The sequence below is a fragment of the Caballeronia zhejiangensis genome, assembly GCF_000698575.1.
Classification (GTDB): Bacteria; Pseudomonadota; Gammaproteobacteria; order Burkholderiales; family Burkholderiaceae; genus Caballeronia; species Caballeronia zhejiangensis.
This window is the reverse complement of record NZ_JFHD01000003.1, coordinates 227,585-342,927: the sequence shown is the minus strand read 5'-3', so window position 1 is coordinate 342,927 and position 115,343 is coordinate 227,585. Positions and strand designations below refer to the sequence as shown.

Annotated in this window: 104 protein-coding genes and 1 pseudogene; 58 read left to right on the top strand and 47 right to left on the bottom strand. The window is 61.4% G+C overall.

What is annotated here, in order from left to right:
* The first annotated feature begins 447 nt into the window (after positions 1-447).
* The 3 genes from BG60_RS07495 to BG60_RS07485 are packed head-to-tail and all read left to right on the top strand — an operon-like array spanning position 448 to position 4,409.
* A complete protein-coding gene (locus tag BG60_RS07495) occupies positions 448-903 on the top strand; it encodes a (2Fe-2S)-binding protein (RefSeq protein ID WP_008347788.1) in 456 nt (151 codons plus the stop codon).
* Position 904: 1 nt separating this feature from the next.
* The gene (locus BG60_RS07490; protein ID WP_008347790.1) at positions 905-3,139 is read left to right on the top strand and encodes a xanthine dehydrogenase family protein molybdopterin-binding subunit; all 2,235 of its coding nucleotides are present in this window, start codon (positions 905-907) and stop codon (positions 3,137-3,139) included.
* A gap of 10 nt (positions 3,140-3,149) precedes the next feature.
* The gene (locus BG60_RS07485; RefSeq protein ID WP_008347792.1) at positions 3,150-4,409 is read left to right on the top strand and encodes a c-type cytochrome; all 1,260 of its coding nucleotides are present in this window, start codon (positions 3,150-3,152) and stop codon (positions 4,407-4,409) included.
* 9 nt (positions 4,410-4,418) lie between these two features.
* On the opposite strand, the gene BG60_RS07480 is transcribed toward BG60_RS07485, so the two are convergent.
* A complete protein-coding gene (locus BG60_RS07480) occupies positions 4,419-4,688 on the bottom strand; it encodes a DUF1488 family protein (protein ID WP_008347794.1) in 270 nt (89 codons plus the stop codon).
* Between the two features lie 459 nt (positions 4,689-5,147).
* Here BG60_RS07480 and BG60_RS36260 point away from each other — a divergent pair, with 459 nt between their 5' ends.
* Positions 5,148-5,588 (top strand): DUF3331 domain-containing protein, encoded by a 441-nt coding sequence (locus tag BG60_RS36260; protein ID WP_008347795.1) that lies wholly within the window; start codon positions 5,148-5,150, stop codon positions 5,586-5,588.
* A 296-nt stretch (positions 5,589-5,884) separates the two neighbouring features.
* Positions 5,885-6,286 carry an H-NS histone family protein gene (locus BG60_RS07470; protein WP_008347797.1) on the top strand — a complete coding sequence of 134 codons (402 nt, stop codon included), beginning with the start codon at positions 5,885-5,887 and terminating at the stop codon, positions 6,284-6,286.
* 14 nt (positions 6,287-6,300) lie between these two features.
* Here BG60_RS07470 and BG60_RS07465 read toward each other — a convergent pair whose 3' ends face one another.
* The 6 genes and pseudogenes from BG60_RS07465 to BG60_RS07445 all read right to left on the bottom strand — a co-directional run bounded on the left by BG60_RS07465 (position 6,301) and on the right by BG60_RS07445 (position 12,252).
* A complete protein-coding gene (locus tag BG60_RS07465; RefSeq protein WP_008347799.1) occupies positions 6,301-7,773 on the bottom strand; it encodes an amidase in 1,473 nt (490 codons plus the stop codon).
* A gap of 26 nt (positions 7,774-7,799) precedes the next feature.
* Positions 7,800-8,735 carry an LLM class oxidoreductase gene (locus tag BG60_RS07460; RefSeq protein WP_008347800.1) on the bottom strand — a complete coding sequence of 312 codons (936 nt, stop codon included), beginning with the start codon at positions 8,733-8,735 and terminating at the stop codon, positions 7,800-7,802.
* Positions 8,736-8,863: 128 nt separating this feature from the next.
* On the bottom strand, positions 8,864-10,345 hold the full coding sequence (gene mctP, locus BG60_RS07455; RefSeq protein ID WP_008347801.1) for a monocarboxylate uptake permease MctP: 1,482 nt from the start codon (positions 10,343-10,345) through the stop codon (positions 8,864-8,866).
* Complete coding sequence (locus tag BG60_RS36750; RefSeq protein WP_008347802.1) at positions 10,342-10,542, bottom strand: DUF3311 domain-containing protein; 201 nt, start codon at positions 10,540-10,542, stop codon at positions 10,342-10,344. Before BG60_RS36750 ends, mctP begins: the two co-directional genes overlap by 4 nt.
* A gap of 270 nt (positions 10,543-10,812) precedes the next feature.
* Positions 10,813-11,541: pseudogene (gene mnmC2 / locus BG60_RS07450) on the bottom strand (tRNA (5-methylaminomethyl-2-thiouridine)(34)-methyltransferase MnmC2); the annotation flags it as partial.
* A gap of 3 nt (positions 11,542-11,544) precedes the next feature.
* Positions 11,545-12,252: a YceH family protein gene (locus BG60_RS07445; RefSeq protein WP_033536182.1), complete on the bottom strand. Its 708-nt coding sequence runs from the start codon at positions 12,250-12,252 to the stop codon at positions 11,545-11,547.
* 430 nt (positions 12,253-12,682) lie between these two features.
* On the opposite strand from BG60_RS07445, the gene BG60_RS07440 reads away from it, so the two are divergent.
* Positions 12,683-14,155, top strand: coding sequence for a circularly permuted type 2 ATP-grasp protein (locus BG60_RS07440; protein ID WP_008347805.1), 1,473 nt, complete (start codon positions 12,683-12,685; stop codon positions 14,153-14,155).
* A 60-nt stretch (positions 14,156-14,215) separates the two neighbouring features.
* The gene (locus BG60_RS07435; RefSeq protein ID WP_008347806.1) at positions 14,216-15,211 is read left to right on the top strand and encodes an alpha-E domain-containing protein; all 996 of its coding nucleotides are present in this window, start codon (positions 14,216-14,218) and stop codon (positions 15,209-15,211) included.
* 10 nt (positions 15,212-15,221) lie between these two features.
* Here BG60_RS07435 and BG60_RS07430 read toward each other — a convergent pair whose 3' ends face one another.
* Positions 15,222-16,292: a zinc-binding metallopeptidase family protein gene (locus tag BG60_RS07430; protein ID WP_008347807.1), complete on the bottom strand. Its 1,071-nt coding sequence runs from the start codon at positions 16,290-16,292 to the stop codon at positions 15,222-15,224.
* Between the two features lie 165 nt (positions 16,293-16,457).
* Here BG60_RS07430 and BG60_RS07425 point away from each other — a divergent pair, with 165 nt between their 5' ends.
* The 4 genes from BG60_RS07425 (at position 16,458) to BG60_RS07410 (ending at position 24,540) form a co-directional block, all read left to right on the top strand.
* A complete protein-coding gene (locus BG60_RS07425; protein WP_008347808.1) occupies positions 16,458-19,892 on the top strand; it encodes a transglutaminase family protein in 3,435 nt (1,144 codons plus the stop codon).
* A 37-nt stretch (positions 19,893-19,929) separates the two neighbouring features.
* Positions 19,930-22,554, top strand: coding sequence for a circularly permuted type 2 ATP-grasp protein (locus BG60_RS07420; protein ID WP_008347809.1), 2,625 nt, complete (start codon positions 19,930-19,932; stop codon positions 22,552-22,554).
* Entirely contained in the window at positions 22,551-23,447 is an 897-nt protein-coding gene (locus BG60_RS07415) for a transglutaminase family protein (protein WP_008347810.1), read from the top strand. Before BG60_RS07420 ends, BG60_RS07415 begins: the two co-directional genes overlap by 4 nt.
* A 115-nt stretch (positions 23,448-23,562) precedes the next feature.
* On the top strand, positions 23,563-24,540 hold the full coding sequence (locus BG60_RS07410; RefSeq protein ID WP_008347811.1) for an aldo/keto reductase: 978 nt from the start codon (positions 23,563-23,565) through the stop codon (positions 24,538-24,540).
* A gap of 6 nt (positions 24,541-24,546) precedes the next feature.
* Here the strand turns inward: BG60_RS07410 and BG60_RS07405 are convergent, their stop codons facing one another.
* The 3 genes from BG60_RS07405 to BG60_RS07395 all read right to left on the bottom strand — a co-directional run bounded on the left by BG60_RS07405 (position 24,547) and on the right by BG60_RS07395 (position 28,632).
* Complete coding sequence (locus BG60_RS07405; RefSeq protein WP_034470988.1) at positions 24,547-26,103, bottom strand: phospholipase D family protein; 1,557 nt, start codon at positions 26,101-26,103, stop codon at positions 24,547-24,549.
* A 27-nt stretch (positions 26,104-26,130) separates the two neighbouring features.
* Positions 26,131-27,471 (bottom strand): TAXI family TRAP transporter solute-binding subunit, encoded by a 1,341-nt coding sequence (locus BG60_RS07400; RefSeq protein WP_404989960.1) that lies wholly within the window; start codon positions 27,469-27,471, stop codon positions 26,131-26,133.
* Between the two features lie 171 nt (positions 27,472-27,642).
* Positions 27,643-28,632 carry a hypothetical protein gene (locus tag BG60_RS07395; protein WP_008347816.1) on the bottom strand — a complete coding sequence of 330 codons (990 nt, stop codon included), beginning with the start codon at positions 28,630-28,632 and terminating at the stop codon, positions 27,643-27,645.
* Positions 28,633-28,966: 334 nt separating this feature from the next.
* Between BG60_RS07395 and BG60_RS07390 the strand changes: the two genes are divergently transcribed.
* On the top strand, positions 28,967-29,920 hold the full coding sequence (locus tag BG60_RS07390; protein ID WP_033536257.1) for a D-2-hydroxyacid dehydrogenase family protein: 954 nt from the start codon (positions 28,967-28,969) through the stop codon (positions 29,918-29,920).
* A gap of 1 nt (position 29,921) precedes the next feature.
* Here the strand turns inward: BG60_RS07390 and BG60_RS07385 are convergent, their stop codons facing one another.
* On the bottom strand, positions 29,922-30,476 hold the full coding sequence (locus BG60_RS07385) for a TetR/AcrR family transcriptional regulator (RefSeq protein ID WP_034470986.1): 555 nt from the start codon (positions 30,474-30,476) through the stop codon (positions 29,922-29,924).
* A gap of 63 nt (positions 30,477-30,539) precedes the next feature.
* On the bottom strand, positions 30,540-30,965 hold the full coding sequence (locus BG60_RS07380; RefSeq protein ID WP_008347819.1) for a hypothetical protein: 426 nt from the start codon (positions 30,963-30,965) through the stop codon (positions 30,540-30,542).
* Positions 30,966-31,110: 145 nt separating this feature from the next.
* On the opposite strand from BG60_RS07380, the gene BG60_RS07375 reads away from it, so the two are divergent.
* Complete coding sequence (locus tag BG60_RS07375) at positions 31,111-32,220, top strand: peptidyl-alpha-hydroxyglycine alpha-amidating lyase family protein (protein WP_008347820.1); 1,110 nt, start codon at positions 31,111-31,113, stop codon at positions 32,218-32,220.
* Positions 32,221-32,225: 5 nt separating this feature from the next.
* Here BG60_RS07375 and BG60_RS07370 read toward each other — a convergent pair whose 3' ends face one another.
* Positions 32,226-34,196 carry an MFS transporter gene (locus BG60_RS07370; protein WP_008347821.1) on the bottom strand — a complete coding sequence of 657 codons (1,971 nt, stop codon included), beginning with the start codon at positions 34,194-34,196 and terminating at the stop codon, positions 32,226-32,228.
* Positions 34,197-34,389: 193 nt separating this feature from the next.
* Positions 34,390-35,313, bottom strand: coding sequence for a DNA-3-methyladenine glycosylase family protein (locus BG60_RS07365; protein ID WP_008347822.1), 924 nt, complete (start codon positions 35,311-35,313; stop codon positions 34,390-34,392).
* 160 nt (positions 35,314-35,473) lie between these two features.
* Between BG60_RS07365 and BG60_RS38960 the strand changes: the two genes are divergently transcribed.
* Complete coding sequence (locus tag BG60_RS38960; RefSeq protein ID WP_167561845.1) at positions 35,474-35,641, top strand: hypothetical protein; 168 nt, start codon at positions 35,474-35,476, stop codon at positions 35,639-35,641.
* A 12-nt stretch (positions 35,642-35,653) separates the two neighbouring features.
* Here the strand turns inward: BG60_RS38960 and BG60_RS07360 are convergent, their stop codons facing one another.
* Both BG60_RS07360 and BG60_RS07355 read right to left on the bottom strand, forming a co-directional pair.
* A complete protein-coding gene (locus tag BG60_RS07360; RefSeq protein WP_034470982.1) occupies positions 35,654-36,016 on the bottom strand; it encodes a hypothetical protein in 363 nt (120 codons plus the stop codon).
* A 78-nt stretch (positions 36,017-36,094) separates the two neighbouring features.
* The gene (locus tag BG60_RS07355) at positions 36,095-36,850 is read right to left on the bottom strand and encodes a GntR family transcriptional regulator (RefSeq protein WP_034470980.1); all 756 of its coding nucleotides are present in this window, start codon (positions 36,848-36,850) and stop codon (positions 36,095-36,097) included.
* Positions 36,851-37,014: 164 nt separating this feature from the next.
* Between BG60_RS07355 and BG60_RS07350 the strand changes: the two genes are divergently transcribed.
* From BG60_RS07350 to BG60_RS07320, 7 genes are all read left to right on the top strand, one after another.
* A complete protein-coding gene (locus BG60_RS07350) occupies positions 37,015-38,235 on the top strand; it encodes a pyridoxal-phosphate-dependent aminotransferase family protein (protein WP_008347825.1) in 1,221 nt (406 codons plus the stop codon).
* Positions 38,232-38,996: a 2-keto-4-pentenoate hydratase gene (locus BG60_RS07345; RefSeq protein ID WP_034470977.1), complete on the top strand. Its 765-nt coding sequence runs from the start codon at positions 38,232-38,234 to the stop codon at positions 38,994-38,996. The genes BG60_RS07350 and BG60_RS07345 overlap by 4 nt, the downstream gene beginning before the upstream one ends.
* 54 nt (positions 38,997-39,050) lie before the next feature.
* Positions 39,051-42,089 (top strand): FAD-binding and (Fe-S)-binding domain-containing protein, encoded by a 3,039-nt coding sequence (locus tag BG60_RS07340; protein WP_008347829.1) that lies wholly within the window; start codon positions 39,051-39,053, stop codon positions 42,087-42,089.
* Between the two features lie 253 nt (positions 42,090-42,342).
* Positions 42,343-43,632, top strand: a complete 1,290-nt coding sequence (locus BG60_RS07335; protein WP_008347831.1) for an MFS transporter — start codon at positions 42,343-42,345, stop codon at positions 43,630-43,632.
* 65 nt (positions 43,633-43,697) lie between these two features.
* Complete coding sequence (locus BG60_RS07330; protein WP_008347833.1) at positions 43,698-44,507, top strand: enoyl-CoA hydratase/isomerase family protein; 810 nt, start codon at positions 43,698-43,700, stop codon at positions 44,505-44,507.
* Between the two features lies 1 nt (position 44,508).
* Positions 44,509-45,747, top strand: coding sequence for a CaiB/BaiF CoA transferase family protein (locus BG60_RS07325; RefSeq protein WP_081851824.1), 1,239 nt, complete (start codon positions 44,509-44,511; stop codon positions 45,745-45,747).
* A 93-nt stretch (positions 45,748-45,840) separates the two neighbouring features.
* Positions 45,841-46,989, top strand: a complete 1,149-nt coding sequence (locus BG60_RS07320; protein ID WP_008347837.1) for a DSD1 family PLP-dependent enzyme — start codon at positions 45,841-45,843, stop codon at positions 46,987-46,989.
* Here the strand turns inward: BG60_RS07320 and BG60_RS07315 are convergent.
* From BG60_RS07315 to BG60_RS07290, 6 genes are all read right to left on the bottom strand, one after another.
* Positions 46,986-48,035, bottom strand: a complete 1,050-nt coding sequence (locus BG60_RS07315) for an FUSC family protein (RefSeq protein WP_033536186.1) — start codon at positions 48,033-48,035, stop codon at positions 46,986-46,988. The two genes, BG60_RS07320 and BG60_RS07315, sit on opposite strands and share 4 nt — an antisense overlap.
* A gap of 245 nt (positions 48,036-48,280) precedes the next feature.
* On the bottom strand, positions 48,281-49,477 hold the full coding sequence (locus BG60_RS07310) for a c-type cytochrome (protein ID WP_033536259.1): 1,197 nt from the start codon (positions 49,475-49,477) through the stop codon (positions 48,281-48,283).
* Between the two features lie 74 nt (positions 49,478-49,551).
* The gene (locus BG60_RS07305; RefSeq protein WP_008347842.1) at positions 49,552-51,291 is read right to left on the bottom strand and encodes a methanol/ethanol family PQQ-dependent dehydrogenase; all 1,740 of its coding nucleotides are present in this window, start codon (positions 51,289-51,291) and stop codon (positions 49,552-49,554) included.
* 240 nt (positions 51,292-51,531) lie between these two features.
* Positions 51,532-51,813 (bottom strand): pyrroloquinoline quinone biosynthesis peptide chaperone PqqD, encoded by a 282-nt coding sequence (pqqD, locus tag BG60_RS07300; protein WP_008347844.1) that lies wholly within the window; start codon positions 51,811-51,813, stop codon positions 51,532-51,534.
* Between the two features lie 66 nt (positions 51,814-51,879).
* Positions 51,880-51,954 (bottom strand): pyrroloquinoline quinone precursor peptide PqqA, encoded by a 75-nt coding sequence (pqqA, locus tag BG60_RS36745; protein ID WP_008347847.1) that lies wholly within the window; start codon positions 51,952-51,954, stop codon positions 51,880-51,882.
* Positions 51,955-52,160: 206 nt separating this feature from the next.
* Positions 52,161-54,104, bottom strand: a complete 1,944-nt coding sequence (locus BG60_RS07290; protein WP_034471035.1) for a sigma-54-dependent Fis family transcriptional regulator — start codon at positions 54,102-54,104, stop codon at positions 52,161-52,163.
* A 352-nt stretch (positions 54,105-54,456) separates the two neighbouring features.
* Between BG60_RS07290 and BG60_RS07285 the strand changes: the two genes are divergently transcribed.
* Positions 54,457-54,651, top strand: a complete 195-nt coding sequence (locus BG60_RS07285) for a hypothetical protein (protein ID WP_008347853.1) — start codon at positions 54,457-54,459, stop codon at positions 54,649-54,651.
* Positions 54,652-54,785: 134 nt separating this feature from the next.
* Here BG60_RS07285 and BG60_RS07280 read toward each other — a convergent pair whose 3' ends face one another.
* From BG60_RS07280 to BG60_RS07270, 3 genes are all read right to left on the bottom strand, one after another.
* On the bottom strand, positions 54,786-55,430 hold the full coding sequence (locus BG60_RS07280) for a LysE family translocator (protein WP_008347855.1): 645 nt from the start codon (positions 55,428-55,430) through the stop codon (positions 54,786-54,788).
* A 96-nt stretch (positions 55,431-55,526) separates the two neighbouring features.
* On the bottom strand, positions 55,527-57,107 hold the full coding sequence (locus BG60_RS07275) for a sensor domain-containing diguanylate cyclase (protein ID WP_235366219.1): 1,581 nt from the start codon (positions 57,105-57,107) through the stop codon (positions 55,527-55,529).
* A 198-nt stretch (positions 57,108-57,305) separates the two neighbouring features.
* Entirely contained in the window at positions 57,306-58,142 is an 837-nt protein-coding gene (locus BG60_RS07270) for a FadR/GntR family transcriptional regulator (RefSeq protein WP_008347857.1), read from the bottom strand.
* A 213-nt stretch (positions 58,143-58,355) separates the two neighbouring features.
* Here BG60_RS07270 and BG60_RS07265 point away from each other — a divergent pair, with 213 nt between their 5' ends.
* The 7 genes from BG60_RS07265 to BG60_RS07235 all read left to right on the top strand — a co-directional run bounded on the left by BG60_RS07265 (position 58,356) and on the right by BG60_RS07235 (position 65,764).
* The gene (locus BG60_RS07265; RefSeq protein WP_008347858.1) at positions 58,356-59,564 is read left to right on the top strand and encodes an ABC transporter substrate-binding protein; all 1,209 of its coding nucleotides are present in this window, start codon (positions 58,356-58,358) and stop codon (positions 59,562-59,564) included.
* A gap of 84 nt (positions 59,565-59,648) precedes the next feature.
* Positions 59,649-60,509, top strand: a complete 861-nt coding sequence (locus tag BG60_RS07260; protein WP_034470975.1) for a branched-chain amino acid ABC transporter permease — start codon at positions 59,649-59,651, stop codon at positions 60,507-60,509.
* A 29-nt stretch (positions 60,510-60,538) separates the two neighbouring features.
* Complete coding sequence (locus BG60_RS07255) at positions 60,539-61,528, top strand: branched-chain amino acid ABC transporter permease (protein ID WP_235366230.1); 990 nt, start codon at positions 60,539-60,541, stop codon at positions 61,526-61,528.
* Positions 61,525-62,292, top strand: a complete 768-nt coding sequence (locus BG60_RS07250) for an ABC transporter ATP-binding protein (RefSeq protein WP_008347861.1) — start codon at positions 61,525-61,527, stop codon at positions 62,290-62,292. The genes BG60_RS07255 and BG60_RS07250 overlap by 4 nt, the downstream gene beginning before the upstream one ends.
* Positions 62,289-62,990, top strand: coding sequence for an ABC transporter ATP-binding protein (locus BG60_RS07245; RefSeq protein ID WP_008347862.1), 702 nt, complete (start codon positions 62,289-62,291; stop codon positions 62,988-62,990). The genes BG60_RS07250 and BG60_RS07245 overlap by 4 nt, the downstream gene beginning before the upstream one ends.
* A gap of 36 nt (positions 62,991-63,026) precedes the next feature.
* Positions 63,027-64,286: a Zn-dependent hydrolase gene (locus BG60_RS07240; protein ID WP_008347863.1), complete on the top strand. Its 1,260-nt coding sequence runs from the start codon at positions 63,027-63,029 to the stop codon at positions 64,284-64,286.
* Entirely contained in the window at positions 64,283-65,764 is a 1,482-nt protein-coding gene (locus BG60_RS07235; protein WP_008347864.1) for a M81 family metallopeptidase, read from the top strand. Before BG60_RS07240 ends, BG60_RS07235 begins: the two co-directional genes overlap by 4 nt.
* 24 nt (positions 65,765-65,788) lie before the next feature.
* Here BG60_RS07235 and BG60_RS07230 read toward each other — a convergent pair whose 3' ends face one another.
* Together BG60_RS07230 and BG60_RS07225 are read right to left on the bottom strand one after the other, a co-directional pair.
* Positions 65,789-66,460, bottom strand: a complete 672-nt coding sequence (locus BG60_RS07230) for a hypothetical protein (RefSeq protein ID WP_241484851.1) — start codon at positions 66,458-66,460, stop codon at positions 65,789-65,791.
* Between the two features lie 244 nt (positions 66,461-66,704).
* Entirely contained in the window at positions 66,705-68,171 is a 1,467-nt protein-coding gene (locus BG60_RS07225; RefSeq protein ID WP_008347869.1) for a mannitol dehydrogenase family protein, read from the bottom strand.
* Between the two features lie 121 nt (positions 68,172-68,292).
* Between BG60_RS07225 and manD the strand changes: the two genes are divergently transcribed.
* From manD to BG60_RS07165, 12 genes are all read left to right on the top strand, one after another.
* Positions 68,293-69,501, top strand: a complete 1,209-nt coding sequence (gene manD / locus BG60_RS07220; RefSeq protein ID WP_008347871.1) for a D-mannonate dehydratase ManD — start codon at positions 68,293-68,295, stop codon at positions 69,499-69,501.
* Between the two features lie 47 nt (positions 69,502-69,548).
* Positions 69,549-70,919, top strand: a complete 1,371-nt coding sequence (locus BG60_RS07215; protein ID WP_033536187.1) for an MFS transporter — start codon at positions 69,549-69,551, stop codon at positions 70,917-70,919.
* A 55-nt stretch (positions 70,920-70,974) separates the two neighbouring features.
* Entirely contained in the window at positions 70,975-72,012 is a 1,038-nt protein-coding gene (locus BG60_RS07210) for an L-idonate 5-dehydrogenase (protein WP_008347875.1), read from the top strand.
* A gap of 91 nt (positions 72,013-72,103) precedes the next feature.
* The gene (locus BG60_RS07205) at positions 72,104-73,402 is read left to right on the top strand and encodes an MFS transporter (RefSeq protein WP_008347877.1); all 1,299 of its coding nucleotides are present in this window, start codon (positions 72,104-72,106) and stop codon (positions 73,400-73,402) included.
* A 65-nt stretch (positions 73,403-73,467) separates the two neighbouring features.
* Positions 73,468-74,274: a GntR family transcriptional regulator gene (locus tag BG60_RS07200; RefSeq protein ID WP_008347879.1), complete on the top strand. Its 807-nt coding sequence runs from the start codon at positions 73,468-73,470 to the stop codon at positions 74,272-74,274.
* A gap of 132 nt (positions 74,275-74,406) precedes the next feature.
* A complete protein-coding gene (locus BG60_RS07195; protein WP_008347880.1) occupies positions 74,407-75,561 on the top strand; it encodes an efflux RND transporter periplasmic adaptor subunit in 1,155 nt (384 codons plus the stop codon).
* Position 75,562: 1 nt separating this feature from the next.
* Positions 75,563-76,255 (top strand): ABC transporter ATP-binding protein, encoded by a 693-nt coding sequence (locus BG60_RS07190; protein WP_008347883.1) that lies wholly within the window; start codon positions 75,563-75,565, stop codon positions 76,253-76,255.
* A 6-nt stretch (positions 76,256-76,261) separates the two neighbouring features.
* Complete coding sequence (locus BG60_RS07185; RefSeq protein ID WP_008347884.1) at positions 76,262-77,416, top strand: ABC transporter permease; 1,155 nt, start codon at positions 76,262-76,264, stop codon at positions 77,414-77,416.
* Between the two features lie 9 nt (positions 77,417-77,425).
* Entirely contained in the window at positions 77,426-78,592 is a 1,167-nt protein-coding gene (locus BG60_RS07180; protein ID WP_008347886.1) for an ABC transporter permease, read from the top strand.
* A 103-nt stretch (positions 78,593-78,695) separates the two neighbouring features.
* Positions 78,696-79,088 carry a tautomerase family protein gene (locus BG60_RS07175; protein WP_008347888.1) on the top strand — a complete coding sequence of 131 codons (393 nt, stop codon included), beginning with the start codon at positions 78,696-78,698 and terminating at the stop codon, positions 79,086-79,088.
* Between the two features lie 29 nt (positions 79,089-79,117).
* The gene (locus BG60_RS07170; RefSeq protein WP_008347889.1) at positions 79,118-79,489 is read left to right on the top strand and encodes a GFA family protein; all 372 of its coding nucleotides are present in this window, start codon (positions 79,118-79,120) and stop codon (positions 79,487-79,489) included.
* A gap of 142 nt (positions 79,490-79,631) precedes the next feature.
* Positions 79,632-81,101 (top strand): alkaline phosphatase family protein, encoded by a 1,470-nt coding sequence (locus BG60_RS07165; protein WP_008347891.1) that lies wholly within the window; start codon positions 79,632-79,634, stop codon positions 81,099-81,101.
* A gap of 16 nt (positions 81,102-81,117) precedes the next feature.
* Here the strand turns inward: BG60_RS07165 and BG60_RS07160 are convergent, their stop codons facing one another.
* Positions 81,118-81,636, bottom strand: coding sequence for a GNAT family N-acetyltransferase (locus tag BG60_RS07160; protein ID WP_008347894.1), 519 nt, complete (start codon positions 81,634-81,636; stop codon positions 81,118-81,120).
* Between the two features lie 245 nt (positions 81,637-81,881).
* Here BG60_RS07160 and BG60_RS07155 point away from each other — a divergent pair, with 245 nt between their 5' ends.
* From BG60_RS07155 to BG60_RS07135, 5 genes are all read left to right on the top strand, one after another.
* The gene (locus BG60_RS07155; RefSeq protein ID WP_008347896.1) at positions 81,882-82,967 is read left to right on the top strand and encodes a linear amide C-N hydrolase; all 1,086 of its coding nucleotides are present in this window, start codon (positions 81,882-81,884) and stop codon (positions 82,965-82,967) included.
* Positions 82,968-83,074: 107 nt separating this feature from the next.
* A complete protein-coding gene (locus tag BG60_RS07150) occupies positions 83,075-83,761 on the top strand; it encodes a DUF3348 domain-containing protein (RefSeq protein ID WP_008347899.1) in 687 nt (228 codons plus the stop codon).
* A gap of 10 nt (positions 83,762-83,771) precedes the next feature.
* Positions 83,772-86,018, top strand: a complete 2,247-nt coding sequence (locus BG60_RS07145; RefSeq protein ID WP_034470969.1) for a DUF802 domain-containing protein — start codon at positions 83,772-83,774, stop codon at positions 86,016-86,018.
* Positions 86,015-86,662, top strand: a complete 648-nt coding sequence (locus tag BG60_RS07140) for an OmpA family protein (RefSeq protein ID WP_008347904.1) — start codon at positions 86,015-86,017, stop codon at positions 86,660-86,662. The genes BG60_RS07145 and BG60_RS07140 overlap by 4 nt, the downstream gene beginning before the upstream one ends.
* Positions 86,655-87,236 (top strand): DUF2894 domain-containing protein, encoded by a 582-nt coding sequence (locus tag BG60_RS07135; RefSeq protein WP_033536191.1) that lies wholly within the window; start codon positions 86,655-86,657, stop codon positions 87,234-87,236. Before BG60_RS07140 ends, BG60_RS07135 begins: the two co-directional genes overlap by 8 nt.
* 42 nt (positions 87,237-87,278) lie before the next feature.
* On the opposite strand, the gene BG60_RS07130 is transcribed toward BG60_RS07135, so the two are convergent.
* From BG60_RS07130 to BG60_RS07095, 8 genes are all read right to left on the bottom strand, one after another.
* Positions 87,279-88,262, bottom strand: coding sequence for a transketolase family protein (locus BG60_RS07130; protein ID WP_008347908.1), 984 nt, complete (start codon positions 88,260-88,262; stop codon positions 87,279-87,281).
* The gene (locus BG60_RS07125; RefSeq protein ID WP_034470966.1) at positions 88,259-89,101 is read right to left on the bottom strand and encodes a transketolase; all 843 of its coding nucleotides are present in this window, start codon (positions 89,099-89,101) and stop codon (positions 88,259-88,261) included. The genes BG60_RS07130 and BG60_RS07125 overlap by 4 nt, the downstream gene beginning before the upstream one ends.
* Positions 89,102-89,125: 24 nt before the next feature.
* A complete protein-coding gene (locus tag BG60_RS07120) occupies positions 89,126-90,454 on the bottom strand; it encodes an MFS transporter (RefSeq protein ID WP_008347912.1) in 1,329 nt (442 codons plus the stop codon).
* A 55-nt stretch (positions 90,455-90,509) separates the two neighbouring features.
* A complete protein-coding gene (locus BG60_RS07115) occupies positions 90,510-91,259 on the bottom strand; it encodes an SDR family NAD(P)-dependent oxidoreductase (protein ID WP_008347913.1) in 750 nt (249 codons plus the stop codon).
* Positions 91,260-91,352: 93 nt separating this feature from the next.
* Complete coding sequence (locus BG60_RS07110) at positions 91,353-92,246, bottom strand: LysR substrate-binding domain-containing protein (protein ID WP_008347915.1); 894 nt, start codon at positions 92,244-92,246, stop codon at positions 91,353-91,355.
* A gap of 6 nt (positions 92,247-92,252) precedes the next feature.
* On the bottom strand, positions 92,253-92,840 hold the full coding sequence (locus tag BG60_RS07105) for a peroxidase-related enzyme (RefSeq protein ID WP_034470963.1): 588 nt from the start codon (positions 92,838-92,840) through the stop codon (positions 92,253-92,255).
* Between the two features lie 48 nt (positions 92,841-92,888).
* The gene (locus BG60_RS07100) at positions 92,889-95,498 is read right to left on the bottom strand and encodes a PAS domain-containing hybrid sensor histidine kinase/response regulator (protein WP_008347921.1); all 2,610 of its coding nucleotides are present in this window, start codon (positions 95,496-95,498) and stop codon (positions 92,889-92,891) included.
* Positions 95,499-95,728: 230 nt separating this feature from the next.
* Positions 95,729-95,914, bottom strand: a complete 186-nt coding sequence (locus BG60_RS07095; protein ID WP_034471032.1) for a hypothetical protein — start codon at positions 95,912-95,914, stop codon at positions 95,729-95,731.
* A 178-nt stretch (positions 95,915-96,092) separates the two neighbouring features.
* Here BG60_RS07095 and BG60_RS07090 point away from each other — a divergent pair, with 178 nt between their 5' ends.
* The gene (locus tag BG60_RS07090) at positions 96,093-97,199 is read left to right on the top strand and encodes an aldose epimerase family protein (protein WP_235366220.1); all 1,107 of its coding nucleotides are present in this window, start codon (positions 96,093-96,095) and stop codon (positions 97,197-97,199) included.
* 205 nt (positions 97,200-97,404) lie between these two features.
* Here BG60_RS07090 and BG60_RS07085 read toward each other — a convergent pair whose 3' ends face one another.
* Positions 97,405-97,701, bottom strand: a complete 297-nt coding sequence (locus BG60_RS07085; protein ID WP_008347927.1) for a hypothetical protein — start codon at positions 97,699-97,701, stop codon at positions 97,405-97,407.
* Between the two features lie 272 nt (positions 97,702-97,973).
* Between BG60_RS07085 and BG60_RS07080 the strand changes: the two genes are divergently transcribed.
* Complete coding sequence (locus BG60_RS07080; RefSeq protein ID WP_008347929.1) at positions 97,974-99,026, top strand: helix-turn-helix transcriptional regulator; 1,053 nt, start codon at positions 97,974-97,976, stop codon at positions 99,024-99,026.
* Here BG60_RS07080 and BG60_RS07075 read toward each other — a convergent pair.
* A complete protein-coding gene (locus tag BG60_RS07075) occupies positions 98,977-100,266 on the bottom strand; it encodes an MFS transporter (RefSeq protein ID WP_008347932.1) in 1,290 nt (429 codons plus the stop codon). The two genes, BG60_RS07080 and BG60_RS07075, sit on opposite strands and share 50 nt — an antisense overlap.
* A 145-nt stretch (positions 100,267-100,411) precedes the next feature.
* Between BG60_RS07075 and BG60_RS07070 the strand changes: the two genes are divergently transcribed.
* From BG60_RS07070 to BG60_RS07045, 6 genes are all read left to right on the top strand, one after another.
* A complete protein-coding gene (locus BG60_RS07070) occupies positions 100,412-101,293 on the top strand; it encodes an RNA polymerase sigma-70 factor (RefSeq protein ID WP_008347933.1) in 882 nt (293 codons plus the stop codon).
* A 117-nt stretch (positions 101,294-101,410) separates the two neighbouring features.
* Positions 101,411-101,890 (top strand): carboxymuconolactone decarboxylase family protein, encoded by a 480-nt coding sequence (locus BG60_RS07065; protein ID WP_008347936.1) that lies wholly within the window; start codon positions 101,411-101,413, stop codon positions 101,888-101,890.
* Between the two features lie 38 nt (positions 101,891-101,928).
* On the top strand, positions 101,929-102,336 hold the full coding sequence (locus BG60_RS07060; protein ID WP_008347938.1) for a cupin domain-containing protein: 408 nt from the start codon (positions 101,929-101,931) through the stop codon (positions 102,334-102,336).
* A gap of 76 nt (positions 102,337-102,412) precedes the next feature.
* Entirely contained in the window at positions 102,413-103,426 is a 1,014-nt protein-coding gene (locus BG60_RS07055; RefSeq protein ID WP_033536192.1) for a LysR family transcriptional regulator, read from the top strand.
* Positions 103,427-103,536: 110 nt separating this feature from the next.
* Positions 103,537-103,710 (top strand): NAD-dependent epimerase/dehydratase family protein, encoded by a 174-nt coding sequence (locus BG60_RS07050; protein WP_008347941.1) that lies wholly within the window; start codon positions 103,537-103,539, stop codon positions 103,708-103,710.
* Positions 103,711-103,749: 39 nt separating this feature from the next.
* Positions 103,750-104,283: an Ohr family peroxiredoxin gene (locus BG60_RS07045; RefSeq protein ID WP_008347943.1), complete on the top strand. Its 534-nt coding sequence runs from the start codon at positions 103,750-103,752 to the stop codon at positions 104,281-104,283.
* Here the strand turns inward: BG60_RS07045 and BG60_RS07040 are convergent.
* The 4 genes from BG60_RS07040 to BG60_RS07025 form a co-directional block, all read right to left on the bottom strand.
* On the bottom strand, positions 104,265-105,629 hold the full coding sequence (locus BG60_RS07040) for an MFS transporter (RefSeq protein WP_008347945.1): 1,365 nt from the start codon (positions 105,627-105,629) through the stop codon (positions 104,265-104,267). The genes BG60_RS07045 and BG60_RS07040 overlap by 19 nt on opposite strands.
* A 71-nt stretch (positions 105,630-105,700) precedes the next feature.
* Complete coding sequence (locus tag BG60_RS07035) at positions 105,701-106,036, bottom strand: NIPSNAP family protein (protein ID WP_008347947.1); 336 nt, start codon at positions 106,034-106,036, stop codon at positions 105,701-105,703.
* Positions 106,033-107,778, bottom strand: coding sequence for an FAD-dependent oxidoreductase (locus BG60_RS07030; RefSeq protein WP_008347949.1), 1,746 nt, complete (start codon positions 107,776-107,778; stop codon positions 106,033-106,035). The genes BG60_RS07035 and BG60_RS07030 overlap by 4 nt, the downstream gene beginning before the upstream one ends.
* A 60-nt stretch (positions 107,779-107,838) precedes the next feature.
* The gene (locus BG60_RS07025; RefSeq protein ID WP_008347951.1) at positions 107,839-108,678 is read right to left on the bottom strand and encodes an SDR family NAD(P)-dependent oxidoreductase; all 840 of its coding nucleotides are present in this window, start codon (positions 108,676-108,678) and stop codon (positions 107,839-107,841) included.
* Positions 108,679-108,814: 136 nt separating this feature from the next.
* On the opposite strand from BG60_RS07025, the gene BG60_RS07020 reads away from it, so the two are divergent.
* Both BG60_RS07020 and treA read left to right on the top strand, forming a co-directional pair.
* The gene (locus BG60_RS07020) at positions 108,815-109,708 is read left to right on the top strand and encodes a helix-turn-helix domain-containing protein (RefSeq protein ID WP_033536193.1); all 894 of its coding nucleotides are present in this window, start codon (positions 108,815-108,817) and stop codon (positions 109,706-109,708) included.
* Positions 109,709-109,841: 133 nt separating this feature from the next.
* Positions 109,842-111,491, top strand: a complete 1,650-nt coding sequence (gene treA, locus BG60_RS07015) for an alpha,alpha-trehalase TreA (protein ID WP_008347955.1) — start codon at positions 109,842-109,844, stop codon at positions 111,489-111,491.
* 60 nt (positions 111,492-111,551) lie between these two features.
* Here the strand turns inward: treA and BG60_RS07010 are convergent, their stop codons facing one another.
* The gene (locus tag BG60_RS07010; protein ID WP_008347957.1) at positions 111,552-111,788 is read right to left on the bottom strand and encodes a tautomerase family protein; all 237 of its coding nucleotides are present in this window, start codon (positions 111,786-111,788) and stop codon (positions 111,552-111,554) included.
* Between the two features lie 69 nt (positions 111,789-111,857).
* The gene (locus BG60_RS07005) at positions 111,858-112,568 is read right to left on the bottom strand and encodes an SDR family NAD(P)-dependent oxidoreductase (RefSeq protein ID WP_008347959.1); all 711 of its coding nucleotides are present in this window, start codon (positions 112,566-112,568) and stop codon (positions 111,858-111,860) included.
* A 186-nt stretch (positions 112,569-112,754) separates the two neighbouring features.
* Between BG60_RS07005 and BG60_RS07000 the strand changes: the two genes are divergently transcribed.
* Positions 112,755-113,477, top strand: a complete 723-nt coding sequence (locus tag BG60_RS07000) for a haloacid dehalogenase type II (RefSeq protein WP_008347961.1) — start codon at positions 112,755-112,757, stop codon at positions 113,475-113,477.
* Positions 113,478-113,510: 33 nt separating this feature from the next.
* Here BG60_RS07000 and BG60_RS06995 read toward each other — a convergent pair whose 3' ends face one another.
* The gene (locus BG60_RS06995; RefSeq protein WP_008347963.1) at positions 113,511-113,804 is read right to left on the bottom strand and encodes a DUF1330 domain-containing protein; all 294 of its coding nucleotides are present in this window, start codon (positions 113,802-113,804) and stop codon (positions 113,511-113,513) included.
* A 228-nt stretch (positions 113,805-114,032) separates the two neighbouring features.
* Here BG60_RS06995 and BG60_RS06990 point away from each other — a divergent pair, with 228 nt between their 5' ends.
* The gene (locus tag BG60_RS06990) at positions 114,033-114,332 is read left to right on the top strand and encodes a DUF4148 domain-containing protein (RefSeq protein WP_008347964.1); all 300 of its coding nucleotides are present in this window, start codon (positions 114,033-114,035) and stop codon (positions 114,330-114,332) included.
* A gap of 48 nt (positions 114,333-114,380) precedes the next feature.
* On the opposite strand, the gene BG60_RS06985 is transcribed toward BG60_RS06990, so the two are convergent.
* Positions 114,381-115,262: an isocitrate lyase/PEP mutase family protein gene (locus BG60_RS06985; protein WP_008347967.1), complete on the bottom strand. Its 882-nt coding sequence runs from the start codon at positions 115,260-115,262 to the stop codon at positions 114,381-114,383.
* Between the last annotated feature and the right edge of the window lie 81 nt (positions 115,263-115,343).

The following is a 115,343-nucleotide window of genomic DNA, read 5'->3' as shown; positions in this document are numbered from 1 at the left end:
GATGCCGATGCGCGCCTCAAGCGCCTCGATGTTGGTGTAGCGCCAGCCGGAAGAGACGTATGGTTGGTTATCACCGCGATCTCAGGCGAGTCGCGCGCTTGCGAGCTTTATTGAACGAAACGATGCCGACGCTAGGCGAAGGTATCAATCGGTATCAATCGATTAGCGATGCAACTAACTGTCCTTTGCACTTATCCACTTCGAATCCGAGCCCAGGCCAGCAAAAGAATCGAATGAGACAGCAGTCGGAGTTTTAGGCAATCAAAGAACTACTTCAAGGCCGCGCACCAAATCGATGCGTATTAGCGAAGCTATCCGCAGGCGCTACACGATCCAAGCTCGATTTTTAAAGCGGCGCTACAATCCCGATGCCTAAAACCGACTGGCGCCCCACACAGTCGGCTATTTGCGATATCCGCTGAAACCACTCAAAAAGCCGGAGCGCTCATGACCACGCTTTCCATTAACGGCCAGAATCATTCGGTCGATGCGCCACCCGACATGCCGCTTCTCTGGGTATTGCGCGACATCGTAGGACTCACAGGAACCAAATTCGGCTGCGGCATTGCGCAATGCGGTGCGTGTACCGTTCACCTCGATGGCGTCGCGGTTCGTTCATGCGTTTTACCGATTGCCGCCGTTGGCGATCGCAAGGTGACGACGATCGAAGGCATCGGCGAAACACCCGCCGGCAAGAAAGTGCAAGCGGCCTGGCGTTCGCTCGATGTCGTGCAATGCGGGTACTGTCAGTCTGGACAAGTCATGTCCGCCGCGGCATTGCTCGCGACAGTCTCCGATCCCAACGACTCCGATATCGATGCCGCGATGGCGGGCAACATCTGCCGCTGCGGCACTTATCACCGCATTCGCGCCGCCATCAAGCAGGCCGCAAAGGAGGCGTGACATGTCGCAAGGATTGATCGAGGCGGGGCGTCATGCGGCTCGCGCGGGATTGTCGCGCCGCACGTTTCTGAAGTTCGGCGTGACCGCCGGCGTCGCTGCAAGCGGCGGATTGCTGATCGGCTTCAGCTTGCCGGCCGCGAGCCAGGATCAGGGCAAAGGCAAGTCGGTTATCGGAGGCGATGGCGTCGAGTCCGCGCAAGAAGGCGTATTCGCACCGAATGCGTTCGTGCAGATCGACAAGAGCGGCAAGGTCGTGCTCATCATGCCGAAGGTCGAAATGGGACAAGGCGTCTATACCGCGTTGCCCATGTTGATAGCCGAGGAGCTCGAAGTGCCGCTCGATAGCGTCACGATCGATCATGCGCCGCCGAACGAAAAACTTTTCACGGACCCGCTGTTGGGCGGTCAATTGACAGGCGGTTCGACGTCCGTGCGCTATGCGTGGGAGCCGTTACGCAAAGCGGGCGCGGCCGCACGCATGATGCTCGTCGCGGCGGCGGCGCAGGAATGGAAATGCGATCCATCGTCTTGCCAGGCGCAAGGCGGCAAGGTTATGCATGCATCGGGAGAACGTAGCGCGAGTTATGGCGAGCTCGCCGAAGCGGCCGCGAAATTGCCCGTTCCGCAAGACATCAAATTAAAGGATCCGAATAACTTCAAGATCGTCGGCACGCCGGCGAAAAGGCTCGATTCGCCAGAGAAGGTCGATGGCACTGCAATGTTCGGTCTCGATGTGCGCTTACCCGACATGGTGTATGCAGCGATCGTGAATTGCCCCGTGTTCGGCGGAACGCTCGCATCCGTCGACGACAGCAATGCGAAGAAGATTCCCGGCGTGCGTCAGATCGTAAAGTTCGACAATGGCGTCGCGGTGATCGGCGATCATACGTGGGCCGCCAAACGCGGCGCGGCTGCCTTGCAGATTCAATGGAACGAAGGCGCGAGCGCCAACGTATCGACGAAGCAGATCGTCGACGACATGGCCAATGCATCGCAGCGCACGGGCGCGGTGGCGCGTAAGGAAGGGAATGTCGACAATGCGTTTTCCAATGCGAAGACGCGCGTCGATGCGGTGTACGTTCAGCCGTTTCTCGCGCATGCGACGATGGAGCCGATCAACTGCACGGTGCACGTGCGCCCGGATGGTTGCGATATTTGGCTTGGCACACAAGTGCCCACGCGTATCCGCGATGCCGGAATGAAAGCGACTGGCTTGCCTGCGGAAAAGATTCATGTGCATAACCATTTGCTCGGCGGCGGCTTCGGCAGGCGGCTCGAATTCGACATGGCCACGCAGGCGCTCAAGATCGGCAAGGCGCTCGGCGTTCCAGTCAAAGTAACGTGGTCGCGCGAGGAAGACATTCAGCACGACATGTATCGGCCGTGCTATTACGACAAGTTATCTGCGGGACTCGATGCCAACGGCAAGCCGGTTGCATGGACGCATCGCATCGTCGGGTCGTCTGTGCTTGCGCGTTTTGCGCCGCCGGCAGTAAAGGATGGGGTCGATCCCGATGCCGTCGAAGTGGCATCCGATCTTCCGTACGACTTGCCCAATCAGCTCGTCGACTATGTGCGGCTCGAACCGCATGACGTGCCCACCGCATTCTGGCGCGGCGTGGGACCGACGCGTGGCACGTTCGTCGTGGAAAGCTTTATCGACGAATTGGCCGTGCAGGCGAAAGTCGACCCCGTCAAGTATCGGCGAGATCTGCTTGGCAAGTCGCCGCGCGCACGCAACGTGCTCGATGTCGCGACGCAGGCGGCGGGCTGGGGACAGCAATCCGTGCCGCAGGGACAAGGGCGCGGCGTTTCGGTGATGCACGCATTCGGCAGTTTCTTCGCCATCGTCGCGGATGTCGCTGTCGACAAAGACGGCGAGGTGAAGGTGAATCGCATCGTGTGCGCCGTCGATTGCGGCATGGTCGTCAATCCCAATACGGTTGAAGCGCAAGTGCAGGGCGGCATCATATTCGGCATTACAGCCGCGCTCTATAGCGAAATCACGATCAAGGACGGACGCGTCGAACAAAGCAATTTCACCGACTATCGAATGCTGCGCATTCACGAAACGCCGCCGGTGGAGGTGCATATCGTCAAAAGCACGGAAGCTCCTGGCGGCATCGGCGAACCAGGCACAGCGGCGCTTGCGCCGGCTATCACGAATGCGATCCATGCCGCAACGGGCAAGCGATTGAGGCGCTTGCCCGTAGGCGATCAATTGCGTAGCGCCTGAGGAGCCCGTCATGAAGAACGCATTCAAGCCTCTCTTTGCGATGCTGTTTGCATTGGCGTCCTCGGCTCATGCAGCCGACGATGCACTCGTCACGCGTGGCGCCTATCTCGCGCGAGCAGGCGATTGCGTCGCTTGTCACTCGACTCAAAAAGGCAAGCCGCTCGCAGGCGGTTTGCCGATGATGACGCCGTTGGGCGCGATCTATACGACCAATATCACGCCCGATCCGGACACGGGAATCGGCCGCTACACGGAAGAGGACTTCGCGCGCGCCTTGCGCGAGGGCGTTGCGAAGGATGGGCATAACCTTTATCCGGCAATGCCTTACCCTTCTTATGCAAAGATAAACGACGAGGACATGCATGCGCTTTACGCGTATTTCATGCATGGCGTCACACCCGTCAAGCAGGCCAATCGTGAGCCGGACATGAAATGGCCGCTCAATATGCGCTGGCCGCTTAAGCTATGGAACGCGGTCTTTCTGGAAAAGGGCGTTTATCAGAACAAATCCGGAAAGGATGTCGCGTGGAATCGTGGCGCTTATCTCATTCAGGGACTCGGACATTGCGGCTCATGCCACACGCCGCGGGGCATCGCATTTCAGGAAAAAGGACTCGACGAAAGCAATAGCGCCTATTTGACGGGCGGCTTGCTCGATAACTGGTTCGCTTCCAACCTGACGGGCGAGCACAATACTGGCCTCGGGCGCTGGTCGGAGCAGGACATTGCCAGCTTTCTCAAGACGGGCGCGAACGCGCACGCGTCTGCATTCGGCTCGATGACGAGCGTCGTCAACAACAGCACGCAGATGTTGAGTGACGACGATCTTGCCGCGATGGCGCGCTATTTGAAGTCGTTGCCCGCGTCGGGGGGCAATGGCGGACCGCGCTATTCATATGATCCCAAAGCGACGAAAGTGTCCTTGTCGCGTCCGGCCGCATCGGATTCGGGAGCGCGGGTCTATACCGCCTATTGCTTGCATTGTCATGGTGCGGACGGCCGTGGCTTCGCACCCATGCTTGCGCCGCTCGCGGGCAATCCAAACGTTCTGGAAAAGGATGCATCGTCGCTGATCAACGTGACGCTGAACGGCACCGGCGATCTGGTTATCGGCGGCGTGCCCGCGCCTTACCCGATGCCGCGCTATGCACCCGTGCTGAACGATCAGCAGATCGCGGACGTACTTACTTTCATCCGGGGCGCGTGGAACAACGGCACGCCGGCTGTGCAGGCATCGGACGTGACGAAGATGCGCAAGGCGACGCAGTGAGTGTATGGGTCAGGAAGAAAAATCGATGACATCCAGGTGAATCGAACTGGATGGATGCGCGAGGAATTTGCGATGCACACGTGCACTGATGCGCTCATAACCATCGCTCAGGGCTTTTAGCAAGCGCTCGTCGCTTGCTCCTGTCGGTGCCCAAAAGCACTGTTCCAACGCCTTGCGCGTGATGTTGCATTGAATGGCCTGCTCGCGAGAGAACGCGACGAAGCTGACGGAGGCGCGGTCCGCCGAAATAGTGGCATGGATCAGGAGCTTGCTCGTCATGGTTCGACAGGAGAGATACGTTTCGCTGAATTTTATTGTGTCAGAATTTGGTGAACTCGCGAATCCTCGAATGAGCGCGAAACGTGCGCAAACGGCCAGAAGCAGGCGTTTTTCGCTTCAAGGCGGTTCCAACGCGGGGACAAACTTCATATGAATGAATCGAACGTTCGTATTCGGCGTTCACCGACGTTAAAGATTTGCGGAGTAGTCTGAGGTGCAACCTGCGGGATTCGACGCCGCGCGAGATCCCATACCGGCAACAACGGCGGGGTTGTCCATGAATGTCCATGAAAAATGAAAAGAAAAGCATGCTCAGGTGTACTACTCTAGGAACGATCATCCGAAGCGGCGCGGCACACCGCATCAGCAAGCGGGTCGTGCGGCGCATTCCCGGAACTTCACCGGCAACGTCTACGCGGCTTCTGTTGCGGCGGGCGTTGTCGCCAGCAGGAGCGGAACATGAAGCATCCATCGTTGATGGATCCCTGGAGCCGTACCCTGGCAATGCTCGACAGCCTTCCGAACCGCCCTTCGGAAGCGAACGAGAAGCTCTCACTGATGACACGACCGCTCGTACGGAATGTCCAAGGCAAGACCGCATGCATCGGATCCACCGACGGGCATTGCGTCAATATTCGCGTGCTGGAGCGCTTGAGCGAATCGACGCTCTCGCTATCCTGGCACGATCCCACGTCGTTCAATTACTCGGAGCAGGTCTGGGCCCTTTGCACTGCCCGCAAGCGCGGAACGTGTGCCTTGAGCGGTCAGGCGATCAGGCGCGGACAGCCTGTTTATAGGCCGAGGCGTGTCGGCAGTTCGGTCCCGCTCAATAGCGGCGCAATGATTCTGGCGCTTGCGCTCACTCCGGCTGAACAGGAAGCGAGCCTCGTTTCCGAGTGATCGGCTTTCGTCCGCGAGACGCGTGCGCGAAGCACGCGTCTGTGGCCATGCGCGACCTGCCTTGATGATCCAAAGGGATGCGTTATCGCGTATCGTCTGATGAGCGGACGATGACCAAGCTCGTTCAAGTTCAGGTGTATCTGCGAGCGCGCTAACGACATCTGCGTTTTTCTTGCAAGAGCGCTTGGCTTGGGCGTTATCCATATAAGATCTGCAAAGGATGGCAATCGTGCGTCGCGCGGACGCATTACATTGCTCATTCCATTCGCCGCTTGCAGAAATCTATGGGAGGAGTTATGGCCACATTGGCACAGTTGGAAAGCCAGATTCAGAAATTGCAGCGTCGCGCGGATGTATTGCGGGAAAGAAAGTCGATCGAGGTCATCGCCAAAATTCGGGCAATGATGGACGAGTTCGGCTTGACCATTGCCGATCTCGCCAAGGCCGGTTCAGGCACGCGAAAAACACGCGGCCGTCCTGCGGGTTCTGGTCAATCGGCCATTTCCAGAAAAGGAGCGACCAAGTCCAAGTTGCCGCCGAAATATCGCGACCCGGAATCGGGCGCCACCTGGAGCGGACATGCTCGTCCGCCCGCTTGGATCAAGGATGCGCCTGACCGCAGCGTGTATCTGATCAATGGTGCTGCCAGCAAGAACGGCGCGCGCAAAAGAAAGAGTGCACGGAACGCCGCTGCCTAAAGGTAAGGGAAGGCTTAGGCGAGCAAGGGACTGCGCACGCGGGAAAAACCGCTTGCCCGATCATAAGCAAGCCCGATCTGCAATACGCCAAGTTCGCCTTGCGTCGGTCCAATGATTTGCAATCCGGCCGGCAAGCCGCCGGCACCCAATCCGGCTGGCGCGCTTAGCGCGGGCAGCGATGCCATCGTCGCCGGAACGACGGTCTCCATCCAGCGATGATAGGTATCCATCTCGCGGCCGTCGATAACATGCGGCCAGTCCAAGTCCGCATCAAACGGAAAGACCTGCGCCGAAGGAAACACGAGATGGTCAAAACGATCGAATAGCGCATTGATTGCCTGATACCAGGCCGTCCGATCGCGAATTGCACGGGACGCATCTTCTCCCGATAACTTCAGACCTCGTTCAATCTCCCATACCGCTTCCGGTTTGAGCAACTTTCTCTTGGCGGCGTCGCGATAAAGCGGCGCATTGGTGCCGGAGAAGGTAAGGCTGCGCAAATCGATCCAGGCTTTCCATAGACAGTCGAGATCAAAGTCGATATCGGCAGCCTCCACGATGCAGCCCGCCGTTTCGAAGTGACGCAGCGCCGATAAATACGTCTCCATCAAACCCGCTTCCATCGGCAGATGTCCGTTCAGGTCGCCGAGCCAGCCAATACGCGTGCCGCGCACATCGCGCTCGAGCGCGTTCGCGAAGTCGGCGGGCTTGTCGTTTCTGCGTGAAAGAGGCGCGCGGACGTCGAAGCCGGCCTGTACCGACAACAATAGTCCCAGATCGGGAATGGTTCGCGCGATCGGCCCGGCGACGCTGAATTGCTGGAAGAAGACGTCGTCGCTTGGCGCATACGGCACGCATCCTGGCGTCGTGCGAAAGCCGAAGACGTTATTGAATGCAGCGGGCGTGCGCAGTGAGCCCATCATGTCGGTGCCGTCCGCGAAGGGCAGCATGTGCAACGCGACGGAAACCGCCGCGCCGCCGCTGCTTCCGCCCCCCGAACGCGATTGGTCGAAGGCGTTGCGCGTGGTCCCATACACCGGGTTATAGGTATGTCCGCCCAAGCCGAATTCCGGCGAATTAGTGCGGCCAATGAATATCGCGCCCGCGTTGCGCATGCGCTCGAAGATGACGGCGTCCATCTTCGAAAGTTCGCCTGCATAGAGAGGAGAGCCTTTCGTCGTGACCATTCCCGCGACGGGAAGGATATCTTTGGGCGCTTGTGGAAAGCCATGCAGAGGTCCAAGGCTCTCTCCGCGGGATAGCTGTGCATCGCGCTCGGCGGCGAGAGAGCGTAGTGCATCGCGATCCTGCATCGCAACGATCGCATTCACGACAGGATTGAAGCGATCGATTTGCGCGAGATAGGCGTTCATCACTTCGACGCACGAGACGTCGCGCGCATGAATTGCTCGAGTCAGCGCGATAGCTTCGAGCGAAACAATATCCTTATCGGGCGTTGAGACGGACTTTGCGTCGAGTGCGGTCATGGCTATGTCGTGAATGGCAGACGGATTCAGCAATGAAACTCGGGAAGAACATGTGCGGCGACTTCTTCGATGATATCGCGCGCGGCTCGTCGTTCCGATGTGATGTTGAGCGTCACATGATGCGTTCCGTTCTCGCGCATCTCGCGCAAGAGCGCAACGAGCGCGCGACGTCCCGTGCGATAGCCGAGCGATATGTCGACAGCGGGTTCGTTCGCATCTTCGCTGAGATCGAGCCGCATTGCGACGCCGAATGCACGAAAAGCGCCGGACGTCGCGCGATCGACCGCAGCACGCCACATGCTATATCGCCCGCGCTGAGCTTGCGGCTCGCGATGATAAGTCATCCAGCCAAGCGAATGACGCGCAATCCAGTCGACGCTCTGACCGCCCGAACCGACGGCGAGCATTGGAATGGAAGTGTTATGGCGAGGCAAAAGATAGAAGTCGGGCGCGCCTCGAGGTGCATGATCGGGGATCACGCGAGAGGGCACGGTGACGGCAGCGGCGAGCGTTTCCCAATGTTGCCTGTACAGATCGCGCCGTGTATCCGGATCGCGGCCGAACGCGGCGTATTCCGGTGGACGATCGCCTGAACCGACGCCCAGTATGAAGCGTTGCCGAGACAGGGCGTCGACGGAGATTGCGCCTTTGGCGACATGAAGGGGATGTCTGAGCGTCAACACGATTGCGCCGCTGATGAGCGCAATGCGTTCCGTGTTCGATGCCAGCGCGCCGAGCAGCACCCAAGGGTCGAGATGTCCGACCGGATCGGGATACTCGATACTATTGAGCGGCACGTCGCGGACCCAGAGCGCACGAAAGCCGAGCCGGTCGGCCAGCCGCGCCAGCGATAGCTGTTCGCTGTAGTCGACGACGCTATCGTTATCGCGCGTGATCGGCAGCGTGATGCCGATAGAGAGCTTGTCTTGCGCGAAAACCGAGTTCGCGATCGGAGACGACATTGGAGTGTTTTCGCTAGCGTTCATGACACGCGTTGCGTCGAGGAAAGGGTCCGACGCTGATGGTATCACTGCCTTGATAAACGATGCCCGGCGCGATAAAGCACCAGGCATCGTTGAAGCGCGAGTCTTTAAGCAGCGGGCACTAGGCTGCGCCGAGTGACGATCGATACGACATACGTGACGATGACATTCACGACGAGTGCAATCAGGCCGATATAGACCGGCCACGAAGCATCACCGAGATGGACGACATAAACCGGCTTGAGGCCTTGCGAGATCGCGAGGCCGGTGCCCAGCACGATACCGAACAGCCAACCCAGAAATAGGCCGGGCGTGGTCAATCGGCGCGTATAGAGCGTGAACACGATGGCCGGGAATATCTGCAGAATCCATACGCCGCCGAGCAACTGCAGGTCGATCGCATACTGTGTCGGCAGGAACACGATGAATAGCAACGCGCCGAATTTGACGACGAGCGATACGAGCTTCGCCGTCGATGCTTCAGCCGTGGATGACATGTCAGGCGATACGAGTGGACGCCACAAGTTACGGGTGAACAGATTCGCTGCGCCGATCGACATGATCGCCGCCGGCACGAGTGCGCTGATCGCGATAGCCGCAGCCGCGAAGCCCACGAACCACGAGGGAAACAGCGTGCCGAACAACGCCGGCACGACATCCGATGCCGACTTCACATGCACGCCCGCCGCGATCGCCATATAGCCCAGCAGCGCGATCAAGCCCAGAAGCAGCGTATAGGCTGGCAGGAAGATGGCGTTCTTGCGCACCGTCATCGCGGATGAAGACGAGAGCACGGCCGTCATCGTATGCGGATACATGAATGCGGCGAGCGCGGAGCCGAGCGCGAGCGATGCATAAGCCGTGAATTGTCCCGGCTTGAGAATGATGCCCGTCGGGCCACCTTTCGCCTTGAAGTATTGATCGGCCGAATCGAATACATGCGCGTAACCGCCCAGCTTCAAAGGAATCAGCCATACCGCCGCGATCACGACGATATAGATCATGATGTCCTTCACGAAGGCGATCATCGCGGGGGCGCGCAGCCCGCTCGTATAGGTATAAAGCGCAAGAATCACGAATGCGATGATGAGCGGCAGTTCGCCCGTCACGCCGAGGCCCTTGATGACAACTTGCATGCCGACGAGCTGAAGCGCGATATAGGGCATCGTTGCGACGATGCCCGTGATCGCCACCGCAGCAGGAAACCATTTGCCGCCGTATTCGCCCTGCACGTAATCGGCGCCCGTGATGTGGTTTTTCGCATGGGCGATCTTCCACAGTTTGGGCATCACCGCAAACACGAACGGATAGACGATGATCGTATAGGGCAGTGCAAAGAAGCCATACGCGCCGACCGAATACACAAGTGCCGGCACGGCAATCACGGTATAGGCCGTATAGAAATCGCCGCCGACGAGAAACCATGAAATCAATACGCCGAACTGGCGGCCGCCGAGGCCCCATTCGTGAAGCTGTGTGAGATCGCCTCGCTTCCAGCGCGCGGCGAAGAAGCCGACGACGGTCACGAGCACGAAGAATGCGATGAAGATGGTCATCGCGACCGGATCGACTGGCGTGAGATCGTTCATTTCAGGCCCCTGTGCACGATGTAAAGCAGGAGCGAAGTGAGCGGCACCCACAAGAACTGATACCAATAGAAAAACGGAAAGCCCGCGAAGGAAGGCCGTGTGTCGTTATAGAACGGCAGCCAAAGCAGTGCGACGTAGGGTATAAAAAGCGCAACCCAAAGCCATGGGCCACGGGGCGCATCGTTATCGGATTCCAAAGCTATTCTCCTCGTGAATCGGCGCTGATAAGAACTTGCCGGCGCGCGGCCTCCGCGAATGTTCTGCCGATGGGAGTGAGCGCCGCGCCGCGAACGGCTGCGCATTATCCAACTAATTCGCTTTTATTGCCGGACGCCTAAGAGATGGAAAGGGCTTGTGCCAATCGATGCTTACGCAAGGCTTTCCGCGTCCGCCGAATTCGACGAATCGCCGATAGCTTTGGTCATTTCATGCCTTCAAAAACGCGCGATACATGCTTACGAAGTTATGACGCGCGGAGAACTCGCTCGCATGCCGGCGAGCATCGCGCGCTTGCCGCCGAAGCCTGCAAGCTTGCGATATTCGAATCCGCTTTCGATGAGTGCGCGTTTGACAATGCCCGCGCTGGTGAACGTGGCGAAGGTTGCGTCGTCTTTTGCCATGCGCGCCAGCGAAGCGAATACGGCGGGCGTCCACATGTCCGGATTCTTGGCTGGCGCAAAGCCGTCGAGATAGATGGCGTCCGCTGCAACGCCATGATCGGCCAGGCGTGGCAAGAAGTCGGCGGCGTCGCCATAGCCAAGCGTCAACCTGACCGCGCCGGCAACGAACGTTCGCCGATGCACGCCGCCTTCGAGCAGAGGCCATGCGCGAATGAGCGCGTCGGCCAGCGGCGCGATAGCGGCATCGTCGATGATCGCCGCGTGCGCCGCGCGTAGATCGTCTGCGCGGAATGGATGCTTTTCTATCGATACGTATTCGAGCGTCGGCGGCCGATGTGCATCGTCGAGCCACGCGGCCCACGTCGCAAGGAAATTGATGCCCATGCCGAAGCCGGTCTCGAGCACCGTGAAGCCATGCTTGCCGCGCCAGCGCGCGGGCAAGTCATTGCCATCGAGAAAGACATGGCGCGCCTGAGCCAGCGCGCCCGCCGCGCTGTGATATATGTCGTCGTGACGCGGCGAATACGGGGTTCCGTCACGGAACACGAGCGATGCCGGAATCAGCGGCGCTTCCATCGTTCAGGCATCGGGCGACGATTGATCGAGCGTGATGCCCAGTTCGCCTGCCATTTGCTGAACCATTGCGCGCAATTGCGTGACTTCATGAGCAAGGCGCTTTTGCTCGGACTTCAACGCTTCGAATTCGGAAAGGGAATAAGATTCGCCGCCTTGAGTTTCGCGCGAAGGCATATCGCTCAAGCTTACTTCGCCGCAAAGCAGATGCATCCAGCGGCTTTCGCGCTCGCCCGGTGTGCGCGGCAGCTTCACAACACGCGGCGGATCATTCGCGGCGAGTTCATCCAGAAAGCTCTCGACCGATGATATATCCGCGAACGAATGCAGCCGCGCACTGTTCGCGCGCAACTCCGCCGCGGTTTGCGGGCCCCGCAGGAATAGCGTGGCAAGTAGCGCAACTGACTGACTCGGCACGCCGAGCACGCGGTTCACGTTATGTTCGAAGCGCGGCACACGGCTGCTGCTGCCTTCGATGACGAGACTCAGGCGTTTAAGGCCATCGATCGTCGTCAGCACTTCGTCCTCGCTTACGCTCATCACCGGGGCGCGTGCGGTCTTCTGATTGCATCCCGCGGTTAGGGAATTCAACGAAAGAGGATAGGTGTCAGGCACGGTATGCTGTTTCTCGACGAGCACGCCGAGCACGCGGGCTTCAAGCGGCGTGAGTTCGCGCAGTGCGGGACGGGGTGTGGCTTCAGAGGGCGTGTTCATAAGCGTGATTGACGTGCAGTAAGACGCCTATCATACCGGCGCCGCAGGAAGCTTCTGTCATTCACGCACCTCGATGCAGCATGAAGTTCATCCAGCGCACGTGCATTGTCCGGCAGCGATGCGCTGTTTTGGTGCAAAAGATCGCGACGGCGTATTCGTAGCGTGCTTTATATAAGGAGGCGAACCGCTTTAATCATTGGCATCGAAGTTGCTTTTTCTGCATCGGCACTGGGCTGCCCGCGCAATCGATGCTTCACACAGCAATGGTGTGACGGATAAGTGAGCATCGCGCTTCGAGGTCGCCTATCGACGTACCATGCGGTCGGGTGCGTCGCGTCTTTCGGGCTCTTCAAGCGTTTGCGAGTGCAACCAGAAATACGAGCGAAGGGGAATCGACGCCCCGGCATGCACTTCATTTGGAAGACCGGCTATGACGCAAGCATTCTTCAACGAGATGTTCGAGCGCAGCGATCTGGAGGCGCGCGGGTTGCCGGCGGTGGCATTTCGCGGCGTGGGTGATCCACGCACGCATTACCGCGATTTCATGGCCTGGCTTTCCGCTCAAAGCGAGCAGCAGATCGATCTCAAACGCGCCGAAGCGGATCTCAACTTCAGGCGTGTCGGCATAACCTTCGCGGTCTACGGAACGAGCGATCTGCCCGGCATCATTCCGGAGCGCACGATTCCATTCGATGTCATTCCGCGCATCTTCCCCGCCGATGAATGGCGCGCGTTGGAGCGCGGCCTGCGGCAGCGCGTGAACGCGCTCAACCGCTTCATCCACGATATCTATCATCAGCAGGACATCATTCGCGCGGGCATCATTCCCGAGGCGCAGATACTCGGCAACGCTCAATATCGTCCCGAGATGCGTGGCGTCGATGTTGCGCGCGATATTTACGCGCACATCGCGGGCATCGATATCGTGCGAGCCGGGCAGGGTGAGTTTTATGTGCTCGAAGATAACTTGCGCGTGCCATCGGGCGTTTCGTACATGCTCGAAAACCGCAAGATGATGATGCGGCTATTTCCCGATCTATTCGCGCGCAATCGCGTGGCGCCGGTGGCGCACTATCCGGACTTGCTGCTCGATACCTTGCGCGCGGCCGCGCCCGCGGCAGTCGAAAATCCGACCATCGTCGTGATGACACCGGGGATGTATAACTCGGCTTATTTCGAGCACGCGTTTCTGGCGCAGCAGATGGGCGTCGAACTCGTCGAAGGGCAGGATCTCTTTGTCGAGAACGATTATCTGTATATGCGTACGACACAAGGGCCGCAGCGCGTCGACGTGATCTATCGCCGCATCGACGATGATTTTCTCGACCCGCTCGTGTTCCGGCCGGATTCCGCGCTCGGCGTGCCGGGTTTGATCGGTGCATACCGCGCGGGTAACGTCTCGTTATGCAACGCGGTGGGGACGGGCATCGCGGACGATAAATCGATCTATCCGTATGTGCCGGACATGGTGCGCTTTTATCTCGGCGAAGAGCCGATTCTCAACAATGTGCCGACGTGGATGTGCCGCAAGCCGGATGATCTGAAGTATGTGCTCGACCATCTTCCCGAACTCGTCGTAAAGGAGACGCATGGCGCGGGCGGTTACGGCATGCTGGTCGGCCCGGCTTCGACCGCGGCGCAGATTGCCGAGTTTCGTGCTGTGCTCGAAGCGCATCCGGAGAAGTACATCGCGCAGCCGACGCTCGCACTTTCCACCTGTCCGACATATGTGGAGACAGGAATCGCGCCGCGTCACATCGATCTGCGTCCGTTCGTGCTATCGGGCACTGAAGTGCGAATGGTGCCGGGAGGCCTGACGCGGGTTGCATTGCGGGAAGGTTCGCTCGTCGTGAATTCATCGCAAGGCGGTGGCACAAAAGATACGTGGGTACTCGAGCGCTGAGGTCAGTCATAAATAAAGCGCTGCGTCACCAAAGACAACGACAAACAACCGGGATCACCCATGCTGAGCCGTACCGCGGATCATCTCTTCTGGATGGCGCGCTATACCGAACGCGCCGAAAACACCGCCCGGATGCTCGATGCGAACTATCAGCTCTCGCTTTTGCCGCAGTCCGATGAGTATGCGGAACTGGGATGGCGCGCGATGTTGTCGATATCGGAATTGAGCGGAATTTATTCAGCCGCGCATCACGGCATGAAAAGCCGCGACGTGATCGACTTCATGGCCCGCGATCTGTCGAATCCTTCGTCCATCGTCAGTTGTTTGCGTGCTGCACGCGAAAATGCGCGGGCCGTGCGCAGTTCGACCAACAGCGAGTTATGGGAATCGCTCAACACGACGTGGCTCGACTGTCAGCGCATGCTTGCCGACGGCATTCTCGAGCGCGAACCCTATACGTTCTTCGAATGGGTGAAGTTCCGCTCGCATCTTTCGCGCGGCGTGCAGCTCGGCACGCTCGTAAAGGACGATGCGTTCTATTTCATGCGTCTCGGCACTTTCATCGAACGGGCGGACAATACAGCGCGCATTCTCGACGTCAAGTTTGAAATGATGGAACAGCGCGCGGATACTTCCGCACAGCCGTTCGATTATCACCATTGGGTGGCAGTGCTCGGTTCGGTATCGGGTTTTGAGGTGTATCGCCGCGTTTATCGCGATGTCATTACGCCCGAACGCGTGGCGGGGCTGCTGATTCTTTATGGCGACTGGCCGCGTTCCCTTGCAGCGAGCATCGCAGAAGTGGAGCAGTTGATCGGCCACGTGACGAAAGGGCGGGATACGGAAGCGGCGAGGCTCGCCGCGCAATTGAGTTCGGAACTGAAGAACGGGCGCATCGTCGACATCCTGAAAGGCGGATTGCACGCTTATCTCGTGGATTTCCTCGCGCGCGTGAACGATCTCGCAGGCCGTGTGAGCCGCGACTTTCTGTTGCCGATCGAGCCGGAACCGCCGATGCAATCGCAAACGCAGTCGCAGTCGCAAAGCAAAGGCTGAGCGCGTGCGTTCAGCGCTTGGCCGCCGCCGCGACGACACGATGCACGAAGCGGAGCTTGTCGATGACAGGCGGCGCGAGCGTGAACGGATAGCCGTCGGGCATGCCGAGGCTGCGATTCAGGCTATTCAGGACATAAGTGAGTGGAAACCAGCGTTTCATGAGGTTATCAAACGTGGTTTCGTCGACGGGCGTCTGATCGGTAAGCGTCGGCTCGTGCGGACTATCGGGCACGAGCACGAGGCCGCACGATACGGCGGTATCGAGCGTGTCGACGATATGCAGATAATGCGCCCAGGTCTCCGCCCAGTCTTCCCACGGATGCATCGTGGCGTAGGCACTGATGAAGTTGTCTTCCCATTGAGCGGGCGGACCTTCCTGGTAATGGCGGTCGAGTGCGGCGGCGTAGTCGGCTTGTTCGTCGCCGAATGCAGTGCGAAACGGTGCGATGCGGGCGGTGTCCGCGATCAGGCGATCAAAGAAGTAATGCCCGGATTCATGACGGAAATGACCGAGCAAGGTGCGATACGGCTCGTGAAGCGCAGAGCGCGTTTTCTCGCGATGAGCATCGTCAGCTTCAGCGATGTTGAGCGTGATGATGCCGTTGTTATGGCCCGTCATTACGCCATGGCCTTGCGCATCGGCTTCGAGAAACTGGAATTCGAGGCCGCGCTCGGGATCTTCCTGACGCGACCTCACGGGCAGGCCCAACTCGGAAAACGTGTACAGCAGGCGGCGCTTCGCGGCTTCGATGCGATACCAGTAGACGCGGTTTTCCGGATTCGAGAGGTTGGGAATGGTGCTCGTCAATTGGCACGAGCAGCACAGCGGGTCGGCCGGATCGACGTCGGGCGCAGGAACGACCCAGTTGCAGACATTTTCGACCACGTAGTTATGGCACGGCCGATAGAGGAGATCTTTGGCGAGCGGATGCAGGCTGCGCCAGCGACCGTCCCCGTTTTCTTCGAAGGCGCTGATCTGACTGATCTCGGGCACATAGCCGAGCCGCGCGCCGCAGTTTTCGCAATGCGTGTTCTCGAAGAACACGAGCTGGTTGCAGCGATTGCAGTGAAAGGTCTTCATCGTGTGGTCGGCGGAAGTGTTATTGCGCGAGGTTCAGTGTGCGCGCTATCGGCGAAGCAGTCGCAAACATCGTGCCGTAGTCAGAACGTTTTTTCCATGACAAGCAGAAAAACGCGTTGCAGCGCGGCTTGTGTGCGCGGCGTCAATTGAGCAAAGGAGTCCGGTGTGTCCATTCGTGTCGCGTTGAACCATGTCACGCACTATCGCTATGACCGGCTCGTCGGTCTTTCGCCGCAAGTCGTGCGCTTGCGGCCTGCGCCCCATTGCCGGACGCCGATCGTGTCGTATTCGATGCGTGTCGAGCCAGAGGATCATTTCATCAACTGGCAGCAGGACGCGTTCGCGAACTATCAGGCGCGACTGGTTTTCCCCGAGAAAACGCGCGAATTCAAGGTAACGGTCGATCTCGTTGCGGAAATGGCCGTCTATAACCCGTTCGACTTTTTTCTCGAACCGGCCGCCGAAAAGTTTCCATTCAGCTATGCGCCAGAATTGCTGCATGATCTCGCGCCTTACATGGTCAAGCGTGAGCCGACTCCGCGCTTTGCCGCATTTGTCGAAAGTATCGATCGCTCCCCGCGCGCGACGATCGATTTTCTCGTCGAATTGAATCAAAGGCTATCCCACGAGATTCGCTATCTGATCCGCATGGAGCCGGGCGTGCAGACGCCCGAGGAAACGCTTGAAAGCGCGGCGGGTTCGTGCCGGGATTCGGGCTGGCTACTCGTGGAAACGCTGCGTCATCTCGGGCTGGCGGCGCGCTTCGTGTCGGGCTATCTGTTGCAGCTCGCACCGGATACCAAATCGCTCGATGGCCCGAGCGGCACCGAAGTGGACTTCACCGACCTGCACGCGTGGTGCGAAGTGTTCCTGCCTGGAGCGGGCTGGATAGGCTTCGATCCTACTTCCGGCCTGCTCGCCGGCGAAGGACATATTCCGGTCGCGTGCACGCCGGAGCCGGACAGTGCGGCACCGGTCTCTGGCGCGATTGACAAATGCGAAGTCGAATTCGTTCATGCGATGTCGATCGAGCGCGTGCTCGAAACGCCGCGCGTGACGAAGCCTTATAGCGAGGAAGACTGGAACGCGGTGCTGCGTATGGGCGAGCAGGTGGATGCGCGATTGAATGCATCCGATGTGCGTCTCACCATGGGTGGCGAGCCGACTTATGTTTCGGTTCGCGATCGCGATGAACCGGAATGGAACACCGATGCGCTGGGCCCGACGAAGCGCGCCTACGCCGTTTCGCTGATGGACAAGCTGCGCGCGCAGTACGGCGCAAGCGGCTTCCTGCACATCGGACAGGGCAAGTGGTATCCGGGCGAGCAATTGCCGCGCTGGGCGCTGTCGCTTTTCTGGCGCGCGGATGGCGAACCGTGCTGGCACGATCCGTCGCTTTTTGCGGACGAGCGGCAGCCCGCGTCTTACACATCGGATGACGCCGCGCGCTTCATTCGTCATCTCGCTGGCAAGTTGTCTTTGGATTCAAAATACATTCAACCCGCCTACGAGGATACGTGGTACTACCTGTGGCGCGAACGCCGCTTGCCGGTGAACGTCGATCCTTTCGACTCGCGTCTGGACGACGAACTCGAGCGCGCCCGGCTGCGGCGTGTGTTCGATGCAGGACTTCCGTCGATTACGGGCTACGCGCTGCCGATTTCGCGCGAAGACGCCCCCACGATGCAGCCGGGCCGCTGGACCAGCGGTCCGTGGTTCTTCCGCGACGAGCGCATGTACCTGATTCCGGGCGATTCGCCGATGGGCTACCGTTTGCCGCTCGACTCGCTGCCGTGGGTTTCGGAAGGCGATTATCCGTGGCAGCACGCGCACGATCCGTTCGCGCCGTCGACGCCATTGCGCACCGCGACTGAATTACGCATGCAATATGCGGATTTGGATAATGAATCGCGCATGCAAAATGCCGATGCGGTCGGAACGCGGCATGCAATGGCAACGGGTCCGTCGCGGGAGCGCGTCCCGCAACGCGGCGAGTCGGCTGGCTGGATCGCGCGGACCGCTGTGTGCGTGGAAGCGCGTGACCCCGCGCGCGCGGCCGGTCCGAAAGCGGAAGCCGACGCCCTCGAAAAGCTCGGCAACGGCAACAAGCTGATGCATGTCTTCATGCCGCCGCTCACCGAACTCGACGACTATCTCGATCTGCTTGCGGCCATCGAAGCCACGGCTTCCGATCTGAAGATTCCGGTCATTGTCGAAGGCTATCCGCCGCCGCGCGATGCGCGTCTCAAGATGCTCCAGGTGACGCCGGATCCGGGCGTGATCGAGGTGAACATTCATCCGGCTGCGAACTGGAACGATCTTGTCGAACACACGGAGTTCTTGTACAACGCGGCGCACGAGTCGTATTTAAGCCCCGAGAAATTCATGCTCGATGGCCGGCACACCGGCACCGGCGGCGGCAATCACTTCGTGCTTGGCGGTGCGACACCCGCCGACAGTCCATTCCTTCGTCGCCCCGATCTGCTTGCGAGCCTGATCGCGTACTGGCATAACCATCCATCGCTGTCGATGCTGTTTTCAGGGCTTTTTATCGGTCCGACGAGTCAGGCGCCGCGCGTCGACGAAGCACGCAACGATCAGGTCTATGAACTCGAGATCGCGTTCGCCGAACTGCAAAGACAACTCGACATGCTCGGCGGACGCGGCAATGCCACTGTGCCGCCGTGGCTTATCGACCGCATTTTGCGCAACATCCTGATCGACGTAACGGGCAACACGCACCGCGCGGAGTTTTGCATCGACAAGCTGTATTCGCCCGACGGACCCACTGGCCGGCTCGGCCTGCTCGAACTGCGCGGCTTCGAAATGCCGCCGCACGCGCGCATGAGTCTCGTGCAACAACTGTTGTTGCGCGCGCTCGTTGCACGATTTTGGAACGCCCCCTATACCGCGCGACTCACGCGCTGGGGCACCGAACTGCATGACCGGTTCATGCTCGGCACTTTCGTGCAAATGGATTTCGACGACGTGCTCAGCGAGTTGCGCGAAGCGGGCTTCGCATTCGAGCGAAGCTGGTTCGCGCCGCATTTCGAGTTCCGCTTCCCACTCGTCGGCGCATACGATACGAACGGCATCGCGCTCACGATCCGCAATGCACTCGAACCGTGGCACGTCATGGGCGAAGAGGGCGCGATCGGCGGCACGGTGCGTTTCGTCGATTCATCCGTCGAACGTCTCGAAGTGCGCGTGCTCGGACTGAATGGCAATCGGCATGTCGTAACTGTCAATGGCGAGACGCTGCCGCTGCAACCTACAGGGCGCGTAAGCGAATACGTGGCCGGCGTGCGCTTTCGCGCGTGGTCGCAAGCCGCATCCCTGCATCCGACCATCGACGTACATGCGCCGCTTACCTTCGATATCGTCGATACATGGACCGGACGCGCGATCGGGGGATGTCAGTACCACGTCGCGCATCCGGGCGGACGCAACTATCAAACCTTCCCGGTCAACGCCTATGAAGCCGAAAGCCGCAGGCGCGCACGCTTCTTCGCGACAGGACACACGCCCGGTGCGATGCATGTCGAAGCCCGCGAACGCAGCCTCGAATTCCCGTTCACGCTCGACCTGCGCTATCGTTGAAGTGCAATCATCATTCGAATAAAGAACAGAGACGACATTGGCCTATCAATCGACCTTGCCTTTCGACATCGCCTCGGCCCGCATCGATGCGCTCGCGCTGCTGCGCACGCTGCCCGCGCGCGAAGGGCATTGGGACGAATTGCGCGACGCGGCAGGCCAGTTGCGTGAGCCCTGGCGTCAGTTTTTCGAATTGCTCGGCGAGCAGGGCGTCGAGCGGCTCGACGATGGCGTCGCCGCCGTCGCGCAGCAGGTGCGCGACAACGACATCACGTACAACGTGTATGCCGATAACGGCAAGCCGCGTGCGTGGTCGCTCGATCTCCTGCCGCTCATCATCGATGAAGAAGAGTGGGCGCTGATCGAGCGCGGCGTTGCGCAACGCGCGCGCTTGATGGAAGCGATCGTCGCGGATGTCTATGGTCCGCAGACATTGCTGCATCGCGGCCTGCTGCCGGGCGCGCTCGTCTTCGGGCATCCCGGCTACTTGCGCGCGGTGAAGGGTTTCATGCCGCCGTGCGGCCGCTTTCTGCAGATCGTCGCTGTCGATCTCGCGCGCGCGCCATCCGGCTCGTGGACGGTCATCGCGCATCGCACCGAAGTGCCTTCCGGTTTGGGTTATGCGCTCGAAAACAGATTGATCGTCTCGAGCCTCTTCGCCGATCCCTTTCGCGCGATGCATGTGAGCCGTCTCGCGGCGACCTATTCGCAACTCATCGCGACGATCGCGCAAGCGGCTCGCGCGACGATGCACGATGACGACGACGGCCGCAGCGATGCATCGAACGATGCGCCGCATATCGCGTTGCTGAGTCCCGGCCCATTCAGCGAGACTTACTTCGAGCATGTGTTTCTCGCGCGATATCTGGGCGTGACGCTCGTCGAAGGCAAGGACCTCACGGTGCGGCACGACAAGCTCTATCTGAAGACGCTTGCCGGCCTGTCGCGCGTGCACGCAGTGATACGGCGTCTTGACGATGCATTCTGCGATCCCGTCGAATTGCGCGCGGACTCCACCATCGGCGTGCCCGGCTTGCTGCAGGTCATGCGTGCGGGCAATGTGATGGTGTCGAACGTGCCGGGCGCGGGCTTCACGGAATCCCCCGCGCTCAACGCGTTTTTGCCGGGCATTGCGCAAGCCTTGCTGGATGAAACTCTGGAATTGCCGACGGTGCCGACATGGTGGTGCGGCGAAGAAGCCGCGCGGTCCGAAGTATTCGAGCGCCTCGATCACGCGCTCATCGCGCCGACATGGCCTGGCGCGCAGGCCGATCACGCACCGGGCATCGATGCGGGCGTGCAGGCGCTTTCGGCATGGCGCGAACGCATCGAACGCGCGCCGGATGTCTTCACGGTGCAGGAGAATCTGCCGTTCTCCACGGCGCCGCGCTTTCATGATGGCGCGCTCGGCTCGCGTCCATGCGTGCTGCGCGCCTATGCGATCGCCAACATCGACGGAAGCTGGAGCGTGATGCCAGGCGGCTTCACGCGGCTCGCGGCCGACAAGCGCGCGACCGTGTCCATGCAGTTCGGCGGCAGCAGCGTCGATACATGGGTGATGTCGAGCCAGCCCGGTAGCGCCGTGTCGTTGCAACCGACGCCGATGAAGCCGGGCGAGCTGCGCAAGCATCGCATCGTGTCGAGCCGAGCCGCGGAGAATCTTTTCTGGGCGGGTCGTTATGGCGAGCGCGCGGAAAACAACGTGCGCTTGTGCCGCCTTCTGCTCGGCATGCTCGATGGCAACGATGCTGAAGAACTCTTTCCGACGCTCACTGAACTCGCATCGCAATGCGGACTCATCCCATCGGGCGAAACGCTCGCGCGCAGCACGCCGCAAGCGTTCGAACGTGTGCTCGTCGCGGGCTTGCCGGAATCGAGCAAAGCGACGAGCATCGGCGACAATCTCGCGGATCAGGCGCGCGCATGTGGCGAAATTCGCGACCGGCTTTCGACGGACCACTGGCGCACGATCCTCGCATCGCGCAACGACTTTCGTGATGCGCTCGCGCGTCTCTCGCCGAGCGATAAGGCAGATGAAGGCACGGTTCGCATCGGCCGCGATTACGATCGCGTGATGCTTGCAGGCGCGCTCGAACATCTTGCGACGCAATTGTCCGCAATCAGCGGCGCGCAAGGCGATCGCATGACGCGTGATGAAGCATGGCGGCTGCTCTTCATCGGAAGACATATCGAACGCGTATCGACGATGGCTACGATCCTGCATGTCGTCGCCGAGCGGGGCACGCTCGCGTCGCCCGCGGGCTTCGATCTTCTCTTGCAACTCTTCGACAGCACGCTCACGTATCGCTCGCTTTATCCGGGAAGACTCGAAGTGCCGGCGTTGATCGATCTCATCGTCGTCGATCAAACCAATCCGCGCGGACTCTATGGGGTGTACTCGCGCTTGCGTACGAAGCTCGATGAGATCGCTGCCGCAGCCGGTGGCGCACGCCGCGCACAAGCGACACGTTTCGCTGATCTTCTCGTTCACGCCGATGCGTTGCCCGATCTCACCGCGCTCTGCGAAACGCGGGCCGATGGCCGTCACGATGCGCTGATCGCGGTATGCGACCGGCTCATTGCGTCGGTCAGCGCGGCATCGAACGAAGTCAGCGCGCGCTACTTCAGTCACGCGAATACGCTTGCCGCACAGGTGTCGTCATGAGCCTTGGCCTGAACGATACCGTGCTCGCGGTCACGCATCGGACCACCTATCGATACTCGACGCCCGTCGAAATCGCGCAGCACCTGGCGACGATCCGTCCGCTGCATTGTCCCTGGCAGCAGGTTATCTCGCATACCGAGCGCATCGATCCGGTACCGTCTTATGTGCATAGCCGCGTCGATGCATTCGGCAATGACGTGTTGTACTTCTCGCTCGATGCGCCGCACGAACGGCTTTCGATGACGAGCGAAACCACGGTCCGGCTTACGCCGCGCTGGGATGCGCTCGATGCCGAAGCGACGCCGCCTTGGGAAGATGTCGCGGATCGCTTGCGCTACAGCGCGAGTGGTTCGTTCTATCCGGAAAGCGAATTCTGTTATGCGTCGCCCAATATCTCGCTCGATCATGCATTGCGCGCGTATGCGCAAGCGAGCTTCGATAAGGGCACGCCGCTCGTCGCGGGCGCCATCGATCTGATGCATCGCATTCATGCGGACTTCGACTACAAACCGTCTGCGACTGCGTTCGATACGCCCGCATCGCGTGCGTTCGAATTGCGTCATGGCGTGTGTCAGGACTTCTCGCAAGTGATGATCGGCTGCCTGCGTGCGCTTGGATTGCCTGCTCGTTATGTGAGCGGCTATCTGCGCAACGATCCGCCGCCGGGGCACCCGAGGTTGATCGGCGCCGATGCTTCGCATGCGTGGGTGTCGGTGCATTGTCCGCAAAGCGGATGGATCGACCTCGATCCGACCAATGATGTGCTCGCGGACCTCGACCATGTGACGCTCGCGACGGGGCGCGATTACAGCGATGTGTCGTTGCTGCGCGGGATGATTCTCGGCGGAGGCGCGCACCATGTGGATGTGGCGGTGAATGTGCTGGCGTTATAAGGTGCATGTCCATGCAAAGAAAGCACGCGATCCCATACTGCGTTAATGTTTAGGGCTTTCGTCGCCATGCGCAGGCTTTAGCGCATGCCTTTCGCTTTGCAAGGAGATTCGCACGATGGAATACGTGAAACTGGGCTCGACCGGTCTCGAGGTGTCGCGGCTCTGTCTTGGTTGCATGACCTACGGCGCGCCCGATCGTGGCACGCATCCCTGGACGCTCGATGAGGAAAAGAGCCGTCCGCTCATCAAGGAAGCATTGGACGCGGGCATCAATTTCTTCGACACGGCCAATACTTACTCGGACGGCACGTCGGAGGAAATCGTCGGACGTGCGCTGCGCGATTTCACGAAGCGCGACGACATCGTCATCGCGACGAAGGTATTCAATCGCATGCGTCCCGGTCCGAATGGCGCGGGGCTCTCGCGCAAGGCGATCTTCAACGAAATCGATAACAGCCTGAAGCGGCTCGGGACCGATTACGTCGATCTCTATCAGATTCATCGATGGGATTACACGACGCCGATTGAGGAAACGCTCGAAGCACTACATGATGTCGTGAAGGCGGGCAAGGCGCGTTATATCGGCGCATCGTCGATGTATGCGTGGCAGTTCAGCAAAGCGCTCTATACCTCTCGCGCGAACGGATGGACCGAGTTCAGAACGATGCAGAATCATTTGAATCTGCTGTATCGCGAGGAAGAACGCGAGATGATGCCGCTTTGCAGGGATCAGGGCATCGGCGTGTTGCCCTGGAGTCCGCTTGCGCGCGGCCGTCTCACGCGCGAATGGGACGCGACGAGCGCGCGTCAGGAATCGGATACCTTCGGCAGCACGCTGTATCGCACCGACGATGCCGATCGCGCGGTCGTCGAAGCCGTGGCTGCAGTCGCGAAGGCACGCGGCGTGCCGCGTGCGCAAGTGGCGCTCGCGTGGGTTGCGCAGAAGGCGCCAGTGAGCGCGCCGATCATCGGTGCATCGAAACCGGGACATGTGAGCGATGCGGTCGCGGCCTTATCGCTGAATCTCACGGCGGACGAGATCGCGCAACTCGAAGCACCGTATGTGCCGCATGCCGTGTCCGGTTTCAAATGACGCGACTCATAACTGCGATTCGATCGGCAAGATCCCGAGCATCCAGATCCCTGCGCGTTTGAGCGCAGACACGTCCGGCTCGCTATCGAGTTCGGTCGTGTTGCCGTTTGCGTCGGTGTCGATCCACACCATGCGTTTGCTGCCGTTGCCGTCATCGTGCAATTCGACGCGCCACGCAATGCGATCGATGTTCGTGCCGATGCCGTCAGTCACATACTCGGCCGCATCCGCGCTTTCGCAATAGACGCCGATTTCCGTGTTCAACTCAACGGAACGCGGATCGAGATTCATCGAGCCGATGAAGATGCGCTTGCGATCAAACACATATGTCTTCGCATGGAGCGACGCCTTCGACGATCCGAATGTCGTTTTCTTCGCGGTCTTGTCGGCGTCGCTCGATGCAACGGGCTTCAGCTCATATAGCCTCACGCCGGCTTCGAGCATATCCTTTCGATAGCGCTGATAGCCCGCATGCACCGCGGCGACATCGGTGGCGGCGAGAGAATTCGTGAGCACGGTGACACGCACGCCACGCGATGTCATCGATTGCAGCCATCGCACGCCTTCCTTGCGCGGGACGAAGTATGGCGACACGATCAGCATTTCCCGCGCGGGTTCGAAATCCAACGCCTTGAATTGCGACATCAGATGGCCTTCGCTGTCGCCGGGCGCGCGCGTGATCTTTGCGGGATCGTCATACAGAAGCGTGGCCTTGCCCCACGAAAAAGCCGTGTCGTGCGCCTCGATAACTTTGGTGTAACGCTCGCGAACTTGCGCGACATAGGGCGAACTCTGTTCCGACAACAAATACGTGTCGAGCTTCTGGCGATAACCGGCGAGCGCGCCGGGGTCGGCGTGACGTCGCATCAGGTTATCGATCGGATAGGCTGCATCCGAGTTCCAGTACAGGTCGAATGCGCTCGATACGTCGCGCACGACGGGGCCATGCACGAGCACATCGAGATCGCCGAACGCGACCGTGCTCGACGCGCCGAAGTATTCGTCGCCGATATTGCGTCCGCCGAGAATCGCGGCCTGGTTATCGGCGATGAGCGCCTTGTTGTGCATCCGCCGATTCACGCGAAAGAACTCGATCGCGGAGCCTAGCTTCTTGAACGTGCGATTCGATACGGGATTGAAAAGCCGCACCTGCACGTTCGGATGCGAAGCGAGCGCGAGCAGGAACTGATCGTCCGCATTGGTGCCGAGGTCGTCGAGCAGGAGGCGCACGCGCACGCCGCGATCGGCGGCGCGCATGATCGATGCGGCCATTTCGCGGCCAGTCAGATCGTCGTGCCAGATGTAGTACTGGAGGTCGAGCGTGCGCTCCGCGGCTTCACTCAGAATCACGCGCGCGATGAGCGCGTCCATGCCGTTCGCTAGCAAATGAAACGCATTGTCGCCAGGATGCGCCGCTTCGCTCGCTGCGAAGGTCGTGCCGAGGCGCGTGTTCGCGGTGTCGGCCAGTGCATGCGTTTGCACGCGTGCCGTCTGCGGCGGAAGGCTCGCGCATGCGCTCATCAACAGTGTCAAAGCAAAGGCGATCCAAGTGCGAAGTTTCATTGCGTGACCTCAATTACGGAGTCCGTACTATGCCATGTTCTTTTCCTTCCGCGAATTTTCGTTCAAACGCGCGCGCACGAAGCTGACATGCTCGCGCAGCACATAGAGTGCATCGGCGTAGGCGAGCGGCAGCTTGAGCGTATCGAGCGATTCCTCGATGTAATCGAGTTCGATGACGAGCGCCCGCCGTTCGTCTTCGCTGGTGACGCGCATCGCGCCGCGTTCCACCGCGATCAGCGCACCGTAGTAGCGATAGATGCGCGAGCGCACGCGCCAGCGATACAGCGCGGGCACGAGCCGCAGCGCAGGAAAGATGAGCACGGCGACCGGGAGCAACAGCACAAGGGCGCGGTCCGCGATATTCGCGAGCCAGAACGGCAGCGTGCGATAGAGGAAGCTCTTGCCCGAGCGGTAATAGCGGCTCGCGTCTTCGCTGATCGGATACTCATGCGCGACGGGACTCGGAAATTGCCCCGCGCGTTGCAGCAGACCGGCAGAGCCGTGCACTTCCTGCGCGGCTTCGATGAGCAAGTCCGATAGCGCCGGATGCAGGCTTGGCCGCGCGACGAGTTCGACCGTGGGGCTGATCAGATGCACGGTCTCTGGCGGGATGCGGCGGCCGAGATCGAGCACACCGGGCGGCAATTCGATATCGTCGAGATAGGGAAAAAGACGCGTATAGGCGCCCGATTCCTTGAAGTCCATCACCGAGATGCCGGGCACGCGCAAGAGGCGCAACATCAGGCCGCGCGTTGCGGAATCGCCGGAGAGAAACACTGCGTCGGCCTCGTTGCTGACGAGTTGCGTCGCGGCTTGCAGGCCGTCGCTCGGAAGAAGCTGCGTGTCGCCGCCAGGATAGATGCCGTTCGCTTCCAGCAGCTTGAGCGACAGCGTGCGCGTGCCGCTGCCTTCGCGGCCTATCGCGATGCGCTTGCCTTCCAGTTGCGAGAGGAGGGTGAGACCCTTGCCTCGATAGAACACGACAAGCGGCACATACGACACGCTGCCGAGCGACATCAGTTGCGATGCCTGTTCCTTCGTCGCGATCCCGCCTTGCACGAGCGCGAGGTCGACGTGCTGCTTCGGATCGAGCAAGCGTTCGAGATTTTGCACGGAGCCATCCGAAGGCAGCACCTTCAGCGTGATGCCGTTACGCGCGAGCAGTTTCGCGTATTCCTGCGAGATGACGTAGAACGAGCTGTCGGGTTGACCCGCGCTCATCGTGATGGCTTTGGGCGGCGCCGGATCGACGAGCCAGTAGACGAGCGCGACGACGATCGCAATGACCAGCAAGACAGGACCGACCGTCCATGTAATGTCATGCAGGACGCCTTTCGCATGATCGCGAGGCAGATGCGGGCGTTTCATGCGATGCCTCGTCATGAGCGTGCGTTCGTGACTGCTTGCGTGACTGGAAAGACATCGAGCATGTCGTGCCTATGTCGGAAGCGGCGTTGCTTCGCAGTGTAACGCGCGGCGCGGTCAAAACGACAAGGCCGGCTCGCATGCGGCCGGCCTTCGCTTTCAATCGATCCTCGATCAAGCCCAGTGTGCGGGAATCCAGTACCTGCCGACCCAGTGGCCCGGAATCAGGACCGCGCGATGCGGGACCACGTAGACGGTCTTCGCGGGCGGCGGGGGCGGCGCGACATACACCGTCCTGACCGGAGCCGGCGCGGGCGCGACGTACACGGTCTTGGCCGGCGGCGGAGCGACGACCACCGTCTTGGCGGGCGGCGGCGGAGGCGGTGTGACGACGACCGTCGACGAAGCGGGGGGCGGTGCGAACACCACGGTCGTCGCAGGCGGCGGGGGCGGCGGCACGATCACGGGCGCAGCGACGACGGTCGTTCCGGTGACGACCGGCGCCGTCGCGACCACCGTCGTGCTCGACGTCACCGTGCCGCCGCCGACTACCGTCGTGCTATGCGACCCGTTCGAGACCGTCGCGGTGCCCGACGTCGTGACCACGCCCGGCGCGACGCTCGTCGCGCTGCCTGAATGCGTGACGGTGCCGCCGTTGGCCGTGTTGACCGTGCCCGAGCGATTGCAGGTGTAGCCCGCGCAATTCGTCGATGCTGAGTGCGTCGACGTGTTGCCGTTCGGTCCCGTCACCGATCCCGATGACGAGTATTGGCCGGGCGCAGTACGCGTCACGGTATCGCTGCCGGTGGCGCTCTTGCCGTTCGGGCCGGTCGCGCTGCCGGTGTGCGAGCAACTGCCGCCCGCGCAGCTCGTGTCGCCCGCATGTTGCACCGAGCGGCCGTTCGGGCCGTATGCGGTGCCGGAGTTGGAGAACTGGCCCGGCGCGGTACGCGTAACGGTTCCGGAGTTGGTGCCGACGCGGCCCCATGGATTCTCGACGCCGCCCGCATGCGAGCAACTGCCGCCGCCGCACGAGCCGACGTGCGCGCCCTGATATTCGCCGCGACCGGTGTAGGCCGTGCCGCCACGAGCCCAGCCCGCGAAGGCGGAGCTGCTGCACAGCGTAAGCGCGGCGGCCGCCGCGACGACGAGCAACTTGCGCACGCGGCGCTTGCTTGAGGGCGCGTCGGAGGCGAACGCAACGTGGGCGTTTGAAGCGAAAGTCGATCTGTTTTTCACGGGATGTCCTTCTCGGTTCCTTAGGCCACGTTGCGTTTCGAGTGGCGACGGAAGTGACTATAGAGAAACGGTCTTGCGAAGTCCCGCGGTAACTTATTTCACGCCATGTCATGGCTGATGGCATCGTGCTATGCCTTATGGCACGGGCTTTTGCAGCATTTCCAATAACTTTGCGAAGTGCGCGCGCAACACGATTTCGCGCATTGCGTCACACTTGCTGCTGCCGTCCGGCTTAATCGTCATAACAATCGAAATCATCATGGCCACATCTACTCCGATCAAAGTCGCCGTTCTCGACGATTATCAGAACATCGCGCTCTCGATGGCCGACTGGTCGCCGCTCGAGGCTCGCGCTGAAATTACCGTGTTCAACGATCACATCGCGGAGCGCGGCGCGTTGCTCGAACGTCTGCGCCCCTTCGATGTTGTCTGCGCGATGCGCGAACGCACGCCGTTCTCGCGCGACATCATCGAGAGCCTGCCTAACCTTAAGCTGATTGCATCGACGGGCGCGGCGAATGCATCGATCGATCTCGATGCCGCATCCGAACGCGGCGTCGAAGTGCGGCATACGGGCTATACGTCCACACCGACGATCGAATTCACGTGGGCGCTCATTCTCTCGATGATGCGCAACATTCCCGCCGAGAATCGCTCGCTCAAGGAGGGCGGCTGGCAGATTGCGCTCGGCACCGAACTCGCGGGCAAGACACTCGGCTTGCTGGGTCTCGGTCGCGTGGGGTCGGCCGTCGGCGTGATCGGCCGCGCGTTTCGCATGAACGTGGTCGCGTGGAGCCAGAACCTCACACGTGAGCGCGCGGAAGAAAAGGGCGTGCAACTAGTGGACAAAGACACGCTCTTCAAGACCTCCGACGTGCTCTCGATTCATGTTCGCCTCAGCGAGCGCACGCAACATCTCGTCGGTGCACGGGAATTTGCGCAGATGAAGCCGACGAGCCGCATCGTCAACACGTCGCGCGGACCGATCGTCGATAGCGCCGCGCTCGTCGATGCGTTGAAGTCGGGCAAGCTCGCGGGCGCGGCAATCGACGTCTACGATGAAGAGCCGCTCGCTGCGAACGACGTGCTGCGTTCACTGCCGAACGTGCTCGCGACGCCGCATATCGGCTATGTGGCGGAAGAGTTGTATCGCACGTTTTATGGCGATACGGTGCGCAATATCGTCGAATGGCTCGATGCGCGTCAGGGTTGAATCACGACGCGCCCGATTTGTCGGATGGCAGAAGCGAGAACAACGTTTCGATAGCGGCGCTCGCGCGGCGCTTGCCATCCGCGCGGCCCATCGCGAGATCGATGACCGCAAGCCCGACGACAAGCGCATGCACCATCGACACATGTTCTTTCGTGACGGCGAGACCCATTGCTTCGAGCATGCGCGTGATGCGTACCGCGACGCCTTCCGCGAGCTCGCGAAAGAGGCTGCGAATGGTTGGCTCTTCGTCGGCGGCTTGCGCGAGCGCCATCAATACGCGCGTGTTTTCGTGGCGCATCGCGACGTTGGCGATCGATGCAGCTGTGATCTTGGGCGATCCTTCGCCCGCGAAGGCATCGACGGCGGCGAGCTGGCCATCGATGGCCGTACGCGCGACAGCTTCGATCAACGCGAGGCGCGTGGGGAAATAATAAGTCAGATGACTCTGGCGCAGACCCGCGCGTGCAGCGACGCGCGGTTGCGTGAAGCCCGAATAACCTTCTTCGCGCAGAGTGGCAAGGGCGGCTTCGAGTATGGTCTGTCGACGATCCTGCACAGGGCGCGATCCACGTTTGGTTGAATTACCAAACCTTAGCGCGGGCGATGCACGGCGTCAACCTTATGAATTGTCATACGACGGTGGTTGCGGATTATGCGCGGGGTTCGTGTCGAACTTGCGGATATCGGTGATCGCAGCGCTCGCGAGCGATCGAAGATCGGCTTCGAGCGCATCGGCGAGTGCCTTGTCATAGACTTCGTCGCCATTCACGTAGAGCGTGAACGCTTCGAGATATTTCGCTTTTTTAGCCGGGTTTTCGATGGTTTCGCGTGTCCACCGATAAAGCGGATAGTGCTCGATGCCATCCCTTTCGGCCTGCGCGACGTAATCCACGAAGGCGTCGTACTGGCATTTCAATTGAGCGTCGTGTTCGATCAGCAGCGCATTGATCGCCGCGAGCTTTTCGTTTGCCGGATCTCGACGCGCCAGCATCGCATACTCGGGCGCGAGACGGATTCGAACTTGATATTGCAAGGATTCAGTCATAACGCCCTTTTCATGTTGAAAGCTATTGATAACTTCGCGTGTGAATAATGCAGTTCATGCACTACACTTCCTCTCGCATCGCGAATCGAACAAGAGGAGAGTAACAGTGAGTCTTCGACATTCGATCTATTGCCCATGTTGCGACATGGCGCCGAACGCCGCAAGCCGCCGCCGCTTTCTTGCGCTCGCGGGTCAAAGCGCCGCCGCGCTCGCGCTCTTTCCGCATCTCGCATACGCCGATAACGACGTACCGTCCATCGCCTACGATTCCGTCCCCGACCCTGTACGCCTGCCTCGCGATATGTACTTCGGCGAATGCTCCGGCGTGGCGTTGAATTCGGCCGGGCATATCTTCGTGTTATCCCGCGGCAATAGCACGGGTCCCGCTTATGGCGCCGCCGCCGCGCAACTGCTCGAATTCGATCGCAATGGACGCTTCGTGCGCGAAATCGGCCATAACCTTTATGCCTGGTCGTTCGCCCATACTGTGAAAGTGGATCGGCAAGACAATGTCTGGGTAACGGACAAGGGCTCGGACATGATCATCAAGTTCACGCCTGAAGGCCGCGTCGCGATGGTGTTCGGTCGCAAGCAGGAAGCGTCGGACGAAGAGACTGCGCCGCTCAAGCATCCGAATCCGCCGCTGCCTTCGGAGCCGGGGCGTTTCCGGCAAGTCACCGACGTCGCGTGGGACGCATCGGGAAATACCTATATCAGCGACGGATACATCAACTCGCGCGTCGCGAAGGTCGACAAGGACGGCAACTGGCTCAAGTCGTGGGGCGAGCGCGGGAAGGAGCCGGGGCAATTCCATACGCCGCATAGCATTGCTGTCGATAGAAACGGGCTTGTCTATGTCGCCGATCGAAGCAACCGGCGCATTCAGGTATTCGACGACGAAGGCAATTTTCAGCGGCAATTCACGATCGATGTACCCGTGCCGCCCGATGCGCGTCCGGCTATCGGCAACATGCCCGACGAAGCGGCGATAGCAGCGGGAACATTTGCGCCGGGTTCACCTTGGGCCATTTGCATTTCGCCGGGGCCGAATCAAGTGCTGTATTCCGCCGATGCGTTTCCCGGCCGGATTTACAAGTTATCGCTCGACGGAAGATTGCTCGGCGTACTCGGACGATCCGGCAAGCAATTGAAGCAGTTCGGATGGATTCATGAAATGGCGTGTCCTTCAGAAGGCACTTTGTTCGTCGCGGAGTTGCTCAATTGGCGCGTGCAGAAGCTCCTACTGCATGGGTGATCGCATCACTGCTTCGAGGGCTTGGATCGCATCGACATAATGGGCTTGGGCTGCGCGTCGCATCGATCTTCGCGCCACGCGCGCAACGTATCGAGCGCGACGGAATTGCGCACATAGCGATGCCACACGAATGCGAGATCGAAGATCAGGATCGCGAGCCACCACGCATAGAGAAAGAAAGCGCCACCAAGCACGACGGGCCACAAGGGTTTGCCCGCGAGATCGCCCCATAGTCTGACGCCCACGATCAGCACCATCATCAGCGTGCCGAGCGCGACGAGAATACGCCGTCCCCAGTGCGGTTTGCGCGGCGCGAGCCAGCCGCTTATTGCGCAGACGAGGCCCGCAAGTACGAAGACCGCCTTGCCGACGACAGGATCGGCGCTATCGCGATGCAGGATATCGGCGAACGGGCTCGCGAGAAAAGCCGCCACGCCGCTCAACAGCACGAACCAGAAGATCAGCGCACCTGCGACGAACGACAGTAGCGCGACGATGCGCCAACGCAGCCATGCGGCCGTGCGATTTGTGCCTCGCGCCTTGACGAGACGCGGAAGGCGTGCGGCAACCGTCGTTCCCATCAAAAGGCAGGCGAGCGCGAACACCGAGCGCGTGAGATAGATGAATTCGGGCGCGGTGCTCGTGCCGCCCGCGCCCGAATCGGAAGTTGCGGTGACAGCTTTATAGATGAAGAACACCGCGAGCAGATGCAGCGCGAAGCTCAGAAGATAAGGAATTGCCGTGCTCACGATGCCGCGAAAATGCCTGTTTTGAGGGGTTTTCGCGGTGCTTCGGTCGAGCACGACGTTCTCGATGAAGTGGCCGAAGACATCGCCGTCGGTCCAGTAATCGGTGTGCGCTTTCCCCGGCAGCCAGTAGCGCGAAAAGCCAATGTCATGCACCGGCTCGAATTCGAATGCGAGACAACCATGACGACCGAGATAGGCGCGCGCCGTATCGAGTGCGAAGCCGACGGGATCGCCGAAGTCATAATAGTTGCGCCACCTGATGCGTGAAGGCAGCGTGATCGGGCCGCCTGGACGCTCGATCTGCGTGACGGCATCGCCCTTGCGTTCGCTCCTTAGCGCCATGCCTTCCCATAGCTTCGGCCATAAAAGGATGTGCTTGTCGATCGGCGAGCCGATGGTCATGAAGCCACGCAGACTCTGCACCCAGTCAGTACCGATGATCTGCTTGCCGTCCTTCGGGTCGATGACGGTCGGTCTCGATAGCGCCTGCAGGATGCCGAGAAAACTGATCACGGTCCCTTCGCTATGCGCGACGATATACACCTCGGGCGCACACTGACAACGCGCGGTGGCGAGCGCGACAAGCCGCTCCATCACACGATGAAAGCGAAAGACGATGGTCTCTCGATGCTGCCTGAAATCCGCGACGAGCTGCACGTCGCCGACATAATCGCGCAGCATCGGCGCGAGATCGAACTTGAAAATGCCGGCTTTCTCCGTCACCGCGAGCAGGCTTTGCATGACGGCCACCGTTTCGACGATCTCTTCGACGACGCCCGACGCGAGCGAAAAGTCCGCGGGTTCGAGCTTGCGTTCATCGACGTTGAGCATGTAGGTCGCTTGCGCGCGACTCACGATCGACAGTCCCCACGCCTTGCTCTCTTCGAGCGTGTCGTCCTGCTTCACGACTTCGCGCGGAATGTCGGCCCAATACACTTCCGCGAAACCGAGCGCCGAATAGAAGTCGCGTTGCTCCGCGGTATAGGGACCGCCCGGCGGCAGATCGAGCTGGCGCACGTCGACTTCGCCGACGCCCGCGATATCGAAGTAGCCGAGTGGCATCACGGGAAGCGGCGGGTCATAACGCGCGCCGAACTGGCTCGCGACCGAGCGCACCGTGTCACTGTGCAACTGATTGCCGATGCCGTGTATCGCGACGACGATCTTCTGCACGCGCGGCGCTGTCGGCAGTTCGGGCGCGGGCGTCGTTTGCGATGATGCGTCCATGAGCGTCTCCCGATGACGGTTCGTCAGCGCTTTTCACGTACACGGCTTTGCGGCTTCGGCAGCGGCCCGGCCGCTCGAAGCAGATTAGTTCATTTTTTAGACAATAGTGCGAAATGATCGGCGCCGTGTTTGCACTTTGCATGCGTGATGCCGAATGCAGGATGCAACAGCGGTCGATTGCATGCCCGAGAGTTCAGCCGCCGTGTGCAAGTCCTGTTTCCATTGCCACGCCGTTCCACAGATGCATCGCCGCATACGCTCTCCAGGGCCGCCAGCGTTCGGTACGCGCGCGCTGCTGGGCGGGCTTCACAAGCGATGGGTCGCGGCGCGCGATCGCCTGCATCAGGACGAGATCGGCTTCGGGCCAGGCGTCGGGATCGCGCAGCGCACGCATCGCGACATAGCCGACGGTCCACGGCCCGATGCCTGGCATGGCGAGCATGTCGCGTTTCACGCGTTCGGGATCGGCGCCGGGTTCATCGAGAGGAAGCGCGCCGGTTGCGACCGCGTGCGCGAAACGCTGCACGGTCTCGATGCGCTTGGTCGGCATGCCGATCTTCTCCAGATCCGCTGCGGCGAGTTCGGCGGGCGTCGGAAAGCGCCACGCGGTGCCCTCATGCGGATGGCCTTCGATCTTTTTGCCCGCGCGCTGCACGATGCGGTTCATGATCGTCGACGCGCCTTTGACGCTCACCTGCTGCCCGACGATGGTCCGCACCACAAGTTCGAAGCCGGACCACGCACCCGGCACGCGCAGGCCGGGCGCGGCTTCGACGAGCGGCGCGAGCACCGGATCGCCGGCGAGACAGCGAGCGATTTCGTGCGGATCGGCGTGCAGATCGAACATGCGCGCGAGCGGCGCGGCGAGGTCGCCGGCGTGCTGCGCCACCGCACCCTCGACATTCACGACGAGCCGATGCCTGCGTTCATGCGGCCGGACTTCGACGGTGCCCTCGGCGCCTTGCCATTCGATCGCGCGCCGATACACGCCGTCCTCGACCGACTCGACGCCCGCCGACGCGCGACCGCCGATAAATTTCAGCATCCGCGTCCAGTCGAAAGGCCGCTTGAAGGGCAGCTCGAGCGTGGCGGTCGATGTGCTGATGGTCGAATGCATTTTGAATGCCGAATGCGCGATGGTCGAATGAATGCGAATGTTACTCCGGCGAACCGGATGCCCGTCGCGGCGCCAAGCTCATTCTTCGCTAACCCTCGGCGACGACAATGCCTCACATCGACAGCAGCTAGTCCATCTCAGCCAACCGAAGGAGCCGAACATGAACGCCATCTCGATCAGCATCGTCGCCATCGTCATCACCGCTGCGCTCGCGGCCATCGCGCCGGTCACGCACTTCACGCAGCGTGAGATCGCCGTGCTGAGCGCCCATGCCGCGAACACGCGCGCCGAAGTCCAAATCGGCTCGGGTAGCGGACTGACGGCGTGATCGATGCGCCGATCAGCGGCGCGTCGCCAGTTCCATCGTGCTCGCGTTGAGCATCTGTCTGAATTCGGGATCGTGGGAAAGAATCTGGCGCGCGCTCGTGAGCAGTTGCGGGCGACGCTCCCACTGATCGGAGCGCACGACGCAGCGCGCGAGCACATCGCCGTAGATCGCATCAAGCCCTTCGCGGTCGTGCGCCGTGGTGAGTCGGGCGATGCGGACTTTCTCGTCACGCGTGAGTCCGCGTGTTAGACAGTCGACGGTCTCGCGGTCCATTCCCGCTTGGGCAGTGTCGAAGTCCGTCGAGTGATAGAAAGTAACGCCCGTGATGACGAACGCCGCGCCGAGTGCGATGCATGCCCCTCGAATCTTGGTCATCGTTTTCCCCGATGGTAGGCTCTGACGCCCTTCGCGCCATACCTTACCTTCCGCGAAATCACGCGACCGTTCTATTCGCTACCGCCCGTCCGGCGTCGGCTTGGCCGTTGAGCGCTTTCTCGATGGCGCCGGCTTCACCGTCGTCAACGTGCGCTCCGCGAGCACCGCATCGCGCTTGGAGAGCAAATGCTTGCGCAGGATCTCGCCCATGCGTCGGCCATCGCGCGTTTCGAGCGCTTCGATCATTTCTTCGTGATCGCGAATCGCGCTGTCCCACTTCGGTGTCTGGAAATTCGAACGAAAGCGCAATGCCATGAGACGCCGGTTGATCGATACGTAAGTCTGACGCAAGGCCGTATTGCGCGCCGCTTCGTTGATCTTGTCGTGGATGGCCTGGTTGCGGCTGTAGTAGCCGGAGAGATCGTTCTGCGCGCGGCACGCGAGCATCGCGTAATGCAGCGCCTTGATCTCGGCGATCTCCAGCGGCGTGATGCGCTCGCACGCGAGTTCGCCTGAGAACGCCTCCAGCCCGCTCATCAATTCGAACATCTCGCGAATTTCGAACTCGCTCATCTGCGATACCGACGCCCCCCGGTTCGGCGAAATCTCGATCAGCCCTTCGGCCGCGAGCACCTTCAACGCCTCGCGCAGCGGCGTGCGCGAAATGCCGAGCGTCTCACACAGCTTGCGCTCGTTGAGCTTGACGCCGGGAGCAAGCAAGCCTTCGACGATGAAGCCGCGCAAGTGATCGACGACGGTGTCGTGCAGACGCAGGCGCTCTAACTTCGGAAGCGAGGACGAAACGTGCACGTCTGGTAAATCGGGATTTTGCATTCAATACCTCGCAATCTATTTGCGGCAATTTTAACGCAGTGCCAGCGGAAAAAACCGCCAGCGGGTTATCCCTAGGCCGTTCGGTCTATGTATTCCTTTACCTGCGGTTGTCGCTGCGTTATTGTATTTTGCATGCAAAATTACATTTACAAGGACGCGGACCCATGTTGAAGCTCGATTTCCATCCTGCTGGCCGTCACTTCCTGCAGATCCCGGGGCCGAGCCCTGTGCCCGATCGCATCCTGCGCGCGATGAGCTATCCGACGATCGATCACCGCGGGCCGGAGTTCGGCGCGCTGGGTCTCAAGGTGCTCGATGGCATCAAGAAGATCTTCAAGACGAGCCAACCGGTGGTGATCTATCCGGCATCGGGCACGGGCGCATGGGAAGCGGCGCTTTGCAACACGCTCAGTTCCGGCGACACGGTGCTGATGTATGAGACGGGCCACTTCGCAACGCTATGGAAGAAGATGGCCGAGAGCCTCGGGCTGAAGCCGGAGTTTCTCGGTCTGCCCGGCATCGAAGGCTGGCGGCGCGGCGTACAGGCCGACATGATCGAGAAGCGTCTGCGTGACGACACGAATCACGCTATCAAGGCCGTCTGTGTCGTCCATAACGAAACGTCGACGGGCGTGACGTCGGATATCGCCGCCGTGCGACGCGCGATCGACGCCGCGAAGCATCCCGCGCTGTTGATGGTGGACACGATCTCGGGTTTGGCATCGGCTGACTATCGTCACGATGAATGGGGCGTCGACGTGACCGTTTCCGGTTCGCAGAAAGGTTTGATGCTGCCGCCGGGGATCAGCTTCAATGCGGTATCGGAGAAGGCGCGCGAGGCGTCGAAGCGCGCCACGTTGCCGCGCGCATTCTGGGATTGGACCGACATCATCGAGATGAACAAGCAAGGCTACTGGCCTTACACGCCGAACACGAACCTGCTCTACGGCCTCTCGGAAGCGCTCGACATGATCCTTGGCGAAGGGCTCGACAACGTGTTCGCGCGCCATCAACGGCTCGCGGCCGCGTGCCGCGCGGCGGTGAACGCGTGGGGACTGGAGATTCAATGCGCCGATCCCGCCGTGTATTCGCCGGTGCTGACGGGCGTGATGACACCCGAAGGCGTCGATGCCGATGCGGTGCGCAAGCTCATCTACGAGCATTTCGATCTGTCGCTCGGTACGGGGCTCGGCAAGGCGAAGGGCCGCATGTTCCGCATCGGTCACCTCGGCGATTGCAACGACCTCACGCTGATGGCCGCGCTCACCGGTTGCGAGATGGGACTGAAGCTCTCGGGTATCGCGTTGAAGGACAGCGGCGTGGCGGCGGCGATGGACTATCTGACGAGCCACGTCGCGAAGCCCGCGTTGAAGGCGGCCGCATGAGCGCCGCGTTCGACGCCGATGCGCTCGCGCGGCTTCTCGTCGACGCGCGCGCGCATCGGGCGAAGCTCGACGCGCTGCCCTTGGGCGCACGTCCGTCCGACGCCGACGATGCCTACGCGGCGCAGGACGCGACGCTGCGCGCGCTGAACGCAGACATCGGCGGATGGAAGGTCGGCGCGAAGACGCACGACGGGCCGATCCAGGGTGCACCGCTTCCCGCCGATGGCATGCATAAAACCGGTGCGCGTCTCTCGATGCTCGCGTTCGGCAAGGCCGGTCTCGAACTCGAAGTGGCATTCAGGATCGGCCGGCGCTTCGAACCGAACAGCGGACCGTATAGCGATGAAGACGTGGTCGCTGCGATCGAGTCCGTGCATGCGGTCATCGAAGTGGTCGCGAGCCGTTTCGCCGCGTGGCCCGATGTCGAAAAGCCGTGGCAACTCGCCGATTTGCAGAATCACGGCGCGTTGATCGTGGGCGAGGGCGTGCCTTACGACGCGGCGTTCCCGTTCGTATCGCCCGCGATGGCGTTCACGTTCGACGGCGCGTCGCTTTTCGACGGCGTTCCGGCGAATCCTGCGGGCGACCCGCGGCGCCTGCTCGCGTGGACGGTCAATCACAGCGTGGCGCGCGGGCTCGCGGTCGAACGCGGGACCGTGCTCACGGCGGGTTCTTACACCGGCATCGCGTTTCCGGATGTGCCCGGCACGGCCATCGGCGCGATCGAAGGCTTGCCCGCCGTCGAATTGCATTTCGCATAACGCATTCATAAGGCCAGGAACCGCAAGGCACTCCGGCACTCACCGACAGCGACGATGCTCAATTCCCCCACAGACCGGCTCGTCAAGCCGATTCATCTGATGCCCGCTTCCGCGCGTGCGCGGGTCGCGTCAACGGCGACACCGCTGCAGGCGCGATTGCAGCGCGAGCTGAAAGGCGATGTGTTGTTCGATCGCGCATCGCGCGGACGCTATGCGACCGATGCGTCGATCTATCAGATCGTGCCGCTCGGCGTCGTCGTGCCGAAGGATCAGGACGACTTGCGCGTTGCGCTGCAGATTGCCCGCGACAGCCGCGCGAGCGTGCTGGCGCGCGGCGCAGGCACGAGCCAATGCGGGCAGACAGTGGGCGAAGCGCTCGTCATTGACACGACGAAGTGGCTCAACAACATCATTCACTTCGACAAGGACGCGCGCACGGTCACGGTCGAACCGGGCGTCGTGCTCGATCACCTGAATGCGTGGCTCAGGCCGCATGGCCTCTGGTTTCCGGTGGACGTGTCGACGAGCGCGCAATGCACGATCGGCGGCATGGCGGGCAACAACTCGTGCGGCTCGCGATCGATGGAATACGGGATCATGGTGCATAACGTCGACGCGATCGACGCGATCCTCGCCGACGGTCACGAAGCGCGCTTCGGCAAGCTGTCGTCGATGACGACCGATGCACGCACGCGCGATCTCGTCGATGGTGTGCGGGGCATCGCCATGCGCGAGCAACAGGAGATGCGCGAACGCATCCCGAAGGTGCTGCGACGCGTCGCGGGTTACAACCTCGATGTCTTCGATTGTCAGAGCCCGCTTGCATTCACCAACGACGGCGAGCCGAATCTTGCAAACCTTCTGGTCGGCTCCGAAGGCACGCTCGCGTTCAGCCGTCAACTGACATTGACGCTCGCGCCGTTGCCCGCGCACAAAACGCTCGGCGTCGTGAACTTCCCGAGCTTCTACGATGCGATGGACATGACGCAGCACATCGTGAAGCTGGGGCCGGTGGCGGTCGAGTTGGTCGATCGCACGATGATCAACCTCGCGATGTCGAATCCGGCGTTTCGTCCCGTCATCGCGAAGGCTTTGGTCGGCGAGCCGGAAGCGATTCTGCTCGTCGAGTTCGCGGGCGCGGATCGCGATACGCAAGTAGCAAAGCTTGCGCAGCTCGTCGCGTTGATGAGCGATCTCGGCTTGCCGGGATCGGTCGTGCAAATGCCCGATGCGGGGCCGCAGAAGGCCCTGTGGGAAGTGCGCAAGGCCGGTCTCAACATCATGATGAGCATGAAGGGCGATGGCAAGCCGGTGTCCTTCATCGAAGACTGCGCGGTGCCGCTCGGACATCTCGCCGAATACACCAGTCGATTGACCGATGTATTCAGGAAGCACGGAACCGAAGGAACGTGGTACGCGCATGCGAGCGTCGGCACGCTGCATGTAAGGCCGATTCTCGACATGCGCCGCGACGGGGCCATCAAGATGCGCGCGATCGCCGAAGAAGCCGCGGCGATGGTGCGCGAATACAAGGGCGCGTTCTCGGGTGAGCACGGCGATGGTCTGTGCCGCGGCGAATGGGTGGCGTGGCAATACGGCCCGCGCATCAACGAGGCATTTCGCGAGATCAAGCGGCTCTTCGATCCGGAGAACCGGCTGAGCCCTGATCGCATCGTGGCGCCGCCGAAGATGGATGATGCGCGCAACTTCCGCTTTCCGCCTTCTTATCGCGAGCGTGGATTGACCCCTCGTCTCGACTGGTCGGCATGGAACGTCACCCGCGATCCATTGACGGGCGAGCACGGCGTGCCGGGATCGGGCGGCGATCTGTCCGGCGGGCTCGCGAAAGCGGTCGAGATGTGCAACAACAACGGCCATTGCCGCAAATTCGATGCAGGCACGATGTGCCCGAGCTATCGCATCACGAAGGACGAGCAGCATCTCACGCGCGGCCGTGCGAACACGTTGCGGCTCGCATTGTCGGGACAATTGGGCGATGACGGCCTCGCGAGTCAGGATGTGAAGGACGTGCTCGATCTATGCGTCTCGTGCAAGGGTTGCAAGCGCGATTGCCCGACCGGTGTCGACATGGCGCGCATCAAGATCGAGGCACGCGCCGCATGGACGCAGCGTCATGGCGTTCGATTGCGTGAGCGCCTGATTGCGTTCCTGCCGCGCTATGCGCCGTATGCGAGCCGCATGCCTGCGCTGTCGCATGTTTTCGAATCGAACATGCCGGGCGTGGCGCGCTGGCTGAAGTCGAAACTCGGTCTCGCGCGGCAACGTGCGTTTCCACGTTTCGAAAAACCGTTTCTCGCGAATGCCACGGACAAACCGGTTGCGTCTGTAACTAAGGAAGTCCTGCTCTTCGTCGACACGTTCAACAACTACATCGAACCCGAGAACGCGCGCGCAGCCAAGCGCGTGCTCGAAGCGGCAGGCTATGCGGTTCATCTGAACGTGAAGGCGGCCGAGCGGCCGCTCTGTTGCGGGCGCACGTTTCTTTCCGCCGGTCTCGTCGATGAAGCGAAGGTCGAAGCACGCCGCACGCTCGACGCACTCATGCCTTATGTCGAGCGCGGCGTGATGATCGTCGGCCTGGAGCCTTCATGTCTGCTCTCGCTGCGTGACGAGTTTCTCGGGTACGGCTATGGCGATGCCGCGCGCAAGCTGTCGCAAGCGTCGTTTCTGTTCGAGGAATTTCTCGTGCGCGAAGAAGCGGAAGGGCGATTGCAACTGAAGCTCAAACCGCTCGGTCGATCCAAGGCTCTGTTGCACGGACATTGTCACCAGAAGGCATTCGATGCCGTGCGTCCCATCGAGAAAGTGCTCGGCTGGATTCCGGGGCTCGATGTGAGAACGATCGAATCATCATGCTGCGGCATGGCGGGCAGCTTCGGATATGAAGCGGAACATTACGACGCATCGCAGGCGATGGCGGAGTTGTCGCTGCTGCCGGCTGTTCGCGCCGCACACGATGCGCTGATCGTGGCGGACGGCACGAGTTGCCGTCACCAGATCGCGGATGGTGCACAACGTGAGGCGCTTCATGTCGCGCGAGTTCTCGCCATGGCGCTCGATGCGATGGATTGAAAAGAGCAGGACAAGCGTTTCATTCACCGAAGCAAAAAAAGCGGACATCGACGAGCCGCGATCAGGAGACGAACCATGACATCACCGCGCAAACCACGCATTCGCAAACTGCGCCGCAGAACGCAATAGGCAGGCTCATACCGAGCTGCAGTCCTCATCCGACGTATTCACGTGAAGTTCCGCATGCCGTGACATCGGGCGCCTTTCGACATTCGAAGGTGGCTCGCGCACGCACGCGGCCAACAAGGAGACGATGATGTTCCGTCGAGCCACGACGCGCGTTCTACTATTGCTATGCGCGATGTATTTCATCACCTATATCGACCGGGTCAATGTCAGCACGGCGGCGGCCCAGTTTGGCGCGGAGCTTGGCCTCTCGCACACGCAAGTCGGTTTCGTGTTTTCCGCCTTTGCGTATCCGTATCTCGTGTTTCAGATCATCGGCGGATGGGTCGGCGACCGGTTCGGACCGCGGCGAACGCTCACGCTATGCGCGATCATCTGGGCGGGCGCCACCGTCCTCTCCGGTCTCGCGGGCGGCTTCGTGTCGCTGATCGTGGCTCGCGTGCTGCTCGGCCTCGGTGAGGGCGCGACCTTTCCGACCGCGACGCGCGCAATGTCGAACTGGATGCCCGCCGATCAGCGTGGTTTTGCACAAGGCATTACGCATGCAGCATCACGCATCGGCAATGCAGTGGCGCCGCCGCTCATCGTCTGGCTGATGGTCGCGACGAGCTGGCGCGGCGCGTTCATCATCACCGGCGTCATCAGTTTCCTTTGGGCGCTCGCATGGGTCTTCTATTTCCGCGATAACCCACGCGATCATCCGCGCATCACGGAAACAGAATGCGCGACGCTCGCGACGTATTCGGGTGTGAAGCAACGCACGCCTGTGCCGTGGCGCACGCTGCTCGGCCGCATGGCGCCCGTCACGGCCGTGTATTTCTGCTATGGCTGGGTTCTGTGGCTCTTTCTCGGCTGGATTCCGCAATACTTTCTGCACAGCTATCACATGCAGCTCGGCAAATCGGCGCTGTTCGCCTCGGGCGTGTTCTTCGCTGGCGTACTCGGCGACTGGCTCGGCGGCTCGCTCACCGACCGCATCCTGAGAAAGAGCGGCAACGTGCGGCTTGCGCGCAACGTGATGGTCGGCGTGTGCATGCTGCTGACGCTGCTCTCGCTCGCGCCGATCATGCTGATCTCCAATATCTCCATCACGCTCGCGGCGGTGTGCCTCTCGGCCGGCTTCTTCTTCAACGAAATGACGATCGGCCCGATGTGGTCCGTGCCCATGGATATCGCGCCCAAGCATTCGGGCACCGCGGCCGGCATCATGAATTCCGGTTCGGCGCTTGCGGCGATCATCAGCCCGGTCGTGGGCGGCTGGCTGATCGACCGCACAGGCAACTGGAACCTGCCGTTCACCGTGTCGATGATCCTGATGGCGGCCGGCATCGTCCTTTCGTTCATGATGCGCCCGGACCGTGCTCTGGAAGTCGAGGAGGAAAAGAGCGACGCGGCAGACACCCGCAAGTTCGTCTGACTCGGCGCACGCGGCGGTTCGGTGCATTTTGCATGCATTGAACCGCATCGAATAAAGCATTCAGCATGCAGCATTCAATTCTTGGAGGCGACGTGGCGGAACCATCCATCCTGATCGAGCGTGACGGCGATATCGCGACAGTCGTGATCGACCGGCCCGAGAAGCTCAACGCAATGACCAAGCACTTGTGGCGCTCGCTCGGAGAGACCATCGAGACGCTTTCCGGCGACGACACGCTGCGCTGCATCGTGCTGCGCGGCGCGGGCGAGAAAGCGTTCTCGCCGGGCAACGACATCGCGGAGTTCCGCACGGATCGCTCGAACGTCGAACAGGCGCGTACGTACGGCGCGATCATGCATCGCACTTTGCATGCATTACGCGAGTGCCGGCATCCTATCGTCGCGATGATTCATGGCATCTGCGTCGGCGGCGGTCTCGAAATCGCGGCGATGTCCGATCTGCGCATTTGCGGCGAATCGAGCCGCTTCGGCGTCCCCATCAAGAATCTCGGCCTCGTGATGGCGCATGCGGAAATGGAAGGGCTCGTGCGTCTTGCGGGGCCTGCCGTCGCGCTCGAGATTCTTCTCGAAGGACGCATCTTCGATGCAAAGGAAGCGCTTGCAAAAGGACTCGTCACGCGTGTCGTCGCGGATGGGGAAGTGACGGCGCACGCGTATGAAACCGCGCGGCGCATCGCGGACGGCGCACCGCTCGTCGCGCGCTGGCACAAGCAGTTCGTGCGCCGCGCGATGGAGCCTCAGCCGCTTACCGACGAAGAGCGCGATGAAGGCTTCGCATGCTTCGGCACTGAGGATTTTCGCATCGGCTATCAGGCCTTCCTCGACAAGATCAAACCGCAATTCAAGGGACGTTGACATGGCAGACACGAAATCGACAGTAGCGCCCGGCGCGGGACCGCTTACGGGGATGCGCGTGATCGAACTCGCGCACATCATGTCGGGGCCCATCTGCGGGATGATGCTCGCGGACATGGGTGCCGATGTCATCAAAGTGGAGAAGATCCCCGGCGGCGACGATTGCCGTCGTTTCGCACCCATTCTTGCGAGCGGCGAATCCGCGTCGTTCATGATCGTGAACCGCAACAAGCGCGGCATCGCCCTCAATCTCAAGACCGAGGGCGGCAAGGAAGTGCTGAGGAAGATGCTCGCGAGCGCGGACGTCGTGACGGAGAACTATCGGCGTGGCACGATGGAAAAGCTCGGCATGGGCTACGAAACGCTGAAGGCCGTGAATCCGGGACTCATCTACTGCGCGATATCGGGCTATGGCCGCAGCGGGCCGATGGCCGACAAGGGCGGCTTCGATCTCATCGCGCAAGGGCTGAGCGGTTTGATGAGCATGACGGGCGAGCCGGGGCAGGCGCCGATCAAGGCGGGCTCGCCCGTCACCGACATCAACGCGGGCATCCTCGCGGCGCTCGGCATCAGTGCGGCTTATGCGCGCAAGCAGGCGACCGGTCTCGGGCAGATGGTCGATACATCGCTCTTCGAAGCCGGCCTGCAGCAGATGTACTGGGCCTTCGCCAACTACTTCGCCGATGGCACCGTCCTGCCTAAAGCCGGCTCGGCCAACCCCACGAGCGCGCCGTATCAGGCGTTTCGCACGCGGGACGGCTGGGTGAACATCGGCGCGGCGAATCAGAGCAACTACGAGCGTCTCGTCGGCGTGTTGAATATTCCAGGACTCGCTGAGGACGAGCGCTTCCAGACCAACGCGGGACGTCTGAAGCATCGCGAGGCGCTCGTCGATATCCTGACGGCGCGTCTCATCGAACGCACGACCGACGAGTGGCTCGTTTCCTTCGATGCCATCGGATTGCCGAGCGGCGCGGTGTTGGGCGTGCCGGAAGCGTCGTCGCACGAGCAGGCCATGGCGCGCGGGATGATCGTCGAAACGGAGCATCCGCTTGCCGGCCCGATGCGCGGCATCGGGTTGCCGATTCACTTCTCCGAAGGCTGCACGAAGGCTTCGCGTCCCGCGCCGCTGCTCGGTCAGCACACCGGCGAAGTGCTCGACGAATACGGTTTCGACGAGGCGCGCATTCAGGCGCTCAAGGACGAAGGCGCGATTCTGGAAACGGAGGTTCCCGCGTGAAAGCGACGGGCGAGCAAATGGTTTTATGCATTCATCATGCAGTATGCAGCGCTATGATCGATGTCTGATCCAACTTCGTCGACACCCTCTGCCATGACGCTCGCACCTCCTCCCGCCGCTCGCGCGGGCGATTCGCTCGCTTCGGTCGCCACGCCTTCCCTGATGATCGATCTCGATGCCTTCGACGCCAATCTCGCGGCGATGTCGGCGTTCGCCGCGCGTCATGGCGTCGCGTTGCGTCCGCATGCGAAGGCGCACAAGTGCAGCGAGATCGCGAAGCGTCAGGTCGGCGCGGGTGCGGTCGGCGTGTGCTGTCAGAAGCTGTCGGAGGCGTATCCGTTCGCGGCGGCGGGCATCGCGAGCATTCATGTCAGCAATGAGTTCGTCGGCGCGGACAAACTCGCGATGGCCGTCGAACTCGCATCGCATGTGCATCTTTCGGTATGCGTGGATGCGTTGCCGCAAGTTCAGGCCCTCGGCGACGCAGCGGCACGCGCGGGCGTCACGATCGACGTGCTGCCGGAAGTCGATGCAGGTCAGCATCGCTGCGGCGTGACGAGCGAAGATGCGCTGCTCGCGCTCGTCGACGGCATCGCAGCGCAGAGCGCGCTGCGCTTCGCAGGACTGCAGGCGTATCACGGCGGCATCCAGCACGTCGCGGATTGGATTGCACGCAAGGCCGAAGCAAGCCGCGCCGCCGATATCGCCGCGCGCTACGTCCGCGCGCTCGATGTTCGCGGCGTGCGTTGCGGCATCGTGACGGGCGGCGGCACAGGCACTGTCGAGTTCGATGCTGCGAGTGGCGTCTTCACCGAATTGCAGCCGGGCTCGTATCTGTTCATGGACGGCGACTATGGCGGCATCGGTTGGGGCGGCGAAATGCGCTGGCGTCACAGTCTCTTCGTGCTGTCGACGGTCATGAGCGCCACGCGCCCCGGCATGGCCGTATGCGATGTCGGCCTGAAAGGGCTCGCGGTCGATTCGGGCTTGCCGCGCAGCGTGAACTGGCTCGGTGCGGGCGCCAAGGCCACGTTCAGTTATATCTCCGCGAACGATGAGCACGGCATGCTGCAAGCCCAGCACGATGCTGAAGGCGATTTCGCTGATCTCGTCGGCAAGCGTGTGCTGTTGCTGCCGGGTCATTGCGATCCGACCGTGAATCTCTACGATGAATACGTCTGCTATCGAGGCGAACGCGTGACCGACATATGGCCGATCGACGCGCGCGGTCTTTCGCGCTAAGCCCGTGACTCCTTCGGCGGATAGATCGTGGCGATCAGCGCATCGACGTCGGCAACGATCAGGCCGATCACGAACTGCGCCACTTCCTGCGCGCCGTGCGTCGCTTCCTGTTGCTCGAGCATGGCCCTGAGTTCGTTCACGGCGGAACGTGCGCGCGCGAGCTTCTCATCGTCCTGACGATTCGCTGCAAGCACGCTCGCGAGCGTCTCGAACAAAGCCTGCAATTCGCGACCGGCCGCGCCGAGCCGAGCCGCGCAAGTATCGCGATCGAGGCGCGATACAGCTTTCGCGAGAAAGAGCGCATCGCTATGGAGACGCCGCAGAAACGGTGCGGCCTTGTCGATGGCATCCGAGCGGCGGTTCTGCACGAGCACGATGATGTGTTCGCGTTCGGCTTCCTTCAACGCATCGTCGAAGGCTTTTTGCGCCTCGGTGCTTTGCGTTTCGAGGCGCGTCGCGCGAGCATCATCCCGCTCGCCCGAAAGATGGAGCGCGATCAACTGGCCGAGGCTCTTCAACGTATCGGCGACGCTGCGATGCGCGGCCGTAAGCGCACGATTGGGCCAGAGCGCCGACACGACGAAGGACGAAGCGGCGCCGATCAGAATCTCCAGCACGCGATGCATCGGCCGCTCGAAAGGCGATCCCGGTCCCGCCGGAATCAGCACGACGATCACGAGCGTCACGCACGCAAGCCTGAACGCAGGCCGCTTCGCGCTCAACGCGGCAAGCGGCACGAGCGCGACCGAAAACACCGCGAGCGGCGGCGCGCCGCGGTTCATCGCGACAATGCCGAGCACGCCCGCGATGGCGCCGATGAATGCGCCGATGATCTGATCGCGAGCAATATCGACCGCCTGCGAGAGGCTCGGTTGCGTCACGATGACGAGCGTCGTGATAAGTGCCCAGTAACCTTCGGGCAGTGCGGCCAGTCGTGCGGCGGCATAGCTGATCGCGCAACTCATCAGTGTGCGAAGAAGGCGTCTTGCTTCGGGTGCGCCGAAGAAGGCGCGCACCTGAACTCGAGTACGAGTGATCGAAGTCATGCGGTCTCGGTCGTTGACGAAACGGGACAAGCGAAGGAGACGCGAAGCATGCGCGCCCGTGCTGCATTATGCCAATGTGCACGGTGCGAAAAAATGAAGCTGTTCAGGAAGGGAAAGACAAGGCGGCACATATGCCCGATGTTTCCGGGGCACATGTGCCGCCTTCGTGTCGCGACGTAAGCATCGGCACGGCTTCCACCAGCGTCGCTATATGAGCCTGAGTGGCCGGTGCTGGCATGGCGACCTTATCGGGCCGGCCCGGCGTTGAGCGGGAGTTTCGACGCGCGGGCACTGTCGGCTGTCATCTTTGCACCGCCGGGCTTGTAGCCGTTCGACATCAGCAGGAAGGCCATGATGTCGGCATAGTCCTGGTCCTTCATCTTGCCTGGACGGTCCGCGGGCATGTTGGTGGCCATGTAGGTGAAGATGCCGCCCACGGTGAGATGCGAATTCGACGGCGGTGCGAACGACGGACCTTGCAACGCGGGCGCTGTGATGCCTTGCAACTGTGCCCCATGGCACTTCGCGCACGAGCTCGAATAAAGCGCCTTGCCGTGCGTCGTTTGCGCTTGTTCGAACGTCGGCGGCTCGACGGTTCCCTCATTCGCGACCTTGATGAAGCGGCCGGCGCGCGCGCCATTCATGTCGGCGAGCATGATGCCGGAGTGCTTCGACGGTGCTGCAGAAGACGATGCAGTTTGCACGGGCAACGCCCACTGTTTCGTGAGCGCCTGAAGGCGGCCATCGTCGATCATCGATTTGAGCGCATCGTCGATGCGCGGACGCAACGCAGCGCTCCTGTCGCCGAATGCGAATGCCAGATGCCAGTCCGCGTAGGGCGAATTCGCGGCTGCGACGGTGAAGCTCTGTTGCGGATGCGCAATGCGATAAGCCACGACAGCGGGATACCACACGATCGCACGATAAGCGCGTCCGTTCGCGACTGCATCGACGGTCGATGCCGACGTGTTCTCCAGATCGAGCGTCACGTCGCGCTGCTGCACGGCGATCAGTTGTGCGGGGCTTGCATAGGTCGCGGCGACCGTGCGCTTTGCGGCATCGTTCAGAAGCACGTCAGGCGCTTCGATGCTGACGTAGCCCGCACGCAGATAGCCGCGCGAGAATTGCATCTTGCCACCCGATGCATCGGCGACGGTGGAACGGGGAAAGCCAGCGATCACATCGCAATCGCGCGCGAGCGTCTTGTCGAGTTCGTGAAGCGACACGCCGTCGTCGTCGCCTTCGCCGATACCGTGCGATACGAACGTTGCTGCGATGTTGGCGCGGGCGAAGACCGCTTGCGCGACGCTGCGGTCCAGCGCGGCCGAAGGACTGCCGGGAAACGTGCAGATCTTCACGGCCGCGTCGGAAGCCGATGGTGCGAGCGCGATGCATGCGGCCAGCATGCCTGCTGCGCGAATGGAGTTGAGCGAATGATTCATGTCGAAGCGTCCGGTGATGTCGGTGAGCACCGCAAGCGCGCGGCGATGCGCGCTCGCGGTTCGATCAGCATGGGTCAGGCGCGATTGAGCGCGAACACATAGAGCGTGCCGCCGCGCGGCACCTTGTCCGCGGCCTTCGCCATCGGTCCGCCCCAGATCGGATTGGCGCCACCGTATCCCGCGAGAATGGCAACGTATTCCTTGCCGTCGATCTCGTACACCGAAGGCTGGGCGATGATGCCGCTCGCGAGTTTGGGGCTTTGCCACAAGACCTTGCCGGTCTTTTCATCGAACGCGTAGAGATGGCCGTCGAGCGAGCCGCTGAATGCGAGGCCGCCCGCCGTCGTCGCGACGCCGCCGTTCCAAGGCAGCTTGGTCCAGTGGCTCCAGATCTTCTTGCCGGTGTCGACATCGATCGCCTGCAGTTCGCCGTAGCCCTTGCTGTTCGGTTCCGGCTTGATCTCGAAGCCTTCGCCGAGATAGGGCAGGCCTTCCATGTAGTTCACCGATTTGCCGGACAGGGACATGCACGCATGCAGCGCCGGCACGAAGGCTATATGTTTCTGCGGATCGTATGAAACGGACCACCAGTTCTTGCCTCCGAGGAAGCTCGGACACGTTTCGATGGTCGTGCCGGTCTTCGGATACTTGGCGGGATCCTGAATCGGCTTGCCATCGTCCGTATAGCCTGTGACCGATGTCGCGGTGACGAAGGGCCGCGCATAGATTAGCTTGCCGTTGCTGCGATCGATCGCATGGAAAAAGCCATTGCGGTCTGCGTGAATGATCGCGTCGTAGTCCTTGCCCTGATACTTGATGTTCGCGAGTACCGGCGTATTGACGCCGTCATAGTCCCACGTGTCATTCGTCGTGTATTGATAGTGCCACTTGAGGTCGCCCGTCTTCGGATCGAGCGCGAGCAACGAGTCGGAATAGAGGTTGTCGCCAGGACGAAGATCGGCGAGCCACGGTCCCGGATTTCCGACGCCCCAATAAAGCGTCTTGCTCGCCGCATCATAGGTGCCGGTGAGCCACGCGGGGGCGCCGCCATGCTCCTGCATGCCATCGGGCCATGTGTTGCCGCCGGGCTCCTTCGCGCCGGGCACCGTATAGCGTTTCCACAGCATCTTGCCGTCGTTGGGATCGAGTGCTGCGATGAAGCCGCGCGCGCCATACTCGCCGCCCGAGCTGCCGACGACGAGCGCGCCATCGAGTGCGAGCGGTGCGAGCGAGAACGCATATCCGACGCCCGGATCGAACATCGCCTTCTTCCACACGAGCGAGCCCGTTTGCGCATCGAGCGCGGCCACTTCGCCGTTCAACATCGCGACATAAACGTTCTTGCCGTATAACGCGACTCCGCGATTGACCACATCGCAACATGCGGTCTTGAACGATTTCGCATCGAGATTCGGCTCGTATTTCCAGAGTTGTTTGCCCGTTGCGGCATCGAATGCATAGACGTTGTCCTTGGGCGTCGTCACGAAGAGAAAGCGACCGTTGACGATGGGCGTGGCCTCGAAGCCTTGCTGCAAGTCCTTTGGAAACTTGTAGCTCCACACCTGCTTCAGGTTCTTCACGTTGCTCGTATCGATCTGCTTGAGCGGCGAATGCCCATGACCGTTATACGTGCGGTAATACGTGAGCCAGCCGGGGTCGTCTTGCGCGTTCGCGAGGCGTTCATAGCTGACGTCCGGGTACTGCGCCGGTGTGCCTTCCGCCGCGATGGCAAGATGCTGCGCCACGCTGAACGCAGCGACGGCACCTGCTGCAAGGGCCGCGACGCGCAGGGCCGGACTGAAGCGAATGTTCATCGTTGTCTCCTGGATATTGTCGATGCAACGTCTTATTGAAACTCGATAGCGATGCGAAGCAGTTGCGACGTCATCAAGGCAAGTCATGTGCCATCGACGACCGATACGCGCAATCGCCTTGCTGTACGCGGTTGTCGCGTCCAAAGCGCTCAATGCGGGCGCATTGAGGCGTTATTGAAGAGGTGTTGCATCGTGGAGCAGTGGGACGTTTGACGTGTTGCCCGATGTGACAACGCGAGCTCAGGCGAGCCAACCTAGTCGACGTGCTGCATCGACGAAGCGATAGACATCCGCGGCGAGACCTGCGATGCCGAAGCGCGTCTCCAGTTCGCCGATGATCTCGTCGAGCGCGCGCGTGCCATCGCAGCGTGCGAGTATCTCGCCCGCGCTGCGGTTCAGTTCGACGCTGCCGTGCCGATGAACGATCTCGCACGTTTGCATGTCCGCATGCCAATGCAGCTTGAATGACGCACGCAGGCGCGGGCGCGTGCATGCGTCCGCATGCGCGGTCGTAGAGTTCATGTGGGACGGAAAGGGAAGGGTGCAGGCCCGGGGCAGATTCGCCCCAGGCTTGCCGTCATCGAAGGATCAACGTGTAGCGATGTACATCGTGATCTCGAAGCCGAAGCGCAGGTCGGTGAAGGCGGGTGTCGTCCATTGCATGTTCATCTCCTTGATGATGTTCGAGTTGGATCGCGAGCCGTTTCGCGACCGGTCCTCGAAATGCAAGGTCCATGCCTTCGATCATCGACAGTGCATGTGCACGCTCTTTGCCTTTCAATTCGATTTCGATGACGCGCAATGGATGTGACGATGTTGTTCCGCATCGCAACAAGGGTGTACCGAAGTGAAACACTGCACTGAACAACTCATTGCTCCACCTGTGAACAAGCGGGCATCTTTCGATAGATGGTGTTGCGCGATATGCCCAAGGCGCGCGCGGCGGCGGAGACATTGCCACGATGTTGCGCGAGCGCCGCCGCGATCACGGATGCCGTGACTTCCTGCAGGCGTCCCGAAGCGAGCGCCGATGCAGCGCATGCTTCGGACACGCGATGCACGTTGGCGCGAGGTTCATCGAAGAAGTCTTCCGGTAGATGTTGCCGGCGAATGCAGCCGTCGTCGTCGACCATCGCTGCAGCAGTGCGTAGCAAGTTGCACAGTTGCCTGAAGTTGCCGGGCCACGCATAGCGCTCGAAGAGCGCCATTACGTCATCGTCGATGGACAGGCGCATGCCGCTCCCATCATCGGCGCTTACGGCGTGGAGCATCTTCGTGATCACGGCTGCGAGATCGGTGCGTTCGCGCAATGGCGGTAGTTTGACGACGAGCCCGTTCAGACGGTAGTACAAGTCCTCACGGAAGCGATTCTGCTCGATCATCTCGCGCAGGTTACGGTGCGTCGCGCAGATGATGGCGACATCGACAGGAATCGACTTGCTGGAGCCGAGCGGATCGACGACGCGCTCTTGCAGCACGCGCAAGAGGCGCACTTGCAGCGGGTAGGGCATGTCGCCGATTTCATCGAGAAAGAGCGTGCCGCCATTGGCCTGTAGCAGCTTGCCCGCCGCGCCCTTGCGCCGTGCGCCCGTGAACGCGCCTTCCTCATAACCGAAGAGTTCCGATTCGATCAGGTTCTCCGGGATCGATGCGCAGTTCACCGCGACGAACGGCCCCGCGCGACGCGGCGAATCGCTGTGAATGGCTTGTGCGAGCAGTTCCTTGCCGGTGCCGGTTTCGCCGGTGATGAGTATCGGTATGTCCTTGCCGATGACCTTGCGTACCTTGCCGATGACCGCGGCCACTTTCGGGTCGCCCGTGTCGAGCGATGCGAGCTTCGACGATGAATCGATCGCAGCCGATGCGCGCGGCGCGGATCTCATCGGCACGGACGTGGACGGAGTTTCGACGAAAGGCGCGCGGTTGAGGCGCACGCGGGCGCATACCACTGCGCCATTGTTGAGATCGAGCGACATGTGCGGCGCGCGGCTCGCTTGCGAACGATCGATCAGTTGCGCGCTGGTCAGTCCGAAGAGCGACGACAGCGTATGTGCGCGCAGCGCCGAGAGCGGCAAGCCGAACTGAAACTGCGCGCTGCGATTGGCGGAGAGAAAACGTCCATCGCAGGTGAAGGCCATGATCCCTTCCATCAGCGTGCCGAGAAACTCGGGGCGGCAGTGAAATGCGATCTGCAACATCCCCTGAAAAGTGCTGGAAAACAGGTGGTTTTCGATCATCTGGACGGACATGCGCGCGAGGGCCATCGTGTGTCGATGGTAGCTGCGATGATCGCCGGTGACGTCGAGCACGCCGATCAGATCGCCGTACGGATCGAGAATCGGCACGCTGGAGCAGGTCAGAAAACGATTGGCCGCAAGATAGTGTTGATCGCCGTGCACGACCGTCGGCGAGCGTTCTGCGATGGCCGTGCCGATGGCGTTGGTCCCTTGCCGTTCCTCGGCCCAGTTCGCCCCCGCCCTGAGCGCGACCTTTTCTGCGCGTGCGAGGAAGTCGTCATCGCCTGTGGAGTGGAGGATGAGCCCTTGTGCGTCGGTCAGTACGATCATGCTTTGCGTGTTGACGATCTGTTCACGCAGCGTTTCCATCACCGGCGTCGCGTGCGCGCATAGCACGCGGTTCTGCTCGAGCTTGAGGAGCAACTCGCCTTCGGTAAGCACGTCGTAGTCGGGTCGTGTCGAGGCGTTCAGACCGAATGTCTCGGAGCGTTCGTGCGCCTTGCGTATCGCGGGAATCAGCCAGGCGCTCTGTCGTTCATCGTGGGTAGCCGCGATCTCGTGGATGTTGTCTTGCATCGTCTCCTCCGTTGTGCAAGTGCCGGTCATGTCGCCGGATATTTGAGCGGGGAGAAAAGCAAGTCCTGCGCCAATGAGCGCCGTCGACGGCTGTTGTTGGCTAATCGAAAGGATGCGGGATGTCATCGTGACGCCGACAGCTCCGCGGACGTTGTGTTGGGCTGCGTATGACTCGACGCGCTGACGGAGCACGTGTGTCTGCACCCTGCGAGCGCGCCGCGCAAGGCGCTGCGGGCATTCGAGCGTTGCGCCCGCGCGTTGGCATATCCAATGCAAAAGACCAGGCGAGCGCCGACACACGCTCGATTCGACTCAAACGAACGCTTGCTCATGCACCGTAAGGAGAAACACCATGACGAACCTGAAGCTCGACGATCTGCAACATAGTCAGGAGCTTTCCGCTTCCGAGATGAAGCGCATCATCGGCGGAGACAAAAAGGAGCCAGCCGGCAGACCCATCCATATCGACGCTCAGAGCGGCGTGCTGACGTTCAAGGACGGCTCGAAGTGGACGATGGATCTTGACGGCAAGTTGCATCCGCTGTGATTCGCGCGCATCGATGCTGCGTGCAGGAAGGCCGGACGAGCCTCGCGGCGCGGCCGGCCTTTTGCCTTTTGCCTTTTGCCTTTTGCATTCAGAGTTTCCGAAGGCTTTTTGAGTTACGCGTTTTGCATGCGAAATCAAAGGCCGGTTCGACCCGCCGTCAGCACGAGGCGCAGGCCGAGCATCGCGATGACGCTCGCTGCGAAACGGTCGATCCGCTTCCTCGCCCGCAGATACATCTCGCGCGGACGCTTGCTTGAGAAGCCAAGCGCGACGATGGTGTACCAGCCCGTCTCGATCACGAAGACCATAGGCGGCAATACGAAGTAGCACCACAGCGGAGGATGCTGCGGCAAGAGCGCCGCGAAAATGCTGCCGTACCAGATGGCTGTCTTGGGATTGCTCAGTTGCGTCGAGAGGCCAAGCCAAAAGGACTTTCGAGCGCGCCCGGTGAGCCGGGACGCGCCGTCCGTTGCCGGCATCTCCATCGGCTGCGCGGCGCCCCGCCAAATCTTCGACGCCACATAAATCAGATACAGGCCACCGGCGACCTTCAGCGCGAGATAGAGCCACTCGACGGCAACGAGCAGCGTGTACAGTCCCGCGAGGGCGACGCCGCCGAAGAAGATGCCGCCCACGCCCATGCCGAGCGCGGTCGCGAGGCCATCGGCGCGTGATATGCCGATGGCATTGCGCGCCACGATTACGAAGCTCGGGCCCGGAATCATCGCGCCCAGCAACAGTGAAAAGAGAATCGCGAGTACGGCGGTCGAAGCGGTCATCGGAATAACTCCTTCGGATGTGCAGTTTGAATGCGGCATGCAAAACGCCGGATTGCATTCACGACGCATGATACGTCCGACTTCACGTGCATCGCGTCAGGCGCCGCTGCCGGCGACGCTGTCTTCGTGGATGGCGCGATTGCGCCCGCTGCGTTTGGCGAGATAGAGCGCGGCGTCGGCATTGTTCAGCAACTTGAGCGCGTCGTCGTTATGGCGTGGCGAGGCCGTGGCAATGCCGATGCTGATCGTCAGCACGCTCCTTGGCGCCGCGCTGTGAGGAATGGCGAGTTGTTCCACGTTCTCGCGCAGACGCTCGGCAAATGTGAGCGCGCCGCTCGCCGCGGCGCCCGGCAAAACCACGACGAATTCTTCGCCGCCATAGCGCGCGACGATGTCGCCGGGGCGCTTCGCGGCATTTTGTATGCAGTCGGCCACGGCGATGAGCGCGTCGTCGCCCATCGCGTGACCGTAGGTGTCGTTATAGAGCTTGAAGTGGTCCACGTCGATGAATAGCGCGGACAGGGGCTGATCGACGCGGCGCGCTCGCCGCCATTCTTCGTCGAGCTGCCGGTCCAGCGCGCGGCGGTTGCATAGTCCGGTGAGCGCATCGGTACCCGCGAGCCGTTGCAGCTTCTCTTGCGCAATTGCTCGCGAGCGCAGTGAAATTGCGAGCAGCCATGAGATGACGATGAAGCCGCCTCCGAACGCCATCGTCAATCCGCCGATGACGAGGCTGCGTTCGCGCCACGCCGCGAGGACGTCATCCTCGGCGGGCGCGACCGCCGCGATCAATCGGGTGCCGGGTACGTGCTGGAATGTATAGAGCCGCCTGACGCCATCGAGCGGAGACCGTGAGATGTATGAGCCTGAAGCCGCGTCGCGCATCGCGGCGAAGGTCGGTGACTTCGCGACGTAGCCGTCGCTATCGCCTGGCAGCGCAGGCTTGCGCGCGATCATCACGCCATCCTGCTGCACGATGAACACCGCGCCCGAAGTGCCGAGCTTCACGCGCGACAGCAGGTCCTTGAAGTAGGAGACGTTCAAGGCGATCACGGCGACGCCCGCAAACGAGCCATCCGATGCATCGATGCGCCGGCTCAATGCGAGCGAAGCCGCGCCCTTGCGCAATCGCGACGCATAGGGTCCGGAAATGTAGAGACCGGCGTCGGGGTGCTCGGCGTGGACCTTGAAGTAGTCGCGATCGTTGAAGAGCAAGTCCGCATGATCGGAAGGATCGCGTTCCATGACGATGCGTCCCTCGCGATTCATCACGAATGCGCCGCCGACGGAGTTCATGCCGGTGGCGCCATCGAATAGAACAAGCTTGCGCAGATCAGGCGGAAGCCCCATTACGGCAGGGTTTCTAACGCCATTGACGATGGTGCGCAGCGACAGGTCGCTCGATTCGATATTGCGCGCGATATCGGCGCTCAAGGTGGCGACGAGGTTGGCCGCAGCCTGATGCGCGTTTTGCAGCGCTTGCGCGCGTCCCTGCCACAGCGCGGCAAACGACAACACGGCCATACAAATGGCGATGGCGGTGCCGATAAGACCAGCGAGCGCCGGAAAGTGCGAAAACACTTCGGCGAAGCGGATTGCGGCGGTGCTGTTGCGTCGCATCAACCGGCGACTGACCATGCGTCCGGTCTTACGAACGGCTTTTAATCTGGCGGGCATTCAGGTTCTCCGCGCGGCGCGATTTCCGCACATCCGGGCACGACATGATGTGCGGCGCGACTGCGCTATGCGTCGAAAAACTCCGTATCTTATGGATTGGTTTGCATCTTATGCGCTATGTGGTGAACAGCGCCGCGCGTATTTGCACCCCGATTGTAGTCGCTCAGGCTCAATCCTTTCTTCACGGCCATGCTCGAATCACCCGCCGCGCCCGCCCATGCGCTTGCGAATCTCCGAGTCGAGAATGAGCCGCCCGCGCAGCTTGCCCTTCATGCGCTTCACATAGCGCGGCGCCTCGGTCATGTGAATCACCATCAGTTCTCGAACCTTGTCCGCGTCCCGCGCGCGCGCCGCTTCGGTGATCGCCTTGTGAATCTTCACGTTCGCGCGGCCGAAGCGTTCATGTTCGGCTTGCGGCGTGTCGTTCCTGAACTCGATGAGTTGCCGGATCATTTCGTTGATCAACTCGCAGGTGAAGCGCAAAAACGGATTGGGATTCGCAGCGGCCAGAATATCGTGGAAGTTCACGTCTTCCTGTCGTTGCCGGACGATGTCGCGATTCGCGTGCGCCGAGGCCGGCTCGTCGCAACAAGCGATGTTCGCTTCCAGCGCGTTGAAGTCATCGTCGGTGAGATGCGGCACTGCGCCCGCAGCGAGCTCCGGTTCGAGCAACTGACGCACCGTATAGATATCGTCGATGGTCACGTCCTTGAAGAACAGATAGTTCTGCAAGAGTTGCAAGGTGCGATCGAGCGGTACCTCGACGATCGTGCCGCCACCCGAAGGTCCCGTCGTCACTTTGATCAGCCCTTGCACTTCCAGCGATTTGAGCGCCTCGCGCGTCGTGCTCTTGCTGACGGAAAAGAGCTGCTGCAATTCCACTTCACGCGGCAGCTTGTCGCCGGGCTTCAGGTTCTTTTCCGTGATCAGCCGCTTGATTTCTTCGGCGACGAGATCCGCGCGCTTGGGCTGTTTGATCGGCTGCTGCGCGATTTCGATTGCCGCCCCGGTGCGTTTTGCACGCTCCATCACCATGTCGATGCTCCCTGTCTTTGTCTGCTTTATACGCGTGCGTGTCGCGAATTCGCAGACTGGAATATTGCCTTATTGACACCCGAATTTATTGTTCCTAGCATCGGGTTCATTCTATTTATCATGATAAATAGAATGAAGCGAGCCGAGGTTTGAACCTACCACGAAAAAAAAGCGGGGCGGCTGCGCGGGTCATCTTCTCAAGGAGCGTCAATTTTGAATCGCCGAAACATGTTGAAGCTGGCCGCGCTGTCGGCCATTCCAGGATCGTTCGAAGCGCTCGTCGCAAGAAGCGCCTTTGCGCAGGGCTCGCCGATCCAGTTCGCATGCCCTGTGCCGATGTCCGGTCCGTTCGCGGCCAATGGCAAGTACGCCGATCTCGGCATGAAGCTGGCTATCGAACAATACGGCAAGGTGCTGGGTCAACCGCTCGCCTATGCGACGCTCGACACCGAGGGAAAACCCGCAACGGCCGTGCGCCGCGTGCAGGAAATCGCGCAGCAGAAGAACGCACGTTATTTCGCGGGCGGCATTCTTTCGTCGGAAGCACTCGCGATGGGCAAGGAAGCGGAGAAGGCCGGCGGCATCTTCATCACGACTGCGGGCGCCGACGAACTCACCGGCAAGGATTGCAACAGCGCGACGTTTCGCTGGTCAGTGCCCACTTTCGGCGCGATCGAGCAAACGGTGCGGCCGCTCATTCAGTCGATGCCCAATGCAAAGCGCTGGTACACGATCACGCCGCAATACGTGTTCGGAGACGGGCTTTTATCGGCGGCGAAGAACATCTTCAAAGAGAAGGGTATCGAGCATGTGGGCAACAGCTATCACTCGCTCAATGAAAAAGAGTTCAGCGGTTATTTGACGAATGCTGTCGCGGCGAAGCCCGATGTTCTTCTTATCCTCAACTTCGGCTCGCAATCATCGGACACGTTGCGTCAGGCCGTGAGCTTTGGCATGAAGAACAACTGCACGATCCTGATGGCATGGGCGTCGGGGCTGGAGCAATTCGAAGCACTCGGACCGGAAATCTGCGAGGGCGTCTATTTCGGCGCGCAATACTGGCATGCGGTCGATACGCCGCTCAATCAGGACCTCGTCAAGCGCGTGAATGCGGCTTATAAGTCGAACCCTAACTATAGCCTCGCGGGTTCGTACATCTGCACGAAGATTTTGCTCGACGGCATCGTAAAAGCGGGCACCGCCGACCCGAAAAAAGTCGTCGCTGCGCTGCAAGGCATGAAGTACGCGGGCCTGACCGGGCCGGAGGAAATTCGCGCGGGCGATCATCAGGTGTTGAAGAACTACTATCTTCTCAAAGGCAAGCCCAAGAGCAAGATGAAGGATAAAGACGATTACGCCGACATCGTGAGTTCGGGCCAGTCGTTCCTGCCGCTCGACAAGACGCAATGCAAGCTTGCGTGATCGCCTGATCTTGTGACGCGCGTTGTTTTCATGCGAATGCGGGCGAGTTCTGCATTCGCGTTGCCACTCTTCTGATGCAAGGCCATGAACGTTTATCTGTTGCAGGTCGTGAACGGCATCGGCGTGGGCATGCTGTATTTTCTGCTCGCGGTCGGGTTGTCGATCGTGTTCGGGTTGCTGCGCTTCGTGAACTTCGCGCACGGCGCTTTCTATCTGCTGGGCGCGTACTTCTGTTATCAGGCGATGCAGTGGTCGATGAACTTCTGGAGTGCGCTCGTCGTCGTGCCCATCGTCGTCGCCGTGATCGCATGGATCGTCGAGAAAGTCGTGCTGCGCCACGTCTATGCACAGCAACACGAGTTCCATATTCTCGCGACAGTCGGCCTTGCGCTCGTGATTCAGGAGTGCGCGATCATCGCGTGGGGACCGCTCGGCGATAACGTCCCGGTGCCGGACGTTCTCAACGGCGTTGTGATGTGGGGCAGCTTCATCTACCCGAAGTATCGCCTCTTCGTCATCGCGTTCACGGCGGTGCTGGCGGGCATTCTATGGTGGGTGCTCGAAGGCACGCGGCTGGGCAGCGCTGTGCGAGCGGGCAGCGAATCGAGCGAGATGGTATCGCTGCTCGGCATCAACGTGACGCGCATCTTCAGTCTTGTATTCGCGCTCGGTGCGGGAACAGCGGCACTCGCGGGCGTGCTTGCCGCGCCGATACGCGGCGTCGATCCGTTCATGGGGATCGAAGCACTCGGCGTCGCATTCGTCGTCGTGGTCGTGGGCGGCATGGGCAATTTTCTGGGTGCGCTCGTCGGCGGACTGCTCGTCGGCATCGTGCAGAGCGTGATGAGTACGCTGTGGCCGGAAGGCGCGCGCCTCATGATCTATGTGGCGATGGCCGCGGTGCTGCTGCTGCGTCCGAACGGATTACTCGGGAGGACCGCGTGAATTCCAAACTGGATTCGAAGACACTGGACATGAGCGCGCCACCGCGATCCCTCAGGCAGTCGCTTCATCGCTATCGCTTTCTGTTGCTCGCGGCCATCGTCGTCTGCGTTCTTCCGCTGACGATCCGCTCCGGATCGCTCGCAACCGAAGTGCTCGTCTATGCGCTCGCCGCGCTCGGCTGTAATCTGCTGCTCGGGCATACGGGCCTGCTGTCGTTCGGACAAGGCATATTCTTCGGTCTAGGAAGCTATGCCGCGGGTCTGATCCTCACGAAGTCGGGGCTGCAGATTCCTGCGGCATTGCTCGGCGCCATCATCGCGGGTGCGCTCGCCGCGGCTCTCGTCGGATGGTTCTCCATTCGTCAGCGCGGCGCGTACTTCGTGATGCTCACGCTCGCATTCGGGCAGATGTTCTACTTCCTTGCCTATACGACACCCGATCTCACCGGCGGCGACAACGGCTTGCTCGATATTCCGCGGCCCGCGTTGTCATTCTTCGGGCAGCCACTCGTTTCGCTCGTGTCGCCGTGGCAGTACTACGCGTTCGTCGCCGTATTGTTCTTGATCGCATTCTGGTTCATGTTGCGCGTGTCGCATTCGGTCTTCGGCCGCACGCTGCTCGCAATCCGGGATAACGAGGCGCGCGCCGCTGCCGTAGGTTATGACGTAAAGCGTTTCAAGCTGGCCGCGTTCGTCGTATCGGGTGCGGTCACTGGCCTGGCCGGGGCATTGCACGCGATGATGACGGGCATCGCGCCGTTATCGAACATCGACTACCACACGAGCGAGATGATTCTCGTGATGACCGTTATCGGCGGTACGGGCAATCTCTTTTCTTCCGTACTGGGCGCAGCGTTCTATGTGCTATTCGCCGACTGGCTTTCAACGCTATGGCCGCGCTGGCTGCTGTTGCTCGGGCTCGTGCTGATCGCGGTAAGTCTCTTCATGCAGCGCGGTTTGTGGGGTCTGGGTGAACGCATCTGGCGCGCGATGAAGCGCGATCGAGGAGAGCCGGCATGAGCGCGTCGATACTGGAAGCAAAGGGCGTCGTGAAGCGCTATGGCAAGTTCGCCGCGCTAACCGATGTCAATCTGCGCATCGCAAGGAACACGGTGCATTCCGTGATCGGACCGAACGGTGCGGGCAAGACCACACTGTTTCATGTGTTGACCGGGACCGTGCCGATCACCGCGGGCAATATCGTGTTCGATGGTCACGACGTGACACAGGAACCCGATCATCGTCGCGTGAAGCGTGGCATCGCACGATCGTTTCAGGTGACGAGCCTCTTCACGAATCTGTCGGTGCGTGAGAATCTGCGGCTCGCCGCGCAGGGCGTGGACTCGAAGCGCGCACTCAACGCATGGACGCCGCCGCGCGGCGCGCTGGAACATCGCGATACGGTCGATGGCATTCTCGAACGTCTCGCGCTGCAACGCCTGGCGTCGACGCAGGCGAGCGCGTTATCGCATGGCCAGCAGCGGCGTCTCGAAGTGGGCATGGCGCTCGCCGCCCGGCCCAAGGCGATCTTTCTCGACGAGCCGACCTCGGGTATGGGCATCGACGATCTCGACGACATGAAGCATCTGATCCGCAGTCTGCGCGATGACTACACGGTCGTGCTGATCGAGCACAACATGGATATCGTGATGGACATCTCCGACATCATCACGGTGATGCAGCAAGGCCGCGTGCTTGTCGAAGGCAAGCCCGCCGATATCCGCGGGGACGAACGTGTGCGCAGCGCCTATCTCGGCAACATGATCACCGGAGGACGCGCATGATGCTCGATGTCGATAACATTCACGGCTATTACGGCAAGAGCCATATTCTTCAAGGCGTCTCGCTCACGATGGGCGAAGGCGAAACCGTCACGCTGCTCGGCCGTAACGGCGCGGGAAAATCGACCACGCTGAAAAGCATCGCCGGCGTCGTGGCGCCGCAGCGCGGCAGCGTGAAGTTCAAGGGCGTCGAGCTCGCGAAGATGCCGCCGCACAAGATCGCTGCGCGCGGCGTGTGCTTCGTGCCGGAACATCGCGGTATCTTCAAGCTCTTGTCCGTCGAAGAGAATCTGCGGCTCGGCGCGCGCAAAGATTCTCCATGGCAACTCGCGGATATCTATCGCATCTTTCCGCGTCTCAAGGAGCGCCGGACGAACGGCGGTGGCCAACTCTCGGGCGGCGAGCAGCAGATGCTCGCGATCGGCCGCGCATTGATGAATCATCCGCGCTTGCTGATGCTCGATGAACCGGTGGAAGGACTCGCGCCTGTGATCGTCGAGGAAATCGTCGCGCAACTGAAGCTGATTCGCCAAGCGGGCGTGACGATCCTGCTCGTCGAACAGAATCTGGAAGTCTGCACGCAACTCGCCGACCGCCATTACATCATTGAGCAAGGGCGCATCGTGTACGAAGGAACGAACGATGCGTTCATCGCCGATGATTCGATCAAGGATCGCTATCTCGGCGTGGGCGTCGTCTGAACCTCATATCTGCATCACTCAGCTCAGGAACCTCGAATGCAAGCTCATGATATGCCGGCGCAGGCCGCTCTGCGCATCGACGGTGCGCGTCTCTGGAATAGTCTGATGGAACTCGCGCGCATCGGCGCGACGGAGAAGGGCGGCGTGTGCCGTCTCGCATTGACGCAACTCGACAAGCAAGGCCGCGATCTTTTTATCGCGTGGGCAAAGGAAATCGGCTGCACCGTGCGCGTGGATGCGATCGGCAACATCTTCGCGCGCCGTGCGGGCACGCGTGACGATCTTCCGCCTGTGATGACGGGCAGCCATATCGATACGCAACCGACGGGCGGCAAGTTCGATGGCAACTATGGCGTGCTGGCGGGCCTCGAAGTGTTGCGCACGCTGAATGACAATAACGTGCGTACGGTTGCGCCGCTCGAAGTTGCCGTCTGGACTAACGAGGAAGGCTCGCGCTTCGTGCCGGTGATGATGGGTTCCGGTGTATTCGCGGGCGCGTTCACGCTGGATCATGCACTCGCGCAGAAGGATCGCGACGGCGTGTCCGTGCGGGACGCGCTGGCATCGATAGGTTATGCGGGAGATCGCGTCGAGGCGCATGACGTGGGTGCGTATTTCGAAGCGCACATCGAGCAGGGTCCGGTGCTGGAGGCGAAGGACAAGGTGATCGGCGTCGTGCAAGGCGCGCTCGGTCAACGCTGGTACGACGTGACGATCGAAGGCATGGAAGCGCACGCGGGTCCGACGCCGATGGAACTGCGCCGCGACGCCTTGCTCGTCGCGGCAGATCTCATTCGCGCCGTCAATCGCATCGCAATCGATCATGCGCCGCATGGACGCGGAACGGTCGGCTGGGTCGACGTGCATCCGAACTCGCGCAATGTCATTCCGGGGCGCGTCAAGCTGACCGTTGATCTGCGCGCGCCAGACGACGCGACGCTTCTCGCAATGGACCGTGCAATGCGCGACGCATGCGAGCAAGCGGATCTGCCGGTCAAGGTAGACGAAGTTGTCTACTTCGCGCCGCAACCGTTCGACGCATCGCTGGTTGCGTCGGTGCGCGAGAGCGCCGATGCGCTCGGCTTCACGTCGATGGATGTCGTGAGCGGCGCGGGTCATGACGCCGTCTATCTCGCACGCGTGGCGCCGGCAGCGATGATCTTCGTGCCGTGCAAGGACGGCATCAGCCACAACGAGATCGAGGATGCGCGCGCCGATCATCTCGAAGCAGGCTGCAATGTGCTTCTGCAAGCGATGCTGCGCGCAGCCAACGCGTCCGAAGGAGACGCAGCATGAAGATACTCATCGCCCGCATGAACCACGAGACCAACACGTTCTCGCCCGTTGCGACGCCGCTCGAAGCATTCGGGCGCGACGGTCCGTGTCATGGCGCCGAAGCGTATAACGAGAATGCCGGCATGCGTACGGCGATGTCCGCATTCATCGATGCTGCGAAGCGCGAACATGCGGACATCGTGACGCCGATATCCGCTTCGGCAAATCCGAGCGGTCGCGTCGCCGCCGCCGCTTATGACGCGATCTGCCAGTCGATCGTCGATGCAACAGAAGGCTGCGATGCCGTGATGCTCGACCTCCACGGCGCGATGGTCGCGGAGAATTCGCCCGATGGCGAAGGCGATTTGCTGGAACGCGTGCGACGCGCGCTGCCACATGCGCCTATTGCCGTATCCCTCGATCTGCATGCGAACGTCACGCAGAAGATGATCGACAACGCGGACGTGATCACGAGCTTCAAGACCTATCCTCACGTCGATATGTACGAGAGCGGTGAGCATGCGGCGCGACTGCTGCTCGATCTGATTCATGACAAGGCGAAGCCCGTGATCGCTTGGGCGCAGCCGCCGCTGCTAACGCATACGCTGAGGAGTTCGACAGCGGACGGTGCAATGAAACGTGCAGTCGATGCCGCGCGCGCAGCCGAAGCTGAAGATGGCGTGCTGGCCGTGTCGGTGCTATCCGGTTTCTCGCTGGCGGATATCGCCGCCCCTTGCATCAGCGTGGTCGTGGTGGCGGATGGCGAGCGCGCGAAGGCGCAGAGCGTGGCGGACCGCATCGCGCGGCAAATCTGGAACGAGCGTGACGCGTTCGTTTATCGCAGCGTGCCGCTCACGCAATCGATCAGCGAGGGCGCTGCGCTCGCACGCGAAACGGACAAGCCCGTGCTGCTGCTCGACCACGGCGACAACTGCATGTCGGGCGGAACGTGCGACACGACCGACGCATTCGAAGAAGCGTTGAAGCAAGGACTCGATGGCATCGTCGTCGGACCTTTATGCGATCCCGAAGCTGTCGCGCAACTCTTCGCAGCCGGCGAGGGCGCAACGGTCACGATCGGCGTCGGCAACAAGCTAGCGAGCGTGGCGTCGCGAGCAAAGCCGCCGCTCGAGGTTACCGGCATAGTGCGGGCGTTGACCGATGGCGAATACATCATCAGCGGACCGACGTATACGGGACAGCGTGCGTTCATGGGCCGCGCGGCCGTGATCGAGACCGCCGCGGCGCGCATCCTTGTAACGGAACGCACGCACGAGCCGTGGGACCTGGGCGTGTTCGAGAGTGTCGGCATCGATCCACGCGGCGCGCGCTTTCTGATTCTCAAGTCGCGCATGTATTGCCGCCCCGTCTTCGTGCCGATATCGGGTGGCCTCGTCGAATGCGATAGCCGCGGTGTCACGAGTTCGGACTATGGACTCTTCGCATTCGAGAACCTGAAGCGGCCCGTCTATCCGCTGGATTCGAACGTCGAATATTGATCGAACAGAAGAGCGGCGCGCCTTTCACTTCACGAGGCGCAGCCGCTTCGTAATGATCGTGCCTTCCTTGCGATCGATGAGCCACGCTGCATCGACATGGCCCATCAATATCGATGTTCTGCGCGTGATATCCGTGGGTTCTTCATCGGTGGGCGCGTTATGCTCGATGTCGTCCGTCAAGTAGGGTGGCGCGAGCGTGCAGATGAGCACGATCGCGAAGTCATCGCTGCCATGCGCGCGGTCGAAGTTCGGAAGCACGATGCTGCCTCTGACCGTGGTTCTCGCGCTGCCTTCCTGCTTCAGTTCAATGCTGTCGAAGGTCTGAACGAAACCCTTTTCCTTGGCTTCAGGCGCAACAACGAGCTTGCGGCCGCTTTGCCCCTTTACCGTTTCCTTCAGCAGGATGGCATCCGGATCGTGAGACGCCGCCAGGGAGACGTTCACCGTCAGCACCTTCTTCTTCGACAGATAGCGCACGCCGTATGAAACCGGAATGACGAACGTGAAGGTGCGATCTGTCTGCGCGCCGGGTTGGCTCGCGGCATGCTGCGCCTTGGTGAAAGGCCGCGAAAGAAACGCCCGTACGCGGCCGGTTATCGATGCAGGCTGTCCCGGTGCGGAATGACCTGCCAGCGCATCGCGGACGTGTTCCGGATCGTCGCCGGTAAAGTTCGGTGCAAGCGCGTCGGCCGACATGATGCCTCGCGCCTTGGCGCCGCTCGCGATGTCGGCAGCGCTCGCTGCACGGCCAGGCTGCGGCGCGGCCGCCAGAGCGGATACGGATACCCACGACAGCGCGCATGCGATGCACAGAGCAGAGCTACGTCCACGTTTCAATAAATACACCTGCCACTCCTGGCGCGTCAGGGCCGCTCATGATGGAAGTGGCTATCTTAAAACGAAGCGGACTGTTCGGCATTTTGCATGCGTGATAATGAATTCAATCCAACCGCACATATTCGTCGATCGCCGTGAGCGCGCCGTTCGCGAGCCTTGTCGCGGCGCGCAGAAGCGCTTCCCGGAGAACCGGATTGCGTGCCAGCGATGCGGGGAAAACATCGCTTGCGCCGACGAGCGCATCGACGAGGCCTGCCGGCGTGGTCGCATCCTCCGCCGCTTTCGTGAGACGTTCGGCCAGCGGATCGCTGATCGCGTAACGGGTGCCGTCGTCCGCTCGCCCGCGCAGAAACGTAAACCATGCCGCCACCGCAAGCGCGAGCCGTTCGAACGGCTGACCCGCGTCGAGCCTTACCTGAATGGTCGACAAAATTCGCGGCGGCATCTTCTGGCTACCGTCCATCGCAATCTGGCTGCAACGGTGTTTCAGCGCGGGATTCGCGTAGCGGTCGAGGAGCGCGTCGCGGTATGCGGCGAGATCGAACGATGCCGGTACCGCGAGCGTCGGCGCTATCTCGCGCGTCATCATCGCGTGGATCAGTGACTTCAGCGGCGGGTGGCCGACGGCGTCGCTGATCGTGTCGAAACCGGCGAGCATGGACAGATACGCGAGCGTCGAGTGTGTCGCGTTGAGCATGCGCAGTTTCGCGATCTCGAAGGGCGCGACGTCGTCGACAAGTTGCGCGCCTGCCGTTTCCCACGCAGGACGCCCGGCGGGGAAGCGATCTTCGATGACCCATTGCCTGAACGGCTCGCACGGCACGGGCACTTCATCGCCCACGCCCAGCGCCGCTTGGGCGGCTTCGCGATCCGCGTCGGTCGTGGCGGGGACGATGCGATCGACCATCGTCGACGGAAACGCGACGCGCGTCTCGATCCACGTCGCGAGCGCCGGGTCCAGCCTGCGTGCGAACGAACACACCGCCTGACGCAATGCATCGCCGTTGTGCGAGAGGTTGTCGCAGGAAAGCACGGTGAAGGGCGTGGCGTCCGCGTCGCGTCGCGCTCGCAACGCGGCGCAGAGTATGCCCGGCACGGTGGACGGCTCGTCCGGATGCGCGAGATCGTGCGCGACGCCCGCGTGCGCAAAGTCGGCATCGCCGGTTCGCGGATCGCGACAGTAGCCTTTTTCCGTAACCGTCAGCGAGACGATGCGGACCCGTTCGTCGGCGAAAAGCTCGACGAGACGTGCGCGATCGAAGGGCATCGCCAGCACTTCGCGCAATGCACGCACGACCGTCACGCGCACGCCGTCCGGCCCGCGTTCCACGACGCTGTAGAGGCCGTCCTGTGCCATCAACGCATCGCGCTTGGTGACGTCGCCCTGCAGCGTGACGCCGCAAATGCCCCAATCGCCCGGCTCGGCGAGCATCGCCTCTTCGGTATAGAGCGCTTCATGCGCGCGATGAAAGTTGCCGATGCCCAGATGCACGATGCCGATAGCTGGCTCGTGCCACTCGCGCGACAGGCAATGGCCTTCGAGTGCATTGAGCGATGTACGGGAGAGCATTGATCTCTCAGGCATTTTCGATGGCATTTTGAATTAGGAATGGGGAAAACCCGTTATTGACGTCGTAACATACTGGTATGGTAGTATCCGGCACATCGAATGCCCATTCAAGGAAATACCTATGAAGATCATCCGCGCCGACGTGATCGTGACTTGCCCCGGCCGCAACTTCGTCACGCTGAAGGTGGAAACGGACGAGGGCATCTACGGTATCGGCGATGCGACGCTCAATGGCCGCGAACTCGCTGTCGCGTCGTATCTGAAGGATCACGTATGTCCGCTGTTGATCGGGCGCGAAGCGGGCCGCATCGAAGACACCTGGCAGTTTCTCTACAAGGGCGCGTACTGGCGACGCGGCCCCGTCACGATGACCGCAATCGCCGCCGTCGACATGGCGCTCTGGGACATCCTCGGCAAGGCCGCGAACATGCCGCTCTACAAGCTGCTCGGCGGTGCGTCGCGCGACGGCGTGATGGTCTACGGACACGCAACCGGCCGCGACATCCCCGAAGCGCTCGACCGCTACGCGGAGCATATCGAAGAGGGCTACAGGGCGATTCGCATCCAGTGCGGCGTGCCGAACATGCGTTCGGTTTATGGCGTCGCGAAGGGCGACGGCATGTATGAGCCGGCGACGAAGGGTGCGGTCGAGGAGCAGAGCTGGTCCTCCGAAAAGTACCTGGATTTCGTGCCGAAACTCTTTGAAGCCGTGCGCGACAAGTTCGGTTTCGACACGCATCTGCTGCACGATGTGCATCACCGGCTTACGCCGATCGAAGCGGCGCGGTTCGGCAAATCGGTCGAGCCGTATCGCCTGTTCTGGATGGAGGATCCGACGCCCGCCGAGAATCAGGCCGGCTTCCGTCTGATCCGCGAGCACACCGTGACCCCGATTGCGGTGGGCGAGGTGTTCAACAGCATCTGGGACTGCAAGCAGCTGATCGAAGAGCAACTGATCGACTACATCCGCGCGACGCTCACGCATGCGGGCGGCATCACGCATCTGAAGCGCATCGCCGATTTCGCATCGCTGTATCAGGTCCGCACGGGCTGCCACGGTCCTTCGGATCTGTCGCCGGTCTGCATGGGCGCAGCGCTGCACTTCGACTTGTGGGTGCCCAACTTCGGCGTGCAGGAGTACATGGGCTTTCCGAAGGAAGCGCTCGATGTGTTCCCGCATGCATGGTCGTTCGATCGCGGGATGATGCACCCGGGCGAAGCGCCGGGGCACGGTGTAGACATCGACGAAAAGCTCGCCGCAAGGTATCCGTACGATCCGGCGTACTTGCCGGTGGCGCGCCTCGAAGACGGCACGCTCTGGAACTGGTAATCGCGTTTGGTTTAAGGCATTCAAAACACAAGATACCGGAGACAGACATGGCACACAGGGAAACCAGCGCGATGCTGCGCCGGGTGGCAGCGGCATCGACCATCGGCACGGCGGCGGAGTATTACGACTTCTTCGTGTACGGCACGGCAGCGGTGCTCGTGTTCGGCGCAAAATTCTTTCCGAGCCACGATCCGCTGATCGGCACGCTGGCCGCGTTCGCCACGTATGCGGTCGGGTTCGTCGCGCGGCCTGTGGGCGGTATCGTGTTCGGGCATTTCGGCGACAAGATCGGCCGCAAGAAAGCGCTGATTGTCACCATTCTGATCGTGGGTCTGGGCACGTTCGCCATCGGCTTGTTGCCGGATTACTCGCAGATCGGCATCTGGGCGCCGGCGGCGCTTGTGCTGATCCGCGTGCTGCAAGGCTTCGGCGTCGGCGGCGAGCAGGCCGGCGCGGTCTTGCTCACCGCCGAATATGCGCCGCCGCGCGAACGCGGCTTCTTCGCGAGCCTCGTCCAGCTCGGCGCGCCCGCGGGCTTTCTGATCCCATCGGGCATCTTCGCCGTTCTGACCGCGATGCTCACGCACGAACAACTGATGGACTGGGGCTGGCGTCTGCCATTTCTCGGCAGCATCGTGCTTGTCGTCGTCGGGCTTTATATTCGACTGCGCACCGAGGAATCGCCGGTGTTCGCGGCGATCCGCGAGACCAAGGCGGTCGAATCGCGGCCCGTCGTGGAAGTGGTGAAGCAGCACGGCGCGACGATCGTGAAGGGTGTCGGCGCGAAGCTGATCGAGGCTTGCACGTTCGCCATGTACACGATGATCGTGCTCGCCTACGGCCGCGCGCACGGCATCGCCGACTCGCTGCTTCTGCAGACGATCATCGTCGCGGTCGTGCTCGAACTGATTGCGATCCCGCTCGCGGGCGCACTGTCGGATCGCATCGGTCGGCGCGCGACATTCATCGCGGGCGCAGTGCTGCATGTGCTGCTCGTCATGCCGCTCTTTCACGCTATCGATAGCGGCAGCCGCCTCGCGATCCAGACCGTGATGATTCTCGCGATCACCGTCGGCCACAGCCTTTGTTATGCGCCGCAAGCATCGCTCTTTCCCGAGCTCTTTCCGGCACGCGTGCGATGCAGCGGCATTGCGCTCATCTGGCAGATCGGTTCGCTGATCGGCAGCGGCGCGCTAGGTCTCGTCGCGGTGAAGCTGATTCAGGCGACGGGCGGAAGCTCGATCGGTCTCATCGTGTACGTTGCCGCGCTCGGCATCGTCTCGACGATCTCGCTTCTGCTTCTGCCCGAGACCGCGCCGGCGCGCGTCGGCCGTGATCTGCACGACTGGGGCGCGCCGCAACACGATGCCGCGATCGCCGGATCGAACGCAGAACCGGCGCTCGCCGCCCGCCGTTGATTGCATGCGAAACGCTTTATACAAAGTGCAAACTGCAGATTCCAGGACATAGATCATGCTCGCAGCCGTTCTACACGAACCGAAGAAGCTCGTCATCGACGAGATCGACACGCCCGAACCAGAACCCGGACAGGTGCAGATTCGCGTGCGCGCGGGCGGCATCTGCGGGTCGGATCTTTCGTATTACTTCAAGGGCAAAAGCGGCGACTTCGCCGTGCGCGAGCCGTTCGTGCTCGGTCACGAAGTCGCGGGCGAGATTGCCGCGCTGGGCGAGGGCGTGACGGGCCTTGCAGTCGGCCAGCGGGTCGCGGTGAATCCGGGCCTGAATTGCGGAACGTGCCGCTTTTGCGTGAAAGGCATGCCGAACCATTGCCTGAAGATGCGCTTCATGGGCAGCGCGTCGACGTTCCCGCATATGCAGGGTATGTTCCGGCAATACATCACGGCAGCCGCGCGGCAATGCGTTCCGGTGCCGGATACACTCGATTTCGCGCAGGCGTCGATGGCCGAGCCGCTTGCTGTCGCGTTGCACGCGTTGAAGCTCGCCGGCCCGCTCGTCGGCGCGAAGATGCTGCTCGTGGGTTGCGGGCCGATCGGCTGCATCGTGCTGGCCGCCGCGCGGCGCGCGGGCGCGCATCGCATCGTCGCGCTCGATCTTGCTGACAAGGCGCTCGCGATGGCGGCGTCGCTCGGCGCCGACGAGACCGTGCTCGCGAACGATCAGGCGCGCATCGATGCCTGGTCGCGCGAACGCGGCACCTTCGACGTCGTGATCGAGGCATCGGGCAGCCCCGCCGGTCTCGACACCGCGTTGCGCTCGGTGCGTGCGGGCGGCACGGTGATCCAGCTCGGAAATCTGCCGGCCGGTCAGTCGCCGGTCGCGGCGAACCTCGTGATGGCGAAAGAGCTGCGTTATCAGGGCTCGTTCCGCTTCACCGATGAATACGCGATCGCCGCGGATGAAATCGCCTCGCAGCGCATCGACCTTCGTCTGCTGATGACGCACGCATTTCCGCTCGCCGAAGCGAATCGTGCATTCGAAGTCGCGCTGGATCGCTCTCAATCGATGAAGGTGCATCTCCAGTTCGACTGACGGGCGCTACTTGGCATCGGCATTCAAAATTCATCATTCATGAAGCCGCCGGACCGGAAGGCCACGAGAAGCGGTGCATCGGAGACTCGACATGATCAAAAGTCAGCGGTGGTTCGTCGTCGGCCTGCTGTTCCTCGCGGGCGTCGTCAACTATCTCGACCGCGCGGCGCTTTCCATCGCCGCTCCGCTCATCCAGAAAGACCTGCATTTCACGCATGCGCAGATGGGCATCGTGTTCAGCAGCTTTTTCATCGGGTATGCATTATTCAATTTTGTCGGCGGCGTGCTGTCGGACAGGATCGGCGCGAAGAAAGTCTTCGGCGGCGCAATGGGCATCTGGTCGCTGTTTTGCGGTGCGACTGCGCTGGCGAGCAGTCTCGTGTCGCTGATCGTGCTTCGCGTGCTCTTCGGCATGGGAGAGGGACCGTTCAGCTCGTCGAACAGCAAGATGGTGAACAACTGGTTTCCGCGTCGTGAAGTGGCGAGCGCGATCGGGGTCATCAGTTCGGGGACGCCGCTGGGCGGCGCGCTCGCCGGCCCGGTCGTCGGTTACATGGCGATCCAGTTCGGCTGGCGCTGGGCGTTCGTCATCATCATGATGATCGGCTTCGCGTGGCTCGTGCTTTGGGCGCTTTCGACGACCGAGCATCCGCAACAGAACAAGCGCGTCACGCAGGCCGAACTCGATCTTATCGTCGCGGGCCAGCAGGACGCCGCGTCGATGGAGCACGGCACGCACGGCAAGCAGGCGAACCTCGGCTTTTATCTGCGTCAGCCGATCATCCTCGCCACGGCATTCGCGTTTTTTGCATACAACTACGTGCTGTTCTTCTTTCTCTCGTGGTTCCCGACGTATCTGACCGAAGCGCATCACATGTCCCTGCGCGACATGAGCTTTGCGACGGTGATTCCGTGGCTGCTCGGCAGCATCGGGCTCGCGGCGGGCGGCTTCATCACCGATGCGATTTTGCGTATCACAGGCAAGCCGCTCATGTCGCGCCGCATCGTGCTGACCGTGTGCCTCGGCATGGCGGCGCTGTGCGTCGCGTTCGCGGGGCGCGTGGAGAGCACGCAGGGCGCGGTGGCGTTGATGTCCGTGACGATCTTCTTCCTCTATGTAACCGGGTCCGTGTACTGGGCCGTGATTCAGGACACGGTGCGGCGCGAAAACGTCGGCGGCGTGGGCGGTTTCGTGCATCTGCTCGCGAATCTCGCGGGCGTGATCGGACCGGCGGTGACGGGCTTCATCGTCGAGGCGACGCACGGCGCGTATGGCAGCGCCTTCGTTCTGGCCGGCGCGATCGCGGTGCTCGGCGCGCTGTGTTCGCTCGTATGGATTCGCGAGCCGAAAGCGCGCGCGAAGCGTGAAAGCGCGGCGAGTGCTGCGTGATAGTATCGGGAAGCGAGGCGCGCGAACGTGGCTCGCTTTCTCCTCATTAGCGTTCAGGTTCAATCATGCAAGACGGTATCGTGTCGAATGGCTCGGCTGCAGTGCGGCGTGCGCGCGTACGCAGGCCGCTCGCATCGCAGAAGTTCGAATTGCCCGATCTGACTTCGGCGATATCGCACGACTCGCATGAGCCCATCGGCAAGCAGATTTTTCGGGCGCTGCGTCAGGCGATCTTCGCGGGACAACTCGTGCCCGGCACGCCGCTTTCCGAAAAGGAAGTCGCGGAGATGTTCCAGGTTTCGCGGCAGCCGGTGCGCGAGACCTTCATCAAGCTCGTCGAGGCGGGCGTGCTGCAAGTGTTGCCTCAGCGCGGCACCTTCGTGAAAAAAATCTCGCCGCGTCAGGTGCGCGAAGGGCGTTTCATTCGCGAGGCGATCGAAACGGCGGTCGCGCGCAAGGCCGCGGTCGCCATCACCGATTCGCAACTCGACGATCTCGCCGCGAATCTTCGCGAGCAGAAGAGCGCATCGAAAGTGAACGACACCACTGCCTTTCTCGCACTCGATGAACAGTTCCACATGCAGATCGCGCAATCGATCGACTGCGTCGCTGCATGGGACACGATCCAGGACATCAAGGCGCAGATGGATCGCGTGCGTTATCTGAGCTTGCCGGATGTATCGCCGCTCGATCTGCTCATCAAGCAGCATGCGCGCATCGTGAGCGCGTTGAAGGCGCATGATCCCGATGGCGCCGAGGAAGCGATGCGCGCGCATCTGCGCGAGATTCTGGTGTCGTTGCATCCGATCGCGGAACGCAATCCCGATTGGTTCGAGCCCGACGAGCCGGAGCGGGTGGCCTTGGGAAGCTGATTGAAAGGACAGCGCTATACTGACCATCCTTTCACCGCATGCCGATCCGCGGGCCCATTCCGCGGCGCACGTCCAAAATTGGCTGAACACAACTTAGAAAAACTCAAGATCGACCGGGGTCCGTCTGCCGCGATGCCGCGGCGCCGGCGCAACTGGCTTCGTTACGCCATCATCGTTGCGATTCTGCTCGCGCTCATCGGCGTGGCGTTTCGTCTCACCGGCCCGCAGGCCGTCGAAACCGCCACGGTCACGTCGGTGTATCCGTCGCAGAGCTATACGCTTCTGAACGCCACGGGCTATGTCGTGCCGCAACGCAAGGCCGCAGTCGCATCGAAAGGACAAGGGCGCGTCGAATGGCTCGGCGTGCTCGAAGGCACGCCGGTGAAGGAAGGGCAGATCATCGCGCGGCTGGAGAGCAATGACGTGGCTGCGTCGCTCGCGCAGGCCCAGGCGCAGGTCAAGGTCGCGCGGGCGAATCTCGAGCTGCAGCGCGCCGAACTGAAGAACGCGGAAGTCGATCTCAAGCGCTACAAGATCCTCGCACCGCAAGGCGCGATTCCGGCGACACAGTACGATGCCGCGCTCGCCCGCTTCGACAAGGCCAAGGCGTCGATCAACAGCGACGAAGCCGCGATCGTCTCCGCGCAAGCCAACGCGCAGGCAGCGCAAGTAGCCGTCGATCAAACCGTGATTCGCGCGCCCTTCGACGGCGTCGTGATCGAGAAGCACGCGAATGTCGGCGACAACATCACGCCGTTCTCATCGGCGTCGGACAGCAAGGGCGCGGTTGTCACCATCGCTGACATGAAGACGCTCGAAGTCGAAGCCGATGTCGCCGAGTCGAACATCGCGCGCATCGCTGTCGATCAGCCGTGCGAGATTCAACTCGATGCGCTGCCCGACGCGCGCTTCGCGGGCCGCGTGTCGCGCATCGTGCCGACGGTCGATCGATCCAAAGCCACCGTGCTCGTGAAAGTGCGTTTCGTCGAACGCGATTCGCGCGTGCTGCCCGATATGTCCGCGAAAGTCGCGTTCCTGTCGAAGCCGGTGCCGCCCGAGGAGAAGAAGGCGGTTGTCGCCGTGCAGCCATCGGCGGTCGTCACGCGCGATGGCAGGAAAGTGGTCTACGTGGTCGATCACGACGCCGCGCGCGAAGTGCCGGTGACGACGGGCGAGCGCATCGGCGATCTGCTAGCTGTGCAGGGCGTGAAGCCCGGCGACGTGCTCGTGCTCGCGCCCGGCGACAAGATCAAGAACGGCGCCAAAGTCACGCTGGCGAAGAAATAACGTGAGCACGACGCCTCTCGTTCAGATCAGCCACGTCGCGAAGTCGTATCGGCGCGGTGTGCAGACCGTGCCGGTGCTCACCGACATCACGTTGTCCATCGCGGAAGGCAATTTCGTCGCGTTGATGGGGCCGTCGGGTTCGGGCAAGAGCACGCTGCTCAACCTGATCGCGGGCATCGACCGGCCCGATAGCGGCGAGTTGCTCGTCGGCGGACTCGATATCACGCGCCTGCCCGAAGCCGCGCTTGCCGACTGGCGCGCGGCGAACGTCGGCTTCATCTTCCAGTTCTATAACCTGATGCCGGTGCTGTCCGCGTTCGAGAACGTCGAGTTGCCGCTGATGCTCACGCGCCTCACGCGCCACGAGCGCAAGGAACGCGTCGCGATGGTGCTCGACATGGTCAACATGGCCGATCGCATGAGTCACTATCCGTCGGAGCTGTCGGGCGGGCAGCAGCAGCGCGTCGCGATCGCGCGTGCGCTGATCACGGACCCGAAGCTGATCGTCGCCGACGAACCGACCGGCGATCTCGACCGCAGCTCCGCCGCCGATGTCCTCGCGATGCTGCAACGTCTCAACGACAAGCTCGGCAAGACCATCATCATGGTGACGCATGACGCGCACGCGGCCGGCGCGGCGAAGGCGCTCGTGCATCTGGAGAAAGGCGAGCTGATCGATGGAACCGTGGGCTAAGCCATCATGTTCGTGTTCAAGCTGATCCTGCGCAACGCGATGCGGCACAAGCTGCGCACCACGCTGACGGTGCTCGGGCTGACCATCGCGGTGCTCGCATATGGTCTTTTGCATACCGTCGTCGATGCGTGGTATGCAGGCGCCGCGGCTGCATCGAACGCGCGGCTCGTCACGCGCAATGCAATCTCGCTCGTGTTTCCGTTGCCGCTCGCCTATGAGAACCGCATACGCGGCGTCGAGGGCGTGACGCTCGTTGCGCGCTCGAACTGGTTCGGCGGCGTGTATCGCGATCCGAAGAACTTCTTCGCGCAGTTCGCCGTGTCCGACAACTATCTCGATCTCTATCCCGAGTTCATCGTGCCCGAGCAGCAACGCGCCGATTATCGACGCGATCGCAAAGGCGCGCTCATCGGCCGGCAGCTCGCGGATCAATACGGCTTCAAGGTCGGCGACGTCATTCCGCTCAAGGGCACGATCTATCCGGGAACATGGGACTTCGTCGTGCGCGGCATCATGGAAGGGCGCGACGAATCGACCATTACGCGGCAACTGATTTTTCACTACGACTATCTGAACGAGACGATCCGCAAGACGACCAAGCGCAATGTCGATCAGGTCGGCGTGTACGTGGTCGGCATCAAGGATCCGGACGAAGCGGCTGTCGTGTCGCGCAAGATCGACAATGTCTTCAAGAACTCGCTCGCCGAAACGCTGACGGAAACGGAGCAGGCGTTTCAGCTCGGCTTCGTCGCAATGTCGAATCAGATCATCGCGGCGATACGCGTCGTGTCATATGTAGTGATCCTTATCATCATGGCGGTGATGGCGAACGCGATGGCAATGAGCGCGCGCGAGCGCATCACCGAATACGCGACATTGAAGGCGCTCGGCTTCGGCTCCGCATTTCTATCGGTGCTCGTGTTCGGCGAATCGATGGCAATCTGCGCGATCGGCGGTGGCATCGGCATCCTGGCGACGCCGCCGATGGCCGAAGTCTTCAAGCACGCCACAGGCGGCGTGTTCCCGGTCTTCATGGTGTCGCACGAGACGATGCTTCTGCAGGCGGCATGCGCGTTCGCCGTCGCGATGGCAGCGGCGATCGTGCCGGCGGTGCAGGCGAGCCGCGTGCGCATCGTCGAAGGCCTGCGGGCGATCGGCTGAGGACGCGCGATGGCCATTCCCGTTTCCTACGTCGCACGCAATCTCTGGGCGCGCCGTCTCACGACGATGCTGACGGCAGGCGGTCTCGCGCTCGTGGTGTTCGTGTTCGCGACCGTGCTGATGCTCGACGCGGGACTGAAGAAAACGCTCGTATCGACGGGCGAAGCGGACAACGTCGTCGTGATCCGAAAGGGCGCGGAGACGGAGATACAAAGCGCGATCGACCGCAATCAGGCGAACGTGATGGAGATGCATCCGTCGGTCGCGATGAACGGCGACGGCGAGCCGCTCGCATCGAAGGAAACCGTCGTGCTGATCTCGCTCACCAAGCTCGGCACCAACACGCCCGCCAACGTCGTGATTCGCGGCGTCTCGCCGATGGGCGTGCAATTGCGTCCGCAAGTGAAGCTCACGGCGGGGCGCATGTTCAGGCGCGGCTCGTCGGAGATCATCGTGGGCAGCAGCATCGCGAAGGGGTTCGGCGGCACGCGCATCGGCGACTCCCTGCGTTTCGCGCAGCGCGACTGGACCGTCGTCGGCCATTTCGATGCGGGCGGCAGCGGCTTCGATTCGGAAATATGGGGCGACGTCGATCAGTTGATGCAATCGTTCCGGCGCACGAGTTATTCGTCGATGGTCGTGCGGCTCGCCCGCAGCGATGCATTCGAGCGCTTTCGCGGCGATATCGACATGGACCCGCGCCTCGCCGACGAAGCGAAGCGCGAACAGGTGTTCTACGGCGATCAGTCGAAGGCGCTGTCGACGTTCATCAATATCCTCGGCTTCACGCTGTCGATCATCTTTTCGATCGCGGCGATGATCGGGGCGATGATCACGATGTACGCGTCGGTGGCCAATCGTGTCGCGGAGATCGGAACGTTGCGCGCGCTCGGCTTCAAGCGCTTCGACGTGCTCGGGGCGTTCCTGCTCGAAGCGTTGTTGCTCGGGCTGGTCGGCGGCGTGGCCGGACTTTCGTGCGCCGCGCTGATGCAATTCGCTTCGTTTTCCACGACCAATTTTCAGACCTTCGCGGACTTGTCGTTCCGCTTCATCCTGACGCCTTCGGTGATCGCAAAGACACTCGGGTTCTCGCTCGCGATGGGACTCGTCGGCGGATTCCTGCCGGCGATGCGGGCGTCGCGGATGAATATCGTGGACGCGCTGCGCGCGCGATGATCCCGTTTAGTCGAACGGTCGATCCAAAAGTATTCAATATTCATCATGCATTGTGCGGCGTAGAGTCGAGATCACCCGAACTCGATCTCGAAGGAGTTTCATCATGCCGCTCGTCAGAATATCGCTCATGAAAGGCAAGCCGCGCGAGCATATCCGCGCGATCTCGAACGGCGTGCACGAAGCGCTCGTCGAAGCGTTCAAGGTCCCCGCCGACGACCGCTTTCAATTGATCGACGAACACGAGCGCGACCACTTCATTTACGATCCCGGTTATCTCGGTGTCGAACGCAGCGACGACGTCGTGTTCATCCACATCACCGCGAGCGACTGGCGCGACACGGCGACGAAGAAAGCGTTCTACAAGACACTGGTGGCGAAGCTCGCGGCATCGCCCGGACTGCGGCCCGACGACGTGATGATCGCGCTCGCGCCGAATCGCCGCGAAGACTGGTCGTTCGGACGCGGACTCGCGCAGTACGTGGAGGACGCGGCCTGACCGAAAACCGCAAAGGAGCCGTATCCACGATGAACCCGACGACCCTGAAAGGCGCGTGTCACTGCGGCGCGATCACCTTCGAAGTCGAAACTTCGCCGGAACCCGCCGCGCGCTGCAATTGCAGTTTCTGCCGAAGGCGCGGCGCGGTCATGTCGCCGCCCTTTGTCAAAGAGAAGTTGCGCATCCTGTCGGGCGAGGACGAACTCACGCTTTATCAATTCAACACGCAGGTCGCGAAGCATTACTTTTGCAAGCGCTGTGGAATTTACACGTTCCATCAAACGCGTTCGAATCCTGCTGAATGGCGCGTGAACCTCGGCTGTGTCGATGGCGTGGATGCGTATTCGCTCGATGCACCCGTCAAGGACGGCGCGAGCAGTTCGGTAGTGGGGCGCGCATAGCAGCGTCGCCATGTGAGTGAAGGGTGCCGGGAACGCGGCGTGCTACAACCCGGCACCCACAAGCCGTTCGCGTTCGATGTTCAAGGCGCAACCGCGTTTCCGAGAACGGCGTTCGATAACAACACTCACATGGAGCGCCGTCATGGCACACAAGCCTTCCAACGAACCCGACGCGGTACGCCGGCGTCTGCTTGCCGCGTTCGCCAGCACGGCGATGCTGTCGGCCTGCGGTGGCGGCGGCAGCGACGATGACTCGGGCACCGTCACGCCGACGAGTCCTATCGGCACGATTCCGTCCGATCGCGCGAATCTGCCGCGTCCGGCGTTGCCCGCGCCGGAGACTTCGGGCATCGATCACATCGTGCTCGTGACGATGGAAAACCGCTCCTTCGATCACATGCTCGGCTGGGTGCCGGGCGCGGAGGGCGTGCAGGCGGGCAAGCAGTTCACCGATGCGTTCGGCACGGTGCAATCGACATTCGCGCTGTCCGCCAACGCTGCGTTTGGTTATCAAGGCTGCCAGTTTGCCGATCCCGATCACGCCTACGACGCAGGCCGCACGCATCTCGCGAACGGCGCGATGAACGGCTTCCTGCTCACGCCGGATACGAACAAGACGCGCGGCGATCTGCTGCCGATCGGTTACTTCACCGGCAGCGATCTCGAGTTCTATCGACAGGCGGCGACGCAATACACCGTCTGCGATTACTACATGAGCGGCATTCTCGCCGACACGTTTCCGAACCGCGTCTATCTGCATAGCGGCGAAACGGATCGCTTGAGCGATACGCTCGATACGTCGTCGCTATCGACGATCTGGGACCGGCTCGATGCGAAGAACGTGTCGTCGAAGTATTACTTTCATGACGTGCCGTTCACGGCGCTTTACGGCACGCGTTACGTCGGCCGCTCGAAGCTCTTTTCCGATTTCCTGTCCGATGCGGCGGGCGGCAATCTGCCGTCGTTCTGCATGGTCGATCCGAGCTTTGCCGGCGAGGCGAACGGCACGTCCAACGACGATCATCCTCATGCCGATGTCCGCAACGGCCAGGTCCTGCTCGCGCAAATCTACGAAGCGCTGCGCACGAGCCCGAACTGGAGCAAGACGCTCATGATCGTCGTCTACGACGAGTGGGGCGGATTCTTCGAGCATGTCGCGCCGCCGGTCAAGTCGCTGTCGGAGGCGGAACAGAAGCTCGGCAACGACGGCCGCTTGGGTTTTCGTGTGCCATGCGTATTGCTCGGACCGCGCGTGCGCGCGAACAACGTGGCGCGCTATCCGTTCGATCCGAGTTCGATCCATCAACTGCTTGCCTGGCGCTTCGGGCTCGATCCGCTGGGCGTGCGCGCGAGCGATCCGACCACGTTCAACATGGCTTACGCGCTCGATCTGAGCGATGCGCCACGCACCGATGCGCCCGCGATTACGGTGGCGCAAGGGCCGTTCGGACTCGAATGCTCGAACACGGCGTCGACAGGATCGGGTCTCGAGACCATCGACAAGTCGCGGACGGCGAAAGCAGCGGAGGGCGCATCGCAGACGCCGACGCCCGGCGGGCGCTTCGCCGACTTGCGCGCCAAGGCAACTGCGCTGGGATTCCCTTCTTCGTGATTTCCTGATCGACGCGCTATGCACCGCGCGCGAAGTCGAGCGTCATGAGGACCGAATCGTGATACGTGCCGTCGATCTTCAGCGCACGCGGCTCGCGCGCGTATTCGACGAATCCCGCCGCGCGATACAGCCTCATTGCAGCGAGATTCTCCGGCGCGACTTCGAGCTTGATTTCGTCGACGATGCCCCGCGCGTACGCAAGCACGGCATCGACGAGCGCAGCGGCAAGTCCCGTGCCGCGCGCACTCTCGCGCACGTACATGCCCCAGAGAACGCCTTTGTGCCGGAGCTTTGCGCCCGTCGGCACGAGCAGCCCGGCTACCCCGGCTAACATGCCATCGCGGCCGTCGGCACCGAACACCGCGTGATCCGCGATGCGCGCGCCGAACCAGTCGGGCGTCTGCATGCGCTCGTCGTCATACGAAGCGCCGAACGACGTTGGATAACGCTGCAGGCCTTCGAGACGAATATCGCGGAACGCTTGTGCGTCGGCGGGCGTCAGGCGTCTGATCGGCGGGATGATGGCATTCTGCATAACGCATGCAATGAACAAATGGGGGGACATCCATGATAGCCGGGCGCCTCACATCTCCTCTTCGCAGACGGACGAATCGGAAATAAATCCTTAGCCCATGCGCCGATCGAATGTCTTCAGGTAATTGTCACCATCGGGTAATCATAAAGACGACGCCCATGTTGCCACCGGTGCGCTTTACAAAGCAGGGCGAATCCAATATTTCTGAAGGCGGCTTCACGAACCAACGAAAAGGGAACACGGCCATGACCCGTCTGATTCGAACGTTCGCTTTCCTCTTCGCGCTGGCATTGCTCTCCACGTCGCTCGCGCTTGCCTGCACGCGCACGCTCTATGTCGGCGACAAAGGCCTCGTCATCACCGGCCGTTCGATGGACTGGTCCGAGGACATGCGTTCCAATCTCTGGGTGATGCCCGCGGGCATCGAACGCGATGGCAACGCGGGGCCGCGCTCGATCAAATGGAAATCGAAGTACGGCAGCGTGGTGGTGTCGGGTTATGAAATTGGCACGGTGGACGGCATGAACGAGCGCGGGCTCGTCGCCAATGCGCTCTATCTCGCGGAGACCGATTACGGCAAGCCCGACCCGAAGCGCGATCCGATGTCGATCAGTCTGTGGGCGCAATATGCGCTCGATAACTTCGCGACCGTCGGGCAAGCCGTGTATGTGATGTCGCGCGAACCGTTCCAGATCATCGCGCCGCCCCTGCCCAACGGCAAGCCGCTGACGATCCATCTTTCTCTTTCCGATGCGCGCGGCGACTCTGCGATCTTCGAGTACATCAACGGCAAGCTCATCATTCATCAAGGCAAGAAGTACAAGGTGATGACCAACTCGCCGATCTACGATGAACAGCTTGCTATCGATACTTACTGGAGAAGCGTCGGCGGCATGGGCTTCTTGCCGGGCACGAATCGCGCGGCGGACCGCTTCGTGCGCGCGTCGTTTCTGCTCGATGCGATTCCGAAGCAGGCCGATGCGAATTACATGGCGGGCGTGCCGCAGCAGTCGTACGCGTTCCAGGCCGTCGCGAGCGTGATGAGTCTCATGCGTTCGGTGAGCGTGCCGCTCGGCATCAGCACGCCGGAGCAGCCGAATCTGTCGTCGACGATATGGCGCACGGTCTCGGATCAGCAGAACCTGATCTATTACTTCGATTCAGCGACGCGGCCCGATACGTTCTGGGTGTCGCTCAAGAAGCTCAACCTGAATCCAGGCGCGCCGGTGATGAAGCTGACGATCGATTCGGGACAGGTCTTCTCCGGCGAGACCGCGGGCAGCTTCGTCGCGACGCAGCCTTTCGCGTTCATGCCCGCGAAGGCGCCATGAGCCAGCATTTGCCTCGACGTTGTCGCGGCTCCGCACGAAACGGGGCATCGATTTCGCCCGCGCAGGTAAAATAGTGTCCTTTTGCCCCCGGTGATCCTGTGCAAGGCATGAAGCGCACGGCATTCAGCGGCCCGGCGCTCGTTCGCCTGCTGGCACATTTTGCCGATCTCGACGTTCACGAACCCGCTCAATCGCTCGCGGACCGCCTGAGCCAATGGCTCGGCTGGACCGATGCGATTGCGCTGTCCACTGCGCTCGCATCCGATCCGCCCGCCGCGTCGGGCGCGCGATCCGTTGCGCGCGAGGTGGAAGAAGAGTGTGCGCGCGTGCGCAACTCGCTCGCAGGCGCATTCGCACGCGAGGAAGCGGCCGCGCGCCGCAGGAATCGTACGCCGGTGAAGCCGTCGTCCGACGATGCGCCCATCGACTACGCGGACTTTCGTCAGCGCTATGTGTCCTTGCAGCAAGCGATGGAATCCGACATCGGTGCGCTGCGCACGCGTCTGCGATCGACACTCGCGACGAAATCGCCGGACATGGCGCGTCTCGCCGTCGTCGATGCCGTGATGGAACAGGCGTTGAGCGCGCGCGAACGCAGTCTGCTCGCCAACGTGCCCGCGCTGCTCGGCAAGCATTTCGAGCGTCTGAAGCGCGCTCAAGCCGCTGTCGAGACATCGGCGCCGAATGCATGGCTCGACGTGTTTCGCAAGGATCTGCAGAGCGTGCTGCTCGCCGAACTGGATGTTCGTTTTCAACCGATCGAAGGCTTGCTCGCGGCTCTTCGGCCCCGCTAACTGGCTCGCTATGCCCCGAAATCTTTTGAACATCGCTGTATTTTCGATTGGCCTCGCCGCGGTGCTCGGCATCGGCATTGCATACGTCACGTCGAATGCGATCGCGTTCGCCGTCACGCTCGTGATCGCCGCATGCTATCTCGCGGGCGCGGCGGAATTGCGCCGCTATCAACAGATCACCGGCTCGCTCGAACAGGCCGTCGCACAACTCTCGACCGCGCCGCGCAGCCTCGCCGTGTGGCTCGACAGCCTCGATCCGAGCCTGCGCAATGCGGTGCGTCTGCGTGTCGAAGGCGAGCGCGCGCCGTTGCCCGGTCCGGTGCTCGCGCCGTATCTCGTCGGTCTGCTCGTGTTGCTCGGCATGCTCGGTACGCTGCTCGGCATGGTCGCGACCTTGCGCGGCACCGGCACGGCGCTGCAAAGCGCATCCGATCTGACGGCGATCCGCGCATCGCTTTCCGCGCCCGTGACGGGGCTGGGCTTCGCGTTCGGCACGTCGATCGCGGGTGTCGCGACATCCGCGATGCTCGGCCTGCTGTCGGCGCTGTGCCGTCGCGAGCGTCTTCATGTCACGCAGCAACTCGACGTGAAGATCGCGACGACACTTCGCGTCTTCACGCGGGCGCATCAACGCGACGAAACGTTCAAGCTGCTGCAGCTTCAGACCGAACTGATGCCGAAGCTCGTCGATCGTCTTCAGTCGATGACGATCGCAATCGAACAGCAAAGCCTCGCCGCGAGCGAGCGTCAGATCGCGAGTCAGGATGCGTTTCATGCGAAAGCGGAGACGTCGTATCGGCGGCTCGCAACATCGGTCGAACTGTCGTTGAAGCAAAGCGTTGCCGATAGCGCGCGCGCCGCGAGCGCCGCGTTGCAGCCCGTCATGCAGGCGACGATGGATGGCATCGCGCGCGAAGTCACCGCGTTGCACGGCAATGTCGAGCAGGCGGTGGCGCGTCAACTGGAAGGCTTGTCGAGCGGCTTCGAGGCATCGTCGGCGAAGGTCGCGGACATCTGGAACGCATCGCTCGCGAAGCACGCGCAGTCGAACGCAACGCTCGTCGGCGAGATGAGCGCGTCGCTCGATCGCTTCGCGCAAGCATTCGAGCAACGTTCGACGCATCTCGTCGACGGCGTGTCCGCGCAAATGGATCGCGTGTCGGGCGCGCTGGCGTCGTCGGTTGCGAAGCACGAGCAATCGCGCGATGCGCTCGTCGCACGCATGGATGCATCGCTGGAACGCTTCGCACAGACTTTCGATACGCGTTCGTCCGGCTTGATCGACGATGTGTCCGCGCGCCTCGAAACCGCGACGGGCAACATGTCGCAAGCGTGGACCGATGCGCTCGCACAGCACGCGCGCGCGAGCGAGCAGGCAGCCGCGCAGAACCAGAACGCGTTGACGACCGCGGCGGCCAGCTTCGAGCAACATGCAGCGGCGCTCGTGCAATCGGTCGATCGTTCGCATGCGGATTTACGCGCCGAACTCGCGCAAAGCGGGGAAGAGCGCCTCGCCACATGGAGCAGCGCGCTCGACTCGATGACCGGCTCGTTGCGCGAGCAATGGCAGCAAACGAGCGACGTCGCGGCGAATCGTCAGAAGGACATCTGCGATGCCCTCGCGCAAACCGCGCGCGACATGTCCGCGCAATCGCAGACACACGCGAGCGCGACCATCGCGGAGATCGAGCGGCTCGTGCAGGCTGCATCGGAAGCACCGAAGGCAGCCGCCGAAGTCGTCGCCGAAATGCGTCAGAAGCTGTCCGATTCGATGGTCCGCGATACCGCGATGCTCGATGAACGCAGCCGCTTGCTCGCCACCGTCGAGACATTGCTCGGCGCGGTGAACCTCGCATCGAACGAGCAACGCGCCGCGATCGATGCGCTCGTCGACACATCGGCGACGCTGCTCGAACGCGTCGGCGCGCAGTTCACCGGCACGGTCGAAGCCGAGGCCGGCAAACTCGTTTCGATGGCCGCGCAAGTGACGACGAGCGCCGTCGAAATGGCGAGCCTCTCGGATGCGTTCGGCGCGGCCGTGCAGTCTTTCGGCGAATCGAACGACAAGCTCGTCGCGCATCTAGAACGCATCGAAAGCGCGCTCGACAAATCGCTTGCGCGCAGCGATGAACAGCTCGCGTATTACGTTGCGCAGGCGAAGGAAGTGATCGATCTGAGCATGATGTCGCAGAAGCAGATCGTCGAGGACTTGCAGCATATCGCCGGGCAACGCGTGGCCGGAGCGCGCGCGGCATGAACGAGGAAATCGACGGCGGCGCGGAACACGCCGCGCCGATCTGGGCCGCGTTCGCCGATCTGATGTCGGTGCTGCTGGGCGCGTTCGTGCTGATACTCGTCGGCGTGATCGGCGTGCAGTTGCAGCTGGAGAACAAGCTCGACGAAGAGGTGAAGCATCGTCAGGAAGAGACGCAGCGCCGCAAGACGCTGGAACAGGCGCTCGCGGGACCGCTCGCATCGGGACGCGTGACGCTCGTGAACGGTCGCATCGGCATCAGCGGCAGCGTGCTTTTCGCGCTCAATTCCGATCAATTGCAGCCGCAGGGCCGCGATGTGCTGAAGAGTCTCGCAGCGCCGCTTTCGACGTATCTGCGTGCGCATGAAGAGATTCTCATGGTGAGCGGTTTCGCCGACGATCAGCAAGTCCACGAAGGCAACCGCCGATTCGCGGACAACTGGGAGCTTTCAGCGAAACGCGCACTGACGGTCATGCGCGCGTTGATCGATGCGGGCGTGCCTTCGTCGTCGGTGTTCGCGGCGGCGTTCGGCTCGGAACAGCCGGTGAGTTCCAATGCCGATGAAAGCGGGCGCGCGAAGAATCGACGCGTGGAGATTTCAGCTGTGCCGCGTTCGTCGGATGGCGCGGTGAAGGCGCATGAGTAACGTGGCCTCTGCACGCGCGATACTCGAAGCATGGCGCGCGAATGGCGACGATCGCGCGAATCCCGTGCGCTTCCTTCTGATCGATGCGCTGGACAAGCGCGCGGCCGCGTATGAAGGCGAGGCGCGTCGCCTGCTCGATGAACGTGTCGCGCAATTGCTCGATGCGTATCGAAGCGATATGGAACGTGCTGCATCTTCGGATGCACCGATAAGCGATGCCGATGTGCGCGGTCCGCTGGCAACGCTGATCGCTGACATCGCCAAAGCATCTTCGATGCATGGAACATCTCATGCGGAGTTGCTCGATTACTTTCGCGCGGTATGGTCGAAAGTCAGTGCGGAAAAGCAGTTGCGCGATTCGCTCGCACAGGTGCCCCGAAACGCAGGACCGCTCAATTCGAGCAGTCTCGTGCATCGTTCGTTGTCGCTGATGCGCGAAGTATCGCCGGGTTATCTCCAGCAATTTCTTGCCTACGTCGATGCGCTTTCGTGGATGGAAGAGTTGAACGGGCCGACTGTGACCGTCGCGAAAGAAGCGTCGGGTGCGAAGAAGGGCGGACGCAAGAAGAAGTGATGAAGCGCCGCGCGATTCATCGATCGCGCGGCGTGCAGTCTGTTACGCGAGCCAGCCTTTGATCGTGCTCGACATCACGTTCGTCGAAATGCCGTAGCGATCGTGCAGCGTAGGCAACGCGCCTGCATCGAGGAACGCATCGGGCAATGCGATCTGACGATAAGCCGGCGCGACCCCCGCCGTCAGCAGTGCGGTTGCCACCGCTTCGCCGAGCCCGCCGATCACCGTATGGTTTTCCGCCACCACGACGAGACGTCCCGAGCGCTTCGCTTCGCGGACGATCGTCTCCGTGTCGAGCGGCTTGATCGTCGGCACATGCAGCACGGCGACATCGACGTTATCGGCTTGCAATGCCTTCGCGGTTTCGAGCGCGCGCATCGTCAGAATGCCCGACGAAATGATGAGCACGTCCCGGCCATCGCGCAGCAGCTTCGCCTTGCCGAGTTCAAAGCGATAGTCGTATTCGTCGAGCACGGCGGGCACGTTGCCGCGCAAGAGACGCGCATACACCGGACCTTTGTGCGCGGCGATCGCGGGCACCATCTGTTCGATATCGAGCGCATCGCACGGATCGATCACGGTCATGTTCGGCATCGCGCGCATCAGTGCGAGGTCCTCCGCGGCTTGATGGCTCGGGCCGTAACCCGTCGTGAGTCCCGGCAGCGCGGCGACGATCTTTACATCGAGATTGTCTTCCGCGATCGTTTGATGGATGAAGTCATACGCACGGCGCGTCGCGAATACCGCGTACGTCGTGACGAACGGCTGCGCGCCTTCGTGTGCGAAGCCCGCAGCCGCGCCCATCAGCAATTGCTCGGCCATGCCCATCTGGTAGTAACGCTCGGGGAATGCCTTCGCGAAGATATGCAGGTCCGTGTACTTGCCGAGATCGGCCGTCATGCCGATGATATTCGTCTTCGTGCGCGCTTCTTCCACGAGCGCATGGCCGAAGGGGGCCGAACGCGTGACCTGTCCTTCGCTTGCGATCGACGCGATCATCGCGGATGTCTTCAAACGAGTGCTCATGCTTGTCTCCCTGCTTCGAGTGCTTGCAGCGCCAGTTGCCATTCATGGGCATCGACGCGGATGAAGTGGTTTTTCTCGCGTTGTTCGAGAAAGGGCACGCCACGGCCCATCTGCGTATCGCATACGATGATGCGCGGCTTCGCGTCCTCAAGATTGCGCGCGTTGTCGAAAGCGTTCTTCACCGCATCGATGTCGTTGCCGTTCACGCGCTGCACGTACCAGCCGAATGCTTCGAGCTTGTCGACGAGCGGCTCGAACGACATGATCTGCGTCGACGGGCCATCCGCCTGCTGATTGTTCACATCGACCATTGCGATGAGATTGTCGAGCTTCCAGTGCGCCGCCGACATCAGACCTTCCCAGATCGAGCCTTCATCGAGCTCGCCATCGGAGAAGAGCGTGTACACGAAAGACTTCGAGCCCTTGCGCTTCAGACCGAGGCAGCGGCCCACAGCGATCGTGAGACCTTGCCCGAGCGACCCGCCGGACATTTCCATGCCGGGCGTGTAGCTTGCCATGCCGGACATCGGCAGACGGCTATCGTCGCTGCCATACGTTTCGAATTCCTCTTGCGGCAGGATGCCTGCTTCGAAGAGCGCGGCATACAGCGCAATTGCATAGTGACCGTTCGACAGCAGGAAGCGGTCGCGGCCTTCCCATTCGGGATCGTCGGGGCGGTAGTTCATCGCGCCGAAGTAGGCGACGGCCAGCACATCGGCGATATCGAGCGCCTGGCCGATATAACCTTGACCTTGCACTTCGCCCATCAGAAGGGCGTTGCGGCGGATACGATAGGCGCGCTCGGCGAGCGTCACCTCTTCGATAACGGGAGCATTCATGCGTTGTCTCCTTGATTAATAAAATTAGCGATTGACCGTTTTCGCGGGCACGAAGAACACGAGCGCCGCGCCGATCACGATGGCTATGGAAATGAAGATCAGGCCCGCGGTCGATTTGCCGGTGAAGTCGTTGAGCCATCCGACGATGGCAGGCGAGAAGAAGCCCGCGAGATTGGCGAAGCAGTTGACCGCGGCAATGCCCGCCGCCGCCGACATGCCGCCCAGCACAGCCGTAGGCAAGGACCAGAATTGCGACGATGACGCGAGGATGCCTGCTGCCGCGATGCTCACGCAGACGATCGATGCGCCCACGCTGCCGAGCATCGGCAAGGTGGCGAAGCCGGCTGCGGACACAAGCATCGGAATCGCGAGATGCAGGCGGCGTTCGCGACGCTTGTCGGCACTTGCACCGATCAGCGGCAGCGCGACGATGGCGCAGAGATACGGAATCGCGGTGAGAATGCCGACCCACAGCGGGTCCGCTACGCCGGTGCGGCGCACGATGGTCGGCAGCCAGAACGTGAGTCCGTATTGACCCATCACGACGCAGAAGTAGATCGCGGCCATCAGCCAAAGACGACGATCGCCGATGAATGCGCGGATCGATACGTGCTTCACCGTCTGCGCGTTGTCCTTCTCGACATTGCGCCGAAGCAATGCTTTCTCTTCGTCGCTGAGCCACTTCGCGCCGGCGATGCCGTTGTCGAGGTAGAACAGGATCGCGACACCCAGAAAGAGCGAAGGCAGCGCTTCGAGCATGAAGAGCCACTTCCATCCGGCGAGCCCCTGCACGCCCTGGAACGCATGCATGATGTAGCCCGAGATCGGTCCGCCGACGATGCCCGCGAGCGGAATCGCCATGAAGAACAGCGAGAGCGCTTTGGCGCGGCGCGCGGCGGGAAACCAGTACGTCAGATAGAGAATGACGCCCGGCGCGAAACCCGCTTCTGCGACGCCCAGCAAAAATCGCAGGACATAGAAGACTGTCGGTGACTTCACGAACACGAAGCTCGCGGATATCACGGCCCACGTCAGCATGATGCGTGCGAGCCAGTTGCGCGCGCCCACTTTATGAAGGATGACGTTACTGGGCACTTCGAACAGGAAGTAGCCGAGAAAGAAGATGCCCGCGCCGATGCCGTAGATGGTTTCGGAGAAGCGCAGATCGTTGAGCATCTGCAGCTTGGCGAAGCCGACGTTCACGCGATCCAGATACGCGCCGAGATAGCACAGCATCAGAAAGGGAATCAGGCGGCGTCCGACCTTGGCATAGGTCTTTGCTTCGAAGCTGGCGGCATCGTCGGACGATGTGAACTCAGCGCTTACCGCCGCCGCGGATAACTTTGATTTCATGTGTGTCTCCATCCATGTTCGGCGCCCTGGTTTCCAGGTGCGCCCGTACGTGCAATCAATGAATCAGCATGCCGCCGTTGACATCGAGTGTGACGCCAGTGAGATAGGAAGAAAGATCGCTCGCGAGATACAGGCACGCGTTGGCGATATCCGCTGCATCGCCGAGACGCGCGAGCGGAATGCTCTTGATGATGTCCGCGCGCATTTCGGGCGTGAGCTTGTCACCGGTGATGTCGGTTTGAATGAGGCCCGGCGTGATCGAATTCACACGGATGCCGTCGGCGCCGAATTCACGCGCCATTGCCTTCGCGAGGCCCAGCACGCCGGCCTTCGCCGCGCTGTAATGCGGCCCGCCGAAGATGCCGCCGCCACGTTGCGCCGACACTGACGACATGCATACGATGCTGCCGCTCTTCTGCTTTTTCATCTGCGGAATAACGGCTTGCGACATATACAGCGTGCCGCGCAGATTCACGTCGATGACGGCATCGAAGTTATCCGCGCCTATCTCCAGCGTCTTGATCGGCTGCGTGATGCCCGCGTTGTTGATGAGCGCGTCGATGCGTCCGTACTTATCGATGGTGGCATTGGCGGCCGCGATGCACGCGTTCTTATCGGTGACGTCGCAAGCGAGACCGAGATGGCCATCGCCCAGATCGTTCGCGGCGCTTTGCGCGTCTGCTTCCTTCAGATCCAGCACGACGATGCGCGCGCCTTGCGCCGCAAGCGCCTTCGCCGTTGCCTTGCCGATACCGCGCGCCGAAGCCGCGCCCGTGACGATCACTACCTGGTTCTCGAGCAACATCGTTGTCTCCGTTGGTTGTCTGGTGTAGGCGCAGTTTCTCCGCCTTCGACCTGACGATCAACGCAGTTTGGCTCAACTATTGCTGAGAAATTTTCAGGTATCGCCGCGACGCTCGATTTGCTGATCCATCCACGCCAGAAACTTTGCGACGCGTGGCAATCCGGCGTTTTGACTCGGGTAAACGAGATGATGCGCGCCGACTTCGACCGCGTATTCCTTGCCGAATACAGGCACGAGCGAACCGCGTTCCAGATGCCCGGACGCGAGCATCGTGCTTTCGAGCGCGATGCCGTGACCGAGCGCGGCCGCTTCGAGCGACATGTACGAGCGGTCGAATGAAAAGTCGAATGCCTTGCGCTTCACCGCGACGCCGAACTTGCCGAACCACTGCTGCCATTGAACGAGCGGCGATTCGGAGAGAATCAGACGACGGTCGAGCAGATCATCGGGCGTAGCGACTGGAAAGCGTTCGAGATAGGCGCGCGAAGCGAGCGGCGCAATGGTTTCATGCCGCAGCGTCTTCACTTCGACATCGGTCCAATGAGCATAGCCATGACGCACGGCGATATCGTAGTAACCCGATGTGAACGACACGTCTTCATACGAGCACGCGAGGTTCATTTGAATATCGCCATTGGCTTCCTGAAACGCGGCGAGACGCGGCAATAGCCACATCAGGCCGAAGCTCGGACTCGAATGAATGCGCAGTATCTCGACGGATGTTTCGCTCGATGCGCGTTCCGTCGCGCGATTCAATTCGGCGAGCGCGCCGGTGACGTCGGCAAGATATTGCGTGCCGGTCGGCGTGAGGACGAGACCGCGGCCGAACCGCGTGAACAACGGCCGCCCGACGATGCTCTCCAGATTCGCCAGTTGATGACTGACGGCCGAAGGCGTGAGGCCGAGTTCGTCGGCTGCGCGGTTGACGCTCTTCGTGCGCGCGACGCTCTCGAACGCGATGATGGATTTGAGCGGAGGAAGGCGCATGGAAGCTTACTTCGGCTCCTTCGGCACGCGCCCCATCGAAAAGAACTCGTCGTTGGGCCGCATTGAAATGACATTCGCCATGCGATTCGATAACCCGAAAAATGCGGTGATCGCGGCGATATCCCAGATATCTTCATCGCTGAAATCATGCGCGTGCAATGCCGCGAAGTCGGCATCATCCACCGTGCCCGATGCGCGGCATACCTTAAGCGCAAAATCGAGCATCGCCTTCTGACGCGGCGTGATATCCGCCTTGCGATGATTCACCGCCACCTGATCCGCCACGAGCGCGTTCTTTTCATAGATGCGCAGAATCGCTCCGTGCGCGACGACGCAATAAAGGCAATCGTTCACCGCGCTCGTCGCGACGACGATCATCTCGCGCTCGCCCTTGCTCAGGCCGCCTTCCTTGAGCATCAGCGCATCGTGATAAGCGAAGAACGCGCGGAATTCATCGGGCCGGTACGCAAGCGTGAGAAACACGTTCGGCACGAACCCCGCCTTGTCCTGCACTTCGAGAATGCGTGCGCGGATATCGTCGGGCCATTCTTTCGGATCGGGAACGGGATAGCGGCTGATGGGCTTTGGCGTCATGACGTCCTCGAAGGCTTGATCGAACGCCCATTGTAGAGCGAGAGTTCGTCAACGCGTGACTGTGAGCGACGACAATAGCTTCAAGAGGCTCTCGACATTCACGGGCTTCACGAAGTGATAGTCGAAGCCTGCCGATTGCGCGCGCAATCGGTCTTCGGCCTGGCCATAACCCGTGATCGCGATCAGCAAAGGCGTCGTGTCTCCCTTGCGACGCAAACGACGCGCGAGTTCGTAGCCGTCGATATCTGGCAGGCCGATATCGAGCAGCGCCACATCGGGCTGCAAGAGCGGCGCGGCTTCCAGCGCTTCCGCCGATGAATACGCGACGCGCGCGACATGTTCCTCCGACTCGCACAGCATCGCGAGCGAATCGGCGGCATCGCGGTTATCGTCCACGACGAGAATGCGCAGCGCCGTGCGCGTCTCGCGCATGCTCGTCTCCGAAAGTGCGAGCGCGGAATGCCTTTCGTGATGATGCAAACGCGGCAGCCGCACGGTTACCGTCGTGCCGAGGCCCGGTCCCGGGCTTTGCACGGTGATCGTGCCTTTATGCATTTCCACGAGCTTCTTCACGAGAGAAAGCCCGATGCCGAGGCCGCCGTTCGAGCGGTCGAGCGTGCGCTCGCCTTGCGAGAATAGCTCGAATACTTTCGGCAGAAGGTCGGCGGAAATGCCCGTGCCCGTATCGGCGATGACGATAGACACCGAATCGTCGGCAGCCTGCACACTCACGCTGATACGGCCTTGCTCCGGTGTGTACTTGCTCGCATTGTTCAGCACGTTGACAAGGATCTGCGAGAGACGCGTGGGATCGCCGCAGACCCATGTCGTCGCATCGGAAACATCGACTTGAATGTTTTGCGAACGCGACTCGACCATGCCCGCAATGGCTTCGACTGCGTGATATACCGCCGTGCCGACGAGAATCGGTTCGAGTTGCAAGGCGATGCGTCCCTGCGTAATGCGCGAAACCTCCAGCAAGTCGTCGACGATGCGCGTCATGTGCTCCACTTGCCGGCGCATGAGATCGATAAGATCGCGCGGATGCGTGTCGCCATCTTGATCCTTTTGCAGGAGCGCTATGGCCGTTCGCAGCGGCGCAAGCGGATTGCGCAGTTCATGCGCGAGCATCGCGAGGAACTCGTCCTTGCGTCGTCCCGCTTCGCGCAACATCAGCTCCATATGCTTGCGTTCGGTGATGTCTATCACGCTGCCGATGATGCGCAGCGGCTCGCCGTCCTTGCTGCGCTGGAGCAGGGCGCTGCCTTGCATCCACTGTTCTCCGTGCATGTTGCGCACCCGAAACTCGAAATGTCCCTCGGCGCCTTCACCGGCCGCGATGCTGCGCACATAGCGATCGAGCATGGCGCTGTCATCGGGATGCACGCGTGCGAGCGCTGCCTCATAGCTGAGCGTTTCGGTGGTCTGACGCTCGCCGCCGGTTTCGAGCGACAACGTCCACGTCGCGAGTTCCAGCGACGCGATATGAATGTTCGCGGCCTGCATCGCCACCGTGAGGCGCAAGCTGCGCGCCTCGATTGCGGCTTGCGCTTCGAAGCGCGGCGTGACGTCGGTCGTCGTGCCGAACCATTCCTGCAAGCTACCCTTGTCGTCGTAGAGTGGCGCGGCGTGCGCCTGCACCATGCGATAAACGCCGTCGCGACGGTACATGCGAAAGGTGAGCGTGCAAGCGACGCCGTCGCGCAATGCATCGAGCCACGCCTGATGCGTGCGCTCGCGATCGTCGGGATGGATGTAATCGAGCCAGCCCCACCCGGACAACACGTCCGGTGATGTGCCCGTGAACTGTTCCCATTCGCCGCCAGAAGGACGAATTTCGCCGTTTGCATCGGCGGACCAGACGAGCGCGCCCGTCGTTTCGACGAGTGCCCGATAGCGTCGTTCCGAAAGGCTCAGGCGATCTTCATCGGCGCGTTGCGTGCTGATATCGAAGCTCACGCCATAGACGCGCGTGAGCACGCCATGACGGTCGAACTCGGGATGCCCGCGCATGCGCAGCCATCGGCGTTGTCCTTGTTCGCTTTCCAGAACGAAGTCGAATTCGAATGGTCCGCCATCGCGCAATGCTTCGGTCAACTTGCGCTGAAACGGCTCGCGATGTTCGGGCGCGACGCGGTCCCACACTTCCGAAAGAAGAACCGCTTCGGTTCCCGGCGGAAAAGAATAGAGCGCGGCGAGCTGTGCGGTCATGCGTACGACGCGCGTCTTCATGTCCCATTCCCACGCGCCCATGCGTGCGCCCGCGAAAGCGGCCTGCAAGCGCCGCTCGCTGGCTTCATACATTGCCCATGCGTGACGACACTCATGAATGTCGATGGCCACACCGACCGTCTCGCCGATCTGCCCTTCCTCATCGCGCCGCGCCTGAAGATGGAGCGTATGCCAGCGGAACGCGGCATCGTTGCGTAACAGGCGCACATCGACGTTGCGAAGCAGCGTGCCGTCGCGCATCTGACGCAGTGCTTCGAGAACCGGCGGGATGTCGTCGGGGTGAACAAAAGCTTTCCAATGCTGCCCGACGAGTTCGGGAAACGGAATGCCGAGATACCGGCAAGCCCACGGATTGGCGTACTGGATTACCCCGTCTCGTGCCGCGCGCCACACAAACGACGGCAGGAAATGAGCAGGATCGTGCATGGCGTCCTTGCTTCCTTACTCCGGCGAAAAGCGTCGCCGCGCACGCCATCCGAGGCTTTGATAGCTTAGGGATACCATACAACAAAAGCGATGGGCTTCATCGCGATACGGCGATGCAGCCATCATCGCTCCGAAAGGTTATATGTAATTTATACGTATCAAAGAATGTTTCGTCTTATGAATCAGCGCGTCGCCTTATTGATTCATTGGACGATAGCAAGCACGCAAGATCAGCCGGCCTCACCTACGTCTTTCGGATTCGGCAGCTTTTCTTCCTTGCTTTGATCGGTGCGCTTCGGCGGCTCGGGCTCATTTCTCATCGTGCGCTTTTGCTCGTCGGACAAGCGGCGGTCGGCCATGTTCGGATCTTCTGGCGTGTGGGTGGGCGGCGTCGGTCGATCGGTTTGCTGATTCATGAGCGGCTCCTTGTCGTGTTCGTCGGATGACATGAAGAGGTCGCATCCGACGTGCCCGCCGTACCGGGTACAGCCGATGCTCCACTCACACTCCGATGTATCGATCGAACGTTCTTCTCTCATTGCTCTTATGCAGTTCGCGAAAAACACGCTCATTCGTTTTGCCGCTATCGCATGCATGATTTTGTTATCGCCGCGCGGCTTCGCTGCTTCGATTGCCTCCGCGCCCTATGGCGCGACCCAACAAGGCCAGGCGGTGACGCAATTCACGTTGTCCAATGCGCGCGGCGTGTCGATGAACTGCATCACGTATGGCGGCATCGTCACGCGTCTCGATGTGCCGGACCGGCGCGGGCGTCGCGCGGATATCGTGCTCGGCTTTGGCTCGCTCAACGACTATGAGAAGTACAACGGCAAGATCCATTTCGGCGGTCTGATCGGGCGTTATGCGAATCGCATCGCCGATGGAAAGTTCGAACTTGATGGCCGCGACTACAAGCTGCCCGTCAACGAGCCACCGAATACACTGCATGGCGGTCCGCATGGATTCGACGAGAAAGTCTGGACCGTGGTGAAGACGTTTCAGGGCGCGCAAGGCGCGGGCGTGCAGCTTCGCTATGTGAGTCCCGATGGCGAGAACGGCTTTCCCGGCACGCTTACTGTCGACGTAACCTACACGCTCACCGACGATAACGAAGTGCGTATCGACTATCGTGCGAAGACGGACAAGCCGACCGTCCTGAACCTCACGAACCATAGCTACTTCAACCTCGCGGGCGAGGGCAGCGGCAATGTCGAAGGGCAGCTCATCATGATCGCGGGATCGAGCTACACGCCGACGCGCGCCGATTCGATTCCGACCGGCGAGATGGCGAGCGTCGAGAACACACCGCTGGATCTGCGAGCGCTGACGCCGATCGGCGCGCGTTTGCGTTCGTCGAATCAGCAGATGCGTTATGCGCGCGGCTACGACCACAACTGGAAGCTCAACAAGAACGGCCAGCGCACTGGAGAACCCGGCTTTGCCGCGCGCGCCTACGATCCGTCGAGCGGCCGCGTGCTCGATGTCTATACGACGCAGCCCGGCTTGCAGTTCTACACGGGCAACGGTCTCGATGGCAGCGCGATCGGCACGTCGGGCGTGGCGTATCGACAAACGGATGGCTTCGCGCTAGAAACCCAGCATTTCCCGGACTCGCCGAACCGCCCCACGTTCCCATCGACCGAACTCAAGCCCGGCGACGAGTATCACGAAGTCACCGTCTGGAAGATCGGTGTGCGTTAGCGCATGTGTCGGGTGCGAATCGCACCCCGGGACGCGAAGCCACACGTAGAGGCACTTTTCGACGCGGTGGTCGGAATCGGCCCCCGCGTCGAGTGCTCTCTCTCAGGCTGGCCCTCGGAATTCGTTCGGCGCAAACGGAATTTTGCGTTTTGCATTCGAAATGCCTTGTCCTGCTTTGCATTTCGCATGCGCTGCTGGCGGAGCGCTAGGCGGCCGCCTTGTCGGAGTCTGCTGCCCGGTTCTGTTCGAGAAGATCGAGGAGCCGCAGCACGCGGGCGCGTTGCGTCGAGACGAGATCGCTTTCGTCGCCGACCGCGGCGAGCCGCCTTTTCCAGTAGGCATGATCGAACTGGTCGACCGCCTTTGAATTTCCCGATAGCGCGAGCGAACGGATCATGTGCTCGAGATGATCGAGCTGGGTGTCCGCGAGACGCGCGGGCTTGAGCATCGCTCGCGTGGCCTGCGCGGCGCGCCCGACTTGCACAATTTTCGACTTTTCCATGTGTGACGCCCCGAAACGTCTTTTCTCTCTTTATGTGCGGCTGAATTTTTTATCTTGACTAGCCGTAAACCCTAGGATGGGGAGTCAGCAATGTGACGGCGGGATGAAGGCAAGGAATCGCCGACCTGGCCGCCCACGACGCCGCACACGCTGCTCCTCGTCCAGCACGATACACCGGCATTCAAAATACGCTTTACCATGCGTCTCATTTGCTGGCGCGTATCGTGCGCGCCACAGCGCGAAGGACGACCCGACAACATCGACTGCCGCACATGCCCGCAGATTCCGATCCGCCGAAGATTTCCACGCACTTTTCGACGCGCGCCTGTCCGCGTGAGCGTCAATTGCTCGCATGGCGCGATCGGGTCGGGCATGTGGTCGATGTCGTGCCGGACAAGGATCAGATTGCACGCGGTTTCTCGGGCAGCATCGATTTGCATGCGGCGGGCGGCCTCGTGTTCACGGAAGCGCGCACCGACGCGCTCGTGCTCGAGCGATCTATCGCGCGCGTCTCCACTGACACGCGTCGCGATTTCGCATTTCACGTCTATGTGGAAGGCGAGACCGGTCACGTCAGCGGGCTGAGCGTCAAGCGCAGCGCGCCTGGCTCTGTGCGCGGCATCATCGCACTCGATCTGAATCAGCGCTTTCGCGTCGAACGTCCGGCGTGCCGCGTGCTGACGATGTTCGTACCGCGTGTAATCGTCGCCGCGCATATCGGCGACTGCGACGCGTTGCACGGTCGCGTGCTGCCCGATCACGCGCCGCTCGTGCATTTCGTGTTCGAACATTTCGAGGCCACCGCGCGAGAATTGCCGGTGCTCGACCGGCCCGACGCCGCTGACGCGCTCGATGCCGGCGCGCGGCTCCTGCTCGCGGCATTCGCCGACAAGCCGAATGCCGCGAGCGATTCACGCGCCGCACTGCAAACGGCCGTGAAGAGCCAGGTGAAGCGTTACATCGAAACGCGCCTGCATGAGGCCGATCTCACGCCGACCGCGATCGTCGAGGCACTCGGGCTCAAGCGCGCGACAGTCTATCGGTGGTTCGAGCAGGAGGGCGGGCTCGCCGCATATATTCGACTTCGCCGCTTGCGCGAAGCGGCCGACGAACTCGCGCTGTTTCCCAATCTGCGGATAGCGGATATCGCATTCGGTCTCGGCTTCAAGAGCGCATCGGATTTCACGCGCGCGTTTCGCCGCGCGTTCGACGTCAGTCCGCTCGAGATGCGCCTGCGCGCGCTCGAACTGTTGCGCGCGACGAGTGGCGATCCCGTCATGCGGATGCGCGCCGCGCACTCGCGCGGCCTTCCGGAAAGCGGCTGAGCGCAAGAAGCGTCAGGCAGTTTGCGGCGAGCAGATACCACGCGGGCGTCATTACGTTGCCCGTCGCGCCGACGAGCCATGCGACCGTCAACGGCGAGAATCCCCCGAAGATGACGACGCCGAAGGTATAGATCACGGCGAGGCTCGCCGCGCGCCGATGCTTCGGGAAGGCTTCGAGCATGAGCACCGAAGCGGCGCCCGCGTTGTTCAGCGCGACTGCGACATAGAGCAGGATGATGACGAGCGCGAGCCCATCCGGTGCGCCTCGCGTGAGCGCATAAAACGCGGGATAAGCCGTCGCGAGCGCGGCGAAGAGCGAGGCATATTGCAGCGTCTTGCGGCTCATCAGCCGATCGGCCGCAAGCGCGACGAGCGGCGTGACGATCAGAATAACGAGGCCGGAGAGCGACGCGATCAGAAAGCTGATGACAGGCGGCCGCTGCAGCGTATGCGTCAGATAGCTCGGCATGTACAGCACGGCGATGTAGATGCTCGACGATGGCGCGGCCATCATCAGGATGCCGCATGCGAGCGGGCGCGCGTGCTCGCGCAGTACAGTTGCGAGCGGCGTGCGCGCGGGTCGGGGCTTCGACGTGGATGCGTCGCCCGGCATGCGGCGCAGAAACCATCCGAGCGGCGCGATCAGTCCGCCGATGAAGAAGGGCGCGCGCCATCCCCATTGCAAGAGTTGCTCCGGCGACAGAAGCGCCGATGTGCACGCGCCGACGAGCGCCGCCACGCACGCGGCCGCGCCCTGACTCGCACCACGCCAGCTGACGATGAAGCAGCGCCGTTCATAAGGCACGGCTTCCATCAGCAGCGCCGATGCCGGTCCGATCTCGCCGCCCGCCGCGAGTCCTTGCAAAAGCCGCGCGACCACGATCAGCACGGTCGCGCTCGCGCCGATCGCCGCGTGCGTCGGCAAGCATGCGATCAGCCACGTACCCAGCGCCATCACGGCGATCGACAGCCGCATGCCGGCTTCGCGTCCGCATCGATCCGCGTATCGTCCGATGAGCACTGCGCCGAGCGGACGCATCACGAAGCCGGCGCCGAATGTCGCGAGCGATAGCAGCAGAGACGAGGCGGGATCATGCGCGGGAAAGAACAGCCGCCCGATGATCGCCGCGGAGAAGCCGTACACAGTGAAGTCGTATGCGACGAAGCCATTGCTGATCACCGTCGCTACGATGATGCGGGTCAGATTCGCGGGCGCTTGTGGACGTTCGATTTCAGTCATGAATGAGATTGGCGCGTTCGATTCCGGCCATCGATATTAACGGCCGTGTTATTCATATCTTTAAAGGAATATCGCGCACGCGTAATATACGATCTCCTTTCAAGCCGATGACTTCACAGACGTTCAGTAACGAGGAATCGCCTTCATGGATGACGCCACGCGCGAATTCGACCGCTTGCGCCCTCGTCTGCAGGGCATTGCGTATCGCATGCTCGGTTCGGTCGCCGAAGCCGAGGATATCGTGCAGGACGTATGGCTGCGCTGGCATGCGGCGGCTCACGAAGCGATCGAGAATGCCGAGGCGTGGCTCGTCGCAGTGACGACGCGCCATTCGATCGACCGGTTGCGCGCCGCGAAGTTGCAGCGCGAACACTACACCGGCATCTGGCTGCCCGAGCCGCAGATCACCGAGCCGCCGGCAACGCCGGAGGAGGTCACGGAGCGCGCGGACGACGTATCCGTCGCGTTCCTCATGCTGCTCGAACGCCTCACGCCCGAAGCGCGCGCGGCGTTTCTGTTGCGCGAGGTCTTCGACGCCGACTATGCGGAGGTCGCGAACATCATCGGCAAGACGGAGGCCGCATGCCGCCAGCTCGTGAGCCGAGCCAAGGCACAACTACGCGAAGAGCGTCCGCGACGTTCGGTGTCGCGAGAGATTCAAAGGCGCTTGCTGCATGCATTCGCGCACGCGATGGAGCTCGGCGATTTCGCAGCTATTCATGCGATGCTCGCGGAGGACGCCATGCTGATCGGCGATGGCGGCGGGCGCGTGCAGAGTTTCCCCAAACCGCTTTTGGGCGGCAAACGCATCGCGCAGCTTTTTTATGCGGCCTTTCTGCGGTATGGAAACGGCGTGCGTCTCGAACTCGTCATGCTGAATGAGCAATGGGCGCTGCTGCGTTTCATCGACGGCAAGCTCGAATCCGCGCAGACTTTCGATATCGAAGATGAACGCATCGTACGCATACAGGTGCAGCGCAATCCGGATAAGCTCGAACGCATTGCGGCTCGCCATGGCAATGCATGAACGCTCGCGATTCGATTGATGCGTGCGAGGCAACAGCGTGGGCACGTTCGCGTGTCTACCGCGACAAGCCGCGCAAACCTAGGATGACATCCATCTTCAACCAGACATGGAGTCATCATGACGCAGCGAGTCAACTACATTCAACAATCTCCCGAGCTTTTCCGGAAGTTCTATGAGTTCAGTCAGGCGGTGCGTGAATGCTCGATCGAGCAGACGACCCGCGATCTCGTGACGCTTCGCGCATCGCAAATGAATGGCTGTGCGTTTTGCGTCGATATGCATGTGAAGGAAGCGAAGATTCATGGCGAGCGCGAACTGCGCACGCATCACGTTGCGATCTGGCGTGAATCGCCGCTGTTTTCGCCGCGCGAACGTGCCGCGCTCGCGTGGACCGAAGTGCTGACGCGCATTCCCGAGCATGGCGTGTCCGACGATCTCTTTGCACGCGTGCGTGAGCAGTTTTCGGAGAAGGAGTTGTCGGATCTGACGTACATCATCATCGAGATCAATGGGTGGAACCGTGCGAATGTCGCGTTTCAGACGGTTCCGGGTTCGTCGGATAAAGCTTTCGGCCTGGACAAGGCAAACCTGTCGTAGTGCGTTCGCGCCGTCGTTCGATCATGGGAGAACGGATCATGCACAGCATCAAACGCGTGGGACTTGCACTCGTCTTCGGATGCGCGGCGCTCGCGGCGAGCACGGCGCACGCGGCGCCGGAGGCCATCGTCAAGGAACTCATGACGAAGCCGCTTCCGGAATATCCCGGCAAGGAGGCGCTGATGATCAGCGTGGAGTATCCTCCGGGCGCGGTCGATCCCGTGCATCGTCACGACGCTCATGCCTACGTATATGTCCTGGAAGGTACGATCGTCATGCAGGTTCGCGGCGGCAAGGCCGTGACGCTCAAAGCCGGCGATACCTTTTATGAAGGCCCTGACGACATTCACACTGTGGGACGCAACGCGAGCAACACGAAGCGCGCGAAATTCATCGTGCTGCTTCTCAAAGACAAGGACAAGCCCGTTCTGACGCCCGTTAAATAAAAAATTCGGCATGGCGCGTCACAAACCGTGTGGCGCAAACGTCTTGTTGGACAGAGCCACTACGTTTCGTGCCGCCATGCCATCAGACCTTGTGTGTCATTCCGACGATTCTCTCGCGTATAGCTTCGTAGCGAGTTATGCGGGCGTCGTTTCTTTTCTTGCCGTCGCCAACGAAGGCAGCTTCGCGAAAGCGAGCGACCGCCTGGGCATCGGCCGTTCCGCCGTCAGCCGCAACGTACAGAAGCTGGAAGCACAGCTCGATGCGCGTCTCTTCCTGCGCACGACGCGGAGCACGTCGCTCACACGCGAAGGCGAGCTCTTCTACAAGAATTGTCAGCCAGGCGTGGAGCGCATCGTGCAGGCGCTGGAGGACATGCGCGAGTTGCGCAACGGGCCGCCACGCGGTCACTTGCGCATCGCGTCGGCACCGGGCTTCGGCCGCAAGGTCGTCGCGCCGCTTCTAGCCGGCTTTAATGCACGCTATCCGGACATCGCACTCGAACTGCTGCTGAACGATCGTCCGTGCGATTTCACGGCAGATCGGGTGGATGTCGCGTTTCGCGATGGTCACATGGAAGATAGCGAAGTCGTTGCAAAGCAATTGATTCCGATGCAGATGATCGTCTGCGCATCGCCGGCGTATGCGCGCGAGCACGGCCTGCCGCGTCATGTCGACGATCTCGACGACCATCGCTGCATCAATTTCCGCGCGCCGGCGGGGCGCATCGCTGAATGGGAATTCAAGGTCGACGGCCTTGCGCGAAAGCGCTCGCCTGCGGCCCGGCAAACCTTCAACGATATCGACCTGATGCTGCAAGCAGTGCTCGACGGGCAGGGCATCGCACAACTGCCTGCGTATCTCGCCGGCGATTCGCTCAAGGCCGGGCGCCTCGTCACGTGTCTCGCGCAATACGCGCCCGACGATGGCGGCCACTATCTTTGCTATCTCAGCCGCAAGCATTTGCCCGCGCGCGTGCGTGTATTCGTCGATTACATGACCGAGCAGACGCGCGCGCTTGATCTGCATTGCCTGACGACGTTCATCACGAACCCACGTGCGGGCGTGCAGCAGCTCGTCTCAACCGATTGATGCATCGAAGGCAACACTGCGCATCCGTGCGAGGCGCTACCGGATGCACGCCTGCACGCCTACGATGCGTCACGCATCGCGCATTCGCGCATCGTTTCGAGGAGGAAATCATGAACATCGTAGTCATCGGCGGAAGCGGACTCATCGGCAGCAAGGTCGTGGAGCGTCTGCGTGCGCGCGGGCACGAAGTAATCGCGGCATCGCCGGCATCAGGCGTCGACACGATGACAGGAAAGGGCCTGCAAGAAGGGTTGCAGGACGCGCGCGAGGTCGCGGCGCCTTGAGCGATCGTGCAACGTTCGCGCGAAGAATGGATGACCGCCATGGAGCATATCGATCCGCCGCCCGTCAGCCTGCTCGACAGGTATCAAGGACGCGACGTGCAACCCCTGTATTCGACGACCGTCGCGGTGACGGGTGGCGATGCGGGACATGGCCGCGCGACGGGCGAGGCACGATCCGACGACGGCAATCTCGCTCTTGACCTGCGTATGCCCGAGGCGCTCGGCGGTCCCGGCGGCGGCACGAACCCCGAGCAACTGTTCGCCGCGGCCTACGCTGCATGTTTTCATGGCGCGATGGTCCTGCTTGCGGCGCGCGCCGGCATCGTTGTCGCGGCTGCAAGCGTGTACGTCACGGTCGAATTCAGCCGCGATCCGATGGACGGGCTCTTCGTGTTGACCGCCCACACACGCGTGCAGATGCCCGGCATCGAACGCAGCGTAGCTGAGGAACTCGTGCGCAGCACGGAACGCTTTTGCCCTTATACGAAGATGGCGCGTCAAGGCATCGTCAACATAGTTGCGCTTGCAAATACCGACGATGCCTCGAAAGCACATCAAGTCATCAAACGTTGAGTGGTTTCACTCGCTCTATCGCGCCGGCTCAACGCGCCCAACGCGAACGCGGCGATGATTGCGGGAATCGCGAGCAGCGTGAAGACCGCGCCAAATTGCAGCCCCATGCTCATGAGCACGCCGCCGGTCATTGCGCCCGCGACCGCGCCCATGCGGCCGATGCCAAGCATCCATGCGACGCCGGTCGCGCGGCTTCGCGTCGGATAGAACGACGCGGCGAGCGCCGACATCGATGTAACCGCGCTCGTCACCGCTGTTCCGGTCAGGAAGATCAGCACAGCAAGCCAGAACTGATCCGCGATGCCGCGTCCGATTGTCAGGACCATCGCCGCTGCGAGCACATAAGCGCACGCGTTCACGCGTCGCGGATTGGCCTTGCCCATCACCCAGCCAAGGCACAGGTTGCCGAGAATGCCGCCGAGCGGAAAGAGCGATGTCGTGAGCGCAGCGCGCTCGGCGGAGAAGCCTGCATCCTTGAAAAGCGTAGGAAGCCAGTTCGTCAGCAGATAGAAGATCATCAGCCCCATGAAATAGGCGAGCCATAACATGGACGTGCCAAAGCGATAGGGACGCGAGACGATGATGCCGAGCGAAGATTTGTCGGCGCCGGCCGTGCGCGTATCGGCAGAAGTGAACGTGACGCGCGCGCCTTCCGCGAGACGCGGATCGTTCGAGATGCGGCGCAGGACGCGCGCGATCTTTCGCGTAGGGCGTTGTCTCACGACCATGAACTGTGCGGACTCGGGCAACAGAACGAGCAACAGCACGGTGAGCACGATAGGACCGAGTCCGCCGGCGACGAGCACGCTTTGCCAGCCGAAATGCGGTATGAGCCATGCGGCGCAGAGCCCGCCAAGCGATAGTCCTACGGAGAAGCCGCAGAACATCGCATTGACGGCGATAGCACGAACGCGCGCCGGTGCGTATTCGGACATCAGCGTGACCGCGTTGGGCATTGCCGCGCCGAGACCCAGGCCGGTGAGGAAGCGCCACGCGGTTAGTGTTTCGACTGAGCTTGCTTGTGCCGATGCGAGGCTCCATACGCCAAAGAAGAACACGGAAAGGGCAAGCACCGCCTTGCGTCCGATACGGTCGGCGGCCGGCCCGGCCACGAGCGCGCCGATGCCGAGACCGACGAGCGCCGCACTCATCACCGGGCCTAACGCGGCGCGCGTGATGCCCCAGTCGCCGATCAACGACGGCGCGATAAAACCGATTGCCGCGGTATCGAAACCGTCGGCCGCGACGACGAGAAAGCACAGGATCAGAATGACCCATTGATAGGGCGAGAAGCGCTCGCCGTCGATAAAGCTCTGGACCTCGATGGTCCCGACGTTCTTTTCCATGCCGTTATGTCTCCATTCATTCATGTGCAAGCGGAAGAATGCGGCCTTCGTCGTGCCGCTATGCCGCGCGCTTATCGAACTGCTGGCGAAAGACTCTTGAACTCGACGCGCCTGATGATGCGGCTTTCCTGGGCGACGATGAGATGCGCCGACGCATGCAGATAAGCGGGCCATTCGGGGTCGTTGTCGCGCGCGGTGCGCCGCTGGTCGTAATCCGCGATGCTCTCGTAGCCCCACAGATGCACGACCTGATTCAACGCGCCGATATCGCTCATATAGAAACCTACGGGCGCGCCGAGATATCTGGTCTGAATAGGCATCGCTAGACGGTCGAATACGTCGATGAATTCCGACATGCCGCGCGGCTTGATCGTATAGATGCGGTGATCGATGAAGGGCTTGCTCATGCTGCGCTCCTCAATTCGCTGGACTTCGCGTGCGCGTCGACGCTGCCCGCGAGATGCAATCCGGTGAGATAACCGAACGTCATGATTGGACCGAGCGTGATGCCCGCGCCGGGGTAGTTGCCGCCCATGACGCTCGCGCGGTCGTTGCCGACGGCATAGAGCCCTGGTATCGGCTCGCTGCCCTTGAGTACCTGGCCATGCGGATTCGTCGCGATTCCGTCGAAGGTGCCGAGATCGCCCATAACGACCTTGAGCGCGTAGTACGGACCGTCGCCAATCGGTGCGATGCAAGGATTCGGCTTGTGAGCGGCATCGCCGAGATAGCGGTTGAAAGATGTCGTGCCACGGCCGAAAGCAGTGTCCTTGCCCTGCGTGGCATCGCGGTTATAGTCGCGGACCGTCGCTTCGAGCGCTGTGGCGTCGATGCCTGTCCGCCGTGCCAGTTCCGCGAGCGTGCGGCCTTTGACGAGATATCCGTTCTTCAGATGAGGACCGACCGGTAGCGGCGCGGGCTTTACAAAGCCGAGGCCGTATTTGCGAATCGTCGCGTGATCGCAGATGAGCCACATGGCTGTTTCGCTTTCATCGCGACAGGCTTCGATCATCGCTGCGCCGACATCGTGGTAGGAATTCGATTCGTTGGTGAAGCGCACGCCGCTGCGTGTCACGCCGATCAAGCCCGGCTTGTAGCGATCGAGCAGATGCGGGAACACGCCGTATTTGCCGCCTTTTAGCGGCACGCGCGAGACCGGCATCCACGCAGCGGGCTGCGGATAGCGAATATCGACACGTCCGCCCACGCGCTCGGCCATGCGCGCGCCATCGCCGGTATTGCCTGCCGGCACAGGCGATACATGTTCGCCGCCGCGCCGCACATGCGGATAGGCCTTTGCGATGCGCGCGACATCGTGAGAGAAGCCGCCACACGCCAGCACGACACCGCGTCGCGCAACGATGCGCGTTTCATGTCCGTTCGCAATCACGATCGCCCCGGTCACGCGGCCCTTCAACGTAATCAGTTCTTTCGCGCTCGTTCGCGTGTGAATCGGAATGCCGAGATCGAGCGTGGATTTCGCGAGGCGCGCGGCGAGTGCGTTGCCGCTCGTGATCTGCACGCCGCGCTTGTATTGTGCGAGTTCCCGGATATGGCTCGCGAGTCGCTTCGCGACATACCACGCGGATTCGATCGATTTCGTCGCGTTAAAGAAATGCTTGAGATCCGCGCTCGACGAATTGAACATCATGCCGATGAAAGTTATCGTCTTGAGCGGCGGGCGCAGGCGCACGATGTCCGAGCCAAGCGCGCGTGCGTCGAACGGTTTTGCAACGACGGAACGTCCCACGTCGACACCGCCCGGCGCATCGGGATGATAGTCGGGGTAGAGCGTCGGCAGAAATTCGACCGAGGTCTCGCGCTCGAAGAAATCGATCATGCGTGGGCCGCTTTCAAGGAACGCTTCGACGGCTGCTTCGTCATACATCGCGCCCGTTTCGCTGCGCATGTATCGAACTGCGGCTTCGCGCGTATCCTGCACGCCCGCTTCTTTCGCGTGGCGATTTCCCGGTATCCACAAGACGCCGCCCGAGAACGCGGTCGTGCCGCCGAAGTATTCCTCCTTCTCGACGACGATCACGTCGAGCCCTTGCTTCTTCGCTGTAATGGCCGTGGAAAGGCCGCCGGCGCCCGAGCCGATCACGAGCACATCGCAAGCGAGATCGGACGACCGCGTTACGGTAGTCATGATGAAGTCCTTTGATTGAAGCCGGGCGTTTCGCACGCCCGTGAGATGAGAAGCAGTGTGTCAGGCGTTGCGCGGCGCTTCGAAGCCGGGACGTGGAACGAGATCCATCAACATGCATTCGAAACCGCCGTCGACGGCAAGCTCCGCGCCGTTCACATAGGCCGCGCGCTGGCTTGCGAGGAATGCAACCACCTCGGCGATATCGCGCGGTTCGCCGATGCGCCGGCTTGCGATCATTGCGCTGCGGCGCGCTTCGACATCGCCTTGCTCATAGAACGCCATCGAAAGCGGCGTGCGGATCATGCCGGGGCAGACCGTATTGCTGCGCACGCCGCGCACGCCCCATTCGGCGGCGATCTGACGGGATAACATTGCGATGCCCGCCTTGCTCGGGCTATATGCGCCGCTCCACGTCTGCGGATGATGCGCCGCCACCGATGCGATATGCACGATGCTTCCGGCGCCGCGCGCGAGCATGTCGCGCCCGAATGCCTGCGCACATAACATGTAGCCGGTGAGATTGACGGCGAGCATCGCATTCCATGCATCGAGGCCGATATCTTCGATGCCGCCCGCGCGCAACAGGCCTGCGTTATTGACGAGCACATCGACCTGACCGAACTTGCGTGCAACCTGATCGCGTGCGCGGTTCACGCTCGTTGCATCGCCGATATCGCAAGTTATGGCGATAGCATCGACGCCAGTCGCGCGCAATGCTTGCGCCGCATCGTTGCAGCCCGCTTCATCGCGATCGAGTAGCGCGAGCCTTGCGCCCGCATCGGCGAATGTCGATGCAATGGCGCGCCCGATTCCGCCGGCCGAACCCGTCACTACGCATACGCTCGATTCGAGGCCGAGCCAATGCTGCGCGGTGTGATCCCGCGCGACCTGATTAGTCATCCTTGTCTCCTGAGTTCGTTCGATGCAAAGGCGCCGATAGCCTTGCCTGTGAAAAAAGTATATTCACGGCCATGCACGAAAGATTGGACAAAGGACGCAGACGACAGGACAATTTGTGCATCAGGAGACGCAGGATATGAGGAAAATCCCTAACTACAACTTGTACGGGGAATCGGCGCGTCCGCCGTGGTATGACGCGTTCAACTTCGAATGGATCGTCGAGCGCAGCGCGCCCAACGACTGGCATATCGACGCGCATCGCCACGACGCGCTCTTGCAATTTCTGTACATTCGCGGCGGCGGCGGGCAAGTGCTGATCGAGAACAGCATGATCGATCTCGTGCCGCCGTGCGTCATCATGCTGCCCGCGCAAACGGTTCATGGATTCAACTTCGCGCCGAACGTGGATGGTCTCGTCGTGACCGTCGCGCAAAGATCGATCGAGGCGCTGGCATCGATCGCGGCGCCGGGACTCGTTCCGGTGTTGCAACGCGCAGGCGTCTCGCGCATGAGTGCCCACTCCGTGAAGGAAAGCGCATTCGTGCCGATCGTCGAATTGCTCGAGAAGGAATTCCGCGCGACGAATCGCGGTCACATGGCGGCGGGCATGTCGCTATTGATTGCACTCTTTGTGCATGTCGTGCGCCTATGCGAAAGCGCATCTGCGCCGAGTGTCGCATCGACCGAAAGGCGGGCGCAGCAGATCAAGCGCTTCAGGGAACTGGTGGCCGCGCATTTTCGCGAGCATCGACCTGTCGAGTTCTATGCGCAGAAGCTCGGCATGACGGTCACACAACTCGGGCGGATATGCCGCGAAGAGATCTCGAGTTCGCCGCTCGCAATGATCAACGAGCATCTTGTGCGCGAGGCGCAGCGCGATCTCGTTTATTCCAGCATGTCGGTCAAGCAGATCGCACATGGACTGGGCTTTGCCGATATCGCTTATTTCAGCCGCTATTTTCGCAAGCAGACCGGCGTCACGCCGACCCGATTCCAGGCGGAAGCGCACAAGGCGCTGGCCATTCAATAGCCCGTTCGCTTCCTTCTTCGAGGGTTGCCAGCTTCGTACAAGCGTGCGATGCTTCGCCGTGCTGTAAATCGATAACAACAAGAAAGGCCCGAGCGAGACCAGTCCGGTTTAATCACCCTTCGAAGGAGTGAACATGATCGTACTGTCATCGGATCCAGCGGCGCACGACGCGTCGCGGCGCTTCCGCATAAAGGCACGCGGAATGCTGTGCGCCTGGCTCGTCATGAGCTCGGCTGCCAATGTCGCCTATGCCGACGCACAAACGGCGTATACGCTTCTGCCGCCACCCAGCGAGTTATACGGTGACCTTTTCGTCGCCGTGCAGACGCAGGGCGTCTATCCCGATCAGAAGACTTTCGTCGATGCCATACCCAAGATAGACCCCGCGCAGATCGTGCAGGCTTATCATCAGCAGATGTCGGTGCCGGGCTTCTCGCTCGCGACGTTCGTCGCACAATACTTCACGCCGCCGACGGATCAGGTGATTACGCCGCCGCCGAATCAGAGCCTGCGCGAACATATCGACTGGCTTTGGCCCGAACTCACGCGTCTGACGACGACCGCGAACGTACCCGCCAACAGTTCCCTGATTCCGATGCCAAAGCAGTACGTGGTGCCTGGCGGACGCTTTCGGGAAGGTTACTACTGGGATACCTATTTCACGATGCTCGGTCTGCAGGAGGCAGGCCGCGAAGATCTCGTCGACGATATGCTCGATAACTTCGCGTATCTGATCGACACGATCGGCCATATTCCGAATGGCAATCGCACATACTATGTGAGCCGTTCGCAGCCGCCGTTCTTCTCCTATATGGTCGAACTTGCCGCGCACAAGGAAGGTGGACGTGTTTATCAGAAGTATTTGCCGCAATTGCGCCGCGAACATGATTACTGGATGCAAGGAGCGGATACGCTGCAGCCAGGCGGCGCGGTACGCAACGTCGTGATGATGCCGGACAAGACCGTGCTCAATCGGTATTGGGACGAACGCGATACGCCGCGCGACGAGTCCTACTCGGAAGACGTGGCGACCGCCAAGCTGGTCACGAACCGTCCGGCGAACGAGGTGTATCGCGACTTGCGTGCGGCGGCCGAAAGCGGCTGGGACTTCAGCTCGCGCTGGTTCGGCGACAATATGACGCTTGCGACGATCCGCACGACATCGATCATTCCCGTCGATTTGAATAGCCTGATGTTCCACCTCGAAACGACGATCGCAATCGGTTGCGGCGAGGCGCGTGATTTCCGTTGTGTCGGCGAATTCGTGGGGCGTGCGGCCAAACGCGCGATCGGCATCAACAGATATCTCTGGAACAAGAACGGGTATTACGGCGATTACGACTGGAAACTCGGTCAGCCGCGCAACAACCCATCGGCTGCTATGCTCTATCCGCTCTTCGCCAACGTGGCGTGGCCGGAGCGCGCGCACAAGACCGCGGAAACCGTCGAAGCGATCTTGCTCAAGCCGGGCGGACTCACGACGACCATGTACAACACGACGCAGCAATGGGACGCGCCGAATGGCTGGGCGCCATTGCACTGGATCGCCGTGCAAGGATTGAAGCGCTATGGGCGCAGCGATCTCGCGCAACAGATCGGCACGCGCTTTCTTGCCGACGTGAATAACGTCTATAACACTCAACATAAGCTCGTTGAGAAGTACATCGTGGAAGGTAGTGGAACGGGCGGCGGAGGAGGTGGGGAATATCCGTTACAGGATGGTTTCGGATGGACGAATGGCGTGACGCTGAAACTGCTCGATCTCTATTCGCCGGGGCAATGAGCCGATGAAACGGCGGGCATCGTCAAAGGTCATGTAGCGATGCCCGCGTTCCGGTTCGCGTCAATCCTTCTTCGCCTGCTTTTGCCGCCGATATTCCGGTACTGTCATGCCGCCCACGCCCCAGTTCTCCATTTCCACTTCCTGGATGACGACGAACGTGGTATCGAGCGGCTTGTTCAATACTTCGAGAAGGAGTTGGCTCGCGCCCTCGATGAGTTGCTTCTTTTCCTCGGCAGTCACCGCGTTCGTGCCGGGCTTGTTGCCTTCGCGTGTCACCTGAATCGTTACGATCGGCATGACGATCTCCTTGAGTGGGAAACGACGAAGCGCCTGCGAGAGGCGCATCCTCAACGGGTAAAGAATCGATCAATGTCCCGCGCTTTGACCGCCGTCGACGTGCAGGATCTCGCCCGTCACGAACGGCGCCGCATCAAGATACAGCACCGCGTTCGCGATGTCGCTCATTTCGCCCATGTGTCCCATCGGATGGAGTGCGCCGAGCGCGTCGTGCGTTTCGGGCGCATGCATCGGCGACTTGATGATGCCGGGCGACACTGCATTCGCGCGAATGCCTGACTTCGCATACTCGATAGCAAGCGACTTTGTCGCGGAATTCAGACCGCCCTTGGTCAGCGACGCCAATACCGAAGGCACGCCGCTTACCGCATGATCCACGAGCGACGTCGTGATGCTGACGATGTGGCCGCTCTTGTTCTTTTCCATTTGCTCGATAGCCAGTTGCGTGATGTGGAAGAAGCCATTCACATTCACCTTCAGAACCGCGGCATAGTCTTCCTGCGTATATTGCGTGAAAGGCTTCGCGACGAATACGCCGGCGTTGTTGACGAGCGTATCGATGCGGCCGAACTTTGCGATTGCCGCTTCGACCACGCGCTGCGCGGTGGCGCGATCGCCGATATCACCGGCGACAGCGACGACGTTCGGATCGTCCGGTTGCTGAATTGAACGGGCGGTCGCGACGACGCGATAACCTTGCGCACGGAATGCCTTGACGATTTCAGCGCCGATGCCTTGCGATGCACCGGTAACGATAGCGACTTTGCTTGCGTTGCTCATGATGAACCTCGATGAATGTTGGTTTGGGCCTGTTGCGGATCGGACCGACGGCTCCGATGGCTCGTAATCTAGGCCTTTCGAGATTCCTTGCGTACACCCGTGATGGACAATCAGTCTTGCGTGCGAGGAACAAATGGGCCGCAGCGAAATCGATCAGACGAATGAATCACCGATAGGAGAAACGACGTGACGCTGCAAAACGTAAAGGCCTTCGTGTTCGATGTATTCGGCACGGTAGTGGACTGGCGCGGCGGAGTTGCACGCGAGGCTGCGCCATTTCTTCAACGCCACGGCGCAATCGACGCAACGCCCGAAGCGTTCGCCGATGCATGGCGAAGCCGCTACGTGCCTGCGATGCGCAAGGTGATCAACGGGGAGCGGCCATTCGTGCGGCTCGATGTGCTGCATCGCGAGAATCTGCTCGACGTGCTGCCGGAGTTCGGCATCGATCCGAATGCCGTGGCTGCCGAAGCGCTCGAAGAGTTGAATCTTGCATGGCATCGGCTCGATCCGTGGCCGGATTCGATAACGGGTTTGCAACGGCTCAAGGCGCGCCATATCATCGCGCCGCTTTCGAACGGCAATATTCGATTAATGGTCGATATGGCGAAGCGCGCCGGTCTGCCTTGGGATGCGATTCTCGGCGCGGAGATTGCGCAAATCTATAAGCCCGATCCGCAGGCGTATTTACGCACGGCCGAAGTGTTGATGCTGACGCCGGAAGAAGTATGTCTCGTCGCCGCGCATAACGACGATCTCGCGGCGGCAAGAAGGTGTGGGTTGCGCACGGCGTTCATCGCACGGCCCTATGAACGCGGTCCCGCTCAGACAGTGGATTTAAAAGCCGAAAGCGATTGGGATGTCGTTGCCAAGGATATGAACGAATTGGCCGATGCCGTGGGTGCGTGAGCGCTGCGAGCATCGGCCAATGACGAGCTGGATTTAAGCGACGCCTTCGACGATGCGGAAGTCGCGCACGACGGAATCGCCCAGCACTTCCAGTGCGCGCTTATACGTTGCACTGTTATAGGCGGCGACGGCTGCTTCGAGTGAATCGTATTCGATGACGACGGTGCGCTCGAGCACGCCTTCGCCTTGCACCATCGACGCAACGCCGCGCACGAGCGGACGGCCGCCGCCTTCTGCAATAGCCTGCGTTGCGATCTTCGAGTATTCCGCAACCTGATCGGGCTTCATGATTTTTGTGTACACACTGACCCAATATCCCTTTGCCATCTTTATCTCCAGTGTTTGAAGGGCGCCTTGCGCCATGAGGCGAACGCACTGTGCATTTGCATTCAGTCCGGCGGACAGCATAGCAAATTCTCGATTAAGCGCGTTTCGGTGAAAGGTGCTTTCTTGCGCTAGGGGTTAACCCGAGAGCACCTGCGTCATAAACTGCTTTCACTGCTTCGAAAGGCACTGTGTTCGAAGCCGGGCACCTTATAACACTGGAGTTTCATCATGAAGTCGATCATCCGCGCAGCACTCGTCGCAACCGCTCTCGTCATTCCCGTCGCTTCGTTCGCGCAAAGCCAGATCACGCGCGCTCAAGTGCGCGCGGAATTGGCGGCATTGGAGAGCGTCGGCTATCACGTCGGCGACGGCGATCAGGCGCACTATCCCGAAGCCATTCAAGCGGCCGAAGCGAAGCTCGCCGCACGCGATGGTGCGACGGCCTATGGCGGCGCGGCCAACGGTGCATCGCAATCGGGTAGCGCACGTGTGTCGCAGTCCGACTGGAACGCAATGTACTCGCGCTAAATGCGTGAATGACTGAAGCGGTCTATATGACCGCCTCAGGCGATGCATTCAGTCCGCAGCGTATTTGCGGTCGAGTGCATCGAAGAGCGGCTTGTTCACAAGCCGCTGACGCTCGGCGAAAGGCGCAACGACAGCGGGATTTTCGTCGAGACGTCCCTGCGATTTCAAGGCGCCGAGCGCGGTCTGCATGCCGCGCACGGCGCTTTGCAATGCCGCATTTGCATAGAGCACGAGGCTGAAGCCGAGGCGTTCGAGATCCGCGCGGTCGGTAACAGGCGTCTTTCCGCCGATCACGATGTTGATCAGTTGCGGCGCGTCGAGCAGCTTCGGCAGTGACGCGATTTGCTCCGGCGTTTCGATCGCTTCGACGAAGAGAATGTCGGCGCCCGCTTCGACGAATGCGCGTGCTCGTTCGATCGCTGCATCGAAGCCCTCCACCGCGCACGCATCGGTGCGCGCGATGATCAGAAAGTTATCGTCTTCGCGGGCATCCGCCGCTGCGCGTATCTTCCCTACCATTTCATTCGTCGATATCACGGCTTTGCCCGCGAAGTGCCCGCATTTCTTCGGCATAACCTGATCTTCGAGCTGAATGGCGTCCGCGCCCGCGCGCTCCAGCGTGCGTACCGTGTGACGCACGTTGAGCGCATTGCCGAAGCCCGTGTCCGCGTCGACGATAAGCGGCAGGTCCACTGCATCGCGGATGCGCGACGTATGCTCCGCGATTTCCGCGAGTCCCATGAAGCCGAGATCCGGCAGGCCGAGCGACATGTTGGTTACACCTGCACCGGTGATGTAGATCGCCTCGAAGCCGAGATCGGCGGCGACTTGCGCGCTCATTGCGTTGAATGCGCCGGGCAGCAGCAGGGCGCTGCGAGCGTTGACCCGTTCGCGAAAGGCCGCGCGGCGGCGCGAGGATGAAGTGGTCATGGCTAAGGTTCCGGAAAGATAGTTCGTGTTCAGCGTCGATGCATGCGCCAGCGTCTGCAATGCTAACGCGCGATGCGCTTC

Coding starts and splice junctions, on each gene's coding strand:
- BG60_RS07315 (WP_033536186.1), bottom strand. CDS start 48,035: ATGACTTCGATCACTCGTACTCGAGTTCAGGTGCGCGCCTTCTTCGGC.
- BG60_RS36260 (WP_008347795.1), top strand. CDS start 5,148: ATGAAGCATCCATCGTTGATGGATCCCTGGAGCCGTACCCTGGCAATG.
- BG60_RS07155 (WP_008347896.1), top strand. CDS start 81,882: ATGACCCGTCTGATTCGAACGTTCGCTTTCCTCTTCGCGCTGGCATTG.
- BG60_RS07390 (WP_033536257.1), top strand. CDS start 28,967: ATGGCCACATCTACTCCGATCAAAGTCGCCGTTCTCGACGATTATCAG.
- BG60_RS07075 (WP_008347932.1), bottom strand. CDS start 100,266: ATGACTGAAATCGAACGTCCACAAGCGCCCGCGAATCTGACCCGCATC.
- BG60_RS07205 (WP_008347877.1), top strand. CDS start 72,104: ATGATCAAAAGTCAGCGGTGGTTCGTCGTCGGCCTGCTGTTCCTCGCG.
- BG60_RS07115 (WP_008347913.1), bottom strand. CDS start 91,259: ATGTTGCTCGAGAACCAGGTAGTGATCGTCACGGGCGCGGCTTCGGCG.
- BG60_RS06995 (WP_008347963.1), bottom strand. CDS start 113,804: ATGGCAAAGGGATATTGGGTCAGTGTGTACACAAAAATCATGAAGCCC.
- BG60_RS07230 (WP_241484851.1), bottom strand. CDS start 66,460: ATGTCGGCCGACGCGCTTGCACCGAACTTTACCGGCGACGATCCGGAA.
- BG60_RS07280 (WP_008347855.1), bottom strand. CDS start 55,430: ATGACCGCTTCGACCGCCGTACTCGCGATTCTCTTTTCACTGTTGCTG.
- BG60_RS07180 (WP_008347886.1), top strand. CDS start 77,426: ATGGCCATTCCCGTTTCCTACGTCGCACGCAATCTCTGGGCGCGCCGT.
- BG60_RS07360 (WP_034470982.1), bottom strand. CDS start 36,016: ATGACCAAGATTCGAGGGGCATGCATCGCACTCGGCGCGGCGTTCGTC.
- BG60_RS07025 (WP_008347951.1), bottom strand. CDS start 108,678: ATGACTAATCAGGTCGCGCGGGATCACACCGCGCAGCATTGGCTCGGC.
- BG60_RS38960 (WP_167561845.1), top strand. CDS start 35,474: ATGAACGCCATCTCGATCAGCATCGTCGCCATCGTCATCACCGCTGCG.
- BG60_RS07430 (WP_008347807.1), bottom strand. CDS start 16,292: ATGAAGACCTTTCACTGCAATCGCTGCAACCAGCTCGTGTTCTTCGAG.
- BG60_RS07380 (WP_008347819.1), bottom strand. CDS start 30,965: ATGACTGAATCCTTGCAATATCAAGTTCGAATCCGTCTCGCGCCCGAG.
- BG60_RS07130 (WP_008347908.1), bottom strand. CDS start 88,262: ATGAGCACTCGTTTGAAGACATCCGCGATGATCGCGTCGATCGCAAGC.
- BG60_RS07335 (WP_008347831.1), top strand. CDS start 42,343: ATGATGTTCCGTCGAGCCACGACGCGCGTTCTACTATTGCTATGCGCG.
- BG60_RS07490 (WP_008347790.1), top strand. CDS start 905: ATGTCGCAAGGATTGATCGAGGCGGGGCGTCATGCGGCTCGCGCGGGA.
- BG60_RS07435 (WP_008347806.1), top strand. CDS start 14,216: ATGCTGAGCCGTACCGCGGATCATCTCTTCTGGATGGCGCGCTATACC.
- BG60_RS07050 (WP_008347941.1), top strand. CDS start 103,537: ATGAACATCGTAGTCATCGGCGGAAGCGGACTCATCGGCAGCAAGGTC.
- BG60_RS07250 (WP_008347861.1), top strand. CDS start 61,525: ATGAGCGCGTCGATACTGGAAGCAAAGGGCGTCGTGAAGCGCTATGGC.
- BG60_RS07245 (WP_008347862.1), top strand. CDS start 62,289: ATGATGCTCGATGTCGATAACATTCACGGCTATTACGGCAAGAGCCAT.
- BG60_RS07405 (WP_034470988.1), bottom strand. CDS start 26,103: ATGAAACTTCGCACTTGGATCGCCTTTGCTTTGACACTGTTGATGAGC.
- BG60_RS07365 (WP_008347822.1), bottom strand. CDS start 35,313: ATGCATTCGACCATCAGCACATCGACCGCCACGCTCGAGCTGCCCTTC.
- BG60_RS07320 (WP_008347837.1), top strand. CDS start 45,841: ATGACGCTCGCACCTCCTCCCGCCGCTCGCGCGGGCGATTCGCTCGCT.
- BG60_RS07065 (WP_008347936.1), top strand. CDS start 101,411: ATGACGCAGCGAGTCAACTACATTCAACAATCTCCCGAGCTTTTCCGG.
- BG60_RS06990 (WP_008347964.1), top strand. CDS start 114,033: ATGAAGTCGATCATCCGCGCAGCACTCGTCGCAACCGCTCTCGTCATT.
- pqqD (WP_008347844.1), bottom strand. CDS start 51,813: ATGAACTCTACGACCGCGCATGCGGACGCATGCACGCGCCCGCGCCTG.
- treA (WP_008347955.1), top strand. CDS start 109,842: ATGATCGTACTGTCATCGGATCCAGCGGCGCACGACGCGTCGCGGCGC.
- BG60_RS07480 (WP_008347794.1), bottom strand. CDS start 4,688: ATGACGAGCAAGCTCCTGATCCATGCCACTATTTCGGCGGACCGCGCC.
- BG60_RS07375 (WP_008347820.1), top strand. CDS start 31,111: ATGGCGCCGAACGCCGCAAGCCGCCGCCGCTTTCTTGCGCTCGCGGGT.
- BG60_RS07275 (WP_235366219.1), bottom strand. CDS start 57,107: ATGCCCGCCAGATTAAAAGCCGTTCGTAAGACCGGACGCATGGTCAGT.
- BG60_RS07410 (WP_008347811.1), top strand. CDS start 23,563: ATGGAATACGTGAAACTGGGCTCGACCGGTCTCGAGGTGTCGCGGCTC.
- BG60_RS06985 (WP_008347967.1), bottom strand. CDS start 115,262: ATGACCACTTCATCCTCGCGCCGCCGCGCGGCCTTTCGCGAACGGGTC.
- manD (WP_008347871.1), top strand. CDS start 68,293: ATGAAGATCATCCGCGCCGACGTGATCGTGACTTGCCCCGGCCGCAAC.
- BG60_RS07330 (WP_008347833.1), top strand. CDS start 43,698: ATGCAGCATTCAATTCTTGGAGGCGACGTGGCGGAACCATCCATCCTG.
- BG60_RS07460 (WP_008347800.1), bottom strand. CDS start 8,735: ATGTCGTCTCCGATCGCGAACTCGGTTTTCGCGCAAGACAAGCTCTCT.
- BG60_RS07040 (WP_008347945.1), bottom strand. CDS start 105,629: ATGGAAAAGAACGTCGGGACCATCGAGGTCCAGAGCTTTATCGACGGC.
- BG60_RS07215 (WP_033536187.1), top strand. CDS start 69,549: ATGGCACACAGGGAAACCAGCGCGATGCTGCGCCGGGTGGCAGCGGCA.
- BG60_RS07240 (WP_008347863.1), top strand. CDS start 63,027: ATGCAAGCTCATGATATGCCGGCGCAGGCCGCTCTGCGCATCGACGGT.
- BG60_RS07125 (WP_034470966.1), bottom strand. CDS start 89,101: ATGAATGCTCCCGTTATCGAAGAGGTGACGCTCGCCGAGCGCGCCTAT.
- BG60_RS07090 (WP_235366220.1), top strand. CDS start 96,093: ATGATTTTGTTATCGCCGCGCGGCTTCGCTGCTTCGATTGCCTCCGCG.
- BG60_RS07285 (WP_008347853.1), top strand. CDS start 54,457: ATGACGAACCTGAAGCTCGACGATCTGCAACATAGTCAGGAGCTTTCC.
- BG60_RS07195 (WP_008347880.1), top strand. CDS start 74,407: ATGCCGCGGCGCCGGCGCAACTGGCTTCGTTACGCCATCATCGTTGCG.
- BG60_RS07095 (WP_034471032.1), bottom strand. CDS start 95,914: ATGAATCAGCAAACCGATCGACCGACGCCGCCCACCCACACGCCAGAA.
- BG60_RS07110 (WP_008347915.1), bottom strand. CDS start 92,246: ATGCGCCTTCCTCCGCTCAAATCCATCATCGCGTTCGAGAGCGTCGCG.
- BG60_RS07260 (WP_034470975.1), top strand. CDS start 59,649: ATGAACGTTTATCTGTTGCAGGTCGTGAACGGCATCGGCGTGGGCATG.
- BG60_RS07310 (WP_033536259.1), bottom strand. CDS start 49,477: ATGAATCATTCGCTCAACTCCATTCGCGCAGCAGGCATGCTGGCCGCA.
- BG60_RS07370 (WP_008347821.1), bottom strand. CDS start 34,196: ATGGACGCATCATCGCAAACGACGCCCGCGCCCGAACTGCCGACAGCG.
- BG60_RS07235 (WP_008347864.1), top strand. CDS start 64,283: ATGAAGATACTCATCGCCCGCATGAACCACGAGACCAACACGTTCTCG.
- BG60_RS07100 (WP_008347921.1), bottom strand. CDS start 95,498: ATGCACGATCCTGCTCATTTCCTGCCGTCGTTTGTGTGGCGCGCGGCA.
- BG60_RS07325 (WP_081851824.1), top strand. CDS start 44,509: ATGGCAGACACGAAATCGACAGTAGCGCCCGGCGCGGGACCGCTTACG.
- BG60_RS07140 (WP_008347904.1), top strand. CDS start 86,015: ATGAACGAGGAAATCGACGGCGGCGCGGAACACGCCGCGCCGATCTGG.
- BG60_RS07350 (WP_008347825.1), top strand. CDS start 37,015: ATGTTGAAGCTCGATTTCCATCCTGCTGGCCGTCACTTCCTGCAGATC.
- BG60_RS07200 (WP_008347879.1), top strand. CDS start 73,468: ATGCAAGACGGTATCGTGTCGAATGGCTCGGCTGCAGTGCGGCGTGCG.
- BG60_RS07270 (WP_008347857.1), bottom strand. CDS start 58,142: ATGGTGATGGAGCGTGCAAAACGCACCGGGGCGGCAATCGAAATCGCG.
- BG60_RS07020 (WP_033536193.1), top strand. CDS start 108,815: ATGAGGAAAATCCCTAACTACAACTTGTACGGGGAATCGGCGCGTCCG.
- BG60_RS07145 (WP_034470969.1), top strand. CDS start 83,772: ATGCCCCGAAATCTTTTGAACATCGCTGTATTTTCGATTGGCCTCGCC.
- BG60_RS07035 (WP_008347947.1), bottom strand. CDS start 106,036: ATGAGCAAGCCCTTCATCGATCACCGCATCTATACGATCAAGCCGCGC.
- BG60_RS07340 (WP_008347829.1), top strand. CDS start 39,051: ATGCTCAATTCCCCCACAGACCGGCTCGTCAAGCCGATTCATCTGATG.
- BG60_RS07070 (WP_008347933.1), top strand. CDS start 100,412: ATGGATGACGCCACGCGCGAATTCGACCGCTTGCGCCCTCGTCTGCAG.
- BG60_RS07210 (WP_008347875.1), top strand. CDS start 70,975: ATGCTCGCAGCCGTTCTACACGAACCGAAGAAGCTCGTCATCGACGAG.
- BG60_RS07415 (WP_008347810.1), top strand. CDS start 22,551: ATGAGCCTTGGCCTGAACGATACCGTGCTCGCGGTCACGCATCGGACC.
- BG60_RS07105 (WP_034470963.1), bottom strand. CDS start 92,840: ATGACGCCAAAGCCCATCAGCCGCTATCCCGTTCCCGATCCGAAAGAA.
- BG60_RS07150 (WP_008347899.1), top strand. CDS start 83,075: ATGAAGCGCACGGCATTCAGCGGCCCGGCGCTCGTTCGCCTGCTGGCA.
- BG60_RS07120 (WP_008347912.1), bottom strand. CDS start 90,454: ATGAAATCAAAGTTATCCGCGGCGGCGGTAAGCGCTGAGTTCACATCG.
- BG60_RS07290 (WP_034471035.1), bottom strand. CDS start 54,104: ATGCAAGACAACATCCACGAGATCGCGGCTACCCACGATGAACGACAG.
- BG60_RS07085 (WP_008347927.1), bottom strand. CDS start 97,701: ATGGAAAAGTCGAAAATTGTGCAAGTCGGGCGCGCCGCGCAGGCCACG.
- BG60_RS07165 (WP_008347891.1), top strand. CDS start 79,632: ATGGCACACAAGCCTTCCAACGAACCCGACGCGGTACGCCGGCGTCTG.
- BG60_RS07225 (WP_008347869.1), bottom strand. CDS start 68,171: ATGCTCTCCCGTACATCGCTCAATGCACTCGAAGGCCATTGCCTGTCG.
- BG60_RS07055 (WP_033536192.1), top strand. CDS start 102,413: ATGCCATCAGACCTTGTGTGTCATTCCGACGATTCTCTCGCGTATAGC.
- BG60_RS07030 (WP_008347949.1), bottom strand. CDS start 107,778: ATGACTACCGTAACGCGGTCGTCCGATCTCGCTTGCGATGTGCTCGTG.
- BG60_RS07060 (WP_008347938.1), top strand. CDS start 101,929: ATGCACAGCATCAAACGCGTGGGACTTGCACTCGTCTTCGGATGCGCG.
- BG60_RS07170 (WP_008347889.1), top strand. CDS start 79,118: ATGAACCCGACGACCCTGAAAGGCGCGTGTCACTGCGGCGCGATCACC.
- BG60_RS07485 (WP_008347792.1), top strand. CDS start 3,150: ATGAAGAACGCATTCAAGCCTCTCTTTGCGATGCTGTTTGCATTGGCG.
- BG60_RS07305 (WP_008347842.1), bottom strand. CDS start 51,291: ATGAACATTCGCTTCAGTCCGGCCCTGCGCGTCGCGGCCCTTGCAGCA.
- BG60_RS07355 (WP_034470980.1), bottom strand. CDS start 36,850: ATGCAAAATCCCGATTTACCAGACGTGCACGTTTCGTCCTCGCTTCCG.
- BG60_RS07445 (WP_033536182.1), bottom strand. CDS start 12,252: ATGAACACGCCCTCTGAAGCCACACCCCGTCCCGCACTGCGCGAACTC.
- BG60_RS07465 (WP_008347799.1), bottom strand. CDS start 7,773: ATGACCGCACTCGACGCAAAGTCCGTCTCAACGCCCGATAAGGATATT.
- BG60_RS07160 (WP_008347894.1), bottom strand. CDS start 81,636: ATGCAGAATGCCATCATCCCGCCGATCAGACGCCTGACGCCCGCCGAC.
- BG60_RS07185 (WP_008347884.1), top strand. CDS start 76,262: ATGTTCGTGTTCAAGCTGATCCTGCGCAACGCGATGCGGCACAAGCTG.
- mctP (WP_008347801.1), bottom strand. CDS start 10,345: ATGAACGATCTCACGCCAGTCGATCCGGTCGCGATGACCATCTTCATC.
- BG60_RS07010 (WP_008347957.1), bottom strand. CDS start 111,788: ATGCCGATCGTAACGATTCAGGTGACACGCGAAGGCAACAAGCCCGGC.
- BG60_RS07440 (WP_008347805.1), top strand. CDS start 12,683: ATGACGCAAGCATTCTTCAACGAGATGTTCGAGCGCAGCGATCTGGAG.
- BG60_RS07175 (WP_008347888.1), top strand. CDS start 78,696: ATGCCGCTCGTCAGAATATCGCTCATGAAAGGCAAGCCGCGCGAGCAT.
- BG60_RS07495 (WP_008347788.1), top strand. CDS start 448: ATGACCACGCTTTCCATTAACGGCCAGAATCATTCGGTCGATGCGCCA.
- BG60_RS07470 (WP_008347797.1), top strand. CDS start 5,885: ATGGCCACATTGGCACAGTTGGAAAGCCAGATTCAGAAATTGCAGCGT.
- BG60_RS07080 (WP_008347929.1), top strand. CDS start 97,974: ATGCCCGCAGATTCCGATCCGCCGAAGATTTCCACGCACTTTTCGACG.
- BG60_RS07400 (WP_404989960.1), bottom strand. CDS start 27,471: ATGAAACGCCCGCATCTGCCTCGCGATCATGCGAAAGGCGTCCTGCAT.
- BG60_RS07045 (WP_008347943.1), top strand. CDS start 103,750: ATGGAGCATATCGATCCGCCGCCCGTCAGCCTGCTCGACAGGTATCAA.
- BG60_RS07005 (WP_008347959.1), bottom strand. CDS start 112,568: ATGAGCAACGCAAGCAAAGTCGCTATCGTTACCGGTGCATCGCAAGGC.
- BG60_RS07135 (WP_033536191.1), top strand. CDS start 86,655: ATGAGTAACGTGGCCTCTGCACGCGCGATACTCGAAGCATGGCGCGCG.
- BG60_RS07255 (WP_235366230.1), top strand. CDS start 60,539: ATGAGCGCGCCACCGCGATCCCTCAGGCAGTCGCTTCATCGCTATCGC.
- BG60_RS07345 (WP_034470977.1), top strand. CDS start 38,232: ATGAGCGCCGCGTTCGACGCCGATGCGCTCGCGCGGCTTCTCGTCGAC.